The sequence below is a fragment of the Nonomuraea sp. NPDC052129 genome (assembly GCF_040680095.1).
GTDB lineage: Bacteria > Actinomycetota > Actinomycetes > Streptosporangiales > Streptosporangiaceae > Nonomuraea.
This window is the reverse complement of the sequence record NZ_JBFAVX010000041.1, coordinates 1,692-112,570: the sequence shown is the minus strand read 5'-3', so window position 1 is coordinate 112,570 and position 110,879 is coordinate 1,692. Positions and strand designations below refer to the sequence as shown.

The window sequence follows — 110,879 nt, the reverse complement described above, 5'->3', positions numbered from 1 at the left end:
CAACGCGAAGGCGGCCGTCGAGGAGGGCATCGTCCCCGGCGGTGGCGTGGCGCTGCTGCAGGCGGGCGCCAAGGCGTTCGACAAGCTCGAGCTCACCGGCGACGAGGCCACCGGTGCCGCGATCGTCAAGAAGGCGCTCGAGGAGCCGCTGAAGCAGATCGCCGTCAACGCCGGCCTCGAGGGCGGCGTCGTGGTGGAGAAGGTCCGCAACCTGACCCCGGGTGAGGGCCTCAACGCCGCTACGGGCGAGTACGTCAACATGTTCGAGGCGGGCATCATCGACCCGGCCAAGGTGACGCGCTCGGCGCTGCAGAACGCCGCTTCCATCGCGGCGCTCTTCCTCACCACCGAGGCGGTCATCGCCGAGAAGCCCGAGAAGACCCCTGCCGCCCCCGCTGGCATGCCCGGCGGCGGAGACATGGACTTCTAGGTCTCCTCACCAGAGACTTCCAGGTCTCTTCTCACCAGACCGGCTCGGACGCACGTTGTCCGGGCCGGTCTGTTGTTGTGCGAAGAGCCGTACATATGATCATTTAAGGGGCTTGACCCAGCGCGACCACGTGGGCTGGGGCGAGTAGCCGGCGGCGGACCACGCCCCATGGGCGGAGACGTTGTCGTCCAGCACCATGGCGTCGGCGCGGAAGGCGCCGAAGGCGGCGAAGCGGGACTCGGCCGCGGCCAGGAGCGTGGTGGCGATGCCCTTACGGCGGTGGGACGGGTGGACGGCGAGGCGATAGAGGTGCGCGCGCCAGCCGTCCCAGCCCGCGATGAGCGTGCCCACCAGCTCCCCGTCGAGCTCGGCGAGGAGCAGGGCCTCCGGGTCGCGCTCGATCAGCGCCACCACCTTGCCGGGCGAGTCGCGCCGGTCGGTGCCCTCGGCGGCCAGGAGCCAGAAGTCGAGCACGGCGGGCACGTCGCCGAGTCCGCCGTGCCGTATCTTCACCCCCGAAACGGCTCCTGAATCGGCCGCCATCAGACGCCGAAGTGGGCGACGATGTGGCCGCGTGCGAGCGTGTTGGCGGTGATGTTGAAGCCGACCACCGCCGGGCTGGCGTCACTGTCGACGCCCAGCTCGGCCACGCCCAGCGCGTGCACCGTGAAGACGTAGCGGTGCGGGTCGCCGGGCGGGGGAGCGGCGCCGCCGTAGTCCTTGCTGTTGTAGTCGTTGCGCGCGTGCGTGGCCCCCGCGGGCAGGCCCTTGAACTCGGGGGCGGTGCCGGCGCCCGTGGGCAACTCGGAGACGGAGGCCGGGAGGTCGAAGAGCACCCAGTGCCAGAACCCGCTGCCCGTGGGCGCGTCGGGGTCGTAGCAGGTCACGGCGTAGCTCTGCGTCTCGGCCGGGGCGCCGGACCACTGGAGGTTGGGTGACAGGTTCTGGCCGGTCATGCCCCAGCCGTTGAAGACGTGCAGGTCCCCCAGCCTCTCCCCGTCCGCGATGTCGTCGCTCTGGACCGTGAGTGCGGGGACCGACGGCAGGTGTTCGTGTGGCAGCGGTGCGGGCACGGCGTCCTCCTTGGTAGAGATCCTCCACTACTCCAGCCATCCTAGGAGTGCGTCTAGGAGTGCGTCGGTCTCGGGAGGCGGCGTGCCCGCTCGCGCGTCAGACGGCCGGTTGGGCGGCTGACGGCCCGCCTGGGTGGTCACATGGCCGGTTGAGCGGCCAGCTGGGCCGGCAGGGCCTTTCCGTGCAGGACGGTGAGCGAGGTGACCGCACGGGTGAGCACCACGTACAGCCTGGCCAGGCCGCGGGGCTCGGCCGCCACGATGTCGGCCGGCTCGACGACGATCACGTGGTCGTACTCCAGGCCCTTGGCCAGCGTCGCCGGGACGATCAGCAGCCGGTGCTCTTCGGTCGTGTCGGGGTCGAGCACGGCGTGGGCCAGCCCGTCGAGCTGCCCTGACACCTCCGCCACCAGGGCGTCGGGCACGATCACGCCGATCGAGCCCTCCCGGGCCATGGCCTCGCGCGCGGCGTCGGCGACCGCGCCGCCGGGGCGTACGCTCAGCGAGCCCACGCCGGGACGCAGCGACCGCGGCGGGGCCAGCGCCGGGGCGATCGACGGCAGCAGGCGGGCGGCGTAGTCGAGCACCTCGCGCGGCACGCGGAAGCCCAGCGTCAGCTCGGTGACTTCACCCTCGTCCTGGCCCAGGTGCTTGAGCACGGTCTCCCACGAGCTGGTGGACCACGGGGTGGTGCCCTGGGCGAGGTCGCCGAGTACGGTGGCCGAGCCGTTGCGGCAGCGCCGGCCGAGCGCGCGCAGCTGCATCTCCGACAGGTCCTGCGCCTCGTCGACGACCAGGTGGCCGAGCGAGGGCGTGCGTTCGATCAGGTCGCCGAGCTCGTCGAGCAGCGCGGCGTCGGCCGCCGACCACTTCGCGGACTTCCAGCCTCGGTACGGTTTCTGCCACAGCAACATTTGCTGCTCGTCAGGCGACAAATCGGTTTTGGCGGCTTTTGCGAGGAATTCGGGGTCCGAGAGGAGCTTGAAGAGGACCTGCTGCGGCACCAGTTTGGGCCAGACCGCGTCGACGAGCTGCTTGACCGGCTTGGACCTGGCCACGGCGTCCTGCACCCGGTCGTCGGGCGACTCCCCGCGCTGCTCCATGCGTACCAGCACCATGTGCGCGAGCCGCTGCGCCAGTGCCGCGCGGCCGGGCCCGTAGCGGGTGGTGCCGCGCAGCGAGGCGACGATCTCGCGTACCTCGTAGTCGGCCACCCGGAAGCGGTAGGCGCCCTTGCTGTAGACGACGCCCTCCTCCGGCTTCACGATGTGCAGCCACAGCGCCCGCTCCAGCACGGCGGCCATGCGGGCGTCGCCCTTCAGCGCCGACACCATCGGATCCTCCGGCGCGGCGTGCTCGCCGAGCAGGCCCGCCACCGTGGTCTGGTCGACCTTGACCTCGCCGAGCGCGGGGAGCACGGAGGAGATGTAGGACAGAAAGGCGCGGTTGGGGCCGACGATCATGACGCCCGACCTGGCCAGCCGCTCGCGGTGGGTGAACAGCAGGTACGCGGCCCGGTGCAGGCCGACGGCGGTCTTCCCGGTGCCCGGCGCACCCTGTACGCAGACGGTCTGGGTGAGCGTGGCGCGGACGATCTCGTCCTGGTCCGGCTGGATCGTGGCGACGATGTCCCGCATCGGGCCGGTGCGCGGCCGCTCGATCTCCTCGGTAAGGATCTTCGACGGCCCGATGTCGCCGCCCTCGCCGAGCGGCTCGTCCTCGAACGCGGTCAGCATGCCGCCGTGATAGCCGAACCGGCGCCGCCGCGCGACGCTCATCGGATCGGCGGGACTGGCCTGGTAGAACGCCCGGGACACCGGCGCGCGCCAGTCGATCACCAGCGGACGACTGCTGCCGTCGTGCACGTGACGGCGGCCGACGTAGATCGTGGGGGGCAGGTCGTCGTCCGCCGAGCGGTCGAGGCGGCCGAAGAACAGCGGGGTGTCGGGGTGGTCGGCCAGGGCCGCCACCCGCTTGTCGAGCAGCGACTGCAGGATCTGCTGGGACACCCAGTCGCCGGCCGCGTCGGCCGACAGCGATTGGGCGTGCAGCCGCATGGCCTGGAGCGCGGCTCTCGACTCGGCCAAATGGGACTGCTCGGCCGCGAGTACGTCGGCGGGTATGTCGGGGGCCAGCTGGTGTGCGGGCATGCGAAAGTGCCTCCCTGGTCGAAGTAACGGAGGTGGTATAGGCAGCGAATCGACCAGCTTAGTGGTGTGTCCGGCAGGCTTCCAAAGCATTTAGCCGGGGTAGAGAGGGACCGTGGCCCGCGTACGGTTTGTTTTCTCCCCGATCATCCCGACAGTGGCGAGTTTCCTGCTGGCGGCGTTGTGGGCGTTGTCGGTGTTCGCGGGGTGGGGGCTGGAGGCGTTCTGCGCGGGGGGTGAGTCCGCGGCGGGCTGCTCGCAGCGGCTCGGCTCGGTCTCGACGCTGTCAGGGTTGTTCGCCGTGGCCGCCGCCTGCTGCACGGCCGGTGCCTGGCTGGTCCCTTCCGCAAGGAGCGACCCACGCGTGTTCAGCCGGTTCATGGGCGTGGGTGTGGCCGCCTGGATCGCCGCCGAAGGGGTGCTCTTCCTGGGCGGCCTGCTCGCCAGATAACGACAACCTGCCAATAACCGAGAATTCGGGCATATCAGGTGCATTTGCCGGATCATGGGGGTATGTCGCTGGCTGATTGAGGCGCGCAGCGGCGTAGCACGCTGGTGAGGGGGGTGGTTCGATTGTCGACAGCCCGCGGAGTCTCGTGGACGTAACGACGTCGATGCCTGGCCGCTCGGAGGGTGAGCGGCCGGGCCTCGCCTCCTGGTGCTACACCCCGCCGTGCACGTCGTCGGCGTCGATGATCTGATACGCGTAACCCTGCTCGGCCAGGAACCGCTGGCGGTGCGCCGCGAACTCCTGGTCGACCGTGTCCCTGCTGACCACCGTGTAGAAGCGGGCGCCGCCGCCGTCGGCCTTGGGCCGCAGCACCCGGCCGAGCCGCTGCGCCTCCTCCTGGCGCGACCCGAACGTGCCGGACACCTGAATGGCCACGGCCGCCTCGGGCAGGTCGATGGAGAAGTTCGCCACCTTGGACACGACCAGGACCTGGATCTCCTTGTCGCGGAAGGCCTGGTAGAGCCGCTCGCGCTCCTTGACCCTGGTCTCGCCCTTGATCACCGGAGCGTTCAGGTGCTCGCCCAGCTCGTCCAACTGGTCGATGTACTGGCCGATGACCAGCACCTGCTCGCCCAGGTGCCGGCGGACCAGCGCCTCGGTCACGTGCGTCTTGGACGGCGTGGTGGCGCAGAAGCGGTAGCGCTCCTCGGACTCGGCCATCGCGTACGCCAGCCGCTCCTCGTCCGTCAGCGTGACCCGGACCTCCACGCAGTCGGCGGGGGCGATCCAGCCCTGGTTCTCCATCTCCTTCCAGGGCGCGTCGTAGCGCTTGGGGCCGATCAGCGAGAACACGTCGCCCTCGCGGCCGTCCTCGCGCACCAGCGTCGCGGTCAGCCCGACGCGCCTGCGGGCCTGCAGGTCGGCGGTCATCCGGAAGATCGGCGCGGGCAGCAGGTGCACCTCGTCGTAGACGACCAGGCCCCAGTCGCGCGCGTCGAACAGCTCCAGGTGGCTGTAGACGCCCTTCCGCCGGGTGGTCATCACCTGGTAGGTGGCGATGGTGACCGGGCGGATCTCCTTCTTGCTGCCGGAGTATTCGCCGATCTCGTCCTCGGTCAGCGTGGTGCGCTTGAGCAGCTCCTGCTTCCACTGGTGCGCGCTCACCGTGTTGGTGACCAGGATCAGCGTGGTGGCCTGGGCGTGCGCCATCGCGGCCGCGCCGACGATGGTCTTGCCGGCCCCACAGGGCAGCACGACCACGCCGGAGCCGCCGTGCCAGAAGGCGTCGGCCGCGTCCTGCTGGTAGGGCCGCAGGCTCCAGCCGTCCTGCAGCAGCTCGATCTTGTGGTGCTCGCCGTCGACGTAGCCCGCGAGGTCTTCAGCGGGCCAGCCCAGCTTGAGCAGCGCCTGCTTGACGTTGCCGCGGTCGCTCGGGTGCACGGCCACGGAGTCGCCGCTGAGCCGTTCGCCCAGCATGGGCTGGATCTTCTTGGACCGAAGCACCTCTTCGAGCACGGCCCGATCGGTGGAGGTCAGGATCAGCCCGTTGGTCGGGTCCTTCTCCAGCTTGAGCCGGCCGTATCTGGCCATGGTCTCGGCGATGTCCACGAGCAGCGCGTGGGGCACCGGGTAGCGGCTGAAACTGATCAGCGCGTCGATGACCTGCTCGGCGTCGTGCCCGGCCGCGCGCGCGTTCCACAGCGCCAGCGGGGTGACGCGGTAGGTGTGCACGTGTTCGGGGGCGCGCTCGAGCTCGGCGAACGGCGCGATGGCCTTGCGGCACTCGCCGGCGTTCTCATGGTCGACTTCGAGGAGCAGCGTCTTGTCCGACTGGACGATGAGCGGGCCGTCGTTCACGGACATCCCTTCTACGGTTGACGCCTATCCAACACATCAGACGGCAAGAACAGTCCCCGAACAGGTAATCAGTCGTCGAGGTAGCCGTTGAGGCCGAGGAAGAGGAAGATGCCGAGGTTCAGCGCGAGGCCCACCCCGAACAGCGTCCAGCACCATATGAGCAGGCTCTTGGCACTGGCGGGCTGCGTGCTCGACCGGCCGAGCGCCATGCCCGCGAGAATGGCGCCAGGGATCGCGAAGATGTTGCAACAACCGACGATCGAGAGCAGATTGAGCACCAGCGCGACGATGGCGGTGGCCTTCGGCCCCTCGGACGGCCGAGGGGGCGGGGGATAGCCATAACCGTACTGTGGCGGGGGCTGCTGGCCGTAGGGTGCGCCGTAGGGCTGGTACGGATATTCGCCCGATGGGCCTTCTTGGCTCATGCCACCTCCTGACAGGTCAACATTTATCACGGAATGGCCACGCGCCCTGCCGGGTCTGCTGTCTCGCCATAGATCTGGACCCTCTCACACGTCTTTAGTGATCGAGACCCAGAGCAGGGAGGCGAGTTGCACCCGGACGACCTACGAGTCTTCACGTCGTTCGTCACGACGCGATCGGACAGCCTCATGCGCCTGGCGTACGTGCTCACCGGCGACCAGCACGCCGCAGAGGATCTACTCCAGAGCGCGCTGGCCAGAACCGCGGACCGATGGCGGAGCATCAGGGGCGATCCGGAGGCGTACGTCCGCCGGGTCATGTACCACGAGCAGGTCGGCCGATGGCGCAGCCCGCGCTGGGGGCGCGAGCGCGTGGTCGAGACGCTGCCCGAGCGGATCGCGGGCGACGGCACCGCGCGGGTCGACGACCGGCTCACGCTCGAACAGGCCCTGCGCCGGCTGCCCGCCAAGAAGCGGGCCGTGCTGGTCCTGCGTTACTTCGAGGATCTGCCGGAGTCCGACGTCGCCAGGATCATGGGGTGCTCGATCGGCACCGTACGCAGCCAGACCCACCAGGCCGTGAAGCGGCTGCGCGAACTGGTGGGCGAGACAGTTCGTCTGGAGGCCTGAGATGACAGTCGACGAACGCGCGGTCACCGAGGCCCTGAGCAGGCTGGCCGACCGGGCACGGCCCGTGGATCCCGAGCTGCTTCTGTCGCGTGCCCTACGGAGGCGGGCACGGCTGAAGTGGCCGAGATGGGGGCTGGCCCTGGCGGCGGCGGCCTGTGTGGTGGCCATCGGGGTGGTGGGACTGCGGGCGCGCGAACAGCTGGCGGTGTCCCCCGTGAGCTCGCCGACGGCGAGCACGGAACCCACCGCGAGCATGGTGCCCACTGCGACGAGGTCCGCGACGGACCAGCCCGCCACCGCGTACGTCCGGGACATCCCCGGCCTGCCGCGCAACACGATCGCGCAGTTCGCGACCGTGGAGGACTGCATGCCCAAGGGCAGCCCGGTGCACAGCATGGACGGCGAGCGGCGGCTGCCCCAGTACGGGACCGTCAAGGACTACCGGTGGCTCGTGGAGGCCAAGGACAAACTGGGCGTGACGCGGCTGGTCGGCAGCCGCAAGGGGTTCGTGCTGTGCACCCCGGGCGTCCGGCTGGTCAGCTATCCGACGGACCCGATCTTCTCCTACTGGGGCGAGGACCCGCCCGGCAAGCTGGCCCTGCGCGGGGCGCTCAGCATCGACGCCTACGACGGCCAGATGCAGTCGGAGATCAACCCGGGCCGGGACGGCGACCCGTACTTCCTGGTGGTGGCCGGTCGGGTCGCTCCGCAGGCGACCCGGGTGGAGGTCGAATGGGCGGACGGGCGGAAGATGACGGCCAACGTTCGGAACGGCTTCTACATCGGCCGGACGCGGGTGTACCCCGACAAGAAGGGTGCCTACCGCCCGGCCGTGCTGAGCAAGGTGACCGCCTATGGCTCAGGCGGGCGGGCGCTGGGCGAGGTCAAGGGCATCGCGTGGGGTTCGACGGGAGCCATAGACGCGGACGACTAGCCGAGCCTCGACCGCAGCGCCTTGCGGTCGAGCTTGAGCACGCTCGTGACCGGGATCGAGTCGACGAACCGCACTTCCCGGGGATACTTCACCCGGCCGACCCGGTCACGAGCCCAGGTCATCAGCTCCTCGGCGGTGGCCGTGCCGCCCGGCCTGAGCTGGACGAAGGCCACGACCTCCTCGCCCACGCGCGGCTCTGGGCGACCCACGACGCCGGACATCATCACGTCGGGGTGCTCGTTGAGCGCGTCCTCGACGTCGCGCGGGAAGACGTTGAACCCGCCGCGGATGATGAGGTCCTTCTTCCGGTCGACGATGTACAGATAGCCGTCGTCGTCCACGCAGCCGATGTCGCCGGTACGCAGCTCACCTTCGACCAGCGCGGTGCCGGTGGGGTCCGCGGGGTGCTCGCCCCAGTAGCCGAGCATCAGCGAGTCGCCGCTGACGCAGATCTCCCCGACGTCCCCCGGCTCGGCCTGGTCGCCGGAGGAGTCGCGGATCGTGATCGTGTAGCCGGCCAGCGGCAGGCCCACGCTGCCGATCCGCCGCCGCCCCGGCGGGTTGAACGTGGTCACGGCGCTGGTCTCGGTCATCCCGTAGCCTTCGAGGACCTGCACACCGGGCATCCGGCGCTCGAACTCCTCCAGCGTCTCCCGGCCGAGCGGCGCCGCACCGCAGGTGAGGAAGGCCAGGTCGGGCAGGGGATGAGATTCCAGCGGCTCGGCCAGGAGCATCTGCAGCATGGCGGGCACGACCGTTCCGTACTGGGCGCGCTGCGCGGCGGCCAGCTCAAGGAAGGCCTTCGGGTCGAACCAGCGCATCAGCACCGCCTGCTGCGGCTCCGTGGCGTGCATCCCGGCGACCGTGATGATCAGCCCGTACGAGTGGGAGAGGGGCACCGGCACTATTGCGCGATTTTTCCCCTCTTGGTGGGACATCTCGTAGGCGTCCTTGGCCACCTGCCAGAGCCCGCGATGGCTCAGCATGACGCCCTTGGCCATGCCGGTCGTGCCTCCGGTGTACATGAGAGCCGCCAGATCGGTGGCGTCCCGCTCGACGGGCCCCCGCTCGGCCGCCCGCTCCAGCTCCCCCGTGTCCACAAATATCGGGATCCTGGGCTCGGCGGCCTGGACCGCCTCCACCAGCTCGGGCGAGGTGATGAGGGCGGTGGCGCCGCTGTCGTCCAGAATGTGCCGCAACTCCGCCGGTCCCACCAGGAACACCACGGGCGTCACCACCGCGCCGGCCGCCCAGATCGCCTCGTAGATCAGGCCGACCTCGGGTGAGTTCGCCATCATCACCACGACCCGGTCGCCGGGGCGTACCCCCGCCGCGACCAGCCCGCCGCAGACCTTGCGGGCCCGCTCGGCCAGTGCGTGGGCGCGGTGCCAGACCCCCTCGTAGTGGACCGCGTCGAAGTCGTCGAACCTGCTCCAAGACTCCTCGGCCAACCGGCCCAACGTCAGCTCGCTCACGGTCCCAACCTCGCCTGATCATCGCCGGGCGTCAAGACAGGTCGGAGACCCCGGTGATGCGATGGAGCGCGAAGCGGTGGACGGCGGCCCTGGTCTCGTCGTACGCCGTGAGGTAACCGCCCTCCATCCGCGCCGGCTCCAGGATGCGCGAGGTGGCGTTGCCCTGGGAGTCGAGATAGCCGATCCACACGCGTACGCCCTGCCTGATGGCCTCCTGCAGCGCGGAGATCGTGGCGGTCGCCGGGCCGCGCGGGATCTGCCCGCTGGGGGCGTCGGCGGGCTCGCGCCGCGTCAGGTGGGCCGCGTCGCCCGCCCGCAGCGCGCGTACGGCGGCGGCCGTGACCTCGGCGTCGAGGCCGTTGGGCGAGGGTACGGACCGGGCCGGCGGCAGGCCCTCGGTGCGCCTCCTGTCGAGCTCGGAGATGATCACGTCGCCGTCGAGCGACTCGGCCACCGGGGCGTACCCCATCGCACGCAGCGCGTCGACCAGCGCGGCCCGCGAGGAACGGGAGGCGATGACCGTGGGAGCCAGCCGGCGCAGGCGCAGCGCGGCGGCGCGCCGATCGGCGGTGATCTGGTCGAGCAGGGCCGGGTCGTCGCAGCGGATGTAGGCACTGGCGGTGCCGACCCTGATGCGCCCGTGCCGGCGGGCCACGTCGGCGATCAGGTAGGACAGCGCCTGCGGGACCGGCGTCGCCGAATGGCGCTCCAGCATGGCCAGGAGCTCCTCGGCCCCCTGGCCCGCGTCGAGCGCGCGGCGGACCGAGCCCTCACCGAACCGGTAGACGGTCGCGCCCCCCTTGGACTCGATGTCTGCGGCCAGCGTCATCCAGCGGTTCAGCTCGCTGGTGAGCGGTCCTGGCGCGACGGCGGTCAGGTCGGCCTGGAGCAGCACATGATCGACCGGCTCGGGCAGCAGCGGGGCCAGCACCGAGGCGGTGTCCTCGCCGGACAGCAGCGCCCGGCCGTGCCCCGACAGCACGCCGAGCCCGGTGACGCCGACCTGCTCGGCCTCTCGCAGCGCGAACTCCGTCAACTGCTCCCGCAGCGGCCCACGGCGGCGCGGCTGCTCCCACGCCAGCCGGTCGAACACGGACTCGCGCGTCGGCGCCAGGCCGGGCGCCGACGCGAGCACGCCCAGCGCCGCCGACCGCACACCCGGCGCGGACGAGCGACGCAGCTCGGTGTGCAGCGCGTTGAGCGGCCGGTCCCGGTCGTCGCGCTCGCCGACCAGGCCGGGGACGCGGTCGGTGTGCAGCCAGGTGATCGCCAGCGCGGCCCACCGGTCGGCGGTCGGCCGGACCCGCCACAGGTCGTAGCCGGTGGTGGGCAGCCACTCGCCGTCGACGTTGCCGCCCGCCGCGATCAGCCCGGCCGCGTGCGCGACCTCCACGGTCAGAGCGGCGGCCCACTCGGGCACGTCCAGCTCGGTCGCGGTGCGCTTCAGATCCCGTACGCCCAGCCCGCCGGTACGCAGCACGCCCGGTGGTTCGGCGCTCCACCGCTCGCACAGCTCCTCGACCGTCCGCACGAACGTGAACGCCTGCCCCGCCGCCGTCCGGTCGGCCAGCTTCTGGTCCCGCGCGGCGCCCTCCAGAGCGGGGGGTACGGCGTACAGATCCCGGTGTACGAGGCCGTTACGCAGATAGAGGCCCACCTCCCGAGGCAGGGCCACGCTCTCCTCACCCGTCGCCGCCAGCAGGCCACGGGCGAGCAGCTGATCGATGGGCGAGCGGGCGGAGGCGACCCGCACCTCACGCCTGGCGTTGGGCACCCGGCCCGTCGCGGGCCCCCAGGTGAGCTGGTCGAGCGCCGCCCTGGCCTCGGGCGAGACCTCCTCGATCAGCTTCCCGGGCCGGGCCAGGGCGGCGGCCAGGCGTTCCTTGCCCGAGCCCGTGGTGCCCGGCGCGATGTCGTCGGCCATCTCGGCCAGCTGCTCGGGCGCGTGGTGCCGGAACGCCTCCACCGCCGGGGGACCGAGCCCCGCCGGGTCGTCGAGCACCTTCCGCACACCGGGGGCCAGGGCGAGGGCGCTGTCGGGGCCGTAGACGAGGGCCAGGTCGCGCAGGTGGTCGATCGCCGCCGACAGCGCGGGCTCCGGCTTGCCCGCCGCCAGCGCCCCGCCGACGAGCGCGCGCAGGGCCGCCTTCGTGACGGACTTCGGTCGTACGTCCGGCTTGTCTGCCTGTGCTCTGGCGGTGGCGCGCGGTTCGACGGCGGCCGGCGTTTCGAGGTCCGTCGACGTCTCGACGACGGCCGGCGTTTCGAGGACGGCCAGCGTTTCGAGGACGGCGAGCGTGAAGCGGTCGAGCCGGTCGAGCGCGCGGCCGATCGCCGAAGGGCTGCCCGCACGTACGGCGAGGCCCTCCAGATGCGCGGGCACCGGAGTGATCAGCTCAGGGCGCGCCGAGACGAGCGCCCGCAGCTGTTCGTCGGTGCGCCCCCTGATCCACTCCGTGAACTCCATCGTTGCCATGGTATGTCCACCCCGATTGGGGCAGCATGGCTCACGTGATTGAGCGAGCGGACCAGCTCATACTCAACTACGTCAGCGCGGCCGCCGACGCGGCTCATGGCGTGCTCAGATCCGACCAGCGGCTCGACTTCGCCAAGCGGCTGCGGGCCAGGATCGAGGTCGAACGGCAGGGCAGCCAGAACCCACGCCAGGTGGTCAAGGTGCTCGCCCGGTTCGGCGACCCGGTGGCGCTGGTCGAACGTGAGGCCCGCAGGCTGGCCGAGGCGGGGCCGGACGGCGCGCCCGGTGTCCCGGCCGGAACCCGGCCCGGAACGGCGCCCACGGCCGCACCCGGGGCCGCACGGGGAACCGTGACGCCGGGTGCCGTGGCCAAGGCGGAACGGGTCGCGGGGGCGGGCGGGGCGACGCCGTTCTTCCCCAAGATCGTCGACGACGTGGCGCCCCCTGCGGGAGCTCAGTTGGGCCGGCGCCTCGCGGAGGACCATCTGGCCCCGCGGCACCTGCGCGGGCTGCCGTTCGCGCGGCTGCGGCAGGCGGCCATGTCCAGTGCGAACCCGATGGCCACCCGTGGACGGGACGCCGGCACCATCGTCAGGGAATACCCGCGCGAGACGGCGGCGATGGTGGTCCTGGTGCTGGCCGCGCTGCTGGTCCCGGTCGGCCTGCCGGCCGTCGCGATCTTCCGGGTGCCGGTCCTGGTGTGGGCGTTGGGGGCGCTGCTGGTGGCGTTCTCGGAGGGCTGGGTGCTGCGTGACCGGCTGATCGGGATCGGTGCGCCCCTGGCCGGCTACACGCTCGGTGGCGCGCTCGTCGGTGGTCTGCGGGTGGGCGCGGAGCCGGGGGTGCAGGCGTTCGTGGTGCAGTTCTTCGACGTCAGCGGTGTGATGTTCATGATCGGCACAGCTCTGGGCGTGGTCTGGCTGGGTTACCGGCTGGTGGAGGTCAACTGACTGAGGCAGGGCTGGACGTCAGCTGACTGGGGCGGGGCTTGGCAGGAGGCCCACGGCCAGGCGTACCCAGGCGGTGACGAACTGGTCCTTCTCCGCGTGTCCCGGCGACTCGCCTACCGTCTCCTGGAACAAGCGGTAGTGCACCACGGAGCCGCCGAGCACCGCCGCGATGCCGTTCCAGTCGACCTTGGCGTCCTCGTATTCGGGCTGCGCGCGGAACCAGGTCGTGATGGCGTCGAACATGGGCTGCAGCAGCCCTTCGCGCACCACAGCCACCAGCTCGGGGAACTGGCTCAGGTCCCGGAAGAACACCCGGGTCAGCTCCGACTCCTCCCGCACCTTGGCCAGCCCGGCGCGGCACAGGTGCGACAGCCGCATCTCCAGGTCGGCCGAGGTCTCCATGTCGCCCAGCTGGGCCAGGCTCTCGGCCACCTGCGTACGGGTACGGGCGGCATGCTCGTTGATCGCCGCGGCGAGCACCTCGTACTTCGACTTGAAGTGCCGGTAGAGCCCTCCGGCGCCCGGGGAGAGCCCTGAGGCGGCCTCGATCTCGGCCACCGAAGTGGCGGAGTAGCCCCGCTCCGCGAAGAGCCGCAGGGCCTCGTCGATGATCCGCTCACGCGTCGATCTGGTCATTCTTTCCTGATACCTCCGTGATGGAGCGTAGCCGTCACGGCGCGGCGCGCCGGATCAACCCCGCGACGACCGAGCCGACGATCAGCCACACCAGCGCCGCGAGCCCGTAGTTGACCAGCGTCGTCCACCGTACGTCGGCGAGCTGGAACAGGTTGGCCAGGCCCACCGACAGCGGGGAGGCGAGCGATTCGACGAACTGGTACCAAATGTTGGCCGGGTTGGCCCGGAACACCGTGAAGATCGCGTACAGCACCAGGATCAGCGCGGCCAGCCGGGACGCCAGCCGGACGGCGGCGGCCACGAACGCCACCACGCCTTGCCACACCCTGACCGGTCCGGTCACCGGCTGGGGCAGCGCGGGCCGGTGCGGCCGGGGCGAGACGTTCCGGGTGGGCTGTTCGGGCGGGCTGGGCCGGTTGGCGGCGGCGACCAGCCGGTCTCCCGCTTCCGGCGGTTTGGGGGGCTCGGTCACGGCCACTCCTCCCGATAAGTAATTCCTTTCTTCCCACTCCCACGGTCCCACAACAAGGGCCGTTACCCGTAATGCGGACGCGTTTGGCATCCTTCACCTTGTGCGGACATCGGTGGGTTTCGACCTGGACATGACATTGGCGGACACACGGTCGGGGATCGCGGCCGTCTACGACGAGCTTTCGGCGCGCCTCGGTGTGGTCATCGACAGCAAGGCGATCATCACCAGGCTCGGCCCGCCACTCGAACAAGAGTTGGCGAACTGGCTGCCGCTGGAGGCGATCCCGGAAGCCGTGATCCTGTTCAGGGAGATCTATCCGGAGCTGGGTGTGCCCGTGCACACGGCCATGGCCGGAGCGATGGAGGCCGTCGAGGCCGTACGCGCGCAAGGGGGCAGGATCATCGTCGTGACCGGCAAGAACCCGCGCGACGCGACCAGCACCGTGAAGGCGCTCGGGCTCGCCGTGGACGAGGTGGTCGGGTCGGTCTTCGGAGCGGCCAAGGGTACGGCCCTCGCGCGTTTCGGTGCCGCCGCCTATGTTGGTGACCATGTGGCGGACATCGAGGCCGCGCGGGCCGGGGGAGCCGTCAGCGTGACGGTCGCGACCGGCCCGTACACACTGGGCGAACTACGTGATCACGGAGCCGATGTGGCACTTGGGGACCTGACGGAATTCGCCGACTGGTTCGCCGGATGGCGTTCGAGTGGGCAACTCCGGTAAATGCCGGGAATTTTCCTGGTCGCCCCGGAGCCTCGCGGGGCATAACCTACATCCATTCGCCTTTTACGACTGTTTGAACGAGGTTCCTCCTGTGCCGAGTGGCAAGGTCAAGTGGTACGACGCCGACAAGGGTTTCGGCTTCCTCACCCGCGACGACGGTGGTGAGGTCTTCGTGCATTCCTCCGCGCTACCCACAGGTGCCGGCCCGCTCAAGCCCGGCCAGAAGGTCGAGTTCGGCGTGGCCGAGGGACGACGCGGCCAGCAGGCCCTGTCGGTGCGGATCCTCGAGCAGCCGCCGACGCTGGCCAAGGTGAAGCCCAAGGCCAAGCGTAAGAAGCCGGACGAACTCGTCGTCATCGTGGAGGACCTGATCAAGCTCCTCGACGACGTCTCGACCTCCTACCAGCGGGGCAAGCACCCTGACGCGGCGCACGCGAAGAAGATCGCGCAGGTGCTCAGAGCAGTGGCGGACGACCTCGACGCCTAGCCGTTGGGGTTCGTCAGCGGCTTGGTCGTGTCGAGGGTGGTGTCGACGCGCTGATCCCGCCGGTCGGCGCGTCGGTCCTCGGCGTCCCACGCACCTTGATCCGCTCGGTCGTCCTGGTCTGCGTGGTCTACGTGGTCTGCTCGATCCGTTTGGTCCGCGGTCTTGGGTCCGCGTGTGGCGGCGCGGATCCGCTTGCGGCGGCGCACGATCAGCCAGCCGAACGTGCCGGTCAGCGCCACCGCCAGCGTGACCAGCCCCGCCGCGCTGCTCTCGGCCAGCGACAGCAGCAGCCCGATCAGCCCGCCGAACACCCAGGCGAGCTGCAACACCGCCTCGACCACCCCGAACGTGGACGAGCGCACCTCCTCGCCGATCTCCCGCTGCACGATCGCGTCGAGGGCGAGCTTGCCGAGCTCCTGCGCGAACGCGGTGACCAGCGAGATCGCGACCGCGGTCCAGAGACCGAAGAACACCGCGGTGGCGATCGTGGTCGCGCCGGTCACGGCCAGCGTCAGCAGCGTGATGAGGTGCGGCGAGTGGTTGCGGGTCCAGTTCGCGACCACCGCGCCGACCAGGCCGCCCAGCCCGGCCGCGGCCGCGAGCAGCGCGATCGTCTTCGGGATGTCGAAGAACGGGTCGGGTGCGGCCAGCCACGGCACGCCCTTGTCCTGCACCAGGAACAGCATGAAGAACAGCAGGAAGCCGGAGAACAGGCGGATGGCCACGTTCGCCCAGACCGCCTCGGCCACCGCCGGGCCCACGTTCAGGAGGGTCCGCCAGCGGAGCGGCCTGCCCTCCTCTTCTTCCAGCTCGGGCGAGTCGACGTGTCGCGGCAGCCGTACGGCGAGGACGCCGATCAGGAGGAAGGCGACCATCGCCGTACGCAGCACCGCGGCGCTGCCCAGCCACGCGGTCAGCCCCGCGGCGACCGGCACCATCACGCCCGCCGAGATCAGCGAGAACAGCGCCACCCTCGCGTTGGCCGAGACCAGCGTGATGTCGGCGGGCAGCACGCTCGGCATGATCGCCGCGCGTGACACGTTGTACGCCTTGGACAGCACCAGTACGCCCAGCGCCCCGACGAACAGCGTCGGCAGGTCGCCGGGCCCCACGGCGGCGGCCATCGCGAAGCACAGCAGGCCGCGGCCGAACAGCGTGCCCGCCATGACATAGCGGCGGCCCGACCTGAACCGGTCGAGGATCGGCCCCACGAACGGCGCCAGCAGGGCGAACGGCAGCATCGTGATGACCAGGTAGAGCGCCACGGGCCCACGGGCCTCGCCGACGGGCACACCGAAGAAGACGGTGCTCGCCAGCGCGACCGTGACCAGCGCGTCGCCGCCGCTGTGACCGGCGGTGAGCTCGATCAGCCGGCCCAGCCCGGTGCGGTCGGCGCCGTTGGCGTGGGTGAGACGGCGGGTCGCCTTCCCGACCTTCTGCGCGCCCCTGCCGACCTTCTGCGCCCCTCTGGCCGTGGCCTTGCCCGCCCGCGCGGTGCCGCCGGCGGTCGCCTTGCCCGCCCGCAGGGTGGCCCGGCCCGCGCGCGCGGTGGCGCGGCCCGCGTCGGCGACGCCTCGCCCCACGCGCCGCGTGACCTCACGAGCCGTGTCCCAGCCTCCTTGCACGCTTACCAGTCTTACCCGATCGCCGCTCCCAAACGGCGACGGATCGCCCTGGGACGGGCCCACCGATGATCCGGGATGAGCAGTGTGGCCACCTTCAGACCCGGTACCGGTCCTCCTCGATCGTCGCCCGCCCATAGCGGGGGTCGGGTCTGTTGATGTGCTGTCAGTGGGGCCGGGATGGGCGGTGTGGGCACCTTCGGGTCTGGTCATGGGTGAGAATGAAGTGTGAGCGAACAGCACCTTGCGGCGGAGGCGGACAGATGACCCGCACCCGGACCCGCGTCTCCCCGCCCGACCAGGCGTGCGTCGCCGCGGTGGACCTGGCGCGCGCCGCCGCGGAGGAGCTCGCGCGGCCGGGCGAGCCGGGTGAGCACCTCGGTTACGAGGGCGAGGGCGACCGCATCGTCACCCATTACTTCGCCTGTCTCGACCGGGCCTACCGCGGCTGGCGCTGGGCCGTCACCGTGACCCGCGCCTCACGGGCCAAGAACGTCACGGTGAGCGAAGCCGTCCTGCTGCCCGGCTCGGGGGCGTTGCTCGCGCCCGAGTGGCTGCCCTGGAGCGAGCGTCTGCGCCCCGGCGATCTGGGCGTCGGTGACCTGCTGCCGACCTCGGAGGACGACGACCGGCTGGAGCCAGGTTTCGTCAAGACCGACGACGAGACCGACCATCAGACGATTTTCGAGTACGGCCTGGGCCGGGCCCGTGTGCTCTCGGCCATCGGCAAGGACCGCGCTGCCAGACGCTGGCACTCGGGCGAGCACGGGCCGCATACGCCGATCGCACACGCCGCTCCCGCGCAGTGCTCCACCTGTGGTTTCTACTGGCCACTCGCGGGTGGGCTCCGGCAGGTGTTCGGGGTCTGCGCCAATGAGTACGCCCCCGACGACGGCAAGGTGGTCGCCGCCGACCACGGCTGCGGGGCTCACTCGGAGGCCGCGGTCATGCCGCCGTCCGTCGAGCAGGCGATGCCTATTCTCGACGACATGGGCTTCGACCTGATGGAAGAGGAGGCCGGATCCGTCGACGGAACGGCCACCGAGGAGCTCGGCCACTCCTGACCGCGAATGTCGGTGAGGGCCGCTAGCCTACGGTGGCCCCCCATCGGCGGACCCCGGACATGTGCCGGAGCCCGCCCCACCAGCGACCAGGATCGTGACAGATGACCGACACCTTTGGCACCGACCGGACGCGGGCCGCAGTGCTCGCCGCGTGGACGGCCTCGACCGCCCGATTCCGCGAGGACGCCAACGCCGAGGAAGATTTCGCCCTCGGCGGCTACCGCGACCGGCTCATTGTGGAGCTCGCCCAGAACGCCGCCGACGCGGCGCTGCGCGCGGGCGTGCCAGGGGTGCTCCGGCTGACGTTGCGTGACGACGTCCTGACCGCCGCCAACACGGGCGCTCCGCTCGACGCGACCGGCGTCGAAGGGCTGTCGACGCTGCGTGTCTCCGGCAAGCGGGACGAAGCGGGCGCCGCCGGCCGGTTCGGCGTCGGGTTCGCCGCGGTCGTGTCGGTGTGCGATGAGCCGTCGATCGGCTCGCGCGAGACGGGCGCCGCCCGCTGGTCGCGCGCTGAGACGGCCGCCGTGGTGGCCTCGGTGCCGGAGCTCGCCGCCGAGCTCGGCTCGCGCGGCGGCCATGTCCCGCTGTTGCGCCTGCCGTTCGAGGCCGAGCCGCTCGACGTGCCGCAGGGCTTCGACACGCTCGTACGCCTGCCGCTGCGTGACGCCGCCTCGGTCGCGGCGGTCCGGCGCATGCTGGCCGAGACCAGCCCGGCGCTGCTGCTCGGCATGCCCGCGCTGACGAGCATCGAGATCGACCTCGACGGCTCGGAGCGCCGGGTGTCGGCCGACGGGTGGCAGCTGGTGTCGGAGTCGGGTGAGTTCGCTCCCGACGAGGTGGCGGCCCTGTTCGCCGACCGGCCCACCGAAGAGCGCGCCCGTCCTTACTGGTCACTGCGCTGGGCCGTGCGCGTCGCCGACACGGAGCCCGCCCCGCTGCCCGCCGGGGTGCCGCCGGTGGTGCACGCGCCGACGCCCAGTGACGAGCCGCTCGACCTGCCGGCCCTGCTCATCGCCTCGTTCCCGATGGCCACCGACCGGCGGCATGTGGCCAAGGGGCCGCTGACCGACTTCCTGGTCGAGCGGGCCGCCGACGCCTACGTCAGGCTGCTCGGCGAGCTGCCGCGCACCCCCAAGCTCCTCGACCTCGTCCCCGCCCTGATGGGCAAGGGCGAGCTCGACGCCCGCATCCGGCGGGCCATCCTGCTGCGCCTGCCCGCCACCCCGCTGCTCCCGGCCCTGTCCGCGCCCGCGCCGGCCGTGCAGACGCCGTCGTTCGCCGAGGCCGAGGTCTATGAGCCCGACGCCGAGTGGCAGGTCGAGCACCCGGCCAGGGAGCCGCACGAGGACGGCTGGATCGTCGCCGGCCAGGAGGCGGCCGTGGTCGCCGGGTCGGGTGACCTGCTGGCCGCGATCGCCGACTTCGTCCCCGGCCTGCTGCCCGCCGGGTGGCCCGCCCGGCACCCGGCGATGGCCTCGCTCGGTGTGCGCCGGGTCGAGCTGGCCGAGGTCGTCGATCTGCTGTCCGGTGAGGCGGTCGAGGCGCGGGAGCCGTCGTGGTGGCGCTCGCTGTATGAGGTGCTGCCGGCCGATGACCCCGAGTCGCTGGGCGCGCTGCCGGTGCCGCTGGCCGACGGCCGTCTGGTCCGTGGCCCGCGCGGCACCCTCATCCTCGACCTGGGCGGCACCCGCCTGGCCTCGGCCCGCGACGGGCTCGATCTGACGCCTCTGGGGCTGCGGATCGTGCACCCGGACGCGGCGCACGCGGCGCTGCTGCGGCTCGGCGCCGCCGAGGCCACGCCACGGACGATCCTCGAAGACCCCATCACCAAGGCCGCCGTCGCCCAGTCCCTCGACAGCGCGGACTCCGAGCCCGTGGCGCAGGCCGTGCTCTCCCTGGTGGAGGCCGCCTCGCTGGTGCCGGGCGAGGCGCCGTGGCTGGCCGAGCTGGCGCTGCGCGGCAGCGACGGCGATCTTTACGCGGCGGGCGAGCTGATGCTGGCCGACGGCGCGCTGGCCGGGCTGCTGGAGCCCGACACGCACCTCGGGGTGGTCGCGCCGGAGCTGGTGGAGACCTACGGCTCCCGGGTGCTCGAAGCCGCGGGCGTGCTCGACGGGTTCGCCGTGGCGCACGACTCCGACGTGCTGCTCGACCATGACGACTGCGACCACGACCTCGACGGTGAGGAGGACTGGCTCGACCACGTGCTCGACCTGCTGCCTGAGCTGGAACTCCCGCCTGTGGTGCCGGACTTCGCCGCGGTGCGTGACCTGGAGCTGGTCGCCGACTGGCCCGCCGCGCTGGCGCTGCTGACCAGACCGCCGCTGCGTGCCGCGCTGCACCCGCTGCGGGTCGAGGGCGTCGAGGTGCCGTCCTACACGGCGTGGTGGCTGGCCAACCACCCCGTGCTGGACGGGCGACGGCCACGGGAGCTGCGGCTGCCCGGTGCCGACCCGCTGCTCCAGGGTCTCTATGGTGACGCGCCCGGTGGGCTCGACCCGGTGGCGCTGGGGATGCTCGGCGTACGCACCACGCTGGCCGAGCTGCTGGCCGGCCACGGCGGTCCCGAAGAGCTGCTCGACCTGATGGCCGACGAGTCCATCGAGGTCGACCGGGCCCAGTTGCGGGCCCTGTGGATCGCGCTGGCGGCCGTCGAGCCGGCGCGGGTGGCGCCGCCCTCGCGGGTGCGGGCCGTGCTCGGTGGCGACATCGTGGTGGCCGCGGCCGACGACGCCGTCGTGGTGGAGGCCCCCGACCTGCTCCAGCTCGTCACCGATCGGCCTCTGGTGCTGGCCCCTTACGACCTGGCCGAGTCGCTGTCCGAGCTGCTCGACCTGCCGCTGGCCGGTGAGCTGGCCCAGGGCGAGGTCACGTCCGGAGGCGAGACCCGTCCCGTGCCGCCAGAGGTGCGCTCCCTGCTCCCGACGGCTCCCGAGACCTACGTCGAGCACGAGAAGCTGCTGGTCGACGGAGTCGCCTGCACGTGGCGCTTCTTCGAGGGCTCCGTGCACTGCACCGGGCTCGACGGCCTCGCCCGCGGCCTGGCCTGGGCGACGGGCCAGTGGAACGACCGGCTCGCGGTAGCCGCGCTGCTGCACGATCCGACGGCCGTGCCGCTCCTGCTGGCCGAAGCCGACCTGTCGTAGGTTCACGCCGCCGGGCAGGTGGCGTTCGCGCCGGGGGTCTTGCCGGTGAGGAAGTAGGCGTCGACCAGGCGGCTGACGCAGGAGCTGCCGCTCATGTAGGCGCCGTGCCCCTCGCCCTCGTACGTGACCAGGACTCCGGTCTTGAGCTGGGCGGCGAGCTTGGGCGCCCACGCGTACGGCGTGGCGGGGTCGCCCTTGCCGCCGATCACGAGGATGGGGGCGGAGCCGGTGGCGTCGATCTTCTTGGACTCGTCGCTGCCGGACGCCGGCCAGTGCGCGCAGAGCGAGCCGAGACCCCCGGAGCTCATGAGCGGGAAGATCTTGGCGGTCTCGCGTTCGACCTGGTCGATCTCGGTGGGGCTCGGCCGTTCGGCGCTGTCCACGCAGTCGATCGCCAGGACGCTGGTCATCAGCGTCGAGTACGTTCCGTCGGGCTTGCGGCCGTTGTAGGAGTCGGCCAGAGCGAGCAGCTGAGTGCCGTCCCCCTTGGTCGCGGCGGCGGCCGCCTGCTCCAGCGTCGGCCAGCTGAGCTTGGAGTAGAGAGCGGCTATGACGCCGGTGCTCGCCAGGCCCTTGGTGAGCTCCCGGTCCCCCACCTTGAGCGGTTTGTCCCGCAGGCCGTTCAGCAGCGTCTCGACGCTCTTCCGCACGGCCGCGGGGTCGGCGCCGAGGTCGCAGCCCTGCTTCACGCAGTCGGCGGCGAACGCCTCGAACGCCTGCTTGAAGCCGGCCGTCTGCGTCTTCGCGCGCTCGGCGAAGCTGACGGTCGGGTCGAGGGCGCCGTCGAGGACGAACCGGCCGACGTTCTTGGGGTACTGGGTGGCGTACACGGCGCCGAGGTGGGTGCCATACGACATGCCGAAGTAGTTGAGCCGTTCGTCGCCCAGCGCGGCGCGGATGCGGTCGAGGTCGCGCGCGGCGTTCACGGTGCCGACGTGGGGCAGGAGCTTGCCGGAGTCCTTGGCGCAGGCGGCCCCGAACTCCTTGGCGGCCTTTGCCATCTCGTCGCTCGCGGGGTCCAGGGAGATCCACTTTTCGACGCTGCCGCACTTGACGGGTGCGCTGCGCTCGACGCCGCGCGGGTCGAAGCTGACCAGGTCATAGCTCGCGCCCACCCCGGCGAAGACCTTGGCGGTCATGGACAGCAGGTCGACCCCCGAGCCGCCGGGGCCGCCGAAGTTGAACACCAGTGAGCCGAGCCGGTCGCCGGAGGCCTTGACGCGGATCAGCGCCAGGTCGATCTGCTCGCCGTCCTGTTTGGCGTAGTCGAGCGGTACCGCGAGCTTGCCGCACTCGATGGCCGGGTCGGGCGCGGCGGGCTTGCCGTCGGGGCCGGTCAGGCCGGTGCACGGGCTCCAGGCGACGCTGCCGGAGCCCTTCGCCGTCTGCGCGGGTTTCGTGGCGGTGCTCGCCGTGGGCTGCTCCGCCGACCCGCTGGTGGGCTTGGCGGCGGAGCAGCCCACGAGGGTGGTGCTCGCGAGGGTCACCGCGCACAGGAGCGAGGGGAATGACGTCTTCTTCATGCCTCCAGCATGATCAGCCGGCTTTTTCCCAGGTAGTGGGGTGAAACAGCACTTTCCAGTGACTTCGGGGATCGGCCGGAGGTGACGAATGTCAGCTCCGGGACGCCCGCCTGTGCACGTACCAGAGGCCGAGGAGCCCGAGCCCGACCCCGGCGACGCAGGTCCAGATCCACCACGACTGCTCGGCGGCCGGGCGGAAGATCAGTAGCGCGACCAGCGCGAGCGCCCACGCGACCGTGCCCACGGCGACCGCCGCGACGTCGTTGGTCTCGATCGGCTCCGGGTCGGGACGCCATTCCTGCTTCACGGGATCCAGCCTAGCTTCCAATCGGGTCTCGATCCGATCACCGCCACTTTTCGCAGATGACGCAAACTGTCACTGTTCGCCCGTGAGTGACACAAGTAGCGGTATCGACAGGTTCTTCGCAATCTCCGCACGCGGCTCGACGATCTCCCGTGAGATCCGTGGCGGGCTGGCCACGTTCTTCACGATGGCCTACATCGTCGTGCTGAACCCGATCATCATCGCCAACGGCAAGGATGTCCAGGGGCAGTTCATCGGCGATGGCTCCTCGCCCAACCTGCCCCTCGTGGCGGCCGGCACGGCGTTCGTGGCGGGCGTGCTGACCATCCTCATGGGGGTGATCGGCCGGGTGCCCTTCGCCATGGCGGCCGGGTTGGGGCTCAACGCCTTCGTGACCATCAACATCGCCTCGGTGATGAGCTGGGAAGAGGCCATGGGGCTGGTCTTCCTGGAAGGCGTCATCATCGGCATCCTGGTGTTGACCGGTTTCCGGGTGGCGGTGTTCAACGCCATTCCGGCCCAGCTCAAGACCGCCATCAGCGTCGGCATCGGGTTGTTCATCGCGCTGATCGGCTTCGTGGACGCCGGCTTCGTACGCCGGGTGCCCGTAGGGCCGCCGCTGGAGATGGGCATCCACAACACCCTGACCTCCTGGCCGATCTTCGTCTTCGTCGTCGGGTTGCTCGCGACGGCGGCGCTGGTGGCCCGCAAGGCCAAGGGCGCGATCTTGATCGGCATCGTCGGCACCACCGTGCTGGCGATCATCGTGGAGTCGATCGCGAAGGCCGGCCAGGCCTCCGACAAGAACCCCGGCGGCTGGATGCTGAACGTGCCCACCCTGCCGGACCAGATCATCGGCTTCCACAACCCGCTGGTGCTGTTCAAGGAGTTCGACCCGTTCGGCGCCTTCAGCCGGGTCTCGGTGATCCTGGCCGTGCTGTTCGTCTTCACGCTGCTCATCACCGACTTCTTCGACACGATGGGCACCGTCGTCGGGGTCGGCCGCCAGGCCGGTCTGGTCGACGCCAACGGGATGCTGCCGCGTACCCGGGAGATCCTGCTCGTCGACTCGCTCGGCGCGGCGGCCGGCGGCGCGGGCTCGGTCTCCTCGAACACCACCTACATCGAGTCGGCCGCGGGGGTCGGCGAGGGCGCGCGGACCGGCCTGGCCAGCGTGGTCACCGGCCTGCTCTTCCTGGTGGCGATCTTCTTCGCGCCGCTGGTCAAGGTCGTGCCGTACGAGGCGGCCGCGGCCGCGCTGATCATGGTGGGCTTCCTGATGATGACCTCGATCCGCGAGATAGATTTCAACGACTACGAGATCGCCATCCCGGCGTTCCTGATGATCGTGGTCATGCCGTTCACGTACTCGATCTCGAACGGCATCGGTGCCGGCTTCATCAGCTACGTGCTGATCAAGATCGTTCGTGGCAAGGTACGGGAGATCCACCCGCTGCTGTGGGTGGTCATGGGCCTGTTCGTGATCTACTTCGCGCTCGGTCCGATCAGGGTGCTTTTCGGGGTCTGATGCCTGGTGAGGCCGTCTTCGCATGGGAGGCGGCCTCGGGGTATCAAAGAGTGAGACGAGAAATGAGGTAGGGAAATAACGTGGAGTGCCGTATAGTTAGCAAAGGTAATGACTCATGCTAACCAAGAACCAGTCCCAGATAAACCTGCGCAGCGACGCAGGCCTGGCCACAGCCCTGCGCGTGTCGCTGGCGCGGCTGACCAGGCGGCTACGACGACAAGCGGCGGCGCACTCGCTGACTCCCACGCAGTTCGCGACCCTCGCCGCGGTGGAACGGCATTCCGCGATAACCCCCGGCGAATTGGCCGAGCTCGAGAAGGTGCAACCCCCCTCGATGACTCGCGTGATCGCCGCGCTAGAGGAACGCGGTCTGGTGTCGCGCACACCGCACCCGACCGACCGGCGACAGGTGACCGTGACCGTGACCGAGGCCGCCCAGAAACTGCTGAAGGAGGAACGACGTCTCAAGGAAGCGTGGCTGAGCCAGCGCTTGAGGGATCTGACCGCGGAGGAGCGGGCGATCCTCAGGCAGGCGGCGCCGATTCTGGAGAAACTCAGCAGGATCTAGAGCCTGAAGAACCCAAGACCGGGATGTTCCGGTCTCTCAAGGTACGTAACTACCGCATGTTCGCAGCCGGTGGCGCGGTGTCCAACGTCGGCGGCTGGCTGCAACGCACCGCCCAAGACTGGCTGGTGCTCGATCTGACCCATGGCAGCGCGGCGGCCCTAGGCACGGCGACCGCGCTGCAGTTCCTGCCGATGCTGCTGTTCGGGCTCTTCGGCGGCGTGCTGGCCGACCGCTACCCCAAACGGCCGATTCTCATCGTGGCGCAGTCGCTCATGGCCGTGCTCGCCCTGGTCATCGGCGTACTGACGATGACGGGCAGCGCCCAGGTATGGCACGTCTACGTGATGGCGTTCACGCTGGGTGTGATCTCCTGCGTCGAGGTGCCGACCAGGCAGGCGTTCGTGGTCGAGATGGTGGGGCGCCGGGATCTGTCCAACGCGATCGCGCTCAACAGCTCCATCTTCAACCTGGCCCGCGTCGTGGGACCGGCGATCGCCGGTGTGCTGATCTTCCTGTTCGGGGGTACGGGACCGCTCTTCCTGATCAACGCGGTGACGTTCGCCGGCGTGATCTCCAGCCTGATCTTCATGCGGAAGTCGGAGCTGAACCTCTCCGTACCCGTACCGAGAGCCAAGGGCCAGCTCCGCGAAGGGCTGAGCTATGTGCTGCATCGCGAAGAGCTGCTGATGCCGGTGCTGCTGATCGGGTTCGTGTCGATGTTCTCCCAGTCGTTCTCGATGTCGATCGCGCTCATGGCCCGCGAGGTCTTCAAGGCCGGCGCCTCGTCCTTCGGCCTGGCCTCCAGCATGTTCGCCGTCGGCGCGTTGGGCGGGGCGCTGCTCGCCGCCCGCCGGGCCCGGCCGTCACGCCGCATGCTGATCGCCGGAGCCATCGGGTTCGGGCTGTTCCAGATCGCCACCGGGCTGGCCCCGGTCTATCCGGTGTACCTGCTGCTGCTGATCCCCACCGGCATCGCGCTGATCACGATCAACACGGCCGCGAACGCGAGCGTCCAGCTCGCCACCGCGCCCGACATGCGCGGCCGCGTCATGGGCATCTACATGCTCGTCTTCACCGGTGGCGCGCCAGTCGGCGCCCCGCTGGTCGGCTGGCTGTCGGAGCTGGGCGGACCCAGGACGGGCGTCATGCTCTCCGGGCTGCTGGTGCTGGTCGGCACGGGCGTCGCGGTGCTGCTGACGAGACTGATCAGCGCCCGTGTTGTGGGCGAGCCGGTGCTGGCGATCGCCTGAGCACGTTGCAGAATCGGGTGGCATGAGGTTATTCGCGGCACTGATGCCGCCCGATGAGGTGCTCGACGAGATCGAGCGCGCCATCGCGCCGCACGTCGGGCAGGTGCCGGGCCTGCGCTGGCCGGACCGCGCCACCTGGCACATCACGCTGGGCTTCTTCGGCGAGGTGTCCGAGCACGTCCTGCCGGAGCTGCAGGTACGGCTGGCCCGCGCCGTGGGCCGGCATGCCAGCCTGGACCTGGCCTTCACCGGGTTCGGGGCGTTCTCGTCCGCCCGCCGGGCCAGGGTGTTCTGGGCCGGGCTCTCCGGTGACTCGATGATCCGGCTGTCGGAGTCGGTCAGAGCGGGCGCCCGACGGGCGGGGGCCGTACAGACCGACGACAAGCACTTCCACCCGCATCTGACGCTCGCGCGGGCGAAGGCGGAGATGGACCTCCGCCCGCTCGTCGAGTCGCTGTCGGAATTCAGCGGCTCGACATGGCGGGCGAAAGCCGTCCATCTCGTGCGTAGCCATCAAGGGGCGCAGATGAGGTACGAGTCACTCGCACAATGGGATCTGGCACCCATCGGGCGCGATTAGGCTCCAGAATGTGGACCGTCCTCGCCCTTGGCTGCTGCCCGTCGTGCTCGGCCTCCTGCTGCTGATCGTCGTGATCGGCGCCCTGCTGGCCTGAGTTACCAGGCGTAGTCCTCCGGAGCCGGACGGTGTCCGGGGAAGATCTCGTCGAGGCGGGCCAGCGCCTGCTCGTCCAGCTCGATCTCCAGCGTGCGCAGGCTGCCGTTGAGCTGCTCCTGCGTGCGCGGGCCGATGATCGGGGCGGTGACCGCGGGCTGCTTCAGGAGCCAGGCCAGCGCCACATACGCGGGGTCCTCGCCGAGTTCGTCGCAGAACTTCTCGTACTGCTCGATCTTGTCGCGGTGCTTCTCGAGCTCCGTGACCATGCGGTCGGCGGCCGACCGGCCCTTGTCGATCTTGCGCAGCACGCCGCCCAGCAGGCCGCCGGCCAGCGGGCTCCACGGGATCACGCCGAGGCCGTATTCCTGGCTGGCGGGCAGTACTTCCAGCTCGACCGCGCGGGTGAGCAGGTTGTAGTGGCTCTGCTCGCTGACGAGCCCGATCGAGTTGCGGCGGGCCGCGGACTCCTGGGCCTTGGCGATGTGCCAGCCCGCGAAGTTGGACGAGCCCACATAGAGGATCTTGCCCTGCTGCTTCAGGACGTCCATGGCCTCCCAGAACTCGTCGAACGGCGTGTTCCGGTCGACGTGGTGGGCCTGGTAGATGTCGATGTAGTCGGTCTGCATGCGCTTGAGCGAGGCGTCGCAGGCCCGGCGGATGTTCAGCGCGGACAGCAGATTCTCGTTGGGCCAGTCGCCCATCGCGCCGTAGAGCTTGGTCGCGATGACCGTCTTCTCCCGGCGACCTTCGCCCTTGGCGAACCAACGGCCGACGATCTGCTCGGTGATCCCCTCGCCCTGCTTCCAGCCGTACACGTTGGCCGTGTCGAAGAAGTTGATGCCCAGCTCATGGGCCCTGTCCATGATCGCGAAGGAGTCTTCCTCCGTGGTCAGCGGGCCGAAGTTCATGGTGCCCAGGCAGAGTGGACTGACCCGGAGGCCACTGCGTCCGAGGTTCACATAATCCATGAACTCCACCCTAAATACCTGGAGTGCACTCCAGGCTAGTAGGGGTGGCGGGAATGCCTGGAGTCCGCTCCAGCCGCCGGAATGCCTGGCGTTCGCTCCAGCCTACTAAGATCGGCCGGGTGAACTCGGGCCTCCTTCGTGCGGCGGTGCCCCTGTTCCTCTCCATGGTCACCACTACGGTCGGCACGTTGGTGGTCACTTCCGTGCTCGGCAGGCACGCCACCGTCACGCTGGCCGCCTTCGCGATCATGTCGGCCGTACTGAACCCCGCCTCCGCCGCTGTCGTGGGCGCTCTCCGCGGGCTCGCGCCGTTCGTCGCGCCGTACAAGGACTCGCCCGCGGCGGCCGTGCCGATCCTGCGTGACGCGCGCTGGCTCACCCTGCTGGTGGGTACGGTCGGCGCGCTCGCGGTGCTGTGCGTGCCTCTGCTCGCCCGCGCCACCGGGGCGCCCGGCGAGGTCGTGGCCGAGTTGGGGCCGCTGCCCTGGCTCCTGTCGCTCTATCTGCTGGTGTTCGCCTCGGGCGGTGGGGCCAACACCGTCCTCGTGGCGCTCGGCCGCAGCCGCCAGGTCCTCTGGTCCAGCCTGGCGGCCAGCGCCGCGATGGTCGGCGGCACGGTCGCTCTGGTGCCGCCCCTCGGCCTGACCGGCGTGGGCATCGCCTGGCTGCTGTCGGGCGTCGCGGGTGTGCTCGTCTCGAACCTCTGCCTGCGCCGCGCCCTGGGGACGCGCGTCGGCCAGGGCCGGCCGCGGATCAGGGAGATCGTCCGGCTCGGCCGGGTGAGCATCCCGCTGGCCGGGACGGTCCTGATCAAGTTCGGGGGTCTCGGGGTCATCACCTTCGCCGCGAGCACGACCGGCACCCGTGACGTGGCCGCCCACGCGGTGCTGAGCACGCTCACCGGGTTCATCATGCTGGCCTCGATCTCCGTGGCGCAGGCCTCGGTGCCCGAGGTGGCCAGGGCCCGGGACGTGGCGGAGGCGCGCCGGGCCAACCGGGCCGCGGCCCTGCTCGCCCTGGCGGGGACGGCCGTGGCCGCGGCCGTGCTGCTCGGGCTCGGCGATTCGGCGCTGGTGCTGTTCAGCGATGACGCGAGCGTACGAGAGCGGGTCGCGGCGCTGCTGCCGCTGATGCTGCTGGCCTCGACGGCCGACGGGGCGCAGGCGGTTCAGGGCATCGGGCTCACCGCGCTCAAGCGGTCAGGGGCGAGCCTGATCTACTTCGCCGTCGGTTACGGGGTGATGGTGGCCGTGGCCGCACCTGTGGCCGCCGCCTGGGGGCTCGTCGGGCTGTGGTGGCTCATGGCGGTGACCAACGGGGTGCTGGTCGTGCTGCAGGGCACCGGATTTCATCGGCACAGCGCTACCGTGGGCGCGGCGTCCGTTGGGGCATGATGGCGGGGTGGGGGATGTTGTGATTCGTACGGCCGCCGGGGTTATCGCGGTCTTCATCGTGTTCGTTCCGGCGAATGCGGCCTTCGCCGATGACGGCGAGAAGAAACTGTTCACGTTCAAGGACGCGCGGATCACCGAGTCGAGCGGGCTGGCCGTGTCGCCGACGAAGGAAGGCGTCTTCTACACGCACAATGACAGCTCGGCGGCGCCGACGTTCTACGCGGTGGGTTCCGATGGGCGGACGCGAGCGACGTACCGGCTCCAGGGGGCGCAGGCTCGTGACTGGGAGGCGATGGCCGCGAGCAAGGACCCCGCCACGGGGCGTGGGGTGCTGTGGTTCGCCGACATCGGCGACAACCTGGACGGGGCTTGGCCGGACGTCTCCATCTACAAGGTCATGGAGCCGGAGACGCTGCGAGACGCCACCCTTCCGGCGGTCCGCTACCGGTTCCGCTACGCGGACGGTGCCAGGAACGCCGAGGGCATCATGGTCAACCCGGTGACCGGGCGGCTCTTCGTGGTGTCGAAGGAGTTCTCCGGGTCGGTGTACCAGGCGCCCAAGAAGCTCAGGAGCGACCGGGTCAACGTGCTCCGCAAGGTGGGCACGGCCCCGATCATGGCGACGGACGCCGCGTACGCGCCTGACGGCAGCTCGTACGTGATCCGTACGTACTTCTCGGCCACGGTCTTCCGGCCCTCGGGTGAGTCGATCGCCAGGGTGTCGATGCCGGAGCTGAAACAGGCCGAGTCCATCGCCTACACGCGCGACGGCAAGAGCCTGCTGACCGGCTCGGAGGGCGTTCGCAGCCCGGTCTACCAGGTGGCGCTGCCCACGGCCGCGTTACCGGCCGCCACTCCGTCCAGCTCGCCGTCCCACCGGCCGAAGACGACCGCGTCGCCGTCCGCCCGGCCGGTGGCGGCGGCCAAGGGGCTCAGCGCGCGTGACGTCCTGATCTGGCTGGCCGCCGCCGCGGGCGCCAGCGGCATCATCGCGGCGATCGCCCGCCGCAGTCGGTAGGCACGGTCGCCCGCCGCACTCGGTAGGCACGGTCGGCGGTCACATCCGGTAGGCGCGGTCGATGGTCGCCCGGTGGGCGCGCGTCATGGACGGCGCATCGTGGCCGTGAAGAGGTCGCCGCGGAGGGCGCGTTCGACCACCGCGATCGAGCGGGACAGGCGCACGAGCCGGGGCCCCTCCTCGCGGTAGGCGTCCAGGACCGCCTCGATCGCGTGGGGCGGTAGGTGGCCCTTGAGGTCGACCGCGGCGCCCCGGTAGCCGGCGCGGGCCGCCTCGATCGCCGCGCCGACGTGGTGGCTCGCCATCCTGGCCAGCGCGATCGGGTGGCGGCGGAGCACCTCGTAGGCGCGGTAGTCGGGCGGCACCGCGTCGAGCAGCCAGGCCACCGCCGAGGTCTCCCAGTCGGGGACGCCGGGCGGGCGGACCTCGGGCGGCCACTCTGGCGGGAGATACATAACGCCATCGTACTCACGTTCGATTTGTCGGTGTAGTGGTGGCTTTACCGGGGGTAATGCCGCAGTGGTAGCAAGGAGATCGGTCGATGGTCGCCAGTGATCTTGTTCTCGTCGCCGGGGTCGGTGGGGTGGGCCGCACGGTCCTTGAGCAGCTGCGCGCGCAGGACGTACCGGTGCGGGCGATGGTCCGTCGCGACGACGATCGGGCGGCTGAGTTGCGTGCGCTCGGCGCGGAGGTGGTCATAGGCGATCTGACCCGGCCCGAGACCGTCGCGGCCGCGCTGGAGAGTGCCGGACGGATGTACTTCGGGATGCCCGTTTCGCCGGACCATCTGCTGGCGGCGACCGTGGTGGCCACCGTGGCGCGGGAGTACGGGGACCTGACCGGCCTGGTCGACATGTCGCAGATGACGGTGTCGCAGATGACCGCCATCAGCACCGCCCAGTCGCACCAGCAGCGGCTGCACTGGCTGGCGGAGCAGGTGCTGAACTGGTCGGGCCTGCCGGTGGTGCACATCCGGCCGACGGCGTTCCTGGACAATCCGCTGTTCACCACGCTGGCGGCGCGTTCGATCCGGGAGCGCGGCACGATCGAGCTGCCGTTCGGCGCCGGGCGTACGTCGCCGATCGCCGTGGCCGACGTCGCCCGGGTGGTCGCCACCGTGCTCCACGACCCGGCTCCGCACATCGGGCACGTCTATGAGCTGACCGGGCCGCGTACGGTCGACATGACGGAGATGGCGGAGGAGTTCTCACGGGCGTTGGGGCGTCCGGTGGCCTATGTGGACGTGCCCCTGGACCGGTGGCGGGCCGAGGTGCTCGCGAAGGCGGGCCTGCCGCCGCACACCGAGCAGCACATCGCCACCATGGCCCGGCTGCACCGCGAGAACCGCTACGACCGCGCGTCCGACGACGTGGAACGCCTAACGGGCGTAGCCGCCCAGACGATCGAGGCGTTCGTGGCCGCGCGCAGGGGCTTCTACCTGGGCTGAGTCGTTCCGTATTGGGGGAGCGACGACCGCTTACCGATAGTTGACGCTGCCGTTCCTGGACTTAGCCCGTGACGTGCGCGAATGTGGAAATAGCGACCCCCCATGCCATGACAGCAGCCCCGGGGACAGGCACCGGCCACCGGGGATCGAACGGGGAGGATCCGCCGCTGTGGACATGAAGCTTGAGGTCGTGGTGGTGCCGGTCGCCGATGTCGACCGCACCAAGGACTTCTACAAGGCGCTCGGGTGGCGGGAGGACGCCGACGTCGCCGTCGGCGTCGACTTCCGGGTGGTGCAGCTGACCCCGCCCGGCTCGCCGTGCTCGATCATCTTCGGCACCGGCGTCACCTCGGCCGCGCCGGGTTCGAGGCAGGGCCTGCATCTGATCGTCGACGACATCGAGGCGGCACGGGCCGAGCTCGCCGAGCGCGGGGTCGACGTGGCTGAGGTGTTCCACGACGCGGGCGGGGTGTTCCACCGGGCCGGGACCGAGGGGCGGGTGCCGGGTCCGGACCCGGACCGCCAGAGCTACGGCTCCTACACCTCCTTCAGCGACCCTGACGGCAACGGCTGGATACTCCAGGAGGTCACCACCCGCCTTCCGGGCCGCTGAGCCCGGAACGGAGGCCGGGAACGCCGCTGCGCAGGGATCAGACAGTTGATGGACCATCCAAGTAAGCGCTAGCTTCCTTGGCATGCGCGTCCTGGTCAGCGGTGCCTCGGGGTTCGTCGGCTCGCACGCGGTCACGGCCCTGATCGCGGCCGGTCATGAGCCATGTCTTCTGGCGAGAAATCCGGAGAAAGTGCGTCGGGTCCTGGGTGCCGGGGACTGGGTGATCCGGCAGGGGGACATTCGTGACGCGCCGGCCGTACGGGCCGCTCTGGAGGGGTGCGACGCGGTGCTGCACGCCGCCGCCGACATGGGGGTCACCGGCCACGGGGCGGACCTGCGCGGGTCCAATGTCGTCGGGCTGCGCAACGTGCTCGGGCAGGCCGTCGAGCTGGGGCTGGATCCGATTGTGCACGTCTCCACGATCGCGGTGTTCGTGCCGCCCGCCGGGCCGCTCATCACCGCCGACAGCCCGCTGGCCAGCCCCAGGAACGCCTATGGCCGGTCCAAGGTCGAGGGCGAGCGGTACGCCAGGGAGCTGGGCGGTGTGACCATCGTCTATCCGGGCGGCATCACCGGGCCGGGCCAGCCGACGCTCGACGCGCTCAACGAGGGGCTCCGCGCGGGCCTGCGGTGGGGCTGGCCGATCGTGCCGGGCGGGGTGGGCGTGCTCGATGTTCGGGATCTGGCCGTCGCGCTGGCTCGCTGTTTCACGCCCGGCCGCCGGGGCCGCCGCTACCTGCTTGGGGGACATTTCCTGACCTGGGCGCAATTGGCGGACATATGTGCGGAGGTGACGGGACGGGCGGGCCTGACCTACCGGATGCCCGGTGGCCTGCTGCGCGGGATGGCCGCGACGCTCGACGGGCTCAAGCGGCTGGCGCCCATCGACTACCCGCTCACCCGTGACGCGGCCGACTTCATGCTCACCCTGGTCCCCACCGACGACGGCCCCGCGCTCAAGGACCTCGGTCTCACCCTGCGCCCAGTGGAAGACACCGTTTCGGATACATTGCGGTGGTTGACCGCTGAAGGCCACCTGGACCCCGCCAGAATCGGCAAACTGGCGCTGTGACAGAGAAGATCGGTGTCATCGGGGCCGGCATCGTCGGCCTGGCGGTCGCCCGCGAGCTCGCCACCACGCGAGGTGCCGAGGTGACGGTCCTCGAGAAGGAGGACCGCGTCGGCGCGCACCAGACCGGCCACAACAGCGGCGTCGTCCACGCGGGCATCTACTACCCGCCGGGCTCGCTCAAGGCCAGGCTCTGCCGTGAGGGCGTGGCGCTGCTCAAGGAGTACTGCGCTCACCACCGCCTGCCGTACGAGGAGGTCGGGAAGCTGGTCGTGGCCTCCACCAGCGCGGAGCGGCCACGGCTCGCGGCGCTGGCGGAGCGGGCCAGGGCGAACGGCGTGCCCGGCATCACCGAGCTGGACGCGCTCGGCCTGCGCGAGGTCGAGCCACACGCCGTCGGCGTCGGCGCGGTCCACTCGCCGCACACCGCGATCGCCGACTTCCCCGCCGTCGCGCGCCGATTGGCGCTCGACGTGGCCGAGCTGGGCGGTTCGGTACGGCTGGCACACCCGGTCAGGGCGATCAGGGAGACCGCCGGGAGCGTCGAGGTGCTGGCCGCCGGGCGGCGCTTCGCCTTCGACCGGCTGGTGATCTGCGCCGGACTGGGCACCGACGCGGTGGCCCGGATGGCGGGACGGCGGGGCGACATCAGGATCGTGCCGTTCAGAGGCGAGTACTACGCGCTCGCCGGAGCGGCCAGGGATCTCGTGCGCGGTCTGATCTACCCGGTGCCCGATCCCCGTTACCCGTTCCTCGGCGTCCATCTGACCAGGCACATCGACGGCGAGGTCCTGGTCGGGCCGAACGCGGTGCTCGCGCTCGCCTATGAGGGCTACCGGGGTTACAACCTCCGTAATTCCTGGCAGATTCTGCGCTGGCCGGGCACGCTGCGCATGGCCCGGCAGCACTGGCGCACCGGGCTCAAGGAGGTGCACGGCTCGCTGGTCAAGGGGGCCTTCGTCCGGGCAGCGCGCCGCTACGTGCCCGAGCTCACCGCCTCCGACCTGCGGCGAACCGAGGGCGGGGTACGCGCCCAGGCCGTGGCGAAGGACGGCCGGCTGGTCGACGACTTCGCCGTGGACGTGGAAGGCAGGGTCGTGCTGGTACGCAACGCGCCGTCCCCCGCGGCCACCTCCAGCCTGGCGATTGCTCGGCACATCTCCGGAATTGTCCCAGCACTCGTTCGGTGAGGGCATCCTTGGAGATGATGGAAGCGCGACTGTTGATCGTCGAGGACGACCCCAACATCCTCGAACTCCTCGCCGCGAGCCTGAGGTTCGCGGGTTTCGACGTGTCCACTGCCAAGAGTGGCCTGGACGCCGTCACCGCCGTCCAACGGCACCGTCCTGACCTGGTCGTCCTTGACGTCATGCTGCCCGACCTCGACGGTTTCGAGATCGTCCGGCGGCTGCGCGGCGGGGGTGTGCACGTGCCCGTGGTCTTCCTGACCGCGCGCGACGAGACCGAGGACAAGATCCGCGGGCTGACGATCGGCGGCGACGACTACGTCACCAAGCCGTTCAGCCTCGAAGAGGTGGTCGCCAGGATCCACGCGGTGCTCCGCCGTACCAGTGGGGAGTCGCCGGCGCCGCCGCCCAGGCTGACGTTCGCCGACATCGAGCTGGACGAGGAGAGCCACGAAGTGTGGCGCGGCGGCAACGCCGTGTCGCTGTCGCCGACCGAGTTCAAGCTGCTGCGCTACTTCATGACGAACGCGGGCCGGGTGCTGTCGAAGCCGCAGATCCTCGACCACGTCTGGGACTACGACTTCAGGGGCGAGGTCGGGATCGTCGAGTCCTACGTGTCGGTGCTCCGCCGTAAGATCGACAACCGCAACCCGCGGCTCATTCACACGCTGCGCGGTGTCGGATACGTCCTGCGGCTGCCGCCGAGTCCGTGATGCGCGGCCTGCCGCTCAGGATCAAGCTCATCGCCGCGATGCTGGCGCTGCTCGGCGTCGGGCTGACCTTCATCGGCGTGGTGAGCGTCTCCGTGCTGCACGGCTACCTGATGAACCGGGTGGACAGTCAGATCCAGCTCTTGGCCGTACGTGTGGAGAACAAGCTCAAACACGACCAGGAGAAGCGCAACCGGGGCAAAGAGACCAACGACAAGATGGCGCTGATCGAGTCCGACACGATCGTGCTGGTGAAGCCGCCGGGCGGGGCGCTCACGCCGGTGTTCGGCGACCGCGACGTCGACGCGCGGCCCAGGCCCCTGCTGTCGACCGCGCCGGGCGCGAACCCCTACACGACGCGGGCGGTCAGGGGCGACGGCGAGTGGCGGGTGCTACAGACCTCGACGGTGGTGGGCGACTACGTGATCGCCGCAGACCTGGAGGAGGTCAGGGACATCACCCGGCGGCTCGGCGCCATCGAACTGCTGGGCGGCGGCGGCATCCTGCTCATCCTCGCCGTCGTGGGCGTCGCGATGGTCCGGCGGAGCATGCGTCCGCTGGCCGAGATCGAGAGCACGGCCGAGGCCATCGCCGGGGGCGAGCTCGGCCGCCGGGTGCCGGCCGGCGACCCGCGTACGGAGGTGGGCCGCCTGGCCTTGTCGCTCAACGGGATGCTCGCGCAGATCGAGGCCGCGTTCACCGCCCGGTCCGCGTCCGAGGCGGCGGCTCGCCGCTCCGAGGACCGGATGCGCCAGTTCATCGGCGACGCCTCGCACGAGCTGCGCACCCCGCTCACCTCGATCCGCGGCTTCGCCGAGTACGCCAGGCAGAACCAGAAGGCCGACCCCGCCGAGCTGATGCAGCGCGTGGAGAAGGCCGCGGGCAGGATGAGCCTGCTCGTGGACGACCTGCTGCTGCTGGCCCGCGTCGACCAGCAGCGCCCGCTGCGCATGCGGCCGGTCGACATGCTGGCGCTGGCCGCCGACGCGGTGCACGACGCGCGCATCCTGGCGCCCGACCGGGTGATCAGCCTGGACGTCGTCGGTGGCGCGGCCCTGATCGTCTCCGGCGATGAGGTACGGCTGCGCCAGGTGGTCACCAACCTCATGACCAACGCCCTGACCCACACCGAGCCGGGCACTCCGGTGACGGTGCGAGTGGGTGCAGGGGCCGACACGGCGTTCTTCGAAGTGGGCGACAAGGGGCCCGGCCTCACGCCCGAGCAGGTCGAGCGGGTGTTCGAGCGGTTCTACCGGGCCGACTCCGCCAGATCGCGCCACCGCTCGGGCGAGGACCGGGGCAGCGGGCTCGGCCTGGCGATCGTGCAGGCGTTGGTGGAGGCGCACGGCGGCACGGTGCTGCTGGACAGCGCACCGGGGTCAGGCTCCACCTTCAGGGTCGAACTCCCACTCGCCTTGGAGTGAGCGTTCAGCTATTCCTCAGCCTCCTGAGTCACTCTGAGTAGGTGACTAGACCCGAGGCGCTGATCATGGTGGTGGACGACGAGCCCAGCATCCGAGACCTGCTGTCCGCGAGTCTGCGCTTCTCCGGCTTCGAGGTGCTGACCGCCGCCGACGGCTACGAGGCCGTGGAGGTGGCCGAGCGGACCTCTCCTGACCTGGTCGTGCTCGACGTCATGCTGCCCGATCTCGATGGGTTCGAGGTGGCCAGGCGGATCGGCGTACCGGTGCTCTTCCTGACCGCCCGCGACAACACCGAGGACAAGATCGTCGGGCTGGGCGTGGGCGACGACTACGTGACCAAGCCGTTCAGCCTGGAGGAGGTCCAGGCCAGGATCCGCGCGGTGCTCCGCCGTACCCGAGGGGAGAACACCCCCGCGAGCCGCCTCCAGGTCGCCGACCTGGAGCTGGACGAGGAGGCCCGCGAGGTCTGGCGCAACGGGCGGCAGGTACGACTGTCGCCGACCGAGTTCAAGCTGCTGCACTACTTCATGTCCAACGCCGGGCGGGTGCTGTCCAAGGCGCAGATCCTCGACCACGTGTGGAACTACGACTTCGGCGGCGACGCCGGCGTGGTCGAGTCATATGTCTCCTACCTGCGGCGCAAGGTCGACGACGTCGAGCCCAGGCTCATCCACACGCTGCGGAGCGTCGGATATGTGCTGCGGGAGCCCCCGGCGGGCTAGCGTGGTCCTATGGATCTGCTGGGCGCGTTGGAGGGGTTGCGCCACCGGCTCGATCGCGAGCTGTTCCCGCTCGAGATCGGCCCGGCCGCCGACGACCGTCGCGCGCTCAAGGAGCTGACCGGCCAGCTTGACGACTACCTGCTGCCCCGGCTGCGGGCGATCGACGCGCCGCTGCTGGCCGTCGTCGGCGGATCCACCGGGGCGGGCAAGTCGACCCTGGTCAACTCGCTGGTCGGGGCCGACGTCGCCGAGCCGGGAGTGCTGCGGCCCACCACGCTGGTGCCGACGCTGGTGGTGAGCCCGGCCGACCGCGACTGGTTCATGGGCCAGAACGTGCTCCCCGGGCTGTCCCGCGCCACCGGATCGGCTGCGGGTGCCCTGCGGGTGGTCACCTCCTCGTCGCTCGGCGCCGGGCTGGCGCTGCTGGACGCGCCCGACATCGACTCGGTGGTGACCGCGAACCGCGAGCTGGCCGCCCAACTGCTGGCCGCCGCCGACCTGTGGCTGTTCGTCACCACCGCCGCCCGCTACGCCGACGAGGTGCCGTGGAGCTTCCTGCGTTCCGCGCGCGAACGCAGTACGGCCCTGGCCCTCGTGCTCGACCGCGTGCCCGCCGAGGCCGTCGAGCCCGTCACCCGCGACCTCGAACGCCTGCTGGTCGAGAACGGTCTCGACGGCACCCGGCTGTTCACCGTGCCCGAGGCGGCGCTGCCGTCGGAGAAGGCGCGGCTGCCCGCTGAGCTGGTCTCGCCGATCTCCGCCTGGCTGTCCGAGCTGGCCGCCGACGCGGCCGAACGGTCCCGCGTCGTCCGGCAGACGTTGTCCGGGGCGCTCGACAGCCTGGTCACGCGGGTGCCGCTGCTGGCCGACGCCGTCACGCGGCAGCAGGCCGGGTTCGACGGGCTGCGGTCCATCGTGTCGGGGGCCTACGCGGGCGGGCTGGCCGACTTCGACGAGGGCATGCGCGACGGGTCGCTGCTGCGCGGCGAGGTGCTGGCCCGCTGGCAGGACTTCATCGGCACCGGCGACCTGATGCGGTCGCTGGAGAGCCGGGTCGGCTGGCTGCGTGACCGGATCGCCGGGTTCTTCACCGGTCGGGCGCCCGCCGCGTCACTGCGGGACGCGCTGGAGAGCGGCGTCGAGACGCTGATCAGAGGCGCCGCCGACGGGGCCGCCGAACGCAGCCTGGAAGGCTGGTCGGCCGCTCCCGGCGGGCCCGGGATCATCGCCCGCGTCGGTGCGGTGGACGCGGCCCGGCTCGGCCGGACCTCGCCCGACCTGGGCAAGCGGGCCTCGGCGGCGGTGCGGGGGTGGCAAGACTACGTTCTCGACCTCGTACGCCACGAGGGCGCCGAGAAGCGGACCACGGCCAGGATCGCCTCCTTCGGGGTGAACGGGGCAGGGCTGCTGTTGATGCTGGCCGTTTTCGCCTCCACGGGTGGGCTGACGGGGATCGAGGTGGGGATCGCGGGCGGTACGAGCGTGCTGTCGCAGAAGCTGCTGGAGGCGGTGTTCGGCGATCAGGCGGTGCGGACGCTGACCGTGCAGGCGCGGGACGATCTGCGGGAGCGGGTGCGGGTGCTGCTGGAGGAGGAGGCGGGGCGGTTCACCGCGCTGCTTTCGGAGGTCGAGCCACCTGCCGGAGCGGCGGACACCCTGCGGGAGGCCGCTCAATCGGTCCGTTCCCATCGTGCTGAGCTGCCGTCGGGCCCGGCTTCGATCGACGTCGGTGAAGGCGTCACCGACGGTGTCGGTAAAGGCGCTGCCGAAGGCGTCGGTGGCGGTGCTGCCGAAGGTATTGGGGACGGTGCGATCGAAGGTATCGGTGGAGGTATCGCCGAAAGTGAGGGGCCGTGAAGCTGCTGCGCCGTAAGGAGGGGCCCTCGCTGGACTCCCGGCTGGCCGCGCTGCTGGAGGCAGCCGAACTGGCCGAGGGGCGATTGCCGATCGACGTGGTGTCCAACGCGCGGGCGGTGGCGGAGCGGGCCGGGACCCGCCGGAGCCTGTCGGTCGACCACACCGTGGCGGCGCTGGCCGGGGCCACGGGGAGCGGGAAGTCGTCGCTGTTCAACGCGCTGGCCGGGGATGAGCTGGCGGCCGTGGGCGTCACCCGGCCGACCACCTCGACTGCTCAGGCGGCGCTGTGGGACGGGACGGGCGCGGGTCCACTGCTCGACTGGCTGGAGATCCCCCAACGGCACACCCCACAGCCCACGGTTGAGCCCGTCGCGGCCGTCGCGCCCGTCGCGTCTGGCCAGCTGCCCCCGGCTGCCGATGCTGATTTTTCCGGACTTATCCTGCTAGACCTCCCCGACCATGACTCCATCAGGCTGGCGCACCGCCTGGAGGTCGACCGGCTCGTGGAGCTCGTGGATCTGCTGGTGTGGGTGCTGGACCCGCAGAAGTACGCCGACGCGGCGGTGCACGAGCGCTACCTGCGCCCGCTGTCCGGCCACCGGGACGTGATGGTGGTGGTGCTCAACCAGATCGACCGCCTGCCGCCCCACGCGGTGGACCGGTGCCTGCGCGACCTGCGCCGCCTCCTGGACGACGACGGGCTGACCGGGGTGCCCATCCTCGGCGTCTCCGCGCGCACCGGCGCGGGCCTGGCCGACCTGCGCGAGCTGCTGGCCAAGCGGGTGGCGGAGCGCCGCTCCTGGTCCGCCCGCCTGGCCGCCGACGTGTCCGCCGCCGCCGACCGCCTGGCCGACCCGTCCCTTGGCTCCGGTACGCCGGGTGGCGCGGTGGCAGGTCCGGGTACGGGTGGCGCGGTGGCAGGTCCGGGTACGGGTGGTGCGGTGGCGGGGCTGGGTAGGCCGGGTCGTGCGGTAGCAGGCCTGGGGCCGCCGCTCACCGACGCGTTGTCCGAGGCCGCCGGAGTGCCGCTGGTCGTGGCGGCCGTCAGCAAGGGGCACCGGCATCGGGCTGTGGTCGCCACCGGCTGGCCCGTCACCAAGTGGGTCCGGCGCTTCCGGCCCGATCCGTTGCGCAGGCTGCGCATCGGTACGAGCAGCGCGGCCAAGTCGGCCGACCGGGAGATCGTCGGCCGCACGTCCGTACCGGCTGCCTCGGCCGTACAGAAGGCGCAGGTCGAGACCGCTCTCAGGGACGTCGGCGAGGCGGCGGCGAGTGGCCTGGCGGGGGTGTGGGCGGCGGCGGTGCGGCATGCGGCGCGCTCGCGGGCCGGGGACCTGGCCGACGCCGTGGACCGGGCGGTGGCGACGACCTCGCTCGGGGCGACCCGGCGGCCGAGGTGGTGGCGGGCGGTGGGGATGCTGCAGTGGCTGGTGTTCGCCGTCATGGTGGCCGGTGGGCTCTGGCTGGGGGTGCTGTTCGGCATGGACTATCTGCGCCTGCCCCAGCCGCCTCTGCCGACGGTGGGTGTGGTGCCTTGGCCTACGGTGCTGCTGGGTGGGGGTGCGCTGGCCGGGGTGGTCATCGCGCTGCTGTCCCGGCTGGCGGCCTGGGCGGGTGGGCACCGCCGGGCGCGGTGCGTGGCGAAGGCGCTGCGGGCGGCCATCGCCCAGGTGGGCGCCGACTACGTACTCGATCCGGTGGAGGGCGAACTGGCCAGGCACGCCCGCTTCACCGAGGCGATCACCCGAGCCCGCGCCTGACGGCCCCCTACGTGCTCAGGATCGATCAGGGGCGCCCGACGGGCCCGAGGAGGAGGCTCGACAGGATCGCGGCCAGACCGGCGAAACCGGCGGCCACCAGGAACGGCAACGACGGCCCGAACTGCTGCGCCACCACCCCCGCCACCCCCGCCCCCGCCGCGGCCCCCATGCTCGCCGCCGTCGACACCCACCCGAACGCCTCCGCCTGCGCCCCTGGCGCGAACTCGTCCACCAGCAGGGACGTGGTCGTCAGCGCGGGGTTGACCATGAGCCCTCCGGCGAAGAGCACCACCCAGAACAACGGCAGCGAGGACACCAGCACCAGCGGCGCCAACGCGAGACCGAAGACCAGGAGCAGCCCGCTCAGCCTGAGGGCGGGCGTGGTGGTCCACTGGCGGGCGCCGTAGACGGCCGCTCCGGCGACGCCGCCCAGCGCCAGCGCCGCCACCAGCGGGCCCGTCGCGGCCGGAATGCCCCGGGCCACCGCGAGAGCGGGCACCCCGACGTCCAGCGCGCCTATGGCCCCGCCGAGCAGGACGACCACGCCGAGCAGCACGCGCATGCCGACATGCCGGAACACCCGGCCCCGGCCCGCCGACAGCGAGGGAGCGGTGACCTGCAGCACTCGCGAGAAGGCCAGCGTGCCCGCGCCCGCGGCGGCGGCCACCACGCCCAGTCCCACTGACGCCGACACCAGCGCGATCAGCAGCCCGAACAGCAGCGGGCCGGTGAGGATGGCCAGCTCCTGCACCAGGTACACCAGGCTGTAGGCGGCGGTACGCCCCTCCGCGGCCATCCGGCCTCCCCACTCGATGCGCATCGTCACCGAGACCGGCGGCAGCCCGGCCCCCGCCGTCCAGGCCAGCGCCACGATCGTCCACCCCGGCCAGCCGGTGCCAGCGCCGACCACCAGCGCGATCAGGGCTGTCACATGCGCCAAAGCACTGATCGCCAGTACCCCTCGCGGCCCCCGCCGGTCGATGAGGCGTCCCTGGACCGGCCGGGCCATCCCCGCGCCGATGCCGAATGCCGCCGCGGCCAGCCCCGCCAGTACGAGCGAGCCGCTCGACGCCTGCACCACCAGCACGATCCCCGCCGGCGCGACCTGCTGGGTGAGCTGGGCCAGGAACCCGAGCACGGCCTGCGCCGTCACCCCCGGCAGGCCGAATAACTTCCGGTACGGCACGCCTGGTCCCACGGTGTCACCCGTTTCCGAGGGAGCCGGCGATGGTGTACAGGGTGTCGAGCAAAGGCCGGAGAAGAGGGTGAGTCTGGGCGCCACGGCGTACGGCCGCGAAGACGCGTCGCTCGGGACCCGGCGTACGGCGTACCGCCACCCCGGGCAGCACCATGTCACGCAGCGCCAGCCTGGGCACGAGCGCCACCCCCGCACCGGCTCCGACCAGCGCCACCACAGCGCGGAAGTCGTCGGAGCAGTGCGCGAAGTCCGGCGAGAAGCCGGCCTGCTCGCAGGCGAATGTGATCACGTCGTGGACGGGATTGCCGGGATAGGGGCCGATCCACGTCTCCCCGACGAGATCGGCGAGCCGGACCGAGGCGCCGCCGGAGCTCGCCAGGGGGTGGTCCTGCGGGAGGACCAGGTCGAACGGCTCCGCGTACAGGGCGGACCGATGCAGGCGGGGGTCGGCCGCGTCGGGGGCGCCTCGGTATTCGACCGCGATGGCCAGGTCGGCCTGGTCATCGAGCAGCATGGACAGGCTCTGGTCGCCCTCGGCGTCGAGCACCCGTACGCGCAGCCCCGGGGAGCCGGTGCGCAGGGCCGTGATGGCGGGGGAGAGCACGGCGCTGATCGCGGTGGCGAAGCAGGCGACCGTCACCTCGCCCGCCGCGCCCGTGGTGTAGGCGGCGACCTCGGCCTCGGCGCGTTCGAGCTGGGCGAGCACCTCGTTGGCGTGGGTCAGCATGATCTGGCCGACGGCGGTCAGGCGCACGCCGCGCGCGTCGCGGGTGAACAGCCGGTGGCCCACCTCGTGTTCCAGCGCCAGGAGCTGCTGGGACACGGCCGACGGGGTCAGGTGCAGGGCGGCGGCCGCGGCGGTGACCGTGCCGTGGTCGGCCACCGCGCGCAGCGTACGCAACCGCCGCGTGTCTATCACGCAGCGAGAATACTCAGCGCCTATACCGGGTGGGGCGTGCGGGCCTTGATGAAGGCGTCGACCGCGCGGTCCACGTCCTCGGCCGAGTGGGCCGCCGACAGCTGGACCCGGATCCGGGCCTGGCCGTGGGGTACGACCGGGTAGGAGAAGCCGATCACGTACACGCCGAGCTCCAGCAGCCGCTCGGCCATGGCCCCGGCCTCGGCGGCGTCGCCGATCATCACCGGGGTGATCGGATGGTCGCCGGGCAGGATGTCGAACCCGGCCTCGGCCATCTTGGCGCGGAAGCGGGCGGTGTTGGCGCGCAGCCGCTCGCGCGCCTCACTGGAGGTCTCCAGCAGGTCGAGGATGCGCAGCGAGGCCGAGGCGATGACCGGGGCGAGCGAGTTGGAGAAGAGGTACGGGCGGGAGCGCTGGCGCAGCAGCTCGCAGATCTCCTTGCGCGCCGCGACGTAGCCGCCGCTGGCTCCGCCGAGCGCCTTGCCCAGGGTGCCGGTGATGATGTCCACCCGGTCGGTGACGCCGTGCAGCTCGGGGGTGCCGCGTCCGGTCGGCCCGACGAAGCCCACGGCGTGGGAGTCGTCGACCATGACCATCGCGTCGTAGCGTTCGGCCAGGTCGCAGATGTCGGCCAGCGGCGCCAGGTAGCCGTCCATGGAGAACACGCCGTCGGTCACGATCAGTCGCCGCCGCGCGTCGGACGCCTCCTTCAGTCTGGCCTCCAGCTCGGCCATGTCGCGGTTGGCGTAGCGGTAGCGCCGGGCCTTCGACAGCCTGATGCCGTCGATGATGCTCGCGTGGTTCAGGGCGTCGGAGATCACCGCGTCCTGGGCGTCGAGCAGCGTCTCGAAGACGCCGCCGTTCGCGTCGAAGCACGAGCTGTAGAGGACGGAGTCCTCCTGACCGAGGAAGTGGGAAAGGCGGCCTTCGAGCTCCTTGTGCACTTCCTGGGTGCCGCAGATGAACCGTACCGAGGCCATCCCGAAGCCCCAGCGGTCGAGCGCCTCCTTGGCGGCCGCGACCACCTCGGGGTGGTCGGCCAGGCCGAGGTAGTTGTTGGCGCAGAAGTTCAGGACCTGTCGCCCGGCCACGCCCACCTGCGAGCTCTGCGGCGTGGTGATCACGCGCTCGGGCTTGTGCAGCCCCGCCTCGGTGATCTCGTCGAGCGTCGCACGCAGCTGATCGCGTACGTTCGTGAACATCAAGCGCTCCAATCCAGGATGACCTTGCCCGTGCGGCCGCTGGCGGCCGTGTCGAAGGCGGCGTCGAACTCGGCGTACGGGTAGCGGTCGGTGATCACCGGAGACAGGTCGAGGCCCTTCTCCAGCAGCACCGACATGTTGTACCAGGTCTCGAACATCTCCCGGCCGTAGATGCCCTTGATGGTGAGCATCGAGGTCACCACCGTGGCCCAGTCGATGGCGAACTCCTCGGCGGGCAGCCCGAGCATCGCGATCTTCCCGCCGTGCGTCATGTTCGCGATCATGTCGCGGACGGCCCGCGAGTTGCCGGACATCTCCAGCCCGACGTCGAAGCCCTCACGCATGCCGAGGCGCGCGATGCCGTCGGCGATCGAGGTCTGCGCGACGTTCAGGGCCAGCGAGACGCCGACCTTGCCGGCCAGGTTCAGCCGTTCCTCGCTGACATCGGTGATCACCACGTTGCGCGCGCCCACGTGCGTGGCCACCGCCGCCGCCATCAGCCCGATCGGGCCCGCGCCGGTGATCAGCACGTCCTCGCCGACCAGCGGAAACGACAGCGCGGTGTGTACGGCGTTGCCGAACGGATCAAAGATGGCCGCCACATCGGGATGGACCGGCACCCGGTGCACCCACACGTTGGTGGCGGGCAGTGTGACGTATTCGGCGAAGGCGCCGTCCCTGTTGACGCCGAGCCCGATGGTGTTGCGGCACAGATGGCGGCGCCCGGCCATGCAGTTGCGGCACTTGCCGCAGACGATGTGCCCCTCGCCGCTCACCAGGTCGCCGACGGAGATGTCCTCGACGCCGGGCGCGACCTCGACCACGTGGCCGGAGAACTCATGCCCCACGATCAGCGGAAGCTTCAGAGTTTGCCGCGCCCAATCGTCATATTTCCGGATGTGGAGGTCGGTGCCGCAGATGCCGGTACGCAGCACCCGGATCAGCACCTCGCCCGGACCCGTTGTCGGCTCCGGCACGTCGGCCAGCCGCAATCCGGGCTCGGCTCGATCCTTGACCAGCGCTTTCATGACTCCAACTCTCCCCTGTGTCCCCGAACCTAACGCACTGTGCCCGCTCCTTGAGGGAGGTGTCCATCGAGGGATTCTTAAGTGCCCCCACAGCTCCCCTTCACGCCCGCCTTCAGGGCCGCCCTCACACCCGCCTTCGCGCCACGGAGGGCGTGCCCGATCGCGCGCCGTTCGCCCAGAATTTGGTGTGCCCGATTGCGCGCTATTCGTGGTGGTTATTTGCACAAACGAGCGCTAGCCTCTCAAGACGTGGACATTGTCACTGGAGTGGAAGACCTGCGCATCGGAGTGATCGGCCTCGGCATGCGCGGGGCCCTGGCCCGCTACGCCCATCGGCCGGGTCAGGGCTCGGTCGTGACCGCGCTCTGCGACACCGACCCCGCGGTGCTCAAGAGCCAGGCCGGGCGCTTCGACGCGGAGTTCCTGACCGAGGACTACCGCCGGTTGCTCGACCGCGACGACCTCGACGCGGTCATCGTCCTGACCCCCGACGACACGCACGAGCGCGTCGCGATCGACTGCCTGGAGGCCGGCAAGGCCGTCTACCTGGAGAAGCCGCTGGCCATCACCGTGGAGGGCTGCGACAACGTCCTGCGCGCGGCGCGGCGTACCGGGACCCGGCTGTACGTGGGGCACAACATGCGCCACATGGGCGTGGTCCGGCTGATGCGCGACATCATCCAGCAGGGCGTCATCGGCGAGCCGAAGACGGTCTGGGTACGCCACTTCGTGTCCTACGGCGGCGACTTCTACTTCAAGGACTGGCACGCCGACCGCACCCGGACCACGGGCCTGCTCCTGCAGAAGGCCGCGCACGACCTCGACGTGATCCACTGGCTGGCCGGCGGCTACACGACCAGAGTGAACGCCCTCGGCGACCTCATGCTCTACGGCGACCTGCCGCGCCGCGAGCCGGGCACGCCCAGGCCGGAGGGCTGGCTGAGCGAGTTCGAGTGGCCGCCCACCAGCCGCGTCGACCTCAACCACGTCGTCGACGTCGAGGACGTGTCGGTGATGAACATGCGCCTCGACAACGGCGTCATCGCCGCCTACCAGCAGTGCCACTTCACCCCCGACTACGTGCGCAACTACACGGTCATCGGCACGGAGGGCCGGCTGGAGAACTTCGGCGACGGCCCCGGCGACACGGTCAAGGTCTGGAACACCGGGCCGTCGGACTACCGGGAGGATGGCGACATCGCGTACCGGGTGCCCGACGCCACCGGCTCGCACGGTGGCGCCGACGCGGACATCATGCGGGAGTTCTGCGGGTTCGTCCGGGACGGCGGGGTCACCGACACCTCTCCGGTGGCCGCGCGGATGAGCGTCGCCGCCGGCTACATGGCCACGATGTCGCTGCGCGACGGCGGCATGCCGTACGACGTCCCGCCGCTCGACCCGGACCTGGCGGCGTACTTCGACCGGGGACAGCTGGAACTCTGACGCGCGGGCGGACAGTCCCTCTATGTGGATATGTCGACACGTGCCCTGATACGCGCCGGGGATAAGGCGGCCTTCGCGCAGCTCTTCGACGACTACGCGAAGGCCGTGTACAACCATGCCTTCCGCCTGACCGCGAACTGGTCCGCGGCCGAGGACGTGATGGCGCTGACCTTTCTCGAAGCTTGGAGGTTACGCGGCCGGATCGACCCCGAGGGCGGTTCGCTGCGGCCGTGGCTGCTCGGTATCGCCACCAATGTGGCCCGCAACGCCCGCCGGGCCGCCCGCAGGCACGACGACGCGCTGGCCAGGATGCCCAGAGGCGAGAGCGTGCCGGACTTCGCCGACGAGATCGTGGGCCGGATCGACGACGCGGGGCGGCTGGCCGCAGTACGCGCGGCCTACGACTCGCTGCGCCGCCAGGAGCAGGACGTCTTCGCGCTCTGCGTCTGGTCCGGGCTCGGCTACGCGGAGGCGGCCGAGGCGCTCGGCGTCCCCGTGGGCACCGTACGATCCCGGCTGTCGCGAGCGCGCCAGAAACTCGGCCAACTCGCGGAACCGCCACCCGCGCCCCGACAGGTAGTAGGTGACCAAGGCCCCACAAAGGAGGAGATCCGATGAGCTGGCCATACGACCGCGATCTTCCCGAGGGCCGTCACCGACTGCTCAAGGAGTTCGTGATGACCGAGATCGACAAGCCGAAGCGGCGCCTGCTGCGACCCATCGTCCTGGCGCCCGCGCTGGGCCTGGCCGCGGCGGCGGCCGTGGCGATCCCGCTGCTGTTCGGCGGCACCCCCGCGTACGCCATCGCTGACAACCCCGACGGCACCGTCAACATCCAGATCAACGAGGTGAAGGACGCCGACAAGCTCCAGGCGGACCTGCGGGACAAGGGGATCAACGTGGTGGTGAACTACATCCCCCGGGGCAAGAAGTGCAGCCCGCAGCCCCGTGCCGCGCATTTCCTGCCGAAGGAGACGGGACTCGTGGTCTGGCCGCCGCAGGAGGAGGGTTACACCATCGACCCGAGCGTCATCAAGGAGGGACAGACCGGAGTGCTGGAGTTCAGCGTCAGTGAGGGCAACGGCAAAGTCGTGGCGGGCATCTGGGCGCGCGTCGCCGAGGGCCCGGTCGCCGACTGCACGCTGATCGACACCACGGACGCGCCGCTGTCGCACTGAGCCCACGAGGACGGCAGGCCGCCTGGACGGGGGCGCCTGCCGTACACCCCCATTGGGGATAGGCGGCCGTTCGCGGCAAGCGAATCATTCGGGGTAGGCGGTGCTGAGGATCAGCTCCCTCCACCCGTCGAAGTCGGTGCGGAGTCTGTCGAGTTTGGCTTTCGCGACATTCAGGGCATCCGCTCCCAGAAGCAGTCGCAGGGGCGGGTTCTCCGACCGCACCACGGTGAGGATGGCCTCGGCGGCCCGCTTGGGGTCGCCGGGCTGGCTCCCGTACGTGCCCAGGGTGTCCTCCCGGCGCTTGCCGGCGGTCTCGGAGTAGTCTTCGATGCGGGTCCCCGACTGCCGCATCGAGGGCCCTGACCAGTTCGTACGGGGCCCTCCGGGCGGGCCTCCAGGTGCCATCCGCGCCCGGTGGTGGGCAGGTTCTGCTCGGACATGAGGATCAAGTCCCTATGATGAGCAATGGTCATGACGTGGACCAACGCAACGGCTTCTCGCCGGCGTGGGTGGGGTAGCCGGTGTAGCCGGCTTCACCGGCGCCGCAGAAGGTGGCGGGGCGGGGTGTTCAGAAGCGCGCCGGAGCGTACGCGCTCGACCAGGCCAAGGGTTGGCCGACGCCATCGCGCCGACGCCATCGCGCCGACGTGATGAGGTCGGGTCGAGTTTCTTCGATGTCCTTGGCGCGGGCGCGATGTCGGTGCTGATCCGGTTGAGGGCCCAGCGTGGTCGGCCACTGTCCTGGGGGTGGCGAGGAGTTCGTGGACGCAGGTGCTCGACGTGGACTGATCCTCAGGCCAACTGCGGGTAGAGCGCTGTGACGCCTGCGGCCAGCGCGGCCTGCGCCTGGCGGCTGGCGTCGTCCGCGAGGATTTCGTAGGCGCCGGCGGCGATGCCGTCGACGGCGATCCGGGCGATGTCGGCGGGGTCGGACTTGTCCCCGGTGACCGTCCGTGCCATGTCGGTGTCCATGTAGCCGACGTGCAGGCCGGCCACACGGATGCCCTGGTCGGCGAGCTGCACGCGCAGGGCGTTGGTGAGCGACCACTGCGCGGACTTGGCGGCGCAGTAGGCGCCGATCTCCGGGAAACTCACCCAGGACAGGCCGGACAGGATGTTCAGGATCGCGCCGCCGCCGTTGGCCGCGATCTGGGGTACGAAGCCGCGTACCACCGAGAGAGTGCCGAAATAGTGGGTGTCCATCTCCAGGCGGATGTCGTCCGGATCGCCGGTGAGCAGGTCGCTGCCGGTGGCTGAGCCAGCGTTGTTGATCAGGACCGTCACATCGCCTGTGGTCTGGGCAGCGGCCGCCACGGAGGCGGGGTTGGTGATGTCGAGCGCGATCGGCGTGGCGCCCGGCAGGTCGACCTGGCCGGGGTTGCGGGCACCGGCGTAGACGGAGGCGCCGCGGCTGAGCAACTCGGCAGCGAGCGCACGGCCAAACCCCCGGTTGGCTCCGGTGACAAGAACGGTGCTGGTGGACAAGTCCATGGAAAGCTCCTGGTGAAATGAGAAAGGCGCGTTGCATCGCATCTGGTGGGCCGGCCGGGGTTCCGTGTCAGGCCGCGGGGTCAGGTGGCCCGGGCCGATTCCGTGGGCGGCAGGGTGGTGATCAGTACGTAGGGGGCTGTTGGTCATCGAAGGGCAAGATCCCCATCGATTGGTGTCGGCGTTCGGCTCGGAGTGCCAGGCCGGCGAAGGTCGGTGAGGGTGGCGGTGGCGTAGGCGAGGTCAGGTGGCGAGGAAGTGGGTCACCTCAGTGGCGAACTTTCTGGCGTGCTGGAACAGAAAGGCGTGACCGGCGTCGCTGTAGAGAATGAGGGTGGCCGAGTCGAGGTGCTGGACCGCGACGTAGGAAGCGTGTGCGGGGAGCATCACGTCGTGCACGCCGTTGGCGTAGCGGACGGGGTGCTTGATGGCTTCCAGTTCTGCTCGCGCCTGGTCGAAGGGGCGCTCCAGGAGCTTGGCCACCGCGGTGAGCAGGCCCTTGTCGCCGCGGACCGACCTCAATCGCCACCCCAAGCTCCGGGCGGCGCTCAAGACCGTCGCCCGGTACGTCGACGACCACGCTGCCCGAGCGCCACTTTGCCGGCCGCCGTGAAACTGACGCAAACCTCCAGAACCCGCGACCGGGGGTTCATCTCACCTTGACGACGACCTTGCCTTTTGCGCGCCCCGTTTCGAGGTAAGCCATGGCCTCTTTGGTTGATTCGAACGGAAAGACCTGATCCACGACTGGGCGTATACTCCCCGATTCGATGAGAGAACTGATCTCGCGCAGCTGATCGCCGCTTGCTTTCATGAAGAGAAACGAATAGCTGACGTGATGACGTTTTGCCGCTCTCCTGGCTTGGTAGCTCAAGGCGCGCATCACCGGCCGCAAGATCCACGGCGATCCGACCTCTTTCGCGAAATCGGGATCAGGTGGGCCTGAGATCGAGATGAGCTTGCCGCCGGGCTTCAGCACTCGTAGAGATTTCTTGAGAGCCTCGTTGTCCAGGCTATGCAAAACCACATCATAGCCATGCAGGATTTTTTCGAAGTCGTCTTTCCTGTAATCGATCACGACATCTGCGCCGAGGCGCTTCACCAGATCGATGTTCGCCGTGCTGGTCGTTGTAGCCACGGTTGCGCCGACATGCTTGGCCAGCTGGATGGCAAACGTTCCTACACCGCCGGAACCCGCTTGGATGAAAACTTTCTGTCCTTTCCTCAGCTTCGCTGTTTCAACCAATGCCTGCCAGGCGGTCAAGCCGACCAGCGGGATGGAGGCTGCTTCTTCCATGGTGAGGCGTGTTGGCTTCAGCGCCAGATCGTCTTCTTTTATCGAGATGAGTTCAGCGAAGGCACCGATTCGATCTTGACCTGGCCGCGCGTATACTTCGTCGCCGGGCTTGAATCGCCGCACGCGAGACCCGGCCCGGACAACGACACCGGCCACATCATTGCCCAGAACGACCGGCAGATGATAGGGCAGAATGAGCTTGAACTCTCCGTCCCTGATTTTGGCATCGAGAAGGTTCACGCCCGCGGCGTGGATCTGGACCAGTACATCGTTCTCCCGCACCTCCGGGTCCGGCATTACGCCTGCCCGCAACTTTTCGTTGTTTCCGTAACGTTCGAGGATGAATGCTTTCATGATGCTTTCTCTCCTTGATTTCTTGCCAAGTGAGAATGAAAGGAGGCGGCCGACTCGATGTCGCACAACCGGGTCGGCATGGTGTTCCTGTGCCGCCGCCCAAGCCGGGCACACTCGCCCAGGGGTCTACGGCGGGCTGGGCGGTCTGGCGTACGCGGCGCTCACCTGATCGGCCGATCCGATCCGACAAGAAATTATGGCGCGAGGAATTCCGGAACCTCTTTGACGCACTCTTGGTGATACTGGAATATGCCGCCGTTTCCGGCGTCACGGTACAGTCCGAGTTGGGCGTCCGGCAGCCGTCGAGCCAGGTCGACAGAATTGCTGGCTGGGCACCATCCTGTTGTCTTCGCCGTTGACCGCCAGGACAGGCTGCTGAATGTCCGACAAGTAAAAGGGGGCTTGCAACCCTCAGGCGTGGATGGCCTTGAGCTGAGCACGGAAAGCCGTTAGCGAAATCGTGACAAGGGAGCGGGCGCCGGCCACCTTCGCGATGTGGCCGGCGGCCTCGCGGTCGGAGTGCGTCGAGGCGTGGCCGACCCGCCGAAGTGGAAGTGCAGCAGCGCTCGGCCGGGGTGGGCGCCCTCGGGGAGGCACCACAGGGCGGGGACGCCGTTCGCGTCCACTTCGTCGTAGGTGACGCCTTCCGGCTCGGTTGACGCCCGACGTCGAGGCCCGGCGTGGAGGCCCGGCGTCGAGGACTTCGCGCTCACGCTCTCAAGGAGCTGCGCGAACTGCTGTGCCTGGGGGCTTGCTCCCATGGTGACTCCTGCTCAGTGCTGCGCACGCTGCTCGTGCGCCATCTTTAGATTATGACCATACGACCATAAGATGAGACGTCGTCCAGACGCAAGGGTCTCGCCGGATTTAGATTATGATCGTACGATGATGGCGTGTGGCGAGGGCAGGTGGGCCCTCCCTGCAGGAGGAGGAGCGCATGGTTCGGTACAGCCAGGAGCACAAGCGGGCGACGAGGCAGCGGATCATCGAGACGGCCGGCCGCCGGCTCAAAAAAGACGGCATCGACGGCTCCGGAGTCGCCACGCTCATGGCGGACGCGGGACTGACCAACGGCGCCTTCTACGCCCACTTCGCCTCCAAGGAAGACCTGGTCGCCACCACCGTCGCCGACCAGCTCCGCGAACAGCGCGAAAACCTCGGCGCGGTGACGCCCGGACGCGCCGGAGTCGAGCAAATCGTGCGTGCGTACCTGTCGCCCGAGCACCGCGACAACCCCGGCGAAGGCTGCCCATCGGCCGCCCTGCTCGACGAGATCGGCCGCTGCACGGACGCGACCAGGCAGGCCTACACCGACGGCGTGCTGGCCATCATCGACGACTTAACCGCGCGTCTGGCGCCGCACGATCCGCAGTCGGCACGCGTCAAGGCGCTCACTGTCTACGCCGGAATGATCGGCACACTGCAACTCTCCCGCGCCCTGGCCGACCGGCAACTCGCCGACGCCGTCCTCGAGCAAGGCATCCACAACGCCCTCACGCTGCTGGACGCCACACAACAGAGCTGACGTCCCGCATCACCAGACTGTGACACCCTTGCGGAACCGCTGGAGCCCGCCCCATCGGGTCGCTCCCGGTCCCGGACTGCAGAAATTTCCACGGGCACGCCGCTGACCTGCAGCGATGGGCAGAACATCGTCCGCCAGCTCACCAGCGACAACCTCGACGAACGTCTCCAGGCCGCGCGCTCCAACCTACGCTTCCAAGATCGCCGCGTCGCCGATCTTGAAGCACAACTCACTCACCCGCAACAGGCCCCCTGACGGCACCCGCCCTTGCACGCTCGGCCCCGCTCGCCAAGCCGAGACACTGTTGGCGAATTGATCAAAGGCTCGCTACGAGGGAATCGGCTCACTCTCCGGGCTGCCATCGGACCTCACCTCGGCTGCGACGCCACGGCTTCGCAGTCGGATGTTCAGGAACTCCATCTCCGCCAGCGTCCCGACCAAGCCGGAGTAAGTGAGCTCGTCGGCGAGTTCACGAGCCCGGGGAAGCGACACCTCCCAGACCTCCCGCAGAACCTTCAGAACCGAGACCGGGCTCGGTGCCGGACCGACCAAACGCAGCCGGCTAGGGCCATGCTCCGCCAGCAGGGCACTGCGGATATCCTCCGGCGTCTCGCCTGAACCGAATTGCTCGCACCAGCCAGTACAGCAGGACTCGCAGGCGACCTCGGCATCCCAACATAACTGCCCGTGGTCGATGAACTGGTTCACCTGACGGACAAGGATTCCCTCGCATCTGCCACAACGCGATTCGATCTTTGCTGTCTGCCCCGTCATCCCCGACATCAACGCTCCCATCGCCGCCACGACCCGGACACCCAGCCGAGGGCGGCCAGCTCGTGCAGGTGCGCGACGGCGTCCTCCTCCAGCGTCAGCGCGGCCGCCGGCGCCTCGAGCACCTGCGGCCGACGGATGCTTGTCCCGGCCCTGCTCCAGGCGGATGTAGTAGTCGGTGCTGACGCCGGCGAGCATCGCGACCTCTTCCCGGCGCATTCCGGGTGTTCGGCGGAGCCCGGCCGCGGGCATCCCGTGCGATTCGGGCCGGGCCAGTTCCCGCCGCGCTCGGAGGAACTCACCCAGACGGTTGGCACTGTCCATATTTCGAGGTTAGGCGCTGGTCGGAACGCCAGGGGGACCTGCCACTCCCAGGCTGCTCGGTGCGGAGTTGGGGTTCCTGGCTTGGAAAAGCCGTTCTAACTGTGCAACACTGTTGCACAGTTAGAACATGGTCGGGCGAGGAAGACATCAACACAATGAGATCAACGCGGCCTTCAAGAGGCTGCGCAAGATCCAGACGTTGGCCGTGGTCGAAGACCACAACGGGCATCGCTGGGGCTGGGTCGAGTGCTCATGTGGCGCTATGCCCTACAAAGTGTGGTCGACCCCACGCAATGCCGGAAACCATGCGAAAGGCATTCTCGAATGGGCTTACGAGCATGCTGAATGCGGCACGACCGAGGAGGACTCATGAAGGCCTGGAGCTTCCGCATCATGCTGAACCGGGCGCCCAACGACGAAGAGACGGACGCTCTCTACGAGGCAGGTCTGGATGACTGCGCTGTGGCCGGGGGGCCGGATGGCAGCGTCTACCTCATGTGCGAGCGCGAGGGGGAGAGCCTCTTGGAGACGATCACGTCCGTGCTCATCCAGGTCAGCAAGGTCAACGAGTTGTGGGCCGTCGGCGTGGGGCAAGGCGATGCGGTAACGCTCGGTGACGCCGCCCGGCGTCACGGGGGGCGCACACAGGCCAGCCTGCGCCAACTCGCCAGCGGACAGCGCGGGCCTGGTGGCTTTCCCGAGCCGCTCATCGAGGCCGACAACATCAGCCTCTACTCGTGGGTGGAGATCTCCGAATGGCTGCGTATCAAGTTGGGCGATGACATTCCGCCGGGCAACCGGGAAATCGCACTGGCTGACGCCACGGTCAAGCTGGCCTGCCGAGCAGGTTCCCTGCACCGGGCGTCCCAGGTGCGGGACCTGCTGGAAATGGCCTGCCGTCCCCTCCCGAACGAACCAAAATCCGAGGCCAAGCCTGAACCCAAGCCTGAGGCCAAGCCCGGCGCCAAGTCCAAGGCCGGGGTCGCCTGACCGGTGCCCGCCGGGGTGGGCGGCGAGTCTGAGGCCGGGGTCGCCTGACCGATGCCCGCCGGGCTGAGCGTGGCGGGCACCTCTCGGGCCACGCTGGCACCTCTGGCCGGGCGGGCAGGTTAGTCGAGCAGACGTCCTGGCCGCCACGCCCCCGCCAGCGGGCGGACGTCTTGGCCGCTCAGCGTTCCTGGTGCTCCTTCTCCAGGTCCGCGAACGCGACCGACGGGTCCTCGACCGCCTGCGTGAGCTGGCGCGGCACATTAGGGCTCTCGGCTTCCTGGGCGTTGGCCACGGCCTCCGCCGCTGCCTCCGCCGCCCTGGCGACCTCCTCGTCCGCCGCCGAGTTGCCCGGCGTCTCCTCGCGCGTCGCCGCCGACCGGGGCAGCGCTTCGGTGAACGCCTTCGACACGCCCTGCAGTGCCGAGGTGACCTCGCTGGGGATCACCCAGAACGTATTGCCGGGGCTCTGCGCGAGCTGCGGCAGCATCTGCAGATACTGATAGGCGAGCAACTGGGGGTCGGGGTCGTTGCGGTGGACCGCCTGGAAGACCTGGTCGATGGCCCGCGACTGGCCCTCGGCCTGCAGGATGGCGGCGGTGCGCTGGCCTTCGGCGCGCAGGATGGCGCTCTGCTTGTCGCCTTCGGCGGTGAGGATCTGCGACTGGCGCTGGCCCTCGGCGTTGAGAACGGCCGCCCGCTTGTCCCGTTCGGCCCGCATCTGCTTCTCCATCGCGTCCTTGATGGTCTTCGGCGGGTCGATCGCCTTGACCTCCACGCGGTTGACGCGGATGCCCCACTTGCCGGTGGCCTCGTCGAGCACACCGCGCAGCTGGCTGTTGATGTGGTCGCGGGAGGTGAGCGTCTTCTCCAGGTCCATGGCGCCGATGACGTTACGCATGGTGGTGACGGTGAGCTGCTCTATTGCCTGGAGGTAGTTGGCGATCTCGTAGGCCGCCGCCCGGGGGTCGGTGACCTGGAAGTAGATGACGTTGTCGATCTCGACGACCAGGTTGTCCTCGGTGATGACCGGTTGCGGGCGGAAGGTCACGACCTGCTCGCGCAGGTCGATCATCGGGTAGACGCGGTCGATGTACGGGATGACGAAGTTGAGTCCGGGCTTGAGCGTACGGTTGTAGCGGCCCAGGCGCTCGACGTTGCGGGCGCGTGCCTGGGGCACGATCCGCACGGCCTTGAGCACCGTGAACACCGCGAAGAGTATGACGAGCAGTCCGACCACCAACAGCGGATCCATGGTCACTCCCGGGGATATACGAGGGCTGTGGCGCCCTCGATCTCGATGACATCGACGGTCGCCCCCGTGGGGATCACCAGGGTTTCGTCATAGGCGCGCGCGGACCACTCCTCGCCGCCGATGCGTACTCTGCCGTCCCTGCCGGTGACCTCCGACAATACGTACGCCTGCCTGCCGACCAGTGCTTCCACGCCGAAGCGTTGCAGCTGTGGCTGCCGGATGTGGCGCATGGCGATCGGCCGGATCACGATCAGACCGGCCGTGGAAGACAGGGCGAAGACCAGCAGTTGCAGGGGGACGGGCAGCCCGATGGCGGCGGTGGCCGCGGTGAGGAGAGCGGCCGCGCCGAGCAGTCCGAGCGCCGCGGTGACGGTGAAGATCTCCGCCACGCCGAGGACGACTGCCAGGATTATCCAGATGATCCATTCATCCATGCTCCGGCCCTCCTAACGGAATAACGGGCCTGTGTGCTCGCCTGGTTCCCCCCTCCTACCGTAATGCCGGAATCATTGCTGTGGCAGGGCCGCGGGGTCGTACAAGGCACTGCCCTGGCGCCACCTGTCCCACGGGAGTTGCCAGAATCCCCAGCCGTTGTCCCACGCGAGCTCGCGGTCGGTGCCGGTGATCGTCACCGGGTCGCCGCGCAGCGAGGTGTCGAAGAACCAGGCCGCCTGGTCGGGGCGGGCGTTGACGCAGCCGTGGCTGACGTTGGCGTGGCCCTGGGCCCAGAGGTTGTTCTTGGCGTGGACGTATTCGCCGCTGTTGGAGATGCGTACGGCGTGGTCGATCATCACGTCGTAGAAGCCGGGCTCGCCCTTCCTGCGGCCGGGGGAGATCATGCGGACCGGGTCGCCCTTGTCCATGGTCAGGTGGACGCCGCTGGTCGTGGTGTATTCGCGGGTGGTGGCCATGCCCGCGCTGATGGCCATGCGCTGCGCGACCCGGCCGCCGCGCCTGACGACCATCTGGTGGGTCCGGGTGTCGATCGAGGTCGTCTGCTCGCGGCCCACCTTGAAGGCGAACGTGCGGTCGGTCAGGCCGTAGACGCCCGGCGCCATGCGTACGCCGGTCAGGTGGGCCGTGACCGTGACCTGCTGCTTCGGCGCCCAGAACGCGCGGGTGCGGTAGATCGCCCGGGTGTCGCTCACCCAGCGCCACGCGCCCTCGACGGCCGGTTTGATCTCCAGCGCCCGCTCCACGGCCGCCTTGTCCTGGATCGGGGTGTCGAAGTCCATGATGATCGGCATGCCGACGCCGACGGTCTCGCCGGGCAGCGGCTCGATGGAGGCGATCTGGAACGAACGGTTGGCGGCGCGGGTGCGGAAGCGGCCCATGGCCACCGTAGACGGGCCGGCCGAGCCCGCCGCGGTGGCGGTCACCGTGTATTCGGCCCCGGGGGCCAGTGTCCAGGAGGAGCGCCAGGTCGTGCGCGACGCGTCCAGCGTGCCCGGCACCAGCGCACCCGCCACGTAGGCGATCACTTGGCTGAGCTTGCCGCCCTGCGCCTGGACGACCAGACCCTGGTCCGTCCGGGCGCGCCGCGTGTCGAAGGCGGGGGAGACCTGGACGACGGGCGGCTTGGGCGCCGGGCGGTCGGCGGTCACCGGGCAGCAGCCCGCGGTCAGGAGTAGGGCCACGAGAAAGATGGCCGCGGCGCGCCGCATCTCGATCCTGCTTTCCGGGAAGGGGATACCCAGATTAGCGGAGGGTCACTGAACGAGCACGCCAAGTCACTTATCGGATTGTTCCGGAAACCTCCCCCAATGACCGGCCGCCGGCCGTGGCCCGGATCGTCACGGTGTCGCCGTCCTCCAGGAATGTCCTGGTCTCACCGCCGGCGAGCTTGATCGGATCGCTGCCGTTCCAGGTCAGCTCGATGAGCGAGCCCCGTTCGTCGCGCTGCTCGCCGGAGATCGTGCCGCTCGCGAACAGGTCGCCGGTCCGCAGGGACGCGCCGTTCACCGTCATGTGGGCGAGCATCTGGTCCGGCGTCCAGTACATGCCCGAGTACGGCGGCCGGGACACGACCTCGCCGTTGAGCGACACCTCGACCGAGACGTCCAGCCCCCAGTCGTCCGTCCTGCGCAGGTAGTCGAGCGGTTCGGGATCCTGTACGCGTCCGGCCAGCCGGGGCAGCGCCTCCAGCGGCGTGATCCACGGCGAGATCGAGGTGGCGAACGACTTGCCCAGGAACGGCCCGAGCGGCACGTACTCCCACGCCTGGATGTCGCGCGCGCTCCAGTCGTTGACCAGCGTCACCCCGAACACGTGGTCCTCGAAGGCCCCGGCGGGCGAGCCGAGCTCGGACGGCACGCCGATCACGAAGCCCAGCTCGGCCTCGAGGTCGAGCTTGGCGGACGGCCCGAACCGCCCGGCCCCGAGCTGGCCGTGCGGCCGGTCGATCGGGGTGCCCGAGACCACGATCGTGCCCGACCTGCCGTGGTAGCCGACCGGCAGGTGCCGCCAGTTGGGCAACAACCCGTCGGTGCCGGGCCGGAACATCCTGCCGAGATTGGTGGCGTGCTCCAGCGAGCAGTAGAAGTCGACGTAGTCGGCCACCTCGAACGGCATGTGCAGCCGCACCTGGTCGAGCGGGATCAGGTGCGGCTCGGTGATCGCGAGGTCGGAGGTGAGCTTGTTGGCGATCAGTGTCCTGGTGTCGTGCCAGGCGGTGCGGCCCCTGGCCATGAAGGGGTTCAGGCTGGGCGCCGCGAACACCTCGTCGTGCAGCGCGGCGGCCAGGTCGAGCACCCGGTCGCCGTAGCGCACGCCGACGCGTGGCCGCTCGCCGCGCCGCGAGAACACCCCGTAGGGCAGATTGTCCACTCCCCAGCTCACGCGTCCTCCTCGATCAGTCCCAGTGCGCGCAGGTCGTCCAGCGGGGCGCCGGTGCTGCATGAGCCGTAGCTCACCAGCAGCGCTCTGGCCCGCTTCGCCGTCTCCTCGGACACGGCGCGGGCCAGCCGTACGAGGTGGCCCACGTCGGTGGTGCGCAGCACGGGCGCGGGGTCGCGCTGGTCCACCGCCTCGCAGACGGCCAGCAGCAGGTTGAGGAAGCCGTGCCGGTCGACGCCGAGCGTGGGGTCGAAATGGCGTACGGCGTGGTGCAGTCCGGCGGTGGCCTTGAACTGGAGGTCGTGCTCCGCGCAGAACCGGATGAACGCCGCGAGATGCTCGACCGACGGGAAGGCGTCGGCGGTCGCGCCGCCGCAGCGCACCTTGAGCGCGGCGCCCTCGGGCACGTCGGCGACGTACTTCCCGGCGGGCACCTCGACGAACAGCCGCACGCCCGGTGGCAGGCCGCCGCCGGGCAACTGATCGAGGGCGTCCGCGCGCAGCTCGACCGAGTCCACGGGCAGGTCGTCGAACGGCGGGATGTCCGGCGTGTCGACGATCAGCCCGATCCGGCGCGGCGGGGCCTCCTCGCGGCGCAGCCCGTCGAGGCGGCTGGCGGGGCAGAGGAAGCGGTGGGTGAGCACCTGGGAGGCCCGCTCCTGGTCGCGCTGGTGGCGGGCCAGCGCCTCCGACATGTGCAGGGAGGTCGGCGGGAACAGGCCCGCGTCGTCGACCAGTGCGAGGTAGAGGTTCATCGGGCCCAGGTCCAGGCATAGCCGGGGTCCTCGCAGGTCAGTGCGGCCTGGCCGAGGTCGAGCGGGCGGAAGGTGTCGATCATCACGGCCATCTCGCTGGTGGTCGTGATGCCGCGGCTGACCGCGTCGATGACCGCCTCCACCGCCCCGGGCTGCGGGCCGTGCGTGAAGCCGGCCGGGTGCAGCGAGATCGAGCCGACGTCGATGCCGGAGCCCTTGCGGGCCGAGTAGTCGCCGCCCACGTAGAACATGAACTCGTCGGAGTCGACGTTGTGGTGGTTGTAGGGGATCGGTACGGACTCGGGGTGGAAGTCCAGCGGCCGAGGACAGAACGAGCAGATCACGAACCCCGGTCCCTCGAACGTCTGGTGGACCGGCGGCGGCGCGTGCGTCTTCTTCACGATCGGCTCGAAGTCATTGATGTTGAACGCGAACGGATACAGGTAGCCGTCCCAGCCGACCACGTCGAACGGGTGGTTGCGGTAGACCAGCCGGGTCAGCCCGCCCCGCGTGCGGACCAGCACCGGGACCTCCTCGCCCTCGACGACGAACGGCTCCGCCGGGCTGCGCAGGTCGCGCTCGCAGTAGGGCGCGTGCTCCAGGAACTGCCCGTACTGCGACAGGTAGCGCTTGGGCGGCCTGATGTGCCCGGACGCCTCGATAGCCAGCACGTTGACCGGCCCGTCGGGCACCCAGCGGTGGATCGTGCCGGTCGGGATGACGATGTAGTCGCCCGCGCCGGCTTCGATGACGCCGTACGTCGACTCGAAGCGGGCGCGGCCGTCCTGGACGTACACGCATTCGTCGCCCATGGAGTTGCGGTAGAGCTCGCTGGGCTGGTCGCTGGTGGCGTACGACAATCGGACGTCGGCGTTGCCCGCCAGCTGCATCCGGCCCGTCACCAGGTCGCCCGCGCCGCGCAGGTCCTGGGTGCGGAAGTGGCGCGGCGACAGCGGCAGGTTCGGCTCCAGGCGCGTGTCGGTCAGCGGCGTGACGGCCTCGGCCTTGACGATCGCGGTCGGCAGATAGCGGTGGTAGAGCAGCGAGGAGTCCGACGAGAAGCCTTCCTCGCCCATCAGCTCCTCGGCGTAGAGGCCGCCGTCGGGCCGCCTGAACTGCGTGTGCCGCTTTCTGGGCACCTCGCCAACGACGCGGTAGTAAGGCATCTTCGCCTCCAGAGCGTCCGATTATCGGACGTGTGTGTCCTCTATACGCAACTACCGTCCGCCATCGGGTAAGCGATGTCAACCCAGCGCGCCGGACAGCTCGGCGGCCGCCTCGACCACGCGTGGCCCGGCCGACTCGCTGAGCGGCCCGAACGTCACCACCCCGACCGACGCCTCCAGCCACGGCAGCCCGGACACGGGCGCGGCGATCCCCCGCGCGCCCTCCTGCAACTGCCCCTCCGTCACCAGGTAATCGGCCCGTCCCTCGCGCAGCGCCAGGATCGCTCGTCCGGCGGCGCCCAGCGACAGGGAGTGGCGCGACCCCTCCCGGTAGGCCACGTGCATGTCCGTCCACGACGGCTCCACCACCGCCACGGCCAGGCCGTCGTCGCCCTCGGCCACGGTCAGGTGCGCGGTCGCGCCGACGTCCTCGGCCAGTCGCCGCAGCGTGGGCAGCGCCGCCGCGCGCAGCAGCGGTTGTACGGCCTGGGCCAGCACGAGCACGCCGAACCCGAGGTGCACCCGCCCCTCGGCGTCACGGCGGACGAACCCCTCGCTCAGCAGTGTGGTCACCAGCCGGTAGACCACCGGGCGGGACAGCGACAGCTCGGTGCTCAGCTCGGTGGGCGTCCGCCCGCCTTTGCCGTCGGCGAGCAGCCTGAGCAGGCGCAGCCCGCGTTCCAGGGTCTGGGCGGATTCAGCGGCCATGAACCGATTATCTATGCGTGAGCCAGGAGTAACGCTACGCGCTGGTGGGGTACGTATCGAGGAGACGACCAGGGGGTGGGATGCGGCAAAGATGGGCATTTGTCGTTGCCGGGTTGAGTCTGTGCGCGTGGCTCCCCATGCTGCCCCCGGCCGACTTCCACACCGTGGCCATGTCGAGGGACCTGCCCGCCCAGCACGTGGATCCTCCGACCAAGCGGCTCGTCGAGGACGTCTTCTACGTCACGCAGGGCATCGAGGTGACCAATCGCCTGCTGCCGTTCCAGGACGGCCTGACCATCCGCGGCGCCGCCCTGGCACCGGGCGTGACCTTGGACGACGCGGGCCGGCTGCACGGTGTTCCCCAGCGTCCCGGCACCTTCGCCACGCCGGTCCGCCTGTGCCGTGGCCAGGACTGCGTCGATCAGCAGGTCACGGTCGTCGTGCTGCGGAACGTGCCCTGGCAGCCGAGTGAGCTGGCCTTCCCCGGCAAGGTGGGCAACCGCTACGACGACCAGATCGGGATCTCGGGCGGGCCCACCGGCGTGCCGCCCACGTTCTCCGTGACCGACCACGGCAAGCTGCCGGCGGGCGTCACGATCGGCCCCGACGGGCACATCGGCGGCATCCCGGAGGCCGCGGGGGTGTCCGAGGTGCCCGTCCGCATCTGCGTGGCAGGCAACTGCGCGGGTGTCGTGGTGACGTTGATCGTCGTCTGAACGCCCTCAGCCGGGCACACTCTCGGCGACCGGAGCGGGAGCGCGTAGTTGCCGCACCCCGGGAGACAGCAGCGCGGCGAGTGTGGACAGCACCACGAGCGCGGCGCAACCCAGCAGCGCCGTCCGGGTGCCGACCAGGCTCGCCACCGGCCCGGCCAGCATGAGCCCGATCGGGCCGAACATCAGCGAGCCCAGCGCGTCGTACGAGCTGACCCGCGACAGCGACTCCGGCGGCACCTCGCGCTGCATGGTCGTCTGCCACAGCACCCCGAACACGTCGAAGCAGACGCCCAGCACGAACGCGCCCGCCACGATCGCCCACAGCGGCGCGCCGGTGCCCAGCAGCACGTACGGCAGAGCAGTCGGCAGGCAGAGCAGCGTCCCGACCAGGATCGGCCGCCTGGGCCGGACGCGCAGCGAGACGATCACTCCCACGATCGTGCCGGCCGCCTCGCCGGCCAGGAACGCCGACCAGGCCGCGGGCCCGCCCAGGCTCTCCTTGGCGATCAGCGGTCCGAGCACCCCGTGACCCGCCTGGAGCCCCATCACGAGCACGGAGAACTGCGCGACCACTACCCAGATCCATTGCCGGGTGCTGAACTCGCGCCACCCGTCACGCAGGTCGGCCAGCATCGAATGCTCGGCCGCCGCGTCGCGCTCGGCGGGCGTGAGCCGCAGCGCCGCGATCAGCACCCCGGCCACCGTGAACATCAGCCCGCTCACGGCCAGCGCCCATCCGCTGCCGAACAGTACGACCGCGCCGCCGCCCAGCACCGCGCCCGCCACCCGCGAGCTGTTGGCGCCCAGGCCGAGCAGCGCGTTTCCGGTCTGCAACCGGTCGGCGGGCACAACCTCGGGGATGATGCCTGTCAGCGAGGGGAACAGCATCGCTATCGCCACGCCACTGGCCGCCGCGGCGGTCGCCATCGCGGGCAGCGGGGTCCAGCCCGACAGCATCATCGCGGCCAGGGCGAAGAAGGCCAGCGCGCTCATGAACTCGCTGACCATCATCACCCGGTGCCGGGGGAACCGGTCCGCGATCACCCCGGCGAACAGCATGAACACGATCATCGGCAGCGCCTCGGCGGTGAGCACCACGGACAGCGTGGTGGCGTCCGCGCCGGGCAGGGCGAGGATGCCGAAGGCGAGCGCCACGGGGGCGAAGGAGGTGCCCAGCACCGAGATGGTCCGCGCGGTCAGCAGCAGCGTGAACCGCCGATCCCGGAGCAGCCCGAGATCGTGAAGATAGCCGTGCACGTGGTAAGCCCCCTAATCCCCCAAATGCTCACTATTGTGATGGTTCTTCGCATCTGCTGTCGTCTGAATATCTCCGTGCTTGTCACGCCGCTGACAAGACCGGAAGCGGAATGTGCAGGCGTTTGGCAAGAATCGAAGCTCTTTCTGCCGTAATTTTCTAGGTCCCTGTAGTCGGCGAGGGGACCCGGGCATGCCCGAGGCACTGATCGAGCGCGTGGCGCGATGGGCGCGGGAGATCCCGGACGCGCCCGCCTACACCTTCGTCGATTACCTGGGCGACGGCTCCCGCGAGACCTTGACCTGGGCGCGGGCCGACCTCAAAGCGCGGGCGCTGGCCGTGCGGCTGCGCGAGGTCGCGGGTCCCGGTGACCGGGTGGCGATCCTTGCTCCGCAAGGGCTGCCGTATGTGGTGGCGATGCTCGGCGCCCTGTACGCCGGGATCGTGGCGGTGCCGTTGTTCGCGCCCGATCTGCCGGGGCACGCCGAGCGGCTGACCCGCGCCTACTCCGATGCCGAGCCGGTCGCCGTGCTCACGACCACGGCCGCGCTGCCCGGAGCGCGGGCCTTCGCCGCCGGGGTTCCGGTGATCGCCGTGGACACGGTCTCGGACCTGCTCGCCGACGAGTGGGAGCCGGTGCCGATCGAGCCCGGTGAGCTCGCCTACCTGCAGTACACCTCCGGCTCCACCCGGGCGCCCGCCGGTGTGGAGATCACCCACGGCAACCTTGAGGCCAACGCCGCGCAGTTGTGGGAGTTGTTCCGGGCCAAGCCGCGTACCTCGGTCGCGGCTCTGTGGCTGCCGCTCTTCCACGACATGGGGCTGGTCGCGACGATCGCGCTGCCGATGGTGGCGGGCAACCAGGTGGCGTTCATGGATCCGGTGGCGTTCGTCATGCATCCGGTGCGGTGGCTGCGGCTGCTCAGCGAGTTCGACGACGTCTATACCGGCGGGCCCAACTTCGCCTTCGAGTACACGGCGGCCAGGGTCGGCGCGGCCGACAAGGAGGGGCTGGACCTGTCCGGGGTGCGGGTCATGCTGAACGGCGCGGAGCCGGTACGGCCCGGCACCGTCGAGGCGTTCAACGCCGCGTTCGGCGGGTGCGGGCTGCGGCCGGAGGCGCACACCCCGGCGTACGGGCTGGCCGAGGCCACGGTCTTCGTCTCCGCCATGGGACCCGACGAGGCGGTGGTGGCCACGGACTTCGACCGCGACGCCCTCCGCGACGGCCGCGCCGTTCCGTACGGCGGGTCGGGGGAGCTGACCACGCTGGTGGCGTGCGGCCGGCCCAGTGGTCAGCGGGTGCGGGTCGTCGGCTCGGGCGGGCAGGAGTCGCCGGACGGGCGCGTGGGGGAGATCTGGGTCCAGGGCCCGAACGTGGCGCGCGCCTACTGGCGCGATCCCCTCCGTACGGCCGAGGTGTTCGGCGCGCTGCTGGACGGAGCGGACGGCGCCTGGCTGCGGACGGGTGACCTCGGGGTGGTGTACGGCGGGCTGCTGTACGTCACGGGCCGCATCAAGGACCTGATCATCGTCGACGGGCGCAACCACTATCCCCAGGACATCGAGGTCACCGTCCAGGAGGCGCACCGGGCCGTGCGCCGCGACCACGTGGCGGCCTTCTCGGTGCCGGGGGAGGAGACCGAGCGGCTCGTGGTGGTGGCCGAGCGGTCGCGCGGTGGTGCTTCGGCCGATCCGGCGGAGGTGGCGGCTCGGGTACGGGCAGCGGTCCGGAAATTTCACGATTTATCCGTGCACGACTTCGTGCTGACCGGCACCGGAGCCGTACCCCGGACGACCAGCGGCAAGATCGCCCGGCGGGCCTGCCTGCGGGCGTACCTGGAGGGCGCCCTTGTTTGAGTCGGCGGGGCGCCTGATCCACCGCGGCCGGTGGACGCTGCTGGTCCTGAGCCTGGTGGCGGCCGTCCTGGTCGCGCCCTTCGGGCTGCAGCTGTTCGGCCGGATGGCCGACGGCGGCTTCGCCGACCCGGCCGCCGACTCGACCACCGCCGCCCGCTGGAACGACGCCTGGTACAGCGGCAATACGCCCGACGTGGTCGTCCTCTACCGGCACCCGCAGGTCAAGGTGCGCGACGCGCGCTTCAAGAAGGCCGTACACGACTCCCTGCGCGCCCTGCCCGCCCAGTACGTACGCAAGCTGGCCACCTACTGGACCACTGGCGCGAAGGAGTTGATATCCACCGACGAACACGCCACCTACGCCCTGATCACCCTGAAAGGCGTTAAGCAACAGGCGTACGCCGCGATCAAGGACCGGTTGCCCGTCGCGAACCTCCAGGTTCAGGTGGGCGGCTCGGTGCCGCTCCTGAAGGAGCTGAACGACCAGACGGCCGCCGACCTGGCGCGCGCCGAGGCGATCTCGATGCCGGTGCTGCTGGTGCTGCTCGTGGTGGTGTTCGGCAGCGTGGTGGCGGCCGGGCTCCCGCTGCTCGTCGGGCTCTTCGCGGTGCTCGGCGCGCTCGTGCTGCTCAGGCTGCTGACCGAGGTGACGGAGGTCTCGGTCTTCTCGCTGAACGTCGTCACCATGCTCGGTCTCGGGCTGGCCGTCGACTACTCGCTCTTCGTGCTGAACGCCTTCCGTGAGCAGATCAGGACCGGCGCCCCGACCCAGGAGGCCGTGGTGCGCACCATGGCGACCGCCGGGCGTACCGTCGCCTTCTCCGGTTTGACGGTGGCGACCTCGCTGCTGGGGCTGCTGCTGTTCCCGCAGATGTTCCTGCGCTCGATCGGGCTGGGCGCGGCGGCCGTGGTGCTGGTGGCCATGGTCGCGGCCCTGGTCGTCCTGCCCGCCACGCTGTCCATCCTGGGTCCCCGTGTGGACGCCATCCGCATCACCCCCGACTTCGGCTCGGCCCGCGTGGGTGCCGGCCTGTGGCACGCGATCGCCTCCAGCGTGCTGAAACGGCCGGTCCTCTACCTGGTCGCGGTCACCTCCGTACTGCTCGCGCTGGCCGGGCCGTTCGCCCACGTACGGTTCGGCAACGTCGACCACCGGGTCCTGCCCGCCGCCGCCGAGAGCCGCCGCGTGGCCGAGACCGTCGACCGCGACTTCGCCAAGAACTCGATGGCCACGATCGACGTCCACGCCCTCATCGAACGCTCCTTCACCACCCGCCCCGCCGCCGTCGGCCCCCTCGGCCAGGGCTACACCCCGATCAGCGCCGTCACCCCGATCGACCCCACCGACGCCAAGCCCCTCGCCGACCGCCTGCGCAAGCTACCCGGCGTCACGGGCGTCGACCTGGCCGGCCTCTCCCAGCCCAACGGCGCGGTACGGCTGGCGGTCCGCTACTCCTACGACCCCATGTCGGCCCAGGCCCAGAACCTGGTGACCCTGATCAGATCCATGGCCCCGGAGCCGAACATCCGGCGACTCGTCGTAGGCGGCCCGACGGCGGCCCAGATGGATCTCCTGTCGAGCCTCCTGTCCCGGCTGCCGTGGATGGCGCTGGTGGTGGGCGGGGTGACGTTCCTGCTGCTGTTCGCCGCCTTCGGCTCCATCGTGCTGCCGATCAAGGCCCTGCTCATGAACGTCCTGTCGATCGGCGCCTCGTTCGGCGTGATCGTCTGGGCCTTCCAGGACGGCCACCTGGCGCCGTGGCTGCACTTCACGTCGACGGGGACCATCGAGGCCACGGTGACGGTACTGATCCTGGCGGTGGTTTTCGGGCTGTCGATGGACTACGAGCTGTTCTTGCTGTCGCGCGTACGGGCGGAGTGGCTGCGAACGGGCGACAACACGGCCGCGGTGGCGACGGGGTTGCAGCGGACCGGCGGCGTCATCACCAGCGCGGCACTGTTGCTGCTGGTGGTGATCGGGGCGTTCTCGACGGCCGGGATCACGATCGTGAAGCTGCTCGGGGTGGGCATGTTCGTGGCGATCGTGGTGGACGCGACACTGGTGCGGGCGCTGCTGGTGCCGGCGACGATGCGGTTACTGGGCGGGGCCAACTGGTGGCTGCCGGGGGTGCTGCGGGGGGTGCATCGACGGATCGAGTTCCGCGAGGGGCCTCCGTCCTCAGGAGGGCTTCGTTCGGCTCAGCTGCCTGCTGGGCGGCCGCTCGTTGAACGGCGGCTTGCTGGACAGCTGCCTGCTGGGCGGCCGCTTCCCCCGGACGAGCTCTCCCCGGACGCGCTTTCCCCGCCGGCGCCGTCCCCGGGCGCCGCGTCGGCGAGTACGGACGGCGGCGGGGCTCGGCGCCCCGATACGGCGAGCGGCCCGCGTCCCGGGAGGGCGATCAAGCCCAATCCGGACGGCCCCGGCTGGTCCTGGGCGGAGGACGGCCGCGATGCAGCGGCAGCGGTGACCGTCAACGGCCGCCCGGCCATCTTCGGCGTGGACACCGACCCCATACCGGTCTCCGCCGAACACGACCCCCCTGCCGCCCTCCCCACCCCGCGCCCCGCCGTACCCCCCGTCAGAAAGCGTCCCTACAGCGCCGCCGAGCCCGCAGCCTCCAAGCGGCCCCAGGTCACCGCCCGCCCGACCCCCCCAGGCCCAACCGACGCCGATACCGGGGCCGACCCGGGCGCCCCTGGTCCCGAGCGTGCTGCGAGTACGCGGCGGCCGACCTGGGAGAAGATCACCACCGGTCGTACCAGGGTCGTCAAGGCGAACCCCGACGGACCCGGCTGGACCTGGGCGGAGGTGGACATGTGACCTTGACCGTCGCCCCTGTCCAGCCCGCCACCCGGTCCCGGCTGCTCCTGACGGTCGTCGGCTTGGCCGGGTTCGTGACGACGCTGGACAACACCGTGGTCACCGTCGCCCTGCCCAGCATCCAGCGCGATCTCCACACCCGCCTGAGCGCGCTCGAATGGGTCGCCACCGGATACATCCTGACGTTCGCCGGTCTCATGATCGCCGGCGGCCGCCTGGCCGACGTGTACGGACGGCGCGAGGTGCTGCTCATCGGGCTCACCGTCTTCACCGGGGCATCGCTCGGCGCCGGTCTGGCCACGTCGATTGAGCCCCTGATCGCCGCGCGGTTGGCCCAGGGGGTCGGGGCGGCGCTCATCCTGCCCGCGACGCTGGCCGTCCTGGCCGGGCGGCCCGACCGGTCGCTCGGGGTGGCCATCTGGATGGCGTCCGGCGCCGGTGCCCTCGCATTGGGACCGGTGGTGGGCGGGTACCTGAGCCAGCACGCCCACTGGAGTTGGGTGTTCCTGATCAACGTCCCCATGGGAGCGGCCGTCATCGCGCTGGCCACCGTCGCAATACCGGAAACGCGCGCTGAGCCCAGCGTCGGGCGGCGGGGTCAGGTGGATGTGCCTGGGTTGTTGGCGTCCGTGGTGTTTTTGGCTTCTGGGACGTTCGCGCTGATCCACGGGGGCGAGTACGGGTGGGGGTCGCCGCCCATCCTGATCGCGGTGGCCGGGTGCGTGGGTGGCGGGCTGATGTTCCTGGTCCTGGAGCGTGGGGCGCGGGCGCCGATGGTGGAGTTGGGGCTGTTCGCGGGCCGGAGCTTCACGGGTGGGGTGCTGGCTCAGGTGCTGTGGGGGCTCGGGGTCAACGGAGTGTTCTTCTATACCGCGCTGTTCCTGCAGGGGGTGCTCGGGTTCACGCCTACGGCTTCTGGGATGGCGTTCGTGCCGTTGGCGTTGCTCGTGGTGGTCGTCACGCCGCTGGTGCCGGTGGTCGAGCGGCGGCTGGGGAGCGGGAGGACGGTCGCCTGCGGGTTGGTGCTGGTGGCGGCTGGGATGGTGGGGACGGCGTTCCTGGAGGCGGGGGATGGATGGGGGAGGTTGGTGCCCGCTGTCTGCGCGATCGGGGTGGGGTCGGCGCTGACCATGCCGCTGGGGTCGGCCGTGCTGGGGGCGGTGCCTGAGTCTCGGGCCGGGGTGGCGGGCGGCATCTTCTCCGTGAGTCGTGAAATTTCCGGCCTCTTCGGGATCGCGGCCATCGGGGTGATCGTCCACGAGGCCGGAAGCTTCTCCCAGGGGTACGCGCTCGGACTGCTGGTCGCGGCGGCCCTCGTACTACTGGGCGCGTTGATCGCCTTGCTGACACTGCCGTGAGCGGATCGGCCTTGAGAGCGTCGGCCAAGACGGTGACCCGCGCATGAGGGCCGGCCGAGGACCCGCTGGTGAAGGCGGGTCGCGTATGACAGCGAGGCGGGACGAGAAGGCAGGTTGGGCGTGATGGTGACCCGCGCGTAAGGGCGGGCTGGGCGTGACGGCGGGCAGAGCCGAGAAGGCGGGCTGGGTGTGAGGGTTGCGGTGCTGGCTTTGGGGTCGCGGGGGGACACTCAGCCGTGCGTGGCGCTGGCCCAAGGGTTGGCCGCGCGTGGGCACGAGGCCACGCTCGTCGCGCCCGAACGCTTCGGACATCTGGCCACAAGTGAGCGTTTAGCGGGCCTGCGGTTCGCGCCGCTGGGGGTGGATCCGGTGGCGATCGTCGAGAGCGAGGAAGGGCAGGCGTGGTTGCGCAGCGGGCCGCTGGGGTTCGTGCGGGGCTTCAGGGCCGTTCTCGAACCCCTCGCCGCGGAGCTCGTCGCCCAGGTGGACGACGCCTGCGCCGACGCCGAACTGGTCCTGGCGCCCGCGCTCGGCGCCATGGGCAGGCACCTGCACGAGAGGTACGGCATGCCGTACGGGATCCTGCAGTTCCAGCCCAGCGAGCCGACCGGTGAGTTCCCGAACCCGCTGATCCCGTGGCGGACCCTGGGCAGGGTCGGCAACCGGGCCAGCTTCGCCGTGGTCGAGCGGCTCGGCTGGCTGATGCTGGGCCGCATGATGAACCGGCTGCGCGGGCAGGTGCTGGGGCTGCGACCGTTGCGGGGAAGCCCGTTCGCGGCCGACCGGCGGGATCGGGTGCCGGTGTTGTGCGGGGTGAGCCCACTGGTGGTGCCCAGGCCGCACGACTGGCCCGACTACGTCCACCTGACCGGCTACTGGCGCCTGCCACCCGGCCCGGACAGAAACCTCCCGCTGCTCCCAGACGTCGCCGCCTTTCTGGATGCCGGACCGCCGCCCGTGTTCGTCGGGTTCGGGAGCATGGTGCCCGATGAGCCGGAGGCGGTCGCCGAGCAGGTGGCCGCGGCGCTGCGGTTGGCCGGGGTAAGGGCGGTGGTCCAGGGGCTGCCCGTGGCCGCCTCGGCGGACGTCTGTCCGGTAGGGGAGGTGGCGCACGAGGTGCTGTTCCCGAGGATGGCAGCCGTCGTGCACCACGGTGGGGCGGGGACCACGGCGGCGGGGTTGGCGGCCGGGGTGCCGAACGTGGTCTGCCCCTTTTTCTCCGATCAACCGTTCTGGGGCCGCCGGGTGGCGGCACTGGGAGCGGGGCCGCCGCCGTTGCCTATTCGGGCGCTGAGCGGGCGGTCATTGGCGGCGCGATTGCTGGCCGTACCGGAATATCGCGAGAACGCGGCGCAACTTGGGGGGCTACTGCGGGTGGAACACGGGGTGAAGAACGCAGTGGATCTCATTGAAGGTAGCTGATCATCCAGATATTGTGCGATATGTCCGCGATCACCCCCTGGAGTAAGGCGCCATGCGACTGAGGAAGATTTTCGTCATCGGATTGGCACTCTCACTGCTGGGCATAGGCGTTCCAGCCTGGTCGGAGGACGATCCGCGCAGCTGCAACGACCTGATGTCCGGCGACACCCCGGCGTACGTCGTGTGCCGCTGGATGGCCACGCCCGACGAGGCGCGGGACATCGCCAACTTCTGGCTCTCCAACGACGGCGAGCACATGCAGGAAGCCGGCCCGCTGAACCCGATCACCGTCGACTGCACCGAAGCCGGCAACGAATGCGCCGACACTTCCGAGGGCGACGGCCAACTGCACGACGTCGACTCGCCCGATGTCGACGGCGCCGAGGACGGCGGCTCGCCCGAGTGCCAGTCCGCCGAGGACTGCTTCGTCAACCCCGAGGGCCTGTCCAAGGCCGAGATCCAGGCCGCCGAGAAGTCCGCCGGTGGCCAGGCCGTCAAGGCCGCCGCCGCGGCCGGGATGCGCGTCTGGATCGACGCGGAGCTGGCCGACGACTGGAAGGCGGGCAAGCTCGCCGAGGCGGCCAAGAAGGTCGCCGCGGTCGCGGCGCAGCAGGGGGCCGTGGGGATCAGGTTCAGCTCGCAGCTCGGCTTCAACAAGACGTTCGAGACGGCTGACGAGATGGACAAGTTCGTCACGGAGGCCACCACCACGCTCCGCAACCTCGCGCCGGGCAAGAAGCTGGCCGTGCACACGGTGGTGCCGGTGCTCGGCTGCGGGGCCAACGACACGTGCAAGGCCGAGGTGACCAAGAAGTACCCGCTGCTCGACCCCGAGCGGATCGGCGCCTGGCTCACCAAGGGCCTCGTCGACCAGCTCGCCCTGGACGGCGGGCACCTGGCGACCGAGTACGCCACCTGGAAGATCGACGCCACTGAGGCCCAGCGCAACCAGTGGATCCAGGTCAGGGCCCGCGCCTGGGACGCCTACGGTCAGATCGCCGCGGAAGACGCGGGCTTCGCCGCCGTGGGCTCGCCGCAGCTCACCGCCGAGCAGGCCACCAAGTCGATCACCGACCGCATCGCCACGCCGCTCCAGGCCGACGCCGCCGAGACGATCAACCTCTGGTCCCGCTGGCAGAACGACCAGGGCCAGGTCAGCAGGCTGTACGGCGAGAAGTGGGCCGAGAACGCCACCTGGGACCAGCTGAAGAAGCTGACCTCGATCCGTCCCCGGCTGGCCACGATCTACGACCCGTCGGCGCCGGAAGTCGACTCGGCCACGGACCTCAAGAAGCTGTCCGAGGTGTTCGGGCAGGTCTATCTGCATACCGCCTGATCAGCTCACCGTCCCGACCCTGGCGGCGAGGCGCTCGCGCAGCGCCGTCAGGCGGGAGATCTCCTCATCCAGGGCGGTGAGCCGGCGCTGGACGACTCCGGTGCCCTGGGTGCAGCCAGTGCTGCCGTACGGCGGCAACGCGTCGCCCTCCAGAAGGTGGAGGCGTTCGGCGCAGCTGCGTACGTCCTCGACGGTCAGCCCCAGCGACAGCAGCTCGCGGATGATCCGCACCAGCGTCACGTCACGGGGCCCGTACTCCCGCTGCCCGGTCATCGTGCGCGGCGCCGGGGGCAGCAGCCCGCGCTGCTCGTAGAAACGCAGTGCCCGAGGTGTCGTGCCCGCCGCTGCCGCCGCGTCGCCGATCCGCATCAGCCCTCCAAAGGTAACTACAGCTCTACGACGACGGCTCCGAGATGCCGGCCGCCGATCATCTCGTGCAACGCCCGGGGAGCCTGCTCGATGCCCGGCACCCGTACGTGCGGAAATGTGATCTCTCCGGAACGCAGCCAGCCGCCGAAGCGCTCGGTCCACTGTGCTCGTGCCCGCGCGTCGTCCGGGGCGCTGTAGCCACGCATGGCGATGCCCTTGAGGATGAGCTGGTAGGTGTCCAGTTCGACCGGTGCCGTGGTACCGGTGCCGTGCGCCGACATCTGCCCGGACAGTGCGCCGACCAGGACGAACCGCGCCCCGGGCCGGGCCACGGCCACCGCCGCCTGGAGTTGCTCGCCGCCGACGTTGTCCAGGAGGACGTCGATGCCGTCCGGCGCGATCTTGGCCAGCTGCTCGCCGATCGGCTCCGCGCCGCGGATCACGGCGGCGTCGTACCCCAGCTCGGACACCAGCCGCTCAGCCTTCTCCCGCGAGCCGGTGCTGCCGATGACCTGGCCCGCGCCGAGCAGCCGGGCGATCTGCCCGGCCAGCGAGCCGACCGCGCCGGCGCCGCCGGAGACGAACACCGTGTCGCCCGGCCGTACCCCGGCGCCCTGGGTCAACGCGGCGTACGCGGTCCAGCCCTGTGTCAGATGAGCGACAGGGTCGGGCAATGTGTCATCCAGTGGGGTGCATTGGGCCGCGGCCACGGCCGCGTACTCGCGCCACCCGAGCCAGTGCGAGACCAGCTCGCCGGGGTGCAGCCCGCTGTCCGCGGGCGCTGACACGACCTCACCGATCGCCGCCCCGAACAGGGTGTCACCGGGGAGGAGAGGCGGGAACGGCGCGCCCTTCACCGATCCGCCGATCAGGGTGCGGAGTGCGGCGAAGACGTGGAAGAAGCGGTTGCGGACCAATACCTGGCCTTCTTCGGGCACGGGCAATGGCGTCTCGACGACCTCGAAGTGCTCCGGCCTCGGCAGGCCGTCGGGCCGGCTGGCGAGCCGGACTTCGCTGGACGTACGGGGCAAGGCTTCGCGGGACGTGTGGGGTAGGGCGGGCATGCGACGCTCCTCAGCGGTGGGCAGGGGGCCCATATGGCGTCGCGACCCTAACCCTTGACCTGTACGTCAAAGGCAAGTCGCACGATGAGGAGGTTCACGAAAAGGACATGGTCGTGGCTCGCCGCCCTGGGGCACACGCCGCAGGCTGGATTTCCGATAGCACGAACTGGCCAGACGGCTTGGGCCCGGGGAGCACGAGGGCCGGAAGGTCACCTCGCCGGAGGTGTGGGGACATGTCCCCACTATCACCGCCCGAGCTCCATCGGCGCGGAGCGCCTGAAGGCGGTGACCATACTTACAGGGCCGGGCCCGATAACACGCGTCAACACACGCCGACAGCGCCCTCTGGCGAACGCTGCCCGCTTCAGCTGGTGCCAGGCGGTTTCAGAGTTTGATCAGCTTGGCGTATGGGGTCGTGATGCGTTCCTGTCGTGATCCGAAGTCGATGAGGACGGCCTCGTCCTCGACACCGATGACCCGACCGAGACCGTAGCGGTCGTGGGACACCTGGTCGTGCATGCTGAACTGCTCGACCGGCGGCGCCGGAGGCGGGGGTTTGAAGGGGCTGGTGGGCAGGTGGCGCCGGGTCGCGGCGCTGGGTGGCTTCATCTACTCCAGTATGCGCCACCGCGAGATCTTAGAACGCCACATTCGCCGCAGTGGTTCGGTTTTCGGGCGTGAATACCCAGGAACATCGGCCTTATGCCCGTTTTATTGGCGTCCGGAAAGCCGTCGAGCACAGGCGGTGACATGCTCAGGGCCGGGGGTTGGCCAACTGCCAGTCGCCCTGGCGGTCCGTCGTGTCCAGCTTGGGCGGGCCGCCGCCCGGCAGGCCCAGCGCGGCCAAGATCATGGGGTACGAGTTCTTGAACTCCCTGATCCAGTACGGCCAGGTGTGGGTGCCGTTGCCGTACAGGTTCAGGGTGTGCTGGATGCCCAGGCTGTTCAGGCGCTTGCTCAGGGCTTTGACCGTGTAGGCGGAGATGGGTTCGCCCAGGTGGGCCGGGTGCCAGGGGGAGCCGGGCGGGTCCAGGGGGCCCATGAAGCTGTTCGTGCCGCTCGACATGTAGATGGAGACGCCCCTCAGCCTCGGGGCCAGGGCCACGGGGTCGTTGGCCGCCCAGACCTGCCTGTCGCGGATGGGGTCGCCCCACAGGGCCTTGGGGTCCTGCTTCTCGCTGGCCTGGGCGTTCATGATGATCGCTGGGATGCCGGGGATCTCGGTGGCCATGATGCCGCTGTACGCGCCCACGAAGCGGAACATCCCCGGATAGCGGGCCGCGTACTTCATCGCCCCGTACGCGCCCATCGACAGGCCGGCCACCGCTCGCCGGGTGCCCGCTCGGTAGCCGATCTCCAGCAGTCGCCGCACCTCGTACGTGTGGAACGTGGCCCACGCCGGTGTGCCGCCCTTGCCGCCGTTGTACCAGTCGGAGTAGTTGCCGGCTCGGCCTGCTTCCGGCATGACGACCATGGCGTCCAGGTTCTCGGTGAAGCTGGCTATGTCGGTCATACGGGTCCAGGAGGTGTAGTTGTCGGCGCCGCCGTGGAGGAGGTACAGGACGGGCCAGGTACGGTTCGCCTGCTTGGACCAGCCCTTGGGGAGCAGCAGGCGGACCGGCGTCATCAGGCCGATCGACGGTGAGGAGATGAGGAGGTCGAGCATGCGAGGGCTCAGCCACCTCTCCCGCACGACGCGGGCACTGCCGGGGAGGGCCTTCTGACCGGGCATGTAGTTGGTCGCGGTCTTGGTGCTCGTGGTGGTGGGCTTTCCGCCGGGCACAAGCGACCAGCCCGGATCGGCGAGTACGGGGGTGGCGTTCGAGCCGACGAGGAGCACCGTCGTCGCCAGTGCCAGTAGGGCGCGGGATCGCATGAGAGCTCCCCTTCGCAAGTGAGACCGGAGGCGAGGCTAGGGGCCCGGGTATCGGCCCAGCTATACCCCAACGCAACGAAATATCGCCGTAGGGTGCGCTCTGCCGGACAAAACCGAGGGTTATCACTGGCGTGACAAATCGGACCCGAGGAATGTTCGGTACGGGCCTGCCCCGATGCCACGGCGTGTGGGTATGTTGGCCGATCACCCGGCAGCATGGGAGCCCTCGTGAACGTACTGGGCGAAGCCGACATCCGCCGCTTCCTCACCGACCGGATCGCGTCACGCGGTGTCGAGCGGGTCGATCCGGAACGGCCGCTGGAGGAGTACGGCCTGTCGTCACGTGACGCGGTGGCGATCGCGGGCGAGCTGGCCGAGCTGCTCGGCAGGCAGCTGAGCCCGACCCTGGCCTGGGAGCATCCAACGATCAACCGCCTGGCCCGCGCACTCGCGGGACCGCCTCAGGAGGACAAGACGGAGATCCCCGGCGACCTGGGTGAGCCGGTGGCGGTGGTCGGGGTGGGGTGCCGGTTGCCGGGCGCGCACGGCCCCGAGGCGTACTGGGAGCTGCTGCTCGACGGGCGGGACGCGGTCGGCGAGGTGCCCGCGGGGCGGTGGGAGGCGTTCGACGACGGATCGGCGCGTACGGAGGAGATACTGGCCGGGACGACCAGGCACGGCGGCTTCCTGGCGGACGTGGCGGGGTTCGACGCGGAGTTCTTCGGGATCGCGCCGGGCGAGGCGGCGCTCATGGATCCGCAGCAGCGGCTGCTCCTGGAGACGGCCTGGGAGGCGCTGGAGCACGGCGGCATCGCGCCGAGGTCGCTGGGCGGCAGCCGTACCGGGACGTTCGTTGGCATCTCCGGCGCCGAGTACGCCTACTTGACCAGCGCGGACCTGAGCGGCGTCGGCGCGTGGACGGCCACCGGCGCGGCCCTCAGCATCGCCGCGAACCGCCTGTCCTACCTGCTCGACCTGCGCGGCCCCTCGATGGCGGTGGACACGGCCTGCTCGTCCTCGCTTGTCGCCACCCACCTCGCGGTAGGCGCCCTGAGATCGGGGGAGTGCGACCTGGCCCTGGCCGCCGGGGTGAACCTGCTGCTGTCACCCGTGGTCACGGTGGCCTTCGACCAGGGCGGCGGTACGGCGGCGGACGGGCGGTGCAAGACGTTCGACGCGTCGGCGGACGGCATGGTGCGGGCCGAGGGCTGCGGCGTCGTCGTACTCAAACGCCTGACGGACGCCGAACGCGACGGCGACCGGGTGCTGGCGGTGATCAGGGAGACCGGCGTCAACCAGGACGGCCGCTCCAACGGCCTGGTCGCCCCCAATCCCGAGGCGCAGGAGGCCCTGCTGCGTGAGGTGTACGCAGGGCTGGACCGGGGGCCCGACTACGTGGAGGCACACGGAACGGGCACGTTCCTCGGCGACCCCATCGAGGCGCGGGCCATCGCCGGGGCCTTTCCCGGGCAGGTCCTGCTCGGCTCGGCCAAGACGAACCTCGGCCACCTGGAGGCGGCGGCCGGGGTCGCGGGGCTCATCAAGACGATCCTGGCGCTGTGGCACGGCGTGATCCCACCCAGCCTCCACTTCCGGCAGCCGAACCCGCACATCCCGTGGGAGAGGCTGCGAGTCGTCACCTCGCCGACGCCGTGGCCACGGGCGGACGCACGCGCGGGGGTGTCGTCGTTCGGCTTCGGCGGCACCAACGCACACATCGCTCTGGCCGCCTATCGGGCGGTGGGGGAAGCGGCTTCCGCCCGCTCGACCGCCTCATCGGCCGCCCAGCCCGTTCGCACGCAACCCCCGCAGCCCCTCCCTGCTCAGCTAACGCAGCCCGCGCCCGCCCAGCACGTCTTCGTGCTCACCGGTGCCACGTCCGATCGTGTGCGGCAGTACGCCGAGACCCTGGCCGCCTGGCAGCCCTCGGCCGACCTCGGCGACGTGGCCCACACCCTGGCCAGGCGAGCCAGTGGCGCTCGCGCGGCCGCCGTTGTGACCGCCGCCAACGCGGCCGAGCTGCGTGACCGCCTCGCCGCCGTCACGCCCCGGCCCGTCCCCCTGGCGCCGGTCGGCCCGGTGTGGGTCTTCAGCGGGTACGGCTCGCAGTGGCCGGCCATGGGCCACCACCTGTACGAAACGGAGCCGCCCTACAAGCAGGCCATCGACGAGCTCGCGCCGCTGCTCCGAGCTGAGGCCGGCATCGACCTCCACGCCACGGAGGCCCAGGGCGTGGCCACCGTCCAACCCATGATCTTCGCCGTCCAGCTCGCCTTGGCCCGCCTGTGGCAGGCGTACGGCATTGAGCCCGCCGCCGTGATCGGCCACTCGATGGGCGAGGTGGCGGCTGCCGTGGTGGCGGGCGGCCTCGACCAGCACGACGCGGTACGCGTGATCTGCCGCCGCGCCCGCCTCCTCGCCAGCCTCGGCGGCCTCGGCGGCGGTGGTGGTCGCAGTCACGGTGGTGGTCGCAGTCACGGTGGCGGTCGCAGTCACGATGGCGGCGGCGGTCGAGATGGCGATGGCGGTCGCGGTGGTGGTGGGGCGATGGCTGTGGTCGGGGTGGCTGCCGATGAGGTGCCCGGTGACCTGTATGTGGCGGTTCATTCCGCCCCGCACCAGACCGTCGTCACCGGCGCTCCCGAGCGGGTCGCCCGGTTCGTGGCGGAGGTCGAGGCACGAGGGCTGTTCGCCAGAACACTCACCACCGAAGGCGCCGGACACTCACCCCAGGTCGCCCCTCTGCTGCCGAAGATCAGGAACGAGCTGGCCGCCATCACCCCCGCCAAGCCACGCCTGCCGTTCTACTCCACGGTCTTGGACGACCCTCGCGAGACCCCCACGTTCGAGGCCGCCTACTGGGCCGCAGGCGTGCGCCGACCGGTGCGTCTCCTCCAGGCCGTACGGGCCGCCGCGGAGGACGGATTCACCGTCTTCACCGAGCTCAGCCCGCACCCCGTGCTGAGCCAGGCGCTCCAGGACACGCTCCCGGCCGCGACGATGATCACCCACTCCCTCGAACGCCACCACGACCACGCTTTCCACTCCCAACTCGCCACCGTGGCCACCGCCATCACGCCCAGGACGCGCGGCCGGGTGGTGGACGTACCGGGAGCACCGTGGCGGCACACCCGCCACTGGGTCACCCCGTACCGCCGCCCGCCAGAGCACCGCCTACTCGGCGCGCACGTCGAGACCCCGGCCGGACACGCGTGGACCACCGCGCTCGACGACCTCGCCGACGCGCCCTGGCGCCTGGACCCGTCCGACTGGCACCGCCACGGCCACCCCGTGCTCCCGCTCACCGCCGTGGCCAGACTGGCGCACGCCGCGGTCGTGGAGGTGTACGGCTCAGCGGAGCTGCACGATTCAGCGGAGGTGCACGGCTCAGCGGAGCTGCACGAGGTGGAGCTGTACGAGGTGGCCCTGCACGCGTTACTTCCCCTGCCCGCGCAGGTGACGGTCACCTTGGCGGGCACGCGGGTCGAGGTGACCGCCAAGAACGCCGCGGGCTCCTGGACCCTCTACGGCTCGGCCAGCCTCACGCAGCCGGCCGCGCCGCCCGAAGCCCTGGACACGCAGCCGCCCGAGGTCCTGGAGAGGGTACGGCGGGTGGCGGCGGACGGCACGCTCCACGGGGTCGAGAGCCGGGAGCTTCCGGCATCGAGCATCCCGGTGCCCCTCGACGCCAAGCTCATCGAACGCGTCTGGGTCCCCGCCCCCCTGCCGACAACTCTGGCGGGCGAGGTCCAAGAGGCGGCGGAAGGGTCGGGCGCTGTTGTGCGGGTTCCGCGGCTGCTGGAGCCGTCGGCGGCTCGGCGACTGATCCTGGACCTGGCCCGCCTCGCCGACCAGGGGGCACAGCTCACGATCGTCACCGAACGCGCTCAGGCCGTACGGGACGGAGAGGCCGCAGACCCCGGTCCCGCCTCGCTGAGCGGGCTGGTCAGAGTGCTGGCGCTGGAGCGTCCCGAGGCCCACGTCAGGCTGGTAGACGTCGACGACCCCGGCGTGCTGGCACGGGAACTCGCCACCCCGACCGGAGACGACGAGATGGCCTGGCGCGACGGCGTCCGCTACGCGGCCCGACTACGCCGCGCCACCCTGACCCCCGGCCCGGCGACCTCCCGCTGGGCGGCCTCCGCCTCCGCGACCCTTGGCCCGGCGACCCCTCGCCCGGCGGCCCCCGACTCGGCGACCCCGGGCTCGGCGACCCCGCGTTCGGCAACCTTGCGCTCGGCCACGGCGGTCGCGGGGCCCGGAGGGTATGTGATCACCGGTGGGTATGGGAGGCTCGGGCTGGTCGTCGCGCGTCGGCTGGCCCGCCTTGGCGCCACCCGCATCGTGCTGAATGGCCGGTCCGCCACCCCCGTGCCCAGCGACCTCGCGGGCGTCGCCCAGGTGGTGGCGGGTGATCTGGCCGCTCAAGGAACGGCCGAGCGGCTTGTGGCGGCCGCGACCGAGGGAGGGGTACGGCTGCGCGGAGTCGTACACGCGGCCGGAGTCCTGGACGACCGTCTGGTCGCCGACCTCGACCCCAGCAGCCTCGAACGGGTCTGGGCCGCCAAGGTGGACGGCGCGCTCAACCTGCACCGAGCCACCGAACACCTGGACCTCGACTGGTGGGTGGCCTTCTCCTCCGCCGCCGCGCTGCTCGGGTCCCCCGGGCAGGCCGCTTACGCCACGGCCAACGCCTGGCTGGAGGCCCTCTGCCGACTGCGCCGCGCCCGGGGGCTGCCCGCCATCGCCATCGGCTGGGGTACGTGGGCCGGCGCCGCCACAATGCCGGGCGTTGAGCCGCTGACCGCCGAGGAGGGTGTCGAGGCGTTTGAGGCGTTGATCCAGCGGGACCGGTGTGCGGGGGTGGTCAGGATCGCCCCAGATGCGGTTTTGTCGGTGTTTCCTGGGATCGGTCGCTTTCCGTACTTCTCGGACGTCGCTGACCTCGCTCCAGAGGTGCGGCGGGACCTCGGGCCCGAGGGGGTGCTGGCCGCCGTCAGGGAGCGCGTCACGGCCGTGCTCGGGGTGGAGCCGGTGTGGCTCGACGAGGGCGCCGTGCTCACCGGCCGCGGGCTCGACTCGCTGGCCGCCACCCGGCTACGTGGCCTGATCGAGTACGACTTCGGCGTCACGATCTCGACGACACCGCTGCTCAATGGCGGGACATTGGGCGAGCTGGCCCGGACCGTCACCGCCGAGCTGGGCCTCCCGCAGCCCGAACCGGAGCGCGCCACAGCCGGACCGTCGGGTGCCGCCGACGGGCGTGCGGTGGTCGGGCCGAGGGACGCGGCGGAGCGGCAGGTGGTCCGGGTGCTGACCGGCCTGCTGGGACGCGAACCCTCGGTCACCGAGACCATCGCGCCGGACACGCTGGCAAAGGCCCTCGACCTTCTCCGCCTCGAACTCGGCAGACCGGTTGCTACGGGTGGCGGACGGGAGCGAGTGCGGGTGGCCGAGGTCGCCGATGCCGTACGCCAGGGCGAGGCGGCCGAAGCCGGGCTCGCCACCGTCAGACCCCTCACCGAACGAACCGAACGAACCGGGACCGAACGAACCGGGACCGAACGAACCGGGACCGAACGGACCGACCGCACCGAACAGACCGGCGGCAGGCCGCTGTTCCTGGCCCACCCCGCCGGTGGCACCACAGGCGTGTACGCCCTGCTGGCCGCCCGCCTGGACCTCCCGGTCCTCGGCCTGGAGCGGCTGGACGACGCGGCTGAGCTGGGCATCCCAGAGCGGGCCGCCCGTTACGCCGAGGCCGTCAAACGGACCTGTCCGGGACCGTACCGGCTGGGCGGCTGGTCATTCGGGGGGATCCTGGCGTTCGAGATCGCCAGACGGCTGGGCGACGACGTCGAGCTGGTCGTGATGATCGACTCGGGGCTGCCCGAGCGGGTGCCCGAGGAGCGGCGGCGGGAGATCCAGGCCCGGCGGTACGTGGACTTCGCGGCCTATCTGCGTGACACCTATGGCGTCCGGGTCCGCCTCGAACCACGAGAGCTCCTGGCGCTCGACGAGCGCGGGCAGCTCGCGCTGGCCGAGGAGCGGATCGCGGAGTCCGGTGTGCCGGAGCTGCTCAGCCCGGCCATCTTGCGTCACCAGATCACCTCGCACGAGGACACCAGGGCCATCGACCGCTACGAGGCCGGGCCGTACCTGGGCGATGTGCTCCTCTACCGGTCCACGGAGCCGACGCCCTGGGCGGTCGAGGACGTGCGGTACGCCCACGCGGACGATCCGGCACGTGGCTTCCGCCCGTACTGCCCGCGCCTGGAGATCATCGAGGTTCCCGGCGCGCATCACCTCAACCTGCTCGATCCACCCCACGTCGAAGGCATCGCCGCCGATCTGAGCAGGAGGCTCGCATGACGCTGGCAGAGGCCGTGGTGGCGGGCGCGGGACCCGCTGAGCTGGCGAGCCTGGAGGTGCCGACGCGCTACCGGGCCGTACACCTGCGCAAGGACGAGGTCGGCCTGTTCAACGGCCAGGCCAAGGACAGCCCGGACAAGGACGGCTCGGACAAGGACGTGCGGAGGTCGCTCCACGTAGGCGAGGTGCCGATGCCGGAGCTGGCCCATGACGAGGTGCTCGTCGCGGTCATGGCCAGCGCGATCAACTTCAACACGGTCTGGTCGGCGATGTTCGAGCCGATCCCGACGTTCGCCTTCCTGGAACGGTTCGGCCGTACGGACCCCCGGCACGACCTGCCGACCCATGTGCTCGGCTCCGACGCGGCCGGGGTGGTCGTCAGGGCGGGTCAGGCGGTACGGCATTGGCGCCCCGGGGATCGCGTCGTCACCAGCCCCGCGTATCTCGACAGCCAGGACCCGATGGTGCAGCACGACGGGATGCTGGCCGCGGACCTGCGCGCGTGGGGGTTCGAGACGAACTTCGGGGGGCTGGCGGAGTTCGCGGTGGTCAAGGCGACCCAGTTGCTGCCCAAGCCGAGGCATCTGAGCTGGGAGGAGGCGGCGTGCAACATGCTGTGCGCGTCGACGGCTTACCGGATGCTGGTGGGCGAGCGCGGCGCCCGGATGAAGCAGGGCGACGTGGTGCTGCTGTGGGGGGCGACGGGCGGCCTCGGCGCGTACGGCGTGCAGCTCGTCAGGAACGGCGGCGGCATCCCCGTCGGCGTGGTGAGCTCGCCGGAGAAGGCCGTGCTGCTGCGCGAGATGGGCTGCGAGCACGTCGTCGACCGATCGCGCTTCGACGACCTGACCGATGAGAAGGGCTGGCGCGGGCTGGGGGCGGAGGTCAGGCGGTTGGTGGGGGAGGACCCGGCCATCGTGTTCGAGCACACCGGCAAGGACACTTTCGGCGCTTCGGTATATGTCGCGAAAAAAGGTGGAAAGGTGGTCACGTGTGGTTCGTCCAGCGGGTACGACCACACCTACGACAACCGCCACCTGTGGATGCGGCTCAAGCAGATCATCGGCTCACACGGCGCGAACTACCAGGAGTGCCACGAGACCAACCGGCTCATCTCGCTCGGCATGGTCCATCCCACCCTCTCCCGGGTGTACCCGCTGGAAAAGGCGGCGGACGCGGCGCGCGCCGTACAACTGAACCAGCACGTCGGCAAGGTCGGCGTGCTCGCACTGGCCCCCGAGCAGGACCTCGGCATCGAAGACGGCCGCCTCCGCGAGCGCATCGGCGAGGAGCGCCTCAGACTTTTCCGTGTATGACGTTCAGGGCGGCCCGGCGAGCACGGAGTACGATCTCCAGCTCGAAGCGGATGTCCGGATCGGCGAGCTGGTCGCCGTAGAGCTCCTCCAGCTGCCGCAATCGGTAGCGAACCGTCTGCGGATGTACGTGCAGCCGAGCCGCCACCTCACCCGCCCCCCGGCCGTAGCGCAGCCAGGCCAGCAGCGTCTCCGCCAGCCGGTCCTGCTGCGTGGGCCGCAGGTGGGCCAGTGGCGCCAGGCGTACCTCCGCCAGCGCGTTGACCAGCTCCTCGTCCTTGAACACCACCAGCGTCGCCATGTGGTCCGCGCAGTGCAGCAGTCCGCGTGGCAGCACGCCGCGCCCGGACAGCTCCAGCGCCTCGGCCGCCCAGCGCAGCGACGCCGCGGCGGCGGTCAGGGGTACGGGCGGCCCGATGGCGCCCAGGTAGCCGCGGAGCGCGGTCTCCAGCATGCGCGCCTGGCCGGGGCCGTTCGGGTCGGGTATGAGCAGGCAGGGCGTGGCTCGGTCCAGGCCCATCAGTACGTCGGGCGGCATCGCGGGTGAGCGGCAGGTGCCGTGCTGGTCGTCGAGGGCGACGCAGGCCACGGTCTTGGGCAGCCGCCACCCGGCGGCCTTGGCCAGGTCGGAGATGGCCTCCGCGCCGGCGGGCGGCCGGCTCAGCAGCAGGTCGAGCAGGCGGTTGCGGCGGCGCTCGATCTCGCCCGCCGCGTGCGCCCTGGCCTCGTCGAAGCCCTCGGCCGCGGCGTCGGCGAGCTGGTCGAGGTAGACGAAGATGGCCTCGCCCAGGTCGTACAGGGACTGCGGGGAGAGTCCTAGAGTGTCGGCGATCTCGGTCAGCCGCCGCCAGCCGACCCTGGCGCCCAGCCGCATCGCGGCCTGCAGTGGCTCCAGGTTGCGTCCCTCCGCCGCCTCGCCCTTGCCGATCATGCGGAACGGCTCGGGGTCCCAGGGGGCGCCGGGGTCCTGGATGTGGTCGAGGAAGCCGTCGATGGCCTGCTCGACGGCCATCCTGACGACCTTGATGTAGACCTCGTCGGACGGTCTGGCGTACTCGGGGATGCGAACCTGGATCTCCGCGATCACCTCGGCGGAGATCCGGCCGATTCCGGCCCTGAGCGTCTTCACGATGTCCGCGGAGATCCGGGTCTCGCTGGTGTCACTCTTGATGGCCATCGTCCCTCCTGTCGCCATTGTTACCCGTGCGGCAGAGGTTTGTGTAGCAAGTGCTTGTTTTACCTCTGCAGGAAGGTGCCGAACTCCTCGACGTCGATCAGCCCGTCCCCGTCCTTGTCGAGCTTCTCCACCCCGGCCTGCGCGGCCTCCAGCGTGATCGGCTGACCGAGCACCTCCATCAGCCCGACCAGCTCTTCGGCGGAGATCCGGCCGTCATTGTCAACGTCGATCAGATCGAAGGTGATCGTGTAGTCGTCGCTCATGGGTAGCCCTTTCGCGGGATCTGTATCGGTCAGACCTTAGTGGCGCTCTCTCGAAGCGCGTCGATGAATGCCCTGACTTCTCGTCTTTTATCGCCAGAGCGCCAGGCGATGGCCAGCTCACCCGGCGGGAGGCCGGCCACTGGCCGGTAGACCAGGCCCGGCCGCGTGTAGAGCGCGGCATTGCCTTCGGCCACCAGTACGACGCCCAGTCCGCTGGTCACGGCCTCGAACACCTCTTCAGGCGTGTTGGCCGTGAACCCGATGACCGGTTCGTCGGCCCGGAGGTCGCGGGCGAGCCAGTAGTCGCGCAGCGGCCCGGCCGAGGCGGGCAGCGCGATGAACGGCTCGTCGCGCAGGGCCTCGAACGGGATCTCCGCCAGTCCGGCGAGGGGGTGATCGTCCGGCATGGCCACGCCTCTGCCCTCAGTGGCCAGAACATGCGTGCTCAGCCCCTCGGGCACGGGCAGCCAGATGAAGGCCACGTCGGAGCCGCCGTCGGCCAGGCCGCCGCTGGGGTCGTCCCAGCCGACCAGCCGCAGCGACACCTCCCAGCCGGGCATCGCCGCGCGGAACAGGCGCAGCGCCTCGTGCTGCAGCCCGCGCCCGACGGCCGTCTGCATGCCGATGACCAGGGTGCCCGTGGGCGCGGCGGCCCTTGCGGTCTCCAGCCCGGCGGTCCACCGTTCGAGCAGTTCGCGCGCCACCGGCAACAGCGCCTCACCCTGCCTGGTGAGGACCACCCCGGCGGGTACGCGCTCGAACACGTCGAAGCCGAGCTGCCGTTCCAGCGCCCTCAGCTGCTTGGACAGCGCGGGCTGTGAGACGAACAGCCGCTCGGCGGCCCTGGTCACGTTCAGCTCCTCGGCGACCGCCACGAAATACCGCAAGTCACGCAGGTGCACGTCCATAACCGATGGTTATAGCAGAAGGTCTTGGACGCGCCGCCCGTACCGCCAGCAGGATGAACCACATGAAGACCCGTGAACTTGGCAACAACCTGACGGTCCCCGCGATCGGTTTCGGCGCCATGGTGCTGTCACCCGGCGTGTACGGCGACATCGACGACACCCGCGCGGAAACGGCGCTCAAGGCGGCACTCGACGCCGGAGCGGTACACATCGACACCAGTGACGCCTACGGCGTGAACGGCCACAACGAGCGCCTGGTCGGCCGGGCGATCAAGGGGCGGCGTGCCGAGGTGGTGGTCGCCACCAAGTTCGGCCTGGCCATCCCGGAGGGTGAGGCGAGCAGGTCGCACCCGGTGGGCTACGCGTTCGGCGAGCTGCGGGTGAACGCCGAGCCGAAGCTGGTCCGCCGCTACGCCGAGCGGAGCCTGCGCAACCTGGACACCGACGTGATCGACCTCTATTACCTGCACTACGTGGACCCGGGCGTGCCCATCGAGGAGACGGCCGGGGCGATGGCCGAGCTGGTCGAGGCCGGGCTGGTCAGGCACCTCGGCCTGTCGAACGTGACCGCCGACGAGCTGCGCAGGGCGCACGCCGTGCACCCGGTGACGGCCGTACAGAACGAATGGTCGATGTGGCGCCCGGTCGATCCCGACCTCCTCAAGGCGGCCCGCGAGCTGGGCGTGGGGATCGTGGCCTGGAGCCCGCTGGGCAACGGCTTCCTCACCGGCACCGTCCAGCGGCTCGGCGAGGGCGACTTCCGGCACAACGCGCCCCGCTTCTCGGCCGACAACCTGGCGAGCAACAACGACCGCTACGCCCCGATCAGGGACCTGGCCACCCGCCTGGGCATCACCCCGGCCCAGCTGGCGCTGGCCTGGCTGCTGCACCAGTACGAGCACGTGGTGGCCATCCCGGGCAGCCGCACGCCGGCGCACATCGAGGAGAACCTGGCCGCCGCCGACCTCGTCCTGCACCCCGACACGCTGGCCCGCATCGACGAGGCGCTCGCCGGTTTCGAGGTGACGGGCGGCACCCTGCTCTGAGGCGTGGCGGCGTCGTTCCCCAATCAACTCGACCGCTCTTTCTCCAAGAGCTGTCTCAGCGGGAAATGATATCTATCTTCCTGCGTGTACGGTATCGTTTGGGGGGAAGGCTGGCTAACGGAAGGGTCCTGTCATGTCCCGAACTGTCATCGACCTCGATGACGAGATGGTGGCCGAGGCCATGCGCATCTACGGCTCAAAGACCAAAGCGAAGGCTGTGCGCATGGCCATGGAGGATGCCGTCAAGCGCCATCTCCGTCAGGAGCTCGCGAACGCGATCAAGAGCGGGGAGCTCGACCTCAGCGAGATCGTGGAGAACACCGGTCCCCGCAATGCCGACGGCACCCTTCAGCGCTCCACGCAACAAGGTGCTGCGTGACCGATTACCTCGTTGACAAATCGGCGCTCGCGCGCTGGGGCCATCCCTCCGTCGGCCGGGTTCTGGACGATTTCAGTGACCGGGGCGTCCTGGCCACCTGCGCGGCGGTGGAATGGGAGATGGTCTACAGCGCTCGCAACAAGCCGGACATGGCCCGTATCCGCTTCCTGCTGCGCGGCTTCAACTTTCTCTACTGCGGCGACGAGGTGTTCGAGCGCGTGCTCGAGGTTCAGGGCATCGCGTTGGAGCGTGGTTTTCACCGTGCCCTGTCCATGGCGGATCTCCTTATTGCCGCCACTGCCGAACGTCACCGGGCGACCGTGCTCCACTACGACGGTGACTTCGATATGGTCGCATCGATCACCGGACAGCCCACCCAGTGGGTCGTGCCCACAGGGACAGCGGACTGCTGATCTGGCCGGTTTATCCCGCAGGAATGTGGATTGCTTCGACCCAGGTGGGCGGGAGCGGCGGGTCCGCGCCGATGAGCGCGGCGATGAGGCGGGCCGACGACGGTGCGTCGGGCCACGGAGTGAAGCCATCGGTCAGCACGATCACGACGCCGACCCGTTCGGGCAGGGCGAGGGCCGCCCTGATGCCGACCCGCATGTCCGTGCCGCCCCCACCGGCGAGATTCACCTGCTGCGCGGACGTCACTCGAGCAGCGGTCTGTACGTCGGCGTCGCAGGCGAGCACCGTGACCCGATTACCGCCGACGCCGACCTCCCGCAGTACACCGGTGACCTCGGCAAGGGCCGCCGCGAGGTCGTCCTCGCCCATGGACCCCGAGGTGTCGATGACGATCGCGACGGCCGGCAGCGGGCGGCGCAGGCTCGGCAGCACGACGCCGCGCAGCGCGGCGGTGCGGCGGGACGGGCGGCGGTAGGTGTAGTCGACCGCCCCGGTGGCCCAGGCGACCGCCTCCCGTACGGCGCCCGCGAGAACGCGGCGCCAGTCGACCGTCGGTTCCAGGATCTGCTCCGCCCAGCGTTGCCAGCCGGCCGGGAGGTTGCCGCGGTTGCGCCGGTGGGCGCGCATCGCCTCGGCGGTATGTCGGCGCAGAGCCTCGACCTCGACCGTGCTGACGCCGCCCGGCCCGTGGTCACCGGTGATCTCCCAATCACCCGGTGAGCCGTGGGCGCCGGAGCCGCAGTCGGAGCAGACGGCGGACGGCGGCAACAGCGGGAGATACTCCTCGAACAGCCGTCCGGCCGTCAGCCCGAAGGTGCCGGGTTCCACCCGGCCTTCCGGCAGTGCCAGTCCGTCGGCGAGCAGGTCATCGTTGATCTCGCAGTCCTGGGCGACGTTCACGCGCAACCGGTCGCGCTGGTCGGTGGCCGGCAGCCGGTCCGTACGGCCGTGGTGGTCGCGCAGCACGTGAGAAACCTCATGGATCCATACGCCCGCGAGCTCGGGAACGGACGTCGCTGCGACGAACGCCGGTGACACGTAGCACCGCCAGTGCCGGTCGACGGCCATCGTCGGCACGCCGCTGGTCGGCACGACCGTCAGCGAGTAGAGCGCGGAGGCGAGGTACGGCCGGTCGCTCGCGGCACGGTAGCGCGCGGCGAGCAACTTGACCCGGTCGAATTCGGCCACGGGTCAGGAGGCGCTCGGCAGCGCGCCGGACAGCTGGAGCAGATCGAGGAACGCGTCGATGCCGCTCGGCACCGGCCAGTCGGTGTCGCGCATCGCCGCGAGATCCCCGGCGGCCCGGGCCGCGACGTCCGGTACGCCGGCGTCGACGGCCTTGGCCAGCACCGCCCAGCCGGCCTCCCAGCGTCGCCGCGTGAGGTCGCTCTGCACCGCTGAGACGATGGCCGTCAGGAAGGCGAGCTGCCGGTCGCCCCTCTCCGGTAGTGCGAAGGCGGCCGGATTGGCCAGAACGCGGTCCGGGTCGGGCAGGTCGAGCTGTTCGAGGTAGGCCAGCAGCTCCAGACCCGCGCCGTCGCCCACCGCGCCGATCACCGCGGCCGCGACCGCCTTCTGGTCGGAGCCGGCGGCGTACCCGACCGCCAGCAGGCGCAGCGCCATCTCCCAGGTACGCGGCGACGGCCAGGCGTGGCCCCGGCTCTCTGCGTCGCCGGGCAGGTGGTGGGCCAGACCGGGCCGTGCGGTGAGGAACCCGGAGACCACCCCGCGGGCGCGGGCCACCGCGCTGGGTACCCGGGCCGGGTCGATGAGCGGCAGAGGCACGGCCGGCCAGGTTCCAGCCATGCCTCGGGCGACCGTCCGCGGGTCGTGCGTCCACTGCAGGTGGACGAACCGGTTCGCCAGTGGCGGGCTGAGGTGCCAGCCGTCCGCGGCGCTGGACGGCGGGTTGGCGGCGGCGACCACACGGACCGTCTCCGGGAGCGGCAGGCTGCCGACCCGGCGTTCGAGGACGACCCGCAGCAGCGCCGCCTGGACGGCAGGGGGAGCGGAGGACAGCTCGTCGAAGAACACGACGCCGCGCCCGGCCGCGGTCAGCCGCACCGCCCAGTCCGGTGGGGCCATCGGCACCCCGGTGGTGGCCGGATCATCACCGATGATCGGGAGGCCGGCGAAGTCGGAGGGCTCGTGCACGCTCGCGATCACCGTCTCCAGCGGGACGCCGAGCCCGGCGGCCAGCTGCTGGAGGCCGGCGGACTTGCCGATCCCCGGCTCGCCCCACAACAGCACGGGGAGGTTCGCCGACACCGCGAGCGCCAGCGCCTCCAACTGCGGGTTCGCGGCCGGCTCCGTCCGCTGGGAGCCGAGCCGGCGGACCAGTTCGTCGGCCGCGGCCAGCGGGTCCGGTGTGAGGTTCTCATCGGTGATGGTCAATGTTCCTCGTCCTAACGGTCCCGGTCCAGCAGGAAGTCCAGGTCGGTGCGCTTGTAGAAGCGGATGAGCTGGGAGAGTGACTGGCCCATGTCGTCGGTGACGTCGGGGTTCGCTCCGGCGGCCAGCAGCGCCCGTACCAGCGCGGCGGAGCCGTTCTCCCCGACCGCTACGTGCAGCGCCGTGCGCCGGTTGTGGTCCACAGCTTCGAGGTCGACCTCGGCCGTCAGCAGGCGCGGCAGCAGGACCTCGTGGTCCAGGTGGATCAGCGCGTGCAGGAGCGTGCGGCGGCGACCGTCACGGAAGCGTGGGTCGACCCCGGCGTCGAGCAGCCTGAGGACTCCCGGCGTGTCGCCGTGCTGGGCCCGGCTGTACAGCTCCCGCTGCTGCTCCCGCAGGGCCTTCGGCAGCCGACCCTCGCCGGAGGACACTGTCTGCGCCACGGCGAAGCAGCCGGCGACCGCGCCGCCGAACGCCCGTATCGCCTGCTCTCGCCGCTGCTCGTCCGCGCTGTGCGGCACCCGCAGCGCGCCGTCCTGGAAGCACACCTCATGCCACTCACCGCGGCAGCGCACCCGAACCGGGGACGGGAGCCGCGGATCCGGCGGTCCGACCGGATCGGCGGGGTCCTCGCGCAGCGGGAAGAGCGCGTTCCGGACCAGAGGATGCAGCCGGTCCGGATCCGCGTCGCCATGCCGGAGCGCGTCGAGGTCCGGCAGCCGTCGCCAGCACGCCTCGGGCAGCACCGGGGTGCCGGAGATCTCCTTTGGGTCGATGATCCGGATCCGCAGTTCGCCGACCCACCTGCTGCTTTCGAGCAGCAGGGAGCTGCAGTAGGAATGCGGAATCTGGAAGCGACGTCCGAAGCCCTCGCGGATGAGCAGCCGGATCTCCGGCTCGAGCCTGGTCAGCGCCAGCGGGAGTTTCTCCAGGACAGGCAACGGATCGATCGGGCCCCAGCGGTGCTTGAGCGGTGACGGATCCAGCGCGACCCCCGCCCCGGCGAATGCCGCCTCGACCTCTCCTCGCTCATGCAGCAGGGTGACCCATTCGGCGCGGGTCGGCGGGTCGGCGGGACCGGGGTCGGTCGTGGGCAACTCCCCGGCGGCGCGCCGGGTCCCGTCCGCGTTGAAGAACGGCGGCCGGTCTCCGCCACCATGGCGTTCCAGCAGCGCGCCGGTGTGCCGTACATCCCACAGGTGCCGTGGCATGGGCCAGTCATGGAGGACGCGCCGACGATCGCGCGAGCTGACGGCATGGTCGATCCGGCCGAAGCACAGGAGCAGCCGCTGCGGGCCGTTCACCATCGTCGGCGTGGTGACGTACAGATACCGCGCGGCCTTGGCCGTACCCGGGTAACCGCACAATGTCACCGTCTGGTCGTTGCGGATCGTCGTACGTCCATACGGGACGCGCGGCAGATGCCAGCGCAGCAGGTCCGGTGCGAAATGGCGGAGGTCGTCCTCGACGGCGACCGCGACGGCGCCGCCATGCTCCCGGGCGATGTCGGCCAGGTCGAACGCGACATCGACGTTCGCGGCGGCGCAGGCGCCGCGCCAGTCTCCGTCGAGACGTCGCTCGGTGGCCCGCTCGATCATCCACCGGGGAACGGCGTGCCGCAGGATCCGCCGCCGGCTCGACGCCTCGTCCGGTGGGTACGACGGCGTGCGGCGCGGCGCTGCCTCGGGCGCGGGTGTGCCGGCCGTGGGGCCGGGGACTGGCGTGCTGACGGCGTTCACTGTTACTCGGCGAGTTCCGGATGCTCGAGTTCGATCCGATCCGCGATGAAGTCCAGGTCATCGCGATCGAGCAAGGTGAGCAGGCGGTGGAGCGAGATGGGCTCGCCGTGGATCTCGCCGGTCAGGTCGATCCGTGCCCCTGCGGTGAGCAGTGCGTGGACGAGCGCCACCGAACCGTCCCCGCAGATCGCGGAGAACAGCGGCGTGCGCTGGTCCTCGTCCCTGGCGTCGATGTCCAGGCCCACCGCCAGGAGCCGCCCGAGCAGACCATCATGGTCGAGGTGTGGCAACTGGTGGGCCGGCTCGCGCCTTGGACGGCCGTGCACCCTCGGATCGGCGCCGGAATCGAGCAGGTGCAGCATGTGGAGCAGGGTGCGTTGTCGGCCATCACGGACGCGTGGATCCACGCCGGCGTCCAGCAGCTGTAAGACTCCCGGGAGGTCGCCGTGCTGGGCCCGCGAGAATAGCTCCCCTCGCTGGTCGCGCAGGGCCTTGGGCAGCCGTCCGGTTCCGGACGTCCACGTGTGCCGTACGGCGAAGCATCCGGCGATCGCGCCCCCGAACGCCCGCATGGCGGCCTCCCGCTGCTGCTCCTCCGCACTGTGGGGGATGTGAAGGACGCCGTCACCGAAGGACACCTCGTGCCACTCGCCGCGGCAGCGGATCCGGGCCGGCTTCGGGAGTTCCGGCTCGGACGGCCCGGCAGGAACGCTGTGCACGGCGCGGCCGGGGAACAGGGCCTCGCGTACGAGCGGATGGAGCCGCTCCGGCGGATAGCCGTCCCGCAGCAGGTCAAGGTCGGGCAGGCGGCGCCAGCACGCTTCGGGGAGCACCGTGTCCGCGGGCTCCGTGCCCATCTCGAATTCGACGAATCGGACGCGCAGCCCCGCATCCGATCCGTCGGTCTCGAAGAGGACCGCCGCGTACTGCCGGTAGGGAAGCCAGAAACGGTCCGTTCCCGCTGAGGCCGCAAGGCGACGGATCTCCGCCTCCACCCGGGTCAAGGCAAGGGGCATCCGCGCGAGAACGTCGAGCGGATCAACGCGATTCACCCCGTAATAGGGTTCGACCTCAAGCGGCGCGGCGTCCAGATCGATGCCGGCGGCTGCGAACGCCGCTTCGACCTCGCCACGTTCGTGCAGCAGCGTGACCCACTCGGTGAGCGACGCCGGGTCGGCGCGGCCGGGGTCGGCCGTGGGAAGTTCTTCCGCCCCGCGCGGCGTGCCGTCGCTGTGGAAGAACGGCGCCCGAGCCTTGTCGCCGCCGCAGCGTTCACGCAGGTCGTCGGTATGGCGGACATCCCACAGGTGACGCGACGAGCTCCAGTTCTGGACGACGTCGCGCCAGAACGCGCAGTACGCCAAGTCGGTATCCAGATAGGTGTCCTGGTGGTGAACCGGCCCGACGTGCAGGTGCAGCCGCTGCGGGCCGTGGACCATCCAGCGAGGCGTCTGGAGGTACAGGTACGGGGCGTCTGAGGCCCCACCCAGCCGCCCTAGGACCATCAGCTGGTCGGGCACGATCGTCGTACGCCCGCGGTCCAGGCGGGGCAGGTGCCAGCGCAGCAGGTCCGGGGCGAAGTTGCACAGGTCGTCTTCGAGCGCCGTGGCGACGGCGTCGCCGTGCGCGTTCGCGATGTCGGCCAGGTCGAACGCGACATCGACGTTGGCGGCGGCGCAGGCGCCACGCCAGTCGCCGGCGAGCCGTCGTTCGGTCGCCTGATCGATCATCCACGAGGGCACCGCGTACCGCCGGATCCGCCGTAACCGGGACGCCTCGTGCGGCGGATACGAACGGGACGGCGTACGAGGTGGCAGACCGGCCGGTGGGAGCGCCGCGCTCACCGGTAGAGGCTCCCGATCGCGTGCAGGTCCGGATGGGTCCGGGCGGCGGGACGGAGCCGTGGCGCCAGCGCACGCTTCACCTGGCGGGGCACGCCGGGGCCGAACCCGACGTATTCCAGACGGGTGTCGTCGGGTACGGCGGCCAGCAGGGCCTTGGCGCCACGGCCGGTGATCCCGGTCCGGCGCAGCTCCAGCCGGCGCAGTGGGCTGCCGGGCAGAGCCGCGGCCAGCGCGGCCGCACCCGTGTCGCCGGTGACGTTCGCGGGTGCGCCGAGGCTCCGCTCCGATGGCGGACGTCCCAGGTCGAGTGCCTCGATGCCGCCGAGTGCGTCGGCCAGCGCGCGGGCGCCGTCGGGCCCGATGCCGTTGCCACCGAGGCCCAGGCGCACCGGCCGGGCGGGGTCGGCCGCCGCGGCGAGCGTGGCCGCACCGGCGTCGCCGAGGTGGTTCGCCGGAAGGTAGAGCTCGCGTACCCCGGCGTCCCGGATCAGCGCGGCCAGTAGGTCGCCGGACTCCGCGCCCAGCCCGTTGCCGCCCAGAAACAGCCGCTCGACCGGATTCGGCCGCTCGGTGAGCACGGCCAGCAGCGCCCGTAGCCCCTCCTGCGTGAGCCCGGTGTTGACCAGGTCGAGCGTGCGGATCGTGGTGTTCTGGCGCAGCATCGCGGCGAGGGCGAGGACTCCGTCGTCGCCCACCGGGTTCCGCTTGAGCCACACGGCGCGCACGGTGGTGTCCGTGGCCAGCCGACCGGCGAGCGCCTCGGCGCCCGCCGCTTCGATGCGGTTGCAGCCGAGGTAGAGAGTCTCCAAGCCGTGGCCGGGAACGAGCGCGTCGGCGATGGTCCGGGCGCCATCGTTGCCGATGGCGTTGGTGCCCAGCAGCAGATGCACGGCGTGCGGCGAGGCCACCGCGGCCGGGAGCAGCCGCGCCGCGCCAGCCGGGCCGAGGCCTTGCTTGCACAGGTCGACTCGGCCATCGGGCCGTACGGTGCCGAGCGGGAAGGTCTCGTCGGCCGCCACCCGGGTCGGTTCGGCCAGCCGGGCGACCAGCGGACCCAGGTCCGCCGGATCGGCCGGCGGCACGTCAACGTGCTCGATCGCGGGGCAGCGTACGGGCGTCGGCTCCATCATCACCAATCCACCGGTCGGTAGTCCTTCAAGAACAGGCCGGACACCCGGTTCCCGCCCACACCGCGCACGATCGGGTCGTAGACCCGGGCGGCGCCGTCGATGACATCCAGCGGCGGGCGGAATCCGGCCTCCCGCTGCGCGATCTTGTCCGGATGGGGGCGTTCGTCGGTGACCCAGCCAGTGTCGACGCTGTTCATGTAGATGCCCGAGGCCGCATAGTCCGCGGCGGCGGTGCGGGTCAGCATGTTCAGGGCGGCCTTGGCCATGTTGGTGTGCGGATGGCGGACGGTCTTCTGCTCCCGGGAAAAGCTGCCCTCCATCGCCGAGACCTGTACGACGTACCGGTCCGGCCACGGCGAGGCCTCGAGCAGACCGCGCAGCCGGGACGTCAGCAAGAACGGCGCGAAGGAGTTCACCAATTGGACCTCCAGCCACTCGGCCGGGTCCACCTCGTGCAGCCGGAGACTCCAGCTGTTGCGATCGCGCAGGTCCAGCGGCTGACCGGTCTCGTCCGTCCGCCCGGCGGGGAACAGCTCCTCCAGAGTGTCCCGCCGTGTGACGGCCTGCCCAGAGTCCGAAAGAGCCGCGATCGCCGGTGCGGGTACCGGCCGCGCGGCGACGGCGGGCGCGACCGTCCCCGATACGTCCGCCACGTCGATCCGCGCGGCCAGGCCGCTCAGCGGCGCGCACTCCGCCGCGCGCACCTCGCGGTGGTACGCGCCGGGTCGGCGGATCGTCTGGGCCGCATTGTTGACGAGGATGTCGAGATAACTGAAACGCCGCTGAACGGACTCCAGCAGACCCGCGACGGACGCCAGGTCGAGCAGGTCGACCCCGTGGACGTGTACCCGGTCCAGCCAGGCTTCGGCGTCGGGCACGGCCGCGAGCCGACGGGCGGCATCTCGCGGGAAGCGGGTGGTGACCAGGACGTCCGCGCCGTCGCGCAGCAGCTTCAGTGCCAGCTGGAAACCGATCTTCACCCGTCCCCCGGTCACGATCGCCCGGCGGCCACGTAGATCGCAGTGAGCGTGCCGGCGCGCCATGTTCTCCTCGGCGCAATCCGGGCACAGCAGGTGATATTCCGGATGCACCTGCTGGTAGGCGGACTTGCAGACGTAACAGCGTCGCGTGCCCACCAGCGGGCGCCGTGTCGGCGCGGACCGGTCACCCGACGGTTCCTGGGGGCCCGGCGGAACGAGCGCGGGGGATGGATCCTGCTCTCGATAGCGCGCTGTGGCCGCCGTGGCCTCGTGGTCGCGTCTCCTGCGCTCGGCGTGCCGCGACGCCTTTCGCGTCTTCTTCCCCGCCCGGTACAAGTGCGCCGCGGCCTCATGCACGGCCGCCCATTGAGGATCAGCCGGATCCGCGGCGCGTGCCTGGGCCAGCACCCGCAGGCAGGTCTCGACCTCAGCCGGGTTGGGGAGGGTTCCTGATTCGGGCGGCGGTGTGCCGGTCAAGTCAGGATCGACGACCGACACCCACACCCCCACCGATGACTTTCACGATTTGCGGCAAGGCTGGTCGGATTCGAACCGACGTCCTCCAACCTGCTGTAAGGCGCGACGACCTCTGCGCTACAGCCTTGCCGCTGGAGATCTTAGCGACATTCAATGGCCACTACGGGTGTATATGGATGAGAGCCGCGTTTCGGCACGCTGCTCTGAATGTGAGCGCCGCCGCTGGGTAGCGGTGGCGTCATGCGACTGACCTACACGTCTGATCTGTGGTGGAAAAATGCCGTTGTCTACTGTCTCGACGTTGAGACCTTCAAGGACGGCAACGACGACGGGGTCGGCGACTTCCGGGGGCTCACGCAGGAGATCGACTACCTGGCGGGGCTCGGGGTCACCTGTCTGTGGCTGATGCCGTTCTTCCCCACCCCCAACAGGGACGACGGCTACGACATCACCGACTTCTACGCCATCGACCCGAGACTCGGGACGCTGGGCGACTTCGTGGAGTTCATGCGGACCGCCAAGGATCGCGGCCTGCGGGTGATCGCGGACCTGGTCGTGAACCACACCTCAGACCAGCATCCCTGGTTCATCGAGTCGCGCTCCAGCAAGAAGTCGCCGAAGCGCGACTGGTACGTCTGGTCGGACAAGCCGGAACCCGACGATCCCAAGCAGGTGGTCTTCCCCGACAAGGAGGACAGCATCTGGCAGCTCGACACCTCCACCGGCCAGTACTACCTGCACAGCTTCTACCGCCACCAGCCCGACCTGAACGTCAGCAATCCCGAGGTCCGCGATGAGATCGCCCGGATCCTGGGCTTCTGGATGGAGCTCGGGCTGTCGGGGTTCAGGGTCGACGCCGTGCCGTTTCTCATCGAGAACGTCCACCCCCAACTGGCCGACCCGCACGAGTTCCTGGCGGACCTGCGCGCCTTCATGACCCGGCGCGAGGGCGCCTCGGTGCTGCTCGGCGAGGTCAACCTGCCCTACAAGGGCCTGCTCCCGTACTTCGGCGACGGGCTCGGCGACCAGCTCACCATGTGCTTCGACTTCATCGGCATGCAGCGCGCGTGGCTGTCGCTGGCGCGCGGCGAGGCCGGGGCGCTCGCCGAGGCGCTCAGCTCTCGTCCCAGACCGCCCAAGGACTGCCAGTGGGCGATGTTCCTCCGCAACCACGACGAGCTGACGCTGGACAAGCTCACGGACAAGGAGCGCCAGGAGATCTTCCAGGCGTTCGGCCCCGAGGAGGACATGCAGATCTACGGCCGTGGCCTGCGCAGACGCCTGCCGACCATGATGGGCGGGGACATGCGCCGCATCAAGATGGCCTACAGCCTGCTCTTCTCCCTCCCCGGCACCCCGGTCATGTTCTACGGCGAAGAGATCGGCATGGGCGAGAACCTCAAGGCGGAGGGCCGCATGGCCGTACGGACGCCGATGCAGTGGTCACCGGACGGCGGCTTCTCCCGCGGCACCCCCGAACGCGAGATGCCGGAGGCCGCCTTCGCGCCCGCTCGCATCAACGTGGCCGACCAGAAGCGGGACAATGACTCGTTGCTGCGCTGGTTCCAGCTGCTCATCGAGCGCTACCGGGAGTGCCCCGAGCTGGCCTGGGGCGACTGCACGGTGCTGGAGACGGCCGATCCGGCGATCCTGGCGCACCGCTCCGACGCCGACGGCGCCACGGTGGTGGCGATCCACAACCTCGGCGAGACCGCCCAGGACGTGGAGCTGAAGCTGGTGGGCCTGGAGACGCACACGCTCACGGACCTCCTGGTGGACGGGACACTGGAGGTCTCGGAGGAGGGCGTGGCCCGGCTGACGATGGACCCGCACGGCTGCCGTTGGCTGCGCGCCTCACCGAAGGAGATCCCCGCCGAGGACGCCTCGGTCAAGTCCCACTGACGTGACGAGGGGCCGTAATCCATGGGTTACTTGCCGCAATTAATGTCCACGCCATGCACACCATGAAGCTTGGGGCCGTCGCGCTGACCGCGCTGGCCCTGATGGGCGTACCCGCGAACGCGACCGGTGACAAGACCATAACCGTCACCGTGATGGGCACCTCCGACATCCACGGCAACGTCCTCAACTGGGACTACTACAAGGACGCGGCCTACGCCGACAGCGCCGGCAACAACGTCGGCCTGGCCAAGGTGTCGACGCTGGTCAACAAGGTGCGAGCGGAGCGCGGCGCCGGCCGGACGCTGCTGTTCGACTCGGGTGACACCATCCAGGGCACCCCGCTGGCGTACTACTACGCCAAGGTCGAGCCGATCACCAGGAATGGCCCGGTCCACCCGATGGCCAAGGCCATGAACGCCATCGGCTACGACGCCGTCACCCTGGGGAACCACGAGTTCAACTACGGCCTGCCCCTGCTGGCCACCTGGATCCACCAGATGAAGGCCCCGGTGCTCGGCGCGAACGCCGTCAGCGCGAAGACCGGCCGGCCCGCCTACCTGCCGTTCGTGATCAAGACCATGAACGTCAAGGGCGACAAGCCGGTCAAGGTGGGTGTGCTTGGCCTGACCAACCCGGGTGTCGCGATCTGGGACAAGGCGAATGTCGAGGGCAAACTCCGCTTCACCGACCTGGTGGCGTCGGCCAAGAAGTGGGTGCCGATCATCCGTGGCCTGGGCGCCGACGTGGTCGTGGTGACCGCGCACGCGGGCGACAACGGCATGTCGTCGTACGGCGGCGACCTGCCCGTGGAGAACGCCTCCGCGATGGTCGCGGAGCAGGTGCCGGGCATCGACGCGGTGCTGTTCGGGCACGCGCACAACGACGTGGCCCAGCGGTTCGTCACGAACCAGGCCACCGGCAAGCAGGTCCTGCTCACTGAACCGAGCAAGTGGGGCCAGCGCCTCAGCGTGATCGATTTCCAGCTCGCCAAACAGCGCGGCAGGTGGACGGTCACCGGCAAGTCCTCGGCCACGCTCAACACGAACACGGTCGCCGAGGACCCGAAGATCACCGCCCTGCTCAAGCCGCAGCACGACGCCACGGTCGGCTACGTCAACAAGGTCGTGGCCAAGTCGTCGGAGCAGCTCTCGGCCGCCGAGTCCCCCTACAAGGACACCCCGATCCTCGACTACATCCAGCAGGTCCAGGTCGAGACCGTCAAGCAGGCGCTGCCGGACAACCAGCTCCCGGTCCTGTCGATTGCCGCGCCGTTCAGCCGCACCGCCGTCTTCCCCGCCGGCGACATCCGGGTGCGTGACGTGGCCGGGCTGTACGTGTACGACAACACGCTGCTGGCCGTGAAGCTGACGGGCGCCCAGATCAAGGACTACCTGGAGTACTCCGCCAAGTACTTCAACCAGCTGGCTCCCGGCGACCCGGTGGACGTCGCCAAGCTCACGAACGCCGGCAACACGCCGGACTACAACTACGACCAGCTGTCGGGCGTGTCGTACGACATCGACATCGCCAAGCCGGTGGGCCAGCGGATCGCGAACCTCACCTACGAGGGGGCGCCGGTGCCGGCGGACAAGGAGTTCGTGGTCGCGATCAACAACTACCGGCAGTCGGGCGGCGGCGGGTTCCCGCACGTCGCGGGCGCGCCGGTCCTGTACAACGCCCAGGTGGAGATCCGCCAGGCGCTGATCGACTACGCGACCGCGAAGGGCACGATCAACCCGTCCGACTTCGCCGCCGCCAACTGGCGCCTGACGCGTGACGGCGCGCCGGTCTTCTGACGTACGGCTCTTCTGACGCACGGGCTCTTCTGACGTACGGCTCTTCTGATGTACGGCGAGCAGCGGACCGGCGGGCTGAGGCGTGAACGCGCCTCAGCCCGTCGTCCAGCGACGCAGTTTGTCGGGATTGCGGACCACCCAGATGCGCTTGATCCGGTCGTCCACGACCTCGAACGCGTACACCGTCACGGTGGTGCCGTTTTCCTGAGCCACCAGACCGGGCTGACCGTTGACCGTACGTTCCAGGAACGTCATGTTGCTCATCACCCGGCCGGCGAGCTCGATCCAGGCGTGCGCGATCCGCTCGCCGCCTTCGATGGGGTGCAGGAAGGTGACAGCAGAGCCGCCGCCGTCGGCGATCGCCGTGGCGTCGGGGTCGAGCAGGCCGATGAGGGCGTCGATGTCCTTGGCCTGCCATGCCTGCTTGAAGTCCCTGACGACGCCCGCGCGCTGGGCCGCCGGAGTCGCGGAAGGCCGCGCGGCCCGGATACGGCGGCGGGCCGAGGAGGCCAGCTGGCGACACGCCGCCGGAGTACGGCCCACGATCTCGGCCACCTCCGCGAAGGAGTGGCAGAAGACGTCGTGCAGGATGAACGCGACGCGCTCGGCCGGGGTCATCGACTCCAGTACGACCAGGAAGGCCAGGTTGACCGACTCATCCAGGGTGACCCGGTCGGCCGGGTCGACCATGGTGTCGCTCGTGACCCACTCCGTACGTTCGGGCAGCGGCTCGGGGAGCCATTCGCCCACGTAGGTCTCTCGCCGTGACCGGGCCGAGCCGAGCAGGTTGAGGCAGATGCGGCTGGTGACCGTGGTCAGCCAGGCACCGGGGGATTTGATGGCGTCCTGCTGCTGCCGGGTCATGGCGTACCAGCGGGTGTAGGTCTCTTGGACGGCATCCTCGGCCTCGGCCAGGGAGCCCAGGAGCCGGTACGCGACATTGATCAGCTGACGCCGCTCGCTCATGATCGCGCTCAGTCCCGGATCGGGTGTGGTCATGGTGTAGCCGGCTCCCTTGGTCGCATCTGCCCTCACCAGTTTCGACAAGACAGCGCACCGGAATGTGAGGTCGTGGTACGTGGCCGCCACGTGGTGCCCGCGTACCCGGCACGTGGCCGTCACGGATGTCCGGCGCCCCGCCTGATCGGCAGGCTTGATCCCACACCGATTCTTCGGCTCCCCCCAAGCCAGCGGAAGGAAAGACATGAGCAAGGTCATCAGCGCCCACGCCGTCTCGGTCGACGGCTACATCACCGGCCGCGACCCCGGCGCCGGACGCGGCCTCGGCGACGCGAACATGCTGTTCGACTGGTACTTCAACGGCGACACACCCAGCCAGACGTTCGACGGATTCAAACTCAGCGAGCCCAGCGCCCGCCTCTTCGACGACGCCGCCGCACGAGTGGGCGCGATCGTGGCCGGCCGCAACACCTACGACGACTCCGACCACTTCGGAGGCGGCAGCCCGCACCCGGCAGCCCCGCTGATCCTCCTCAGCCACCGACCGGCCCCGGAAATCACCGAGCGGCAGACCCTGATCACCACCGGCATCCAGGACGCGATCGCGATCGCCCGCCAGTTCGCCGATGGCAAGGACGTCGGTCTCATGGGCGGTGGCGTGCTGGCCGCCGCGCTGGAAGCGGGCCTCGTCGATGAGGTAATCCTCCACCAGGTGCCCATCCTGCTCGGCGCCGGCCGCCCCTTCTTCCAGGAGCTCCCGAAACACGTGCACCTCCGCCTGCTGGAGGCTATCCCGGCCCCCGGCGTGACCCACCTGCGCTACGAGGTGGCCCGATGATCCTCATCACCGGAGGGCTCGGCATGATCGGCGCCCACACCGCCCGCGCGCTCGCCGACCTCGGACACGAGGTCGTCGTCACCGCGCACCGCCGCACCGAGGTCCCCTCGTTCCTGGCCGGCCGGGTCGCCGTGGAATCCCTGGATGTCACCGACCGGGACGCCTTCCTCGCCCTCGCCGATCGCCACGAGATCAGCGACATCGTCCATCTCGCCGGGAGCATCCCCGGCAAGGACCCGGTGGGCTTCTTCCGTACGGACACGATCGGCCTGCTCAACGCGCTGGACGCGGCCCGCGCCTGGGGCGTGCGCAGGTTCGCCGTCGCCAGCAGCCTCGGCGTGTACATCGGCGCGGCCGAGACCCGCTGGCACGAGGAGCTCGCGCTGCCCACCGCGGACCTGCCACACCTGATCATCGCCTTCAAGAAGGCGGTCGAGCCGCTGACCACGCACAGCCTCCAGGGCAGCGGGGTCCAGCCGGTCGTGCTCCGGATCGGAAGCATCTGGGGACCGCTGATGGACCCGGAATCACCGTTCAACCCCATCCCGCCGTACATCAACGCCGCACTCCGCGGTGAACAGCCGCAGCCGCTGTACGCCGACGACGGCGGCGACAGCTGCTACGCACCCGACGCCGGGCGCGCCATCGCCCTGCTGATGACCACGGAAACCCTGCGGCACACCACCTACAACGTCTCCAGCGGCCGGCCGTTCACCAACCGCGAGCTCGTGGACGCCGTACGGACGATCACCCCCGGCCCACGGCCCGACCTCCTGCCCGGACGACGGAACGGCCCCGGAGACGACCCCTACCTCGACACCACCCGGCTCACCCACGACACCGGCTTCACCCCGGCCTTCGACGTCGCCACGGCGGTCGCCGACTACGTCGCCTGGCGCGCCGACAACCCCCGCTGAATGGGCACGCTCACCTGGTGCCGCAAGCGCCTCACATTCAGCGGGGTTGCGTTGTCGAACTGCTGAGACGAACACAAAACCCAGGAAGCCGACGTACACCGGCTTCGGGGCGACCAGGAGGAAACCGATGAGTGACTTTCAGGCCATCGCCGACCGCGTCGAGATCGAGGCGCTGCGCGCCGAGTTCACCGATGCGGCGATGATGCGCGACCGCGCCCGCCTCGCGTCCCTGTTCACCCACGATGGCGCGCTGCGGATGCCCAATATCCCCGCCGAGATGGTCGGCCGGGAGGAGATCCGCTCCGTGGGCGAGCAACTGCAGAGCCAGTGGGACTTCTTCGTGCAGAACACGCACCCGGGCATGATCCAGCTGGACGGCGACATGGCGACCGGCCGCGCCTACATGCAAGAGGTCGCACGTGCCCTCGACGGCCGCGAGGGGCTGAACTACGCCATCTACCACGACCGCTACCAGCGCACTGGTGAGGGCTGGAAGTTCAGCGAGCGGGTCTATGAGGTCAGATACCTCGACACCACCCCACTGGCAGGCTCAGCGCCCGGCACGGCCGAGGCGCCCGTTGACCCGCCGGCGCCGCTGTTCGCCGACCCGGCGTCTGAGCAGCGCCTGGAGCGGACGGCCGCCGCGCTGACCGCACACGGTTTCACCGTGGAAATCCTCGACGACGCCGCCGCCGCGCGTACCCGCGTCAAGGATCTGATCCCGGAGGGCGCCAGCGTGTTCACCGGGGCCAGCGAGACCCTCCGCCTGTCCGGCATCGATGAGGACATCAACACCAGCGGGCGATACAAGTCCGTCAAGGCAAGCAGCACGACCATGGACCGCGCCACCCAATTGGCCGAGATCTGGCGGATGATCGCCTGCCCCGACGTCATCGTGGGCAGCGTCGCCGCTGTGACCGAAACCGGATCCCTTGTGGCCGCCTCTGCCAGCGGAAGCCAGCTGGCCGGCTACTCGGGCGCCGCGCCCCGCGCGATCTGGATCGTCGGGGCCCAGAAGGTGGTCCCCGACCTGAGCACCGCGCTGCGGCGCGTCGAAAACCACTGCCTTCCGCTGGAGAACGAGCGCGCCATGAAGGCATATGGGCAGCCCAGCGCTCTGAACCGCGTTCTCATCCTCAACGCGGAACCCCACACAGGGCGCGGCACCGTCCTGCTGCTCCGCGAAGCCATCGGCTTCTGAACCGCCAGGAGTGGTCTAGCAGGCGTGACGGCGCCGTCCCTCCAGATTTCGCCGCCACGCCCGTTCTAGCGGGCTCTTCCGGACAGCAATCCCGTCCAGATCGCCCGAGCCTCATTGATCGGCCGGATAGAGCTCTCGTGTACTTCGTGTCTGCGGTCGCGTTGGATGGTCCGGCGAATGAACGCCTGCCCCGCGCTCTCACACAGCTCGTAGACCGTCGCCCGGCAGAAACAGGTCCAGGCCACCACGCGCGCCCGCGCCAGCACCGGGTACGGCGTGCGCCACTCCAGCCGCACATGATCGCGCTGAATCCTGGCCACGTGCGGACTCAGACACTCATCCAGCACAGTCACGACATGATCTCTACGATCAGGTCGACCACTTTTTCGGGGCACTCGCTCTTCACGATCTGAGGCTCCGGGTCGCTGGGCAGAGACACAAGGTAGGAGCCGGAACGCGGCCCCATGGCCACCGTGACGTCGAAACGGCCCTGGGGGCCGACGACGGCGAGTTCGGGCGGATACCGGTGCAGCCACGACCGAAGAGGCCGGTTGAGCCAGGTGGCCTCATCCGTGCGGTTGGTGAAGAGCCCGAGGCTGATCGTGTGATGGCGCCGGACACGGATTCCCCGCTCTGTGAGAAGCCGCTGAATGACAGCGAGAGCTCTGTCTTGGCTTTCCGCCGTAGTGTCGTCGACGGGGATCGGGGTGGTTCTAGAGTTGCCCATGGGTCGCACCTGTCCCAGTGTGTGATCAAGGGCCCGCCGGACGAGTTCGAGTCGTTTCGGCGGGTCCGATATTGCGGCGTTTCGCTAATCTCACGGCCCTGTTGTGCGGCTGCCGTCCAAGCATGTGTGATTGATATCCGAGCGAACGAGGGGTTGCCTGACCTGGGCAACGGGGCAACGGGAAGGGGCAACGGTGAGTTTTGGGGAACAACTCCGCCGATATCGCGAGCAACGTAATGTTTCGTTGTCGGGCCTTCATGCGGTGACCTACTTCTCCAAGAGCTATCTCAGTCGTGTTGAGCGCGGACTACGCAACCCGGAACGGCTACTCGCCGAACTCGCTGACGACGCTCTCGGAGCGGGCGGAAAACTTCTGGAGGCATGGGTCGGCGAATACGAGAATGCGCCGCCTATCCTGGAGACATGTTCGGGAGGTAATACCACGAAGCGACGTACGTTCATGAAGAGTGCGGCACTTGCCGCAGGCGTCGGGCTGACCGATGGGGTCGGGCAACCAGACCAGAGCGCAACAGCCGTGGCGCGTCTGCGCGATGCCTTGATCCCTCACGCTCCGACCTCGGCAGATGCCTTCACGCCCGCGTCGTTCGCTCGCGTCGTCACCCGGGCTCGCCGAGACTTCGCCGCCGCTCGCTATACCGACCTCGCCGACGGTCTTGCCGCGCTGATCCCCGTTGCCCGCAGCGTGTCCGACCCGGCTGACCTGGCGACAGCCGCACAGGTCTACCACCTGACGACCCGCACGCTGATCAAGCTGAGCGCTTCGCCGTACGCATGGATAGCCGCGCATCAAGGAGAGCAGGCGGCGCACGCCAGTGGTGATATTCGAGCCATCGGCGAAGCCCGCCGCGACCTGGTCAGTCTTTTCCACCGGGCCATGGACTATGGCAAAGCGCGTGACATCACGGCGAGCACGGCCGAGTTGCTGCGCCCGCAACTGCGTTCGGCTCCCACCCCCGCATGGGGCGCATATGGAGCGCTGATGTCCACAGGAGCCATTGCCGCAGCTCGCTTGGAAGACCGTGACAGCGCGCTCGGGATGTTGGCGGAGGCTGAAGAAGCCACTCGACACGCTGCCAAGCTCGCGCTCAGTCTTGGCCATGTGGTCACTTACAGGATGGGCGTATCAATCGTCCTTGGCGACGCGGGGATGGCCGTGGAGCACGCCAAGACCATCATCCCGGACGAGATTCCGACGTCGGAACGCCGCGCCAGCTATTACACGGGCATCGCCGAGGCGTACACACTGTGGGGGAAGACCGATCGCGCGGTACGTGCGCTCCTGATCGCCGAGAAGATCGCTCCTTCGGAGGTCAGCCGATCCGGCCCTCGACAGGTGATCACCGACCTGCTCCATCGAGACCGCCACAGCAAGCTTTCCGGTCTGCGGGCTCTCGCGCGTCGCTCAGGTGTACGCCTCTGAACCTCCTCTGCGACTTGCAGGGAAGGCCCTCCGCTCGGGTCCGACTCACCAGACGCAAAGTGGCTGTGAGTGGCCTGGACCGAACCCAGGGTCGCGCGCCGCGGCCGTTACTCAATGTGACCTGCGGCAACGTTCTACAACGGCTGTCAGGGCCCTGCCACTGGGTCGCCGGGCATGGTCTCAGCCGCCAGTGCTGTCCGAGCTACCTGAGTCACAGCCGATACCGTCCGCGCCAGGCATGGGGTACAGGCCGGCGTGATCCGTCGGACCGTGGTACGGCAGGTGGCGGCCCCGGCTCTGGGCCCGACGCCTGGGCACGGGGGCCTTACGGAATAGCAGTGACCACGCCGAACGGACAGCGATCGCCGCAACCGTGAGCAGCATCAGGGCTGCTACCGCCGTTGAGACAGTCATCGGCCCCCTCCTCATCCTCTATTGATCAGGTTAGCCAACCGCGAGGGCCGTGCCGGCGGGGGTTGGGGTCCACCCGCAAGAAGCCTGTACCGACCGGTAGCTCTGATCAGTCACAGATACTCTGCGTCTGATGACACGGACCCGAGCGGAGGGCCGAGGAACAAGAATCTGCGCATTCAGGCGAACCCAAGGGCTGAAACCATCCAGGATGCGGGAAGACCTCTCGCTTCAGTCTGAAAGGACCTTCAGATCGCATGAAATGAATCACCTGAGCCCGTCTTTCCTATGGCGCATGTGCTGTCTCCTGGTGTTGGCCGTCGCGATATCCATGGCGACCTCCATACGGGAGTTTCGGCCGCCTGAGCCACCCTTCAACGGGAGGATCGACATGGTCGAGGTGGAAGGACGTGTCCTCATCCTGCAAGCGGTTAGCTGGACGAACTCCACGGAATGCCTCAAGGCCGATAAAACTGAAGTGGCCGAGTCCAAGACGAGCGTGCGGGTCCGTGTGGTGCTTCGCGACGTCTGCCCGCGACGTGAGCGCACGCTACTGGAGAAGTGGCGGGACGAGTTGTGGCCGCGATCGTACATCGGTACCGGCGGAGTTGTTGTTGTGCCCGTCACCGATCGTTATCTGGGGTAGTCAAGCGAACTGGCTGGTCAGTCGCTTGAAGGTCTGTCAGGCACGTCAGGCACATAGGTGCGCAGCCAGGTTGCTCAGCCCTTGAATCTTTCGGTGGGTGTTTCGCGGCTCGTTCTCCGGGCGAGTCTGGACGCCCAGGCCCGCCGCCCGGCCGTAACGCCACGGATCCACCCCATTTGCGCTACGACATTTAGCTCATCGGCTCGTAAACCGCCTCCTCGGCGGTGATAGTGGGTGGGTGGGAGTTGAGGGGCCAGATGAACCGTCGGGGTTGATGCGGGCCGGGGTCCGGGCTCGGGTGGCGCGGTTGGTGGGGGGCACAGCTCGTCGGTGGACGCCGACGGCGCTGGTGGCGGTGCTGGCGGCAGGCGCGTTGGGGCCGGTGCTGGCGACGGCGGTCGGTGCCACCGGGATGGCGGTGGCCTGGGCCGGGGTGGCCGGTTCGGTCGGGGGCAACATTCTGACCGATGTGGTGAAGGCGGGCGTGGCCCGGCTGGACGATCGCGGGGTGAAGCCCTCCAGCGTCGAGTTGGAGGCCGAGCTGGAGCGGCGGATTGAGGAGATCCTGCTGGCCGGCGGGAAGCAGGCGGCCGGGTTACGCGCGGAGATCGCGCGGGTGTTGCGGCAGACCGAGGCGGTGGGGGCGGCGATCGAGGCGGCGGTCGCCAGTGGTGATCGTGAACTGCAGTCGCGGCTGGCCGCCGGGCTGGCGGAGGTGGGGGCGGAGTTCGGCGAGTTCGGCTTCGTGCTGGCGGAGTTGGGGGTGCAGCTGCGGCTGGTGCGTGATGCCGTCGATCGCCAGAGCGCGGATCTGCAGCTGTCGATGGGATTGCAGTATCGGCAGGCGACCGATCTGCGGCTGATGGCCGAGCAGGTGTCCTCCATCGAGCGGCGTACCCGGCTGCATGGTGAGGAGCCGGGAGCGGTAGCGGGGCTTCGCTGGCGCGATGGCTGCCCATATCGGGGCCTGGTGGCTTTTCATGAGGCTGATGCGGAGGTGTTCTATGGGCGGGAGATCGTCACCGCCCAGCTCGTCACCACGCTGTCGCGGCATCTGGCCGAGCCCGGGATTTTGGTGCTGACGGGCGCCTCCGGGGCGGGCAAGTCCTCGTTGCTGCGGGCGGGACTGATGCCGGCGATCAGTCGAGGCGAACTGACGGACGCGGCTCGTCACTGGCCCCGGCAGGTCATCGACCAGCCGACCCTGGCCCCACTCTCTCATCTGGCCACGTTACTGGCCCGGATGGCGGGCCTGGACGCCTTGACCGTTCTGCACGCTCTCACCCACTACCCCGAGCAAGCGCATCTGCTGGTCCGCCAGGCCGTCGAGACCGACGCGCGCCGGCGCGGCCTCAGCGACGAGGTTGTGGCGGACTGCCAGTTGGTGCTGGTCGTCGACCAGTTCGAGGAGGTCTTCACCCAACGCGGCGAACCGCACGAGCAGGCTGCCGCGGTGGCGGAGCGGACCGCATTCATCGCCGCGCTGCACGCGGCGGCCACCAACGTGTGCGGGCCGAACGACATGCCCGCCGCGCTGGTGGTGCTGGCGGTCCGCGGTGACTTCGTCGACCGCTGCGCCGAGCACCCCCCGCTCGCCTCCGCGCTGGCCCGGCCGTTCATCCTGGGCCCGATGAGCGAGATCGACCTGCGCTGCGTGATCACCGGCCCGGCCGACGCCGCCGGTCTCGATCTGGAACCGGGCCTCGCCGATACCATCTTGGCCGAACTGCGGGCCCCGGGCGGCGGTTATGAGGCGGGTGCGCTGCCGCTGTTGTCGCAGGCGCTGCTCACCATCTGGCAGCACCGCCAGGGCAACCGGCTCACCAACCGGGGTTACGCCCGTACCGGCGGTGTGCAGCATGCCGTCGCGACCAGCGCCGAGAGCGCCTACACCGCCCTCACCGCCACCGGTCAGGAGATCACCCGTCGGCTGTTTCACCAGCTGACGTTGGTCTCCCGCACCGGCGTCCTCACCCGCCGTACCATCACCCGCCACGACAGCCAGGCCCTTCACGGCGGCAGCCTCCATGCCGATACGTCATCGGCGCATGCTCCACCAGGCGTGATGACCGCTCCGGCTGCCGCTGATGAGGACGGGACGTCCTCAGTCACTGACGACGCTGGCAGAGCGGGCGATGATGTCGACCTGGTCGTGGAGTCCTTCGCCCGTCAGCGGCTCCTGGTCCTCGACGGGGAGTCGCTGCAGATCTCCCATGACATTCTGCTGGTGGCCTGGCCCCGGCTGCGTTCCTGGCTGGAGATCGATCTGACCGAGAACGCCCAGTACGGCCAGCTCCTCGAGGACGCCGACGAATGGGAGCAGCACGGCAGGAAGACGGCCTACCTGTATCGGGGGGAGCGCCTCACCGCTCTTGGGCAGGTCCTGGCCCGCTGGCAGAGCGATCCCCGCCGCTACCCGCCGCTACCCGCCATCCCGCGGGATTTCCTTCGCACCAGCGCCGGAGCCGAGAAGCAGGGCACCCGCCGCCGCCGAACCCTGCTGACCGTCCTGGTCATTCTCGTGATAGCGGCGGTGAGCGCAGCGGTCGTGGCCTATTCCGTCCAAGAGGCCAGGACCACCGAACGCGATGCCGCCCTCGCCCGCAGATTGGTAACGCAGAGCGAACTGACGGCCGCCGACCCGTCGCTGTCCGCGATGCTCGCGGCAACGGCTGAGAAGATCAGTTCCACCCCCGAAACCCGAGCCGGCATGCGTGCCGCCTTCAGGAACCCCGGACCAGCCATCCTCACCGGCCACACCCGCCCGGTGCTGTCGGTGGCGTTCAGCCCCGACGGCACGGTCCTGGCCTCCGGCACCGGCGACACCGACAACGACGGGACAGTGCGGCTGTGGGACGTGCGCTCCCGCAAACTGCTCGGCGCCCCCCTCACCGGCCACACCAGCCCGGTGTCGTCGGTGGCGTTCAGCCCCGACGGTACGATCCTGGCCTCCGGCAGCGGCGACGATACGGTGCGGCTGTGGGACGTGCGCTCGCATAAGCCGCTCGGCACCCCCCTCACCGGCCACACCGGCGGCGTGTCGTCGGTGGCGTTCAACCCGCACGGCACGATCCTGGCCTCCGGCAGCGGCAACAGCGACGGCGGCGACGCGACAGTGCGGCTGTGGGACGTGCGCTCCCGCAGGCCGCTCGGCGCCCCCCTCACCCGCCACACCGCCCCGGTGTCGTCGGTGGCGTTCAACCCCGACGGCACGATCCTGGCCTTCGGCAGCACCGACGATACGGTGCGGCTGTGGGACGTGCGCTCCCGCAGGCCGCTCGGCGCCCCTCTCACCGGCCACACCGCCCCGGTGGAGTCGGTGGCATTCAGCCCGGACGGCACGATCCTGGCCTCCGGCAGCAGCGGCACCGACACTACGGTGCGGCTGTGGGACGTGCGCTCGCATAAGCCGCTCGGCACCCCCCTCACCGGCCACACCAGCGGGGTACGGTCGGTGGCGTTCAGCCCGGACGGCACGATCCTGGCCTCCGGCAGCGTCGACACTACGGTGCGGTTGTGGGATGTGCGCTCGCATAAGCCGCTCGGCGCTCCCTTCACCGGCCACACCGGCAGCGTGTCGTCGGTGGCGTTCAGCCCGGACAGCGCGGTCGTGGCCTCCGGCAGCGGCGACGCTATGGTGCGGTTGTGGGATGTGCGCTCCCGTAGGCCGCTCGGCGCTCCCCTCACCGGCCACACCGCCCCGGTGGAGTCGGTGGCGTTCAACCCGGACGGCACAGTCCTGGCCTCCGGCGGCGACGACGGGACGGTGCGGTTGTGGGACGTGCGCTCGCATAAGCCGCTCGGCGCCCCCCTCACCGGCCACACCGGCGGCGTGTCGTCGGTGGCGTTCAGCCCGGACGGCACGATCCTGGCCTCCGGCAACACCGACGGCAGCGACGGGACGGTGCGGTTGTGGGACGTGGCCTCCCGTAGGCCGCTCGGCGCCCCCCTCACCGGCCACACCGGCGGCGTGTCGTCGGTGGCGTTCAACCCGGACGGCACGATCCTGGCCTCCGGCAACACCGACGGCAGCGACGGGACGGTGCGGTTGTGGGACGTGGCCTCCCGTAGGCCGCTCGGCGCCCG

95 protein-coding genes, 1 tRNA gene and 1 pseudogene are annotated in these 110,879 nt (G+C 70.1%); 48 read left to right on the top strand and 49 right to left on the bottom strand.

The annotated features are described in order from the left end of the window. Window positions 1-430 (top strand): TCP-1/cpn60 chaperonin family protein (locus AB0L53_RS51370; RefSeq protein ID WP_364011784.1); only part of this gene is annotated, 430 nt, incomplete at its 5' end. A gap of 99 nt (window positions 431-529) precedes the next feature. Here AB0L53_RS51370 and AB0L53_RS51365 read toward each other — a convergent pair. The 3 genes from AB0L53_RS51365 to AB0L53_RS51355 form a co-directional block, all read right to left on the bottom strand. Next, the gene (locus tag AB0L53_RS51365) at window positions 530-943 is read right to left on the bottom strand and encodes a GNAT family N-acetyltransferase (RefSeq protein ID WP_364011781.1); all 414 of its coding nucleotides are present in this window, start codon (window positions 941-943) and stop codon (window positions 530-532) included. A 29-nt stretch (window positions 944-972) separates the two neighbouring features. Further along, a complete protein-coding gene (locus AB0L53_RS51360) occupies window positions 973-1,503 on the bottom strand; it encodes a YbhB/YbcL family Raf kinase inhibitor-like protein (protein WP_364011778.1) in 531 nt (176 codons plus the stop codon). Window positions 1,504-1,640: 137 nt separating this feature from the next. Then, the gene (locus tag AB0L53_RS51355) at window positions 1,641-3,653 is read right to left on the bottom strand and encodes an AAA family ATPase (RefSeq protein ID WP_364011775.1); all 2,013 of its coding nucleotides are present in this window, start codon (window positions 3,651-3,653) and stop codon (window positions 1,641-1,643) included. Between the two features lie 154 nt (window positions 3,654-3,807). Between AB0L53_RS51355 and AB0L53_RS51350 the strand changes: the two genes are divergently transcribed. After that, window positions 3,808-4,101 carry a hypothetical protein gene (locus AB0L53_RS51350; protein WP_364011772.1) on the top strand — a complete coding sequence of 98 codons (294 nt, stop codon included), beginning with the start codon at window positions 3,808-3,810 and terminating at the stop codon, window positions 4,099-4,101. Between the two features lie 210 nt (window positions 4,102-4,311). Here AB0L53_RS51350 and AB0L53_RS51345 read toward each other — a convergent pair whose 3' ends face one another. Further along, window positions 4,312-5,964, bottom strand: coding sequence for a DNA repair helicase XPB (locus AB0L53_RS51345; RefSeq protein ID WP_358545759.1), 1,653 nt, complete (start codon window positions 5,962-5,964; stop codon window positions 4,312-4,314). Between the two features lie 62 nt (window positions 5,965-6,026). After that, on the bottom strand, window positions 6,027-6,383 hold the full coding sequence (locus AB0L53_RS51340) for a hypothetical protein (RefSeq protein WP_364011768.1): 357 nt from the start codon (window positions 6,381-6,383) through the stop codon (window positions 6,027-6,029). A gap of 126 nt (window positions 6,384-6,509) precedes the next feature. Here AB0L53_RS51340 and AB0L53_RS51335 point away from each other — a divergent pair, with 126 nt between their 5' ends. Both AB0L53_RS51335 and AB0L53_RS51330 read left to right on the top strand, forming a co-directional pair. Then, the gene (locus AB0L53_RS51335; RefSeq protein ID WP_364011765.1) at window positions 6,510-7,010 is read left to right on the top strand and encodes a SigE family RNA polymerase sigma factor; all 501 of its coding nucleotides are present in this window, start codon (window positions 6,510-6,512) and stop codon (window positions 7,008-7,010) included. A gap of 1 nt (window position 7,011) precedes the next feature. After that, window positions 7,012-7,944 carry a hypothetical protein gene (locus tag AB0L53_RS51330; protein ID WP_364011763.1) on the top strand — a complete coding sequence of 311 codons (933 nt, stop codon included), beginning with the start codon at window positions 7,012-7,014 and terminating at the stop codon, window positions 7,942-7,944. Here the strand turns inward: AB0L53_RS51330 and AB0L53_RS51325 are convergent. Beyond that, a complete protein-coding gene (locus AB0L53_RS51325) occupies window positions 7,941-9,419 on the bottom strand; it encodes an AMP-binding protein (protein ID WP_364011760.1) in 1,479 nt (492 codons plus the stop codon). The genes AB0L53_RS51330 and AB0L53_RS51325 overlap by 4 nt on opposite strands. A gap of 31 nt (window positions 9,420-9,450) precedes the next feature. After that, window positions 9,451-11,886 (bottom strand): helicase-associated domain-containing protein, encoded by a 2,436-nt coding sequence (locus AB0L53_RS51320; protein ID WP_364011757.1) that lies wholly within the window; start codon window positions 11,884-11,886, stop codon window positions 9,451-9,453. Window positions 11,887-11,930: 44 nt separating this feature from the next. On the opposite strand from AB0L53_RS51320, the gene AB0L53_RS51315 reads away from it, so the two are divergent. Further along, window positions 11,931-12,845, top strand: coding sequence for a hypothetical protein (locus tag AB0L53_RS51315; RefSeq protein WP_364011754.1), 915 nt, complete (start codon window positions 11,931-11,933; stop codon window positions 12,843-12,845). Window positions 12,846-12,863: 18 nt separating this feature from the next. Here the strand turns inward: AB0L53_RS51315 and AB0L53_RS51310 are convergent, their stop codons facing one another. Together AB0L53_RS51310 and AB0L53_RS51305 are read right to left on the bottom strand one after the other, a co-directional pair. After that, a complete protein-coding gene (locus AB0L53_RS51310) occupies window positions 12,864-13,481 on the bottom strand; it encodes a TetR/AcrR family transcriptional regulator (protein ID WP_225300763.1) in 618 nt (205 codons plus the stop codon). A 34-nt stretch (window positions 13,482-13,515) separates the two neighbouring features. Then, on the bottom strand, window positions 13,516-13,953 hold the full coding sequence (locus AB0L53_RS51305) for a hypothetical protein (protein ID WP_364011750.1): 438 nt from the start codon (window positions 13,951-13,953) through the stop codon (window positions 13,516-13,518). Window positions 13,954-14,053: 100 nt separating this feature from the next. Between AB0L53_RS51305 and AB0L53_RS51300 the strand changes: the two genes are divergently transcribed. Together AB0L53_RS51300 and AB0L53_RS51295 are read left to right on the top strand one after the other, a co-directional pair. Beyond that, on the top strand, window positions 14,054-14,674 hold the full coding sequence (locus AB0L53_RS51300; RefSeq protein WP_364011747.1) for an HAD hydrolase-like protein: 621 nt from the start codon (window positions 14,054-14,056) through the stop codon (window positions 14,672-14,674). 91 nt (window positions 14,675-14,765) lie between these two features. Next, window positions 14,766-15,161: a cold-shock protein gene (locus AB0L53_RS51295; protein ID WP_358545734.1), complete on the top strand. Its 396-nt coding sequence runs from the start codon at window positions 14,766-14,768 to the stop codon at window positions 15,159-15,161. On the opposite strand, the gene AB0L53_RS51290 is transcribed toward AB0L53_RS51295, so the two are convergent. Beyond that, entirely contained in the window at window positions 15,158-16,786 is a 1,629-nt protein-coding gene (locus AB0L53_RS51290) for an MFS transporter (protein WP_364011743.1), read from the bottom strand. The two genes, AB0L53_RS51295 and AB0L53_RS51290, sit on opposite strands and share 4 nt — an antisense overlap. Window positions 16,787-17,046: 260 nt before the next feature. On the opposite strand from AB0L53_RS51290, the gene AB0L53_RS51285 reads away from it, so the two are divergent. Together AB0L53_RS51285 and AB0L53_RS51280 are read left to right on the top strand one after the other, a co-directional pair. After that, entirely contained in the window at window positions 17,047-17,847 is an 801-nt protein-coding gene (locus AB0L53_RS51285; protein ID WP_358435960.1) for a DUF3027 domain-containing protein, read from the top strand. A 101-nt stretch (window positions 17,848-17,948) separates the two neighbouring features. Next, window positions 17,949-20,996 carry a hypothetical protein gene (locus tag AB0L53_RS51280; RefSeq protein ID WP_364011740.1) on the top strand — a complete coding sequence of 1,016 codons (3,048 nt, stop codon included), beginning with the start codon at window positions 17,949-17,951 and terminating at the stop codon, window positions 20,994-20,996. 2 nt (window positions 20,997-20,998) lie between these two features. On the opposite strand, the gene AB0L53_RS51275 is transcribed toward AB0L53_RS51280, so the two are convergent. Both AB0L53_RS51275 and AB0L53_RS51270 read right to left on the bottom strand, forming a co-directional pair. After that, entirely contained in the window at window positions 20,999-22,519 is a 1,521-nt protein-coding gene (locus tag AB0L53_RS51275) for an alpha/beta hydrolase (protein WP_364011737.1), read from the bottom strand. Between the two features lie 91 nt (window positions 22,520-22,610). Continuing rightward, on the bottom strand, window positions 22,611-22,826 hold the full coding sequence (locus AB0L53_RS51270; RefSeq protein WP_225300771.1) for a DUF2530 domain-containing protein: 216 nt from the start codon (window positions 22,824-22,826) through the stop codon (window positions 22,611-22,613). 82 nt (window positions 22,827-22,908) lie between these two features. On the opposite strand from AB0L53_RS51270, the gene AB0L53_RS51265 reads away from it, so the two are divergent. The 4 genes from AB0L53_RS51265 (at window position 22,909) to thpR (ending at window position 26,749) form a co-directional block, all read left to right on the top strand. After that, window positions 22,909-24,351: an NCS2 family permease gene (locus tag AB0L53_RS51265; protein WP_364011734.1), complete on the top strand. Its 1,443-nt coding sequence runs from the start codon at window positions 22,909-22,911 to the stop codon at window positions 24,349-24,351. A gap of 115 nt (window positions 24,352-24,466) precedes the next feature. Then, window positions 24,467-24,919 carry a MarR family transcriptional regulator gene (locus tag AB0L53_RS51260; RefSeq protein WP_357957941.1) on the top strand — a complete coding sequence of 151 codons (453 nt, stop codon included), beginning with the start codon at window positions 24,467-24,469 and terminating at the stop codon, window positions 24,917-24,919. Window positions 24,920-24,942: 23 nt separating this feature from the next. Further along, window positions 24,943-26,169 (top strand): MFS transporter, encoded by a 1,227-nt coding sequence (locus AB0L53_RS51255; RefSeq protein WP_364011731.1) that lies wholly within the window; start codon window positions 24,943-24,945, stop codon window positions 26,167-26,169. Between the two features lie 22 nt (window positions 26,170-26,191). Next, window positions 26,192-26,749, top strand: a complete 558-nt coding sequence (gene thpR / locus AB0L53_RS51250) for an RNA 2',3'-cyclic phosphodiesterase (RefSeq protein WP_364011728.1) — start codon at window positions 26,192-26,194, stop codon at window positions 26,747-26,749. A gap of 95 nt (window positions 26,750-26,844) precedes the next feature. Here thpR and AB0L53_RS51245 read toward each other — a convergent pair whose 3' ends face one another. Continuing rightward, window positions 26,845-27,813, bottom strand: coding sequence for an aldo/keto reductase (locus tag AB0L53_RS51245; RefSeq protein ID WP_357957936.1), 969 nt, complete (start codon window positions 27,811-27,813; stop codon window positions 26,845-26,847). 119 nt (window positions 27,814-27,932) lie between these two features. Here AB0L53_RS51245 and AB0L53_RS51240 point away from each other — a divergent pair, with 119 nt between their 5' ends. Next, on the top strand, window positions 27,933-29,207 hold the full coding sequence (locus tag AB0L53_RS51240; protein WP_364011725.1) for an MATE family efflux transporter: 1,275 nt from the start codon (window positions 27,933-27,935) through the stop codon (window positions 29,205-29,207). 7 nt (window positions 29,208-29,214) lie between these two features. Further along, a complete protein-coding gene (locus AB0L53_RS51235; RefSeq protein ID WP_364011722.1) occupies window positions 29,215-30,225 on the top strand; it encodes a hypothetical protein in 1,011 nt (336 codons plus the stop codon). 83 nt (window positions 30,226-30,308) lie between these two features. Here the strand turns inward: AB0L53_RS51235 and AB0L53_RS51230 are convergent, their stop codons facing one another. Then, on the bottom strand, window positions 30,309-30,680 hold the full coding sequence (locus tag AB0L53_RS51230; RefSeq protein ID WP_364011720.1) for a hypothetical protein: 372 nt from the start codon (window positions 30,678-30,680) through the stop codon (window positions 30,309-30,311). A gap of 86 nt (window positions 30,681-30,766) precedes the next feature. Here AB0L53_RS51230 and AB0L53_RS51225 point away from each other — a divergent pair, with 86 nt between their 5' ends. From AB0L53_RS51225 to AB0L53_RS51185, 9 genes are all read left to right on the top strand, one after another. Continuing rightward, a complete protein-coding gene (locus AB0L53_RS51225; protein WP_364011717.1) occupies window positions 30,767-31,672 on the top strand; it encodes an NAD(P)H-binding protein in 906 nt (301 codons plus the stop codon). Between the two features lie 175 nt (window positions 31,673-31,847). Further along, window positions 31,848-32,285, top strand: coding sequence for a VOC family protein (locus AB0L53_RS51220; protein ID WP_364011788.1), 438 nt, complete (start codon window positions 31,848-31,850; stop codon window positions 32,283-32,285). 82 nt (window positions 32,286-32,367) lie between these two features. Continuing rightward, complete coding sequence (locus tag AB0L53_RS51215) at window positions 32,368-33,357, top strand: NAD-dependent epimerase/dehydratase family protein (RefSeq protein ID WP_364011714.1); 990 nt, start codon at window positions 32,368-32,370, stop codon at window positions 33,355-33,357. Further along, window positions 33,354-34,544 (top strand): L-2-hydroxyglutarate oxidase, encoded by a 1,191-nt coding sequence (gene lhgO / locus AB0L53_RS51210; protein WP_364011711.1) that lies wholly within the window; start codon window positions 33,354-33,356, stop codon window positions 34,542-34,544. The genes AB0L53_RS51215 and lhgO overlap by 4 nt, the downstream gene beginning before the upstream one ends. A gap of 14 nt (window positions 34,545-34,558) precedes the next feature. Continuing rightward, on the top strand, window positions 34,559-35,254 hold the full coding sequence (locus AB0L53_RS51205; protein ID WP_357957986.1) for a response regulator transcription factor: 696 nt from the start codon (window positions 34,559-34,561) through the stop codon (window positions 35,252-35,254). Continuing rightward, the gene (locus tag AB0L53_RS51200; protein WP_364011708.1) at window positions 35,254-36,675 is read left to right on the top strand and encodes a HAMP domain-containing sensor histidine kinase; all 1,422 of its coding nucleotides are present in this window, start codon (window positions 35,254-35,256) and stop codon (window positions 36,673-36,675) included. The genes AB0L53_RS51205 and AB0L53_RS51200 overlap by 1 nt, the downstream gene beginning before the upstream one ends. Window positions 36,676-36,740: 65 nt before the next feature. Then, entirely contained in the window at window positions 36,741-37,397 is a 657-nt protein-coding gene (locus AB0L53_RS51195) for a response regulator transcription factor (RefSeq protein ID WP_358436359.1), read from the top strand. Between the two features lie 9 nt (window positions 37,398-37,406). After that, window positions 37,407-39,254, top strand: a complete 1,848-nt coding sequence (locus AB0L53_RS51190; RefSeq protein WP_364011705.1) for a GTPase domain-containing protein — start codon at window positions 37,407-37,409, stop codon at window positions 39,252-39,254. Next, the gene (locus tag AB0L53_RS51185) at window positions 39,251-41,014 is read left to right on the top strand and encodes a GTPase (RefSeq protein WP_364011702.1); all 1,764 of its coding nucleotides are present in this window, start codon (window positions 39,251-39,253) and stop codon (window positions 41,012-41,014) included. Before AB0L53_RS51190 ends, AB0L53_RS51185 begins: the two co-directional genes overlap by 4 nt. Window positions 41,015-41,039: 25 nt before the next feature. Here AB0L53_RS51185 and AB0L53_RS51180 read toward each other — a convergent pair whose 3' ends face one another. The 4 genes from AB0L53_RS51180 to tdh are packed head-to-tail and all read right to left on the bottom strand — an operon-like array spanning window position 41,040 to window position 45,361. Next, complete coding sequence (locus tag AB0L53_RS51180) at window positions 41,040-42,200, bottom strand: MFS transporter (RefSeq protein ID WP_364011700.1); 1,161 nt, start codon at window positions 42,198-42,200, stop codon at window positions 41,040-41,042. A gap of 16 nt (window positions 42,201-42,216) precedes the next feature. After that, complete coding sequence (locus AB0L53_RS51175; protein ID WP_364011697.1) at window positions 42,217-43,131, bottom strand: LysR family transcriptional regulator; 915 nt, start codon at window positions 43,129-43,131, stop codon at window positions 42,217-42,219. Window positions 43,132-43,151: 20 nt separating this feature from the next. Then, window positions 43,152-44,333 (bottom strand): glycine C-acetyltransferase, encoded by a 1,182-nt coding sequence (locus tag AB0L53_RS51170; RefSeq protein WP_364011695.1) that lies wholly within the window; start codon window positions 44,331-44,333, stop codon window positions 43,152-43,154. After that, window positions 44,333-45,361, bottom strand: coding sequence for an L-threonine 3-dehydrogenase (gene tdh / locus AB0L53_RS51165; protein ID WP_364011692.1), 1,029 nt, complete (start codon window positions 45,359-45,361; stop codon window positions 44,333-44,335). The genes AB0L53_RS51170 and tdh overlap by 1 nt, the downstream gene beginning before the upstream one ends. Before the next feature lie 249 nt (window positions 45,362-45,610). On the opposite strand from tdh, the gene AB0L53_RS51160 reads away from it, so the two are divergent. From AB0L53_RS51160 to AB0L53_RS51150, 3 genes are read left to right on the top strand one after another with little or no spacing between them, the layout of a single operon-like run. Then, complete coding sequence (locus AB0L53_RS51160) at window positions 45,611-46,804, top strand: Gfo/Idh/MocA family oxidoreductase (protein ID WP_364011689.1); 1,194 nt, start codon at window positions 45,611-45,613, stop codon at window positions 46,802-46,804. 30 nt (window positions 46,805-46,834) lie between these two features. Beyond that, window positions 46,835-47,422 (top strand): RNA polymerase sigma factor, encoded by a 588-nt coding sequence (locus AB0L53_RS51155; protein WP_357957905.1) that lies wholly within the window; start codon window positions 46,835-46,837, stop codon window positions 47,420-47,422. Next, on the top strand, window positions 47,419-47,982 hold the full coding sequence (locus tag AB0L53_RS51150) for a hypothetical protein (protein WP_364011686.1): 564 nt from the start codon (window positions 47,419-47,421) through the stop codon (window positions 47,980-47,982). The genes AB0L53_RS51155 and AB0L53_RS51150 overlap by 4 nt, the downstream gene beginning before the upstream one ends. 84 nt (window positions 47,983-48,066) lie before the next feature. On the opposite strand, the gene AB0L53_RS51145 is transcribed toward AB0L53_RS51150, so the two are convergent. The 4 genes from AB0L53_RS51145 to AB0L53_RS51130 all read right to left on the bottom strand — a co-directional run bounded on the left by AB0L53_RS51145 (window position 48,067) and on the right by AB0L53_RS51130 (window position 51,121). Beyond that, on the bottom strand, window positions 48,067-48,333 hold the full coding sequence (locus AB0L53_RS51145) for a hypothetical protein (protein ID WP_357957901.1): 267 nt from the start codon (window positions 48,331-48,333) through the stop codon (window positions 48,067-48,069). Window positions 48,334-48,774: 441 nt separating this feature from the next. Beyond that, window positions 48,775-49,473 (bottom strand): SDR family oxidoreductase, encoded by a 699-nt coding sequence (locus AB0L53_RS51140; protein ID WP_364011683.1) that lies wholly within the window; start codon window positions 49,471-49,473, stop codon window positions 48,775-48,777. 240 nt (window positions 49,474-49,713) lie between these two features. Next, window positions 49,714-49,992 carry an alpha/beta hydrolase gene (locus tag AB0L53_RS51135; protein WP_358182095.1) on the bottom strand — a complete coding sequence of 93 codons (279 nt, stop codon included), beginning with the start codon at window positions 49,990-49,992 and terminating at the stop codon, window positions 49,714-49,716. Between the two features lie 127 nt (window positions 49,993-50,119). Then, on the bottom strand, window positions 50,120-51,121 hold the full coding sequence (locus tag AB0L53_RS51130; protein ID WP_357957895.1) for an NADP-dependent oxidoreductase: 1,002 nt from the start codon (window positions 51,119-51,121) through the stop codon (window positions 50,120-50,122). A gap of 937 nt (window positions 51,122-52,058) precedes the next feature. Between AB0L53_RS51130 and AB0L53_RS51125 the strand changes: the two genes are divergently transcribed. Further along, window positions 52,059-52,646 (top strand): TetR/AcrR family transcriptional regulator, encoded by a 588-nt coding sequence (locus AB0L53_RS51125; protein ID WP_364011679.1) that lies wholly within the window; start codon window positions 52,059-52,061, stop codon window positions 52,644-52,646. Between the two features lie 327 nt (window positions 52,647-52,973). On the opposite strand, the gene AB0L53_RS51120 is transcribed toward AB0L53_RS51125, so the two are convergent. Then, window positions 52,974-53,354 carry a hypothetical protein gene (locus tag AB0L53_RS51120; protein WP_364011791.1) on the bottom strand — a complete coding sequence of 127 codons (381 nt, stop codon included), beginning with the start codon at window positions 53,352-53,354 and terminating at the stop codon, window positions 52,974-52,976. A gap of 252 nt (window positions 53,355-53,606) precedes the next feature. Further along, window positions 53,607-53,669, bottom strand: a pseudogene (locus AB0L53_RS51115) (hypothetical protein); the annotation flags it as partial. A 441-nt stretch (window positions 53,670-54,110) separates the two neighbouring features. On the opposite strand from AB0L53_RS51115, the gene AB0L53_RS51110 reads away from it, so the two are divergent. Further along, a complete protein-coding gene (locus tag AB0L53_RS51110; RefSeq protein WP_364011677.1) occupies window positions 54,111-54,731 on the top strand; it encodes a hypothetical protein in 621 nt (206 codons plus the stop codon). Window positions 54,732-54,909: 178 nt separating this feature from the next. On the opposite strand, the gene AB0L53_RS51105 is transcribed toward AB0L53_RS51110, so the two are convergent. From AB0L53_RS51105 to AB0L53_RS51075, 7 genes are all read right to left on the bottom strand, one after another. Beyond that, a complete protein-coding gene (locus AB0L53_RS51105) occupies window positions 54,910-55,983 on the bottom strand; it encodes an SPFH domain-containing protein (RefSeq protein ID WP_364011674.1) in 1,074 nt (357 codons plus the stop codon). 2 nt (window positions 55,984-55,985) lie between these two features. After that, complete coding sequence (locus tag AB0L53_RS51100; protein WP_358545694.1) at window positions 55,986-56,417, bottom strand: NfeD family protein; 432 nt, start codon at window positions 56,415-56,417, stop codon at window positions 55,986-55,988. 72 nt (window positions 56,418-56,489) lie between these two features. After that, window positions 56,490-57,647, bottom strand: coding sequence for an Ig-like domain-containing protein (locus AB0L53_RS51095; RefSeq protein WP_364011670.1), 1,158 nt, complete (start codon window positions 57,645-57,647; stop codon window positions 56,490-56,492). Window positions 57,648-57,717: 70 nt separating this feature from the next. Next, the gene (gene fahA, locus AB0L53_RS51090) at window positions 57,718-58,821 is read right to left on the bottom strand and encodes a fumarylacetoacetase (protein WP_364011667.1); all 1,104 of its coding nucleotides are present in this window, start codon (window positions 58,819-58,821) and stop codon (window positions 57,718-57,720) included. Continuing rightward, complete coding sequence (locus AB0L53_RS51085) at window positions 58,818-59,573, bottom strand: hypothetical protein (RefSeq protein WP_364011664.1); 756 nt, start codon at window positions 59,571-59,573, stop codon at window positions 58,818-58,820. The genes fahA and AB0L53_RS51085 overlap by 4 nt, the downstream gene beginning before the upstream one ends. Next, on the bottom strand, window positions 59,570-60,739 hold the full coding sequence (locus AB0L53_RS51080) for a homogentisate 1,2-dioxygenase domain-containing protein (protein ID WP_357957878.1): 1,170 nt from the start codon (window positions 60,737-60,739) through the stop codon (window positions 59,570-59,572). The genes AB0L53_RS51085 and AB0L53_RS51080 overlap by 4 nt, the downstream gene beginning before the upstream one ends. A gap of 78 nt (window positions 60,740-60,817) precedes the next feature. Continuing rightward, on the bottom strand, window positions 60,818-61,447 hold the full coding sequence (locus tag AB0L53_RS51075) for a helix-turn-helix domain-containing protein (protein ID WP_357957876.1): 630 nt from the start codon (window positions 61,445-61,447) through the stop codon (window positions 60,818-60,820). 113 nt (window positions 61,448-61,560) lie between these two features. Between AB0L53_RS51075 and AB0L53_RS51070 the strand changes: the two genes are divergently transcribed. Then, the gene (locus AB0L53_RS51070) at window positions 61,561-62,163 is read left to right on the top strand and encodes a hypothetical protein (protein ID WP_364011662.1); all 603 of its coding nucleotides are present in this window, start codon (window positions 61,561-61,563) and stop codon (window positions 62,161-62,163) included. A gap of 6 nt (window positions 62,164-62,169) precedes the next feature. Here the strand turns inward: AB0L53_RS51070 and AB0L53_RS51065 are convergent, their stop codons facing one another. Continuing rightward, window positions 62,170-63,420: an MFS transporter gene (locus AB0L53_RS51065; RefSeq protein ID WP_364011659.1), complete on the bottom strand. Its 1,251-nt coding sequence runs from the start codon at window positions 63,418-63,420 to the stop codon at window positions 62,170-62,172. A 190-nt stretch (window positions 63,421-63,610) separates the two neighbouring features. Here AB0L53_RS51065 and AB0L53_RS51060 point away from each other — a divergent pair, with 190 nt between their 5' ends. From AB0L53_RS51060 to AB0L53_RS51040, 5 genes are all read left to right on the top strand, one after another. Continuing rightward, window positions 63,611-65,278: a fatty acyl-AMP ligase gene (locus tag AB0L53_RS51060; protein WP_364011656.1), complete on the top strand. Its 1,668-nt coding sequence runs from the start codon at window positions 63,611-63,613 to the stop codon at window positions 65,276-65,278. Beyond that, on the top strand, window positions 65,271-68,099 hold the full coding sequence (locus tag AB0L53_RS51055; protein WP_364011653.1) for an MMPL family transporter: 2,829 nt from the start codon (window positions 65,271-65,273) through the stop codon (window positions 68,097-68,099). Before AB0L53_RS51060 ends, AB0L53_RS51055 begins: the two co-directional genes overlap by 8 nt. Continuing rightward, the gene (locus AB0L53_RS51050) at window positions 68,096-69,457 is read left to right on the top strand and encodes an MFS transporter (RefSeq protein ID WP_364011650.1); all 1,362 of its coding nucleotides are present in this window, start codon (window positions 68,096-68,098) and stop codon (window positions 69,455-69,457) included. The genes AB0L53_RS51055 and AB0L53_RS51050 overlap by 4 nt, the downstream gene beginning before the upstream one ends. Window positions 69,458-69,646: 189 nt before the next feature. Continuing rightward, entirely contained in the window at window positions 69,647-70,879 is a 1,233-nt protein-coding gene (locus AB0L53_RS51045) for a glycosyltransferase (protein ID WP_364011647.1), read from the top strand. A gap of 52 nt (window positions 70,880-70,931) precedes the next feature. Further along, window positions 70,932-72,215, top strand: a complete 1,284-nt coding sequence (locus AB0L53_RS51040; RefSeq protein WP_364011645.1) for a hypothetical protein — start codon at window positions 70,932-70,934, stop codon at window positions 72,213-72,215. Here the strand turns inward: AB0L53_RS51040 and AB0L53_RS51035 are convergent, their stop codons facing one another. The 4 genes from AB0L53_RS51035 to AB0L53_RS51020 all read right to left on the bottom strand — a co-directional run bounded on the left by AB0L53_RS51035 (window position 72,216) and on the right by AB0L53_RS51020 (window position 75,524). Continuing rightward, window positions 72,216-72,584 (bottom strand): MerR family transcriptional regulator, encoded by a 369-nt coding sequence (locus AB0L53_RS51035; protein ID WP_364011643.1) that lies wholly within the window; start codon window positions 72,582-72,584, stop codon window positions 72,216-72,218. Between the two features lie 17 nt (window positions 72,585-72,601). Next, on the bottom strand, window positions 72,602-73,648 hold the full coding sequence (locus AB0L53_RS51030; RefSeq protein WP_364011640.1) for an NADP-dependent oxidoreductase: 1,047 nt from the start codon (window positions 73,646-73,648) through the stop codon (window positions 72,602-72,604). A gap of 384 nt (window positions 73,649-74,032) precedes the next feature. Continuing rightward, entirely contained in the window at window positions 74,033-74,257 is a 225-nt protein-coding gene (locus AB0L53_RS51025; protein ID WP_225300811.1) for a hypothetical protein, read from the bottom strand. A gap of 145 nt (window positions 74,258-74,402) precedes the next feature. Then, a complete protein-coding gene (locus AB0L53_RS51020; RefSeq protein ID WP_364011637.1) occupies window positions 74,403-75,524 on the bottom strand; it encodes an alpha/beta hydrolase family protein in 1,122 nt (373 codons plus the stop codon). A gap of 228 nt (window positions 75,525-75,752) precedes the next feature. Between AB0L53_RS51020 and AB0L53_RS51015 the strand changes: the two genes are divergently transcribed. Further along, the gene (locus AB0L53_RS51015) at window positions 75,753-81,896 is read left to right on the top strand and encodes an SDR family NAD(P)-dependent oxidoreductase (protein ID WP_364011635.1); all 6,144 of its coding nucleotides are present in this window, start codon (window positions 75,753-75,755) and stop codon (window positions 81,894-81,896) included. Continuing rightward, window positions 81,893-83,212, top strand: coding sequence for a crotonyl-CoA carboxylase/reductase (gene ccrA, locus AB0L53_RS51010; protein WP_364011631.1), 1,320 nt, complete (start codon window positions 81,893-81,895; stop codon window positions 83,210-83,212). The genes AB0L53_RS51015 and ccrA overlap by 4 nt, the downstream gene beginning before the upstream one ends. On the opposite strand, the gene AB0L53_RS51005 is transcribed toward ccrA, so the two are convergent. The 3 genes from AB0L53_RS51005 to AB0L53_RS50995 are packed head-to-tail and all read right to left on the bottom strand — an operon-like array spanning window position 83,193 to window position 85,557. Further along, window positions 83,193-84,386, bottom strand: a complete 1,194-nt coding sequence (locus AB0L53_RS51005) for a helix-turn-helix domain-containing protein (protein WP_364011628.1) — start codon at window positions 84,384-84,386, stop codon at window positions 83,193-83,195. The two genes, ccrA and AB0L53_RS51005, sit on opposite strands and share 20 nt — an antisense overlap. Window positions 84,387-84,445: 59 nt before the next feature. After that, window positions 84,446-84,649 carry an EF-hand domain-containing protein gene (locus AB0L53_RS51000; protein ID WP_357957849.1) on the bottom strand — a complete coding sequence of 68 codons (204 nt, stop codon included), beginning with the start codon at window positions 84,647-84,649 and terminating at the stop codon, window positions 84,446-84,448. 29 nt (window positions 84,650-84,678) lie between these two features. Further along, window positions 84,679-85,557, bottom strand: a complete 879-nt coding sequence (locus tag AB0L53_RS50995) for a LysR family transcriptional regulator (protein ID WP_364011625.1) — start codon at window positions 85,555-85,557, stop codon at window positions 84,679-84,681. Between the two features lie 62 nt (window positions 85,558-85,619). On the opposite strand from AB0L53_RS50995, the gene AB0L53_RS50990 reads away from it, so the two are divergent. From AB0L53_RS50990 to AB0L53_RS50980, 3 genes are all read left to right on the top strand, one after another. Further along, on the top strand, window positions 85,620-86,603 hold the full coding sequence (locus tag AB0L53_RS50990) for an aldo/keto reductase (protein WP_364011622.1): 984 nt from the start codon (window positions 85,620-85,622) through the stop codon (window positions 86,601-86,603). 133 nt (window positions 86,604-86,736) lie between these two features. Beyond that, window positions 86,737-86,982 (top strand): type II toxin-antitoxin system VapB family antitoxin, encoded by a 246-nt coding sequence (locus AB0L53_RS50985; protein ID WP_357651335.1) that lies wholly within the window; start codon window positions 86,737-86,739, stop codon window positions 86,980-86,982. Further along, a complete protein-coding gene (locus tag AB0L53_RS50980) occupies window positions 86,979-87,395 on the top strand; it encodes a PIN domain nuclease (RefSeq protein WP_364011619.1) in 417 nt (138 codons plus the stop codon). The genes AB0L53_RS50985 and AB0L53_RS50980 overlap by 4 nt, the downstream gene beginning before the upstream one ends. A 10-nt stretch (window positions 87,396-87,405) precedes the next feature. Here the strand turns inward: AB0L53_RS50980 and AB0L53_RS50975 are convergent, their stop codons facing one another. The 7 genes from AB0L53_RS50975 to AB0L53_RS50945 all read right to left on the bottom strand — a co-directional run bounded on the left by AB0L53_RS50975 (window position 87,406) and on the right by AB0L53_RS50945 (window position 96,081). Further along, window positions 87,406-88,581 (bottom strand): VWA-like domain-containing protein, encoded by a 1,176-nt coding sequence (locus tag AB0L53_RS50975; protein WP_364011616.1) that lies wholly within the window; start codon window positions 88,579-88,581, stop codon window positions 87,406-87,408. A gap of 3 nt (window positions 88,582-88,584) precedes the next feature. Continuing rightward, the gene (locus AB0L53_RS50970; protein WP_364011613.1) at window positions 88,585-89,787 is read right to left on the bottom strand and encodes an AAA family ATPase; all 1,203 of its coding nucleotides are present in this window, start codon (window positions 89,785-89,787) and stop codon (window positions 88,585-88,587) included. 11 nt (window positions 89,788-89,798) lie between these two features. Beyond that, window positions 89,799-91,523, bottom strand: coding sequence for an ankyrin repeat domain-containing protein (locus tag AB0L53_RS50965; RefSeq protein WP_364011610.1), 1,725 nt, complete (start codon window positions 91,521-91,523; stop codon window positions 89,799-89,801). A gap of 2 nt (window positions 91,524-91,525) precedes the next feature. Further along, the gene (locus AB0L53_RS50960; protein ID WP_364011607.1) at window positions 91,526-93,367 is read right to left on the bottom strand and encodes a hypothetical protein; all 1,842 of its coding nucleotides are present in this window, start codon (window positions 93,365-93,367) and stop codon (window positions 91,526-91,528) included. Further along, window positions 93,364-94,497: a gala protein gene (locus tag AB0L53_RS50955; protein ID WP_364011605.1), complete on the bottom strand. Its 1,134-nt coding sequence runs from the start codon at window positions 94,495-94,497 to the stop codon at window positions 93,364-93,366. Before AB0L53_RS50955 ends, AB0L53_RS50960 begins: the two co-directional genes overlap by 4 nt. Continuing rightward, window positions 94,497-95,975, bottom strand: a complete 1,479-nt coding sequence (locus tag AB0L53_RS50950) for an SDR family NAD(P)-dependent oxidoreductase (protein ID WP_364011602.1) — start codon at window positions 95,973-95,975, stop codon at window positions 94,497-94,499. The genes AB0L53_RS50955 and AB0L53_RS50950 overlap by 1 nt, the downstream gene beginning before the upstream one ends. A gap of 34 nt (window positions 95,976-96,009) precedes the next feature. Beyond that, window positions 96,010-96,081, bottom strand: a tRNA-OTHER gene (locus tag AB0L53_RS50945). Window positions 96,082-96,194: 113 nt separating this feature from the next. Here AB0L53_RS50945 and AB0L53_RS50940 point away from each other — a divergent pair. Together AB0L53_RS50940 and AB0L53_RS50935 are read left to right on the top strand one after the other, a co-directional pair. Continuing rightward, a complete protein-coding gene (locus AB0L53_RS50940; protein WP_364011599.1) occupies window positions 96,195-97,856 on the top strand; it encodes an alpha-amylase family protein in 1,662 nt (553 codons plus the stop codon). A gap of 53 nt (window positions 97,857-97,909) precedes the next feature. Next, window positions 97,910-99,652, top strand: a complete 1,743-nt coding sequence (locus AB0L53_RS50935) for a 5'-nucleotidase C-terminal domain-containing protein (RefSeq protein ID WP_364011596.1) — start codon at window positions 97,910-97,912, stop codon at window positions 99,650-99,652. Window positions 99,653-99,745: 93 nt separating this feature from the next. Here the strand turns inward: AB0L53_RS50935 and sigJ are convergent, their stop codons facing one another. Further along, window positions 99,746-100,651, bottom strand: a complete 906-nt coding sequence (gene sigJ, locus AB0L53_RS50930; protein WP_364011593.1) for an RNA polymerase sigma factor SigJ — start codon at window positions 100,649-100,651, stop codon at window positions 99,746-99,748. Window positions 100,652-100,856: 205 nt separating this feature from the next. On the opposite strand from sigJ, the gene AB0L53_RS50925 reads away from it, so the two are divergent. The 3 genes from AB0L53_RS50925 to AB0L53_RS50915 all read left to right on the top strand — a co-directional run bounded on the left by AB0L53_RS50925 (window position 100,857) and on the right by AB0L53_RS50915 (window position 103,568). After that, the gene (locus AB0L53_RS50925; protein ID WP_364011590.1) at window positions 100,857-101,450 is read left to right on the top strand and encodes a dihydrofolate reductase family protein; all 594 of its coding nucleotides are present in this window, start codon (window positions 100,857-100,859) and stop codon (window positions 101,448-101,450) included. Then, window positions 101,447-102,367: an NAD(P)-dependent oxidoreductase gene (locus AB0L53_RS50920; RefSeq protein WP_364011587.1), complete on the top strand. Its 921-nt coding sequence runs from the start codon at window positions 101,447-101,449 to the stop codon at window positions 102,365-102,367. The genes AB0L53_RS50925 and AB0L53_RS50920 overlap by 4 nt, the downstream gene beginning before the upstream one ends. Window positions 102,368-102,494: 127 nt before the next feature. Further along, window positions 102,495-103,568: an LUD domain-containing protein gene (locus AB0L53_RS50915; RefSeq protein ID WP_364011585.1), complete on the top strand. Its 1,074-nt coding sequence runs from the start codon at window positions 102,495-102,497 to the stop codon at window positions 103,566-103,568. A 65-nt stretch (window positions 103,569-103,633) separates the two neighbouring features. Here the strand turns inward: AB0L53_RS50915 and AB0L53_RS50910 are convergent, their stop codons facing one another. Both AB0L53_RS50910 and AB0L53_RS50905 read right to left on the bottom strand, forming a co-directional pair. Further along, window positions 103,634-103,921, bottom strand: a complete 288-nt coding sequence (locus AB0L53_RS50910; RefSeq protein WP_364011582.1) for a hypothetical protein — start codon at window positions 103,919-103,921, stop codon at window positions 103,634-103,636. Continuing rightward, entirely contained in the window at window positions 103,918-104,304 is a 387-nt protein-coding gene (locus tag AB0L53_RS50905) for a hypothetical protein (protein WP_364011579.1), read from the bottom strand. The genes AB0L53_RS50910 and AB0L53_RS50905 overlap by 4 nt, the downstream gene beginning before the upstream one ends. Window positions 104,305-104,488: 184 nt before the next feature. Between AB0L53_RS50905 and AB0L53_RS50900 the strand changes: the two genes are divergently transcribed. The 3 genes from AB0L53_RS50900 to AB0L53_RS50890 form a co-directional block, all read left to right on the top strand. Beyond that, window positions 104,489-105,736, top strand: a complete 1,248-nt coding sequence (locus AB0L53_RS50900; protein ID WP_364011576.1) for a helix-turn-helix transcriptional regulator — start codon at window positions 104,489-104,491, stop codon at window positions 105,734-105,736. An 802-nt stretch (window positions 105,737-106,538) separates the two neighbouring features. Then, window positions 106,539-106,793 (top strand): hypothetical protein, encoded by a 255-nt coding sequence (locus tag AB0L53_RS50895; RefSeq protein WP_364011573.1) that lies wholly within the window; start codon window positions 106,539-106,541, stop codon window positions 106,791-106,793. A gap of 310 nt (window positions 106,794-107,103) precedes the next feature. After that, window positions 107,104-110,879: AAA family ATPase (locus AB0L53_RS50890; protein ID WP_364011570.1), on the top strand; the 3,776-nt coding region annotated here is incomplete at its 3' end.

What these genes read in the sequence shown, in the direction of transcription:
- tdh (WP_364011692.1), bottom strand. Translation starts at nt 45,361, where the DNA reads ATGAAAGCGCTGGTCAAGGATCGAGCCGAGCCCGGATTGCGGCTGGCC.
- AB0L53_RS51190 (WP_364011705.1), top strand. Translation starts at nt 37,407, where the DNA reads ATGGATCTGCTGGGCGCGTTGGAGGGGTTGCGCCACCGGCTCGATCGC.
- AB0L53_RS51100 (WP_358545694.1), bottom strand. Translation starts at nt 56,417, where the DNA reads ATGGATGAATGGATCATCTGGATAATCCTGGCAGTCGTCCTCGGCGTG.
- AB0L53_RS50895 (WP_364011573.1), top strand. Translation starts at nt 106,539, where the DNA reads ATGGTCGAGGTGGAAGGACGTGTCCTCATCCTGCAAGCGGTTAGCTGG.
- AB0L53_RS51040 (WP_364011645.1), top strand. Translation starts at nt 70,932, where the DNA reads ATGCGACTGAGGAAGATTTTCGTCATCGGATTGGCACTCTCACTGCTG.
- AB0L53_RS50915 (WP_364011585.1), top strand. Translation starts at nt 102,495, where the DNA reads ATGAGTGACTTTCAGGCCATCGCCGACCGCGTCGAGATCGAGGCGCTG.
- sigJ (WP_364011593.1), bottom strand. Translation starts at nt 100,651, where the DNA reads ATGACCACACCCGATCCGGGACTGAGCGCGATCATGAGCGAGCGGCGT.
- thpR (WP_364011728.1), top strand. Translation starts at nt 26,192, where the DNA reads ATGAGGTTATTCGCGGCACTGATGCCGCCCGATGAGGTGCTCGACGAG.
- AB0L53_RS51215 (WP_364011714.1), top strand. Translation starts at nt 32,368, where the DNA reads ATGCGCGTCCTGGTCAGCGGTGCCTCGGGGTTCGTCGGCTCGCACGCG.
- ccrA (WP_364011631.1), top strand. Translation starts at nt 81,893, where the DNA reads ATGACGCTGGCAGAGGCCGTGGTGGCGGGCGCGGGACCCGCTGAGCTG.
- AB0L53_RS51125 (WP_364011679.1), top strand. Translation starts at nt 52,059, where the DNA reads ATGGTTCGGTACAGCCAGGAGCACAAGCGGGCGACGAGGCAGCGGATC.
- AB0L53_RS51285 (WP_358435960.1), top strand. Translation starts at nt 17,047, where the DNA reads ATGACCCGCACCCGGACCCGCGTCTCCCCGCCCGACCAGGCGTGCGTC.
- AB0L53_RS51060 (WP_364011656.1), top strand. Translation starts at nt 63,611, where the DNA reads ATGCCCGAGGCACTGATCGAGCGCGTGGCGCGATGGGCGCGGGAGATC.
- AB0L53_RS50985 (WP_357651335.1), top strand. Translation starts at nt 86,737, where the DNA reads ATGTCCCGAACTGTCATCGACCTCGATGACGAGATGGTGGCCGAGGCC.
- AB0L53_RS51230 (WP_364011720.1), bottom strand. Translation starts at nt 30,680, where the DNA reads ATGTATCTCCCGCCAGAGTGGCCGCCCGAGGTCCGCCCGCCCGGCGTC.
- AB0L53_RS51355 (WP_364011775.1), bottom strand. Translation starts at nt 3,653, where the DNA reads ATGCCCGCACACCAGCTGGCCCCCGACATACCCGCCGACGTACTCGCG.
- AB0L53_RS51205 (WP_357957986.1), top strand. Translation starts at nt 34,559, where the DNA reads ATGATGGAAGCGCGACTGTTGATCGTCGAGGACGACCCCAACATCCTC.
- AB0L53_RS51075 (WP_357957876.1), bottom strand. Translation starts at nt 61,447, where the DNA reads ATGGCCGCTGAATCCGCCCAGACCCTGGAACGCGGGCTGCGCCTGCTC.
- AB0L53_RS51245 (WP_357957936.1), bottom strand. Translation starts at nt 27,813, where the DNA reads ATGGATTATGTGAACCTCGGACGCAGTGGCCTCCGGGTCAGTCCACTC.
- AB0L53_RS51110 (WP_364011677.1), top strand. Translation starts at nt 54,111, where the DNA reads ATGAAGGCCTGGAGCTTCCGCATCATGCTGAACCGGGCGCCCAACGAC.
- AB0L53_RS51320 (WP_364011757.1), bottom strand. Translation starts at nt 11,886, where the DNA reads ATGGAGTTCACGGAGTGGATCAGGGGGCGCACCGACGAACAGCTGCGG.
- AB0L53_RS51035 (WP_364011643.1), bottom strand. Translation starts at nt 72,584, where the DNA reads ATGCGGATCGGCGACGCGGCGGCAGCGGCGGGCACGACACCTCGGGCA.
- AB0L53_RS51140 (WP_364011683.1), bottom strand. Translation starts at nt 49,473, where the DNA reads ATGGACTTGTCCACCAGCACCGTTCTTGTCACCGGAGCCAACCGGGGG.
- AB0L53_RS51260 (WP_357957941.1), top strand. Translation starts at nt 24,467, where the DNA reads ATGCTAACCAAGAACCAGTCCCAGATAAACCTGCGCAGCGACGCAGGC.
- AB0L53_RS51095 (WP_364011670.1), bottom strand. Translation starts at nt 57,647, where the DNA reads ATGCGGCGCGCCGCGGCCATCTTTCTCGTGGCCCTACTCCTGACCGCG.
- AB0L53_RS51130 (WP_357957895.1), bottom strand. Translation starts at nt 51,121, where the DNA reads ATGAAAGCATTCATCCTCGAACGTTACGGAAACAACGAAAAGTTGCGG.
- AB0L53_RS50995 (WP_364011625.1), bottom strand. Translation starts at nt 85,557, where the DNA reads ATGGACGTGCACCTGCGTGACTTGCGGTATTTCGTGGCGGTCGCCGAG.
- AB0L53_RS51340 (WP_364011768.1), bottom strand. Translation starts at nt 6,383, where the DNA reads ATGAGCCAAGAAGGCCCATCGGGCGAATATCCGTACCAGCCCTACGGC.
- AB0L53_RS51030 (WP_364011640.1), bottom strand. Translation starts at nt 73,648, where the DNA reads ATGCCCGCCCTACCCCACACGTCCCGCGAAGCCTTGCCCCGTACGTCC.
- AB0L53_RS50935 (WP_364011596.1), top strand. Translation starts at nt 97,910, where the DNA reads ATGCACACCATGAAGCTTGGGGCCGTCGCGCTGACCGCGCTGGCCCTG.
- AB0L53_RS51195 (WP_358436359.1), top strand. Translation starts at nt 36,741, where the DNA reads ATGGTGGTGGACGACGAGCCCAGCATCCGAGACCTGCTGTCCGCGAGT.
- AB0L53_RS51220 (WP_364011788.1), top strand. Translation starts at nt 31,848, where the DNA reads ATGAAGCTTGAGGTCGTGGTGGTGCCGGTCGCCGATGTCGACCGCACC.
- AB0L53_RS51310 (WP_225300763.1), bottom strand. Translation starts at nt 13,481, where the DNA reads ATGACCAGATCGACGCGTGAGCGGATCATCGACGAGGCCCTGCGGCTC.
- AB0L53_RS51280 (WP_364011740.1), top strand. Translation starts at nt 17,949, where the DNA reads ATGACCGACACCTTTGGCACCGACCGGACGCGGGCCGCAGTGCTCGCC.
- AB0L53_RS50955 (WP_364011605.1), bottom strand. Translation starts at nt 94,497, where the DNA reads ATGATGGAGCCGACGCCCGTACGCTGCCCCGCGATCGAGCACGTTGAC.
- AB0L53_RS50920 (WP_364011587.1), top strand. Translation starts at nt 101,447, where the DNA reads ATGATCCTCATCACCGGAGGGCTCGGCATGATCGGCGCCCACACCGCC.
- AB0L53_RS50925 (WP_364011590.1), top strand. Translation starts at nt 100,857, where the DNA reads ATGAGCAAGGTCATCAGCGCCCACGCCGTCTCGGTCGACGGCTACATC.
- AB0L53_RS51170 (WP_364011695.1), bottom strand. Translation starts at nt 44,333, where the DNA reads ATGTTCACGAACGTACGCGATCAGCTGCGTGCGACGCTCGACGAGATC.
- AB0L53_RS51150 (WP_364011686.1), top strand. Translation starts at nt 47,419, where the DNA reads ATGAGCTGGCCATACGACCGCGATCTTCCCGAGGGCCGTCACCGACTG.
- AB0L53_RS51255 (WP_364011731.1), top strand. Translation starts at nt 24,943, where the DNA reads ATGTTCCGGTCTCTCAAGGTACGTAACTACCGCATGTTCGCAGCCGGT.
- AB0L53_RS51330 (WP_364011763.1), top strand. Translation starts at nt 7,012, where the DNA reads ATGACAGTCGACGAACGCGCGGTCACCGAGGCCCTGAGCAGGCTGGCC.
- AB0L53_RS51275 (WP_364011737.1), bottom strand. Translation starts at nt 22,519, where the DNA reads ATGAAGAAGACGTCATTCCCCTCGCTCCTGTGCGCGGTGACCCTCGCG.
- AB0L53_RS51200 (WP_364011708.1), top strand. Translation starts at nt 35,254, where the DNA reads ATGCGCGGCCTGCCGCTCAGGATCAAGCTCATCGCCGCGATGCTGGCG.
- AB0L53_RS51225 (WP_364011717.1), top strand. Translation starts at nt 30,767, where the DNA reads ATGGTCGCCAGTGATCTTGTTCTCGTCGCCGGGGTCGGTGGGGTGGGC.
- AB0L53_RS51020 (WP_364011637.1), bottom strand. Translation starts at nt 75,524, where the DNA reads ATGCGATCCCGCGCCCTACTGGCACTGGCGACGACGGTGCTCCTCGTC.
- AB0L53_RS50990 (WP_364011622.1), top strand. Translation starts at nt 85,620, where the DNA reads ATGAAGACCCGTGAACTTGGCAACAACCTGACGGTCCCCGCGATCGGT.
- AB0L53_RS51105 (WP_364011674.1), bottom strand. Translation starts at nt 55,983, where the DNA reads ATGGATCCGCTGTTGGTGGTCGGACTGCTCGTCATACTCTTCGCGGTG.
- AB0L53_RS51080 (WP_357957878.1), bottom strand. Translation starts at nt 60,739, where the DNA reads ATGCCTTACTACCGCGTCGTTGGCGAGGTGCCCAGAAAGCGGCACACG.
- AB0L53_RS51085 (WP_364011664.1), bottom strand. Translation starts at nt 59,573, where the DNA reads ATGAACCTCTACCTCGCACTGGTCGACGACGCGGGCCTGTTCCCGCCG.
- AB0L53_RS51025 (WP_225300811.1), bottom strand. Translation starts at nt 74,257, where the DNA reads ATGAAGCCACCCAGCGCCGCGACCCGGCGCCACCTGCCCACCAGCCCC.
- AB0L53_RS51145 (WP_357957901.1), bottom strand. Translation starts at nt 48,333, where the DNA reads ATGCGGCAGTCGGGGACCCGCATCGAAGACTACTCCGAGACCGCCGGC.
- AB0L53_RS51345 (WP_358545759.1), bottom strand. Translation starts at nt 5,964, where the DNA reads ATGTCCGTGAACGACGGCCCGCTCATCGTCCAGTCGGACAAGACGCTG.
- AB0L53_RS51155 (WP_357957905.1), top strand. Translation starts at nt 46,835, where the DNA reads ATGTCGACACGTGCCCTGATACGCGCCGGGGATAAGGCGGCCTTCGCG.
- AB0L53_RS51000 (WP_357957849.1), bottom strand. Translation starts at nt 84,649, where the DNA reads ATGAGCGACGACTACACGATCACCTTCGATCTGATCGACGTTGACAAT.
- AB0L53_RS51005 (WP_364011628.1), bottom strand. Translation starts at nt 84,386, where the DNA reads ATGGCCATCAAGAGTGACACCAGCGAGACCCGGATCTCCGCGGACATC.
- AB0L53_RS50940 (WP_364011599.1), top strand. Translation starts at nt 96,195, where the DNA reads ATGCGACTGACCTACACGTCTGATCTGTGGTGGAAAAATGCCGTTGTC.